This is a genomic window from Algoriphagus mannitolivorans DSM 15301, from assembly GCF_000429425.1.
In the GTDB taxonomy this organism is placed as follows: domain Bacteria; phylum Bacteroidota; class Bacteroidia; order Cytophagales; family Cyclobacteriaceae; genus Algoriphagus; species Algoriphagus mannitolivorans.
This window is the reverse complement of the sequence record NZ_KE386902.1, coordinates 166,824-282,166: the sequence shown is the minus strand read 5'-3', so window position 1 is coordinate 282,166 and position 115,343 is coordinate 166,824. Positions and strand designations below refer to the sequence as shown.

The 115,343-nt window shown below is 43.8% G+C and carries 109 protein-coding genes, 1 tRNA gene and 1 pseudogene (2 of these 111 cut by a window edge); 45 read left to right on the top strand and 66 right to left on the bottom strand.

Features of this window, described 5'->3' with window-relative positions; genetic code table 11:
- Positions 1-469, top strand: partial view of a hypothetical protein gene (locus tag G458_RS0118210; protein ID WP_026953174.1) — the 3' portion only. The gene continues 5 nt to the left of window position 1, outside the view; only the last 469 of its 474 coding nucleotides appear in the window; its start codon lies beyond the left edge, outside the window; it ends in the stop codon at positions 467-469.
- Positions 470-685: 216 nt separating this feature from the next.
- Here the strand turns inward: G458_RS0118210 and G458_RS0118205 are convergent, their stop codons facing one another.
- Positions 686-1,504: a purine-nucleoside phosphorylase gene (locus tag G458_RS0118205; RefSeq protein WP_026953173.1), complete on the bottom strand. Its 819-nt coding sequence runs from the start codon at positions 1,502-1,504 to the stop codon at positions 686-688.
- 94 nt (positions 1,505-1,598) lie between these two features.
- Between G458_RS0118205 and G458_RS0118200 the strand changes: the two genes are divergently transcribed.
- Entirely contained in the window at positions 1,599-2,123 is a 525-nt protein-coding gene (locus G458_RS0118200) for an NADPH-dependent FMN reductase (RefSeq protein WP_026953172.1), read from the top strand.
- 3 nt (positions 2,124-2,126) lie between these two features.
- On the opposite strand, the gene ftsZ is transcribed toward G458_RS0118200, so the two are convergent.
- The 15 genes from ftsZ to G458_RS0118115 form a co-directional block, all read right to left on the bottom strand.
- Positions 2,127-3,734: a cell division protein FtsZ gene (ftsZ, locus tag G458_RS0118195; RefSeq protein WP_026953171.1), complete on the bottom strand. Its 1,608-nt coding sequence runs from the start codon at positions 3,732-3,734 to the stop codon at positions 2,127-2,129.
- Between the two features lie 112 nt (positions 3,735-3,846).
- Positions 3,847-5,166, bottom strand: a complete 1,320-nt coding sequence (gene ftsA / locus G458_RS0118190; protein WP_026953170.1) for a cell division protein FtsA — start codon at positions 5,164-5,166, stop codon at positions 3,847-3,849.
- Positions 5,167-5,175: 9 nt separating this feature from the next.
- Positions 5,176-5,931 carry a cell division protein FtsQ/DivIB gene (locus G458_RS0118185; protein ID WP_026953169.1) on the bottom strand — a complete coding sequence of 252 codons (756 nt, stop codon included), beginning with the start codon at positions 5,929-5,931 and terminating at the stop codon, positions 5,176-5,178.
- Entirely contained in the window at positions 5,928-7,334 is a 1,407-nt protein-coding gene (murC, locus tag G458_RS21160) for a UDP-N-acetylmuramate--L-alanine ligase (RefSeq protein ID WP_035468462.1), read from the bottom strand. The genes G458_RS0118185 and murC overlap by 4 nt, the downstream gene beginning before the upstream one ends.
- The gene (gene murG / locus G458_RS0118175) at positions 7,331-8,440 is read right to left on the bottom strand and encodes an undecaprenyldiphospho-muramoylpentapeptide beta-N-acetylglucosaminyltransferase (protein WP_026953168.1); all 1,110 of its coding nucleotides are present in this window, start codon (positions 8,438-8,440) and stop codon (positions 7,331-7,333) included. The genes murC and murG overlap by 4 nt, the downstream gene beginning before the upstream one ends.
- Before the next feature lie 11 nt (positions 8,441-8,451).
- Entirely contained in the window at positions 8,452-9,633 is a 1,182-nt protein-coding gene (locus G458_RS0118170) for an FtsW/RodA/SpoVE family cell cycle protein (RefSeq protein ID WP_026953167.1), read from the bottom strand.
- On the bottom strand, positions 9,630-10,985 hold the full coding sequence (gene murD / locus G458_RS0118165; RefSeq protein WP_026953166.1) for a UDP-N-acetylmuramoyl-L-alanine--D-glutamate ligase: 1,356 nt from the start codon (positions 10,983-10,985) through the stop codon (positions 9,630-9,632). Before murD ends, G458_RS0118170 begins: the two co-directional genes overlap by 4 nt.
- A 4-nt stretch (positions 10,986-10,989) precedes the next feature.
- A complete protein-coding gene (mraY, locus tag G458_RS0118160; protein ID WP_026953165.1) occupies positions 10,990-12,201 on the bottom strand; it encodes a phospho-N-acetylmuramoyl-pentapeptide-transferase in 1,212 nt (403 codons plus the stop codon).
- Between the two features lies 1 nt (position 12,202).
- Positions 12,203-13,666 (bottom strand): UDP-N-acetylmuramoyl-L-alanyl-D-glutamate--2,6-diaminopimelate ligase, encoded by a 1,464-nt coding sequence (locus G458_RS0118155; protein ID WP_026953164.1) that lies wholly within the window; start codon positions 13,664-13,666, stop codon positions 12,203-12,205.
- Positions 13,666-15,774 (bottom strand): penicillin-binding protein, encoded by a 2,109-nt coding sequence (locus tag G458_RS0118150; RefSeq protein WP_026953163.1) that lies wholly within the window; start codon positions 15,772-15,774, stop codon positions 13,666-13,668. The genes G458_RS0118155 and G458_RS0118150 overlap by 1 nt, the downstream gene beginning before the upstream one ends.
- Positions 15,775-16,158 carry an FtsL-like putative cell division protein gene (locus G458_RS0118145; protein WP_026953162.1) on the bottom strand — a complete coding sequence of 128 codons (384 nt, stop codon included), beginning with the start codon at positions 16,156-16,158 and terminating at the stop codon, positions 15,775-15,777.
- A complete protein-coding gene (rsmH, locus tag G458_RS0118140; protein WP_026953161.1) occupies positions 16,155-17,066 on the bottom strand; it encodes a 16S rRNA (cytosine(1402)-N(4))-methyltransferase RsmH in 912 nt (303 codons plus the stop codon). Before rsmH ends, G458_RS0118145 begins: the two co-directional genes overlap by 4 nt.
- Positions 17,067-17,071: 5 nt before the next feature.
- Positions 17,072-17,506, bottom strand: a complete 435-nt coding sequence (mraZ, locus tag G458_RS0118135) for a division/cell wall cluster transcriptional repressor MraZ (protein WP_026953160.1) — start codon at positions 17,504-17,506, stop codon at positions 17,072-17,074.
- Positions 17,507-18,123: 617 nt separating this feature from the next.
- Positions 18,124-20,103: a M56 family metallopeptidase gene (locus G458_RS0118120; protein ID WP_026953158.1), complete on the bottom strand. Its 1,980-nt coding sequence runs from the start codon at positions 20,101-20,103 to the stop codon at positions 18,124-18,126.
- Between the two features lie 3 nt (positions 20,104-20,106).
- A complete protein-coding gene (locus G458_RS0118115) occupies positions 20,107-20,475 on the bottom strand; it encodes a BlaI/MecI/CopY family transcriptional regulator (RefSeq protein WP_026953157.1) in 369 nt (122 codons plus the stop codon).
- Between the two features lie 227 nt (positions 20,476-20,702).
- Here G458_RS0118115 and G458_RS0118110 point away from each other — a divergent pair, with 227 nt between their 5' ends.
- From G458_RS0118110 to G458_RS0118100, 3 genes are read left to right on the top strand one after another with little or no spacing between them, the layout of a single operon-like run.
- The gene (locus G458_RS0118110; RefSeq protein WP_026953156.1) at positions 20,703-21,812 is read left to right on the top strand and encodes an alkene reductase; all 1,110 of its coding nucleotides are present in this window, start codon (positions 20,703-20,705) and stop codon (positions 21,810-21,812) included.
- A gap of 51 nt (positions 21,813-21,863) precedes the next feature.
- Complete coding sequence (locus G458_RS0118105) at positions 21,864-22,619, top strand: NRDE family protein (RefSeq protein WP_026953155.1); 756 nt, start codon at positions 21,864-21,866, stop codon at positions 22,617-22,619.
- A 2-nt stretch (positions 22,620-22,621) separates the two neighbouring features.
- On the top strand, positions 22,622-23,602 hold the full coding sequence (locus G458_RS0118100; protein ID WP_026953154.1) for a YpdA family putative bacillithiol disulfide reductase: 981 nt from the start codon (positions 22,622-22,624) through the stop codon (positions 23,600-23,602).
- A 13-nt stretch (positions 23,603-23,615) separates the two neighbouring features.
- Here G458_RS0118100 and guaB read toward each other — a convergent pair whose 3' ends face one another.
- From guaB to G458_RS0118080, 3 genes are all read right to left on the bottom strand, one after another.
- On the bottom strand, positions 23,616-25,094 hold the full coding sequence (guaB, locus tag G458_RS0118095) for an IMP dehydrogenase (RefSeq protein WP_026953153.1): 1,479 nt from the start codon (positions 25,092-25,094) through the stop codon (positions 23,616-23,618).
- Between the two features lie 210 nt (positions 25,095-25,304).
- Positions 25,305-25,757 carry an ABA4-like family protein gene (locus G458_RS0118085; RefSeq protein WP_026953152.1) on the bottom strand — a complete coding sequence of 151 codons (453 nt, stop codon included), beginning with the start codon at positions 25,755-25,757 and terminating at the stop codon, positions 25,305-25,307.
- 61 nt (positions 25,758-25,818) lie between these two features.
- Entirely contained in the window at positions 25,819-27,006 is a 1,188-nt protein-coding gene (locus G458_RS0118080) for an RsmB/NOP family class I SAM-dependent RNA methyltransferase (protein ID WP_026953151.1), read from the bottom strand.
- Between the two features lie 95 nt (positions 27,007-27,101).
- Between G458_RS0118080 and prmC the strand changes: the two genes are divergently transcribed.
- Both prmC and G458_RS0118070 read left to right on the top strand, forming a co-directional pair.
- Positions 27,102-27,944: a peptide chain release factor N(5)-glutamine methyltransferase gene (gene prmC, locus G458_RS0118075; protein WP_035468461.1), complete on the top strand. Its 843-nt coding sequence runs from the start codon at positions 27,102-27,104 to the stop codon at positions 27,942-27,944.
- Between the two features lie 28 nt (positions 27,945-27,972).
- Positions 27,973-28,365, top strand: coding sequence for a DoxX family protein (locus G458_RS0118070; protein WP_026953149.1), 393 nt, complete (start codon positions 27,973-27,975; stop codon positions 28,363-28,365).
- Positions 28,366-28,802: 437 nt separating this feature from the next.
- On the opposite strand, the pseudogene G458_RS0118060 reads toward G458_RS0118070, so the two are convergent.
- Together G458_RS0118060 and G458_RS0118055 are read right to left on the bottom strand one after the other, a co-directional pair.
- Positions 28,803-29,384 (bottom strand): annotated as a pseudogene (locus G458_RS0118060) (class I SAM-dependent methyltransferase); the annotation flags it as partial.
- A gap of 142 nt (positions 29,385-29,526) precedes the next feature.
- A tRNA-Met gene (locus G458_RS0118055) sits at positions 29,527-29,599 on the bottom strand.
- A gap of 67 nt (positions 29,600-29,666) precedes the next feature.
- On the opposite strand from G458_RS0118055, the gene era reads away from it, so the two are divergent.
- From era to G458_RS0118035, 4 genes are all read left to right on the top strand, one after another.
- Positions 29,667-30,560, top strand: a complete 894-nt coding sequence (gene era, locus G458_RS0118050) for a GTPase Era (protein ID WP_026953146.1) — start codon at positions 29,667-29,669, stop codon at positions 30,558-30,560.
- Between the two features lie 2 nt (positions 30,561-30,562).
- Positions 30,563-31,876, top strand: a complete 1,314-nt coding sequence (gene der, locus G458_RS0118045; RefSeq protein ID WP_026953145.1) for a ribosome biogenesis GTPase Der — start codon at positions 30,563-30,565, stop codon at positions 31,874-31,876.
- Between the two features lie 77 nt (positions 31,877-31,953).
- Complete coding sequence (locus G458_RS0118040) at positions 31,954-32,139, top strand: hypothetical protein (protein WP_026953144.1); 186 nt, start codon at positions 31,954-31,956, stop codon at positions 32,137-32,139.
- 67 nt (positions 32,140-32,206) lie between these two features.
- A complete protein-coding gene (locus G458_RS0118035; RefSeq protein ID WP_035468460.1) occupies positions 32,207-32,827 on the top strand; it encodes a SprT-like domain-containing protein in 621 nt (206 codons plus the stop codon).
- A gap of 1 nt (position 32,828) precedes the next feature.
- Here G458_RS0118035 and scpB read toward each other — a convergent pair whose 3' ends face one another.
- From scpB to G458_RS0118015, 4 genes are all read right to left on the bottom strand, one after another.
- On the bottom strand, positions 32,829-33,389 hold the full coding sequence (gene scpB / locus G458_RS0118030; protein WP_026953142.1) for an SMC-Scp complex subunit ScpB: 561 nt from the start codon (positions 33,387-33,389) through the stop codon (positions 32,829-32,831).
- Positions 33,390-33,773, bottom strand: coding sequence for a TraR/DksA family transcriptional regulator (locus tag G458_RS0118025; RefSeq protein ID WP_026953141.1), 384 nt, complete (start codon positions 33,771-33,773; stop codon positions 33,390-33,392).
- 210 nt (positions 33,774-33,983) lie between these two features.
- Positions 33,984-34,154, bottom strand: coding sequence for a hypothetical protein (locus G458_RS21835; RefSeq protein ID WP_157359856.1), 171 nt, complete (start codon positions 34,152-34,154; stop codon positions 33,984-33,986).
- A 63-nt stretch (positions 34,155-34,217) separates the two neighbouring features.
- Positions 34,218-36,734, bottom strand: a complete 2,517-nt coding sequence (locus tag G458_RS0118015) for a lamin tail domain-containing protein (RefSeq protein ID WP_026953140.1) — start codon at positions 36,732-36,734, stop codon at positions 34,218-34,220.
- Between the two features lie 245 nt (positions 36,735-36,979).
- Here G458_RS0118015 and G458_RS0118010 point away from each other — a divergent pair, with 245 nt between their 5' ends.
- Both G458_RS0118010 and G458_RS0118005 read left to right on the top strand, forming a co-directional pair.
- Entirely contained in the window at positions 36,980-37,972 is a 993-nt protein-coding gene (locus G458_RS0118010) for an aspartate-semialdehyde dehydrogenase (RefSeq protein WP_026953139.1), read from the top strand.
- The gene (locus G458_RS0118005; protein WP_026953138.1) at positions 37,972-39,192 is read left to right on the top strand and encodes a class I SAM-dependent methyltransferase; all 1,221 of its coding nucleotides are present in this window, start codon (positions 37,972-37,974) and stop codon (positions 39,190-39,192) included. Before G458_RS0118010 ends, G458_RS0118005 begins: the two co-directional genes overlap by 1 nt.
- 181 nt (positions 39,193-39,373) lie before the next feature.
- Here G458_RS0118005 and G458_RS0118000 read toward each other — a convergent pair whose 3' ends face one another.
- From G458_RS0118000 to carB, 4 genes are all read right to left on the bottom strand, one after another.
- Positions 39,374-40,288 carry a DUF4249 domain-containing protein gene (locus G458_RS0118000; protein WP_035468457.1) on the bottom strand — a complete coding sequence of 305 codons (915 nt, stop codon included), beginning with the start codon at positions 40,286-40,288 and terminating at the stop codon, positions 39,374-39,376.
- A gap of 2 nt (positions 40,289-40,290) precedes the next feature.
- The gene (locus G458_RS0117995) at positions 40,291-42,654 is read right to left on the bottom strand and encodes a TonB-dependent receptor (RefSeq protein ID WP_026953136.1); all 2,364 of its coding nucleotides are present in this window, start codon (positions 42,652-42,654) and stop codon (positions 40,291-40,293) included.
- A gap of 126 nt (positions 42,655-42,780) precedes the next feature.
- A complete protein-coding gene (locus G458_RS0117990) occupies positions 42,781-43,035 on the bottom strand; it encodes a DUF4834 family protein (RefSeq protein WP_026953135.1) in 255 nt (84 codons plus the stop codon).
- A 121-nt stretch (positions 43,036-43,156) separates the two neighbouring features.
- A complete protein-coding gene (gene carB, locus G458_RS0117985; RefSeq protein ID WP_026953134.1) occupies positions 43,157-45,976 on the bottom strand; it encodes a carbamoyl-phosphate synthase large subunit in 2,820 nt (939 codons plus the stop codon).
- A gap of 285 nt (positions 45,977-46,261) precedes the next feature.
- Between carB and G458_RS0117980 the strand changes: the two genes are divergently transcribed.
- The 9 genes from G458_RS0117980 (at position 46,262) to G458_RS0117945 (ending at position 52,050) form a co-directional block, all read left to right on the top strand.
- Positions 46,262-46,465, top strand: coding sequence for a hypothetical protein (locus G458_RS0117980; RefSeq protein ID WP_026953133.1), 204 nt, complete (start codon positions 46,262-46,264; stop codon positions 46,463-46,465).
- 336 nt (positions 46,466-46,801) lie between these two features.
- On the top strand, positions 46,802-47,467 hold the full coding sequence (locus tag G458_RS0117975) for a peptidoglycan DD-metalloendopeptidase family protein (protein ID WP_026953132.1): 666 nt from the start codon (positions 46,802-46,804) through the stop codon (positions 47,465-47,467).
- Positions 47,468-47,530: 63 nt separating this feature from the next.
- The gene (locus G458_RS22015) at positions 47,531-47,695 is read left to right on the top strand and encodes a hypothetical protein (RefSeq protein ID WP_157359854.1); all 165 of its coding nucleotides are present in this window, start codon (positions 47,531-47,533) and stop codon (positions 47,693-47,695) included.
- A gap of 35 nt (positions 47,696-47,730) precedes the next feature.
- Positions 47,731-48,012: a phage integrase N-terminal SAM-like domain-containing protein gene (locus G458_RS22010; RefSeq protein ID WP_245579294.1), complete on the top strand. Its 282-nt coding sequence runs from the start codon at positions 47,731-47,733 to the stop codon at positions 48,010-48,012.
- Positions 48,013-48,125: 113 nt separating this feature from the next.
- On the top strand, positions 48,126-48,635 hold the full coding sequence (locus G458_RS22005) for a tyrosine-type recombinase/integrase (RefSeq protein ID WP_245579293.1): 510 nt from the start codon (positions 48,126-48,128) through the stop codon (positions 48,633-48,635).
- 111 nt (positions 48,636-48,746) lie between these two features.
- Complete coding sequence (locus tag G458_RS0117960) at positions 48,747-49,235, top strand: hypothetical protein (protein WP_026953130.1); 489 nt, start codon at positions 48,747-48,749, stop codon at positions 49,233-49,235.
- Between the two features lie 337 nt (positions 49,236-49,572).
- Positions 49,573-50,325, top strand: a complete 753-nt coding sequence (locus G458_RS0117955) for a cupin domain-containing protein (RefSeq protein WP_026953129.1) — start codon at positions 49,573-49,575, stop codon at positions 50,323-50,325.
- Between the two features lie 119 nt (positions 50,326-50,444).
- Positions 50,445-51,530: a class I SAM-dependent methyltransferase gene (locus G458_RS21570; protein WP_026953128.1), complete on the top strand. Its 1,086-nt coding sequence runs from the start codon at positions 50,445-50,447 to the stop codon at positions 51,528-51,530.
- A gap of 133 nt (positions 51,531-51,663) precedes the next feature.
- Positions 51,664-52,050: a VOC family protein gene (locus tag G458_RS0117945; RefSeq protein WP_026953127.1), complete on the top strand. Its 387-nt coding sequence runs from the start codon at positions 51,664-51,666 to the stop codon at positions 52,048-52,050.
- Positions 52,051-52,110: 60 nt separating this feature from the next.
- Here G458_RS0117945 and xerD read toward each other — a convergent pair whose 3' ends face one another.
- On the bottom strand, positions 52,111-53,010 hold the full coding sequence (gene xerD, locus G458_RS0117940) for a site-specific tyrosine recombinase XerD (RefSeq protein ID WP_026953126.1): 900 nt from the start codon (positions 53,008-53,010) through the stop codon (positions 52,111-52,113).
- A 90-nt stretch (positions 53,011-53,100) separates the two neighbouring features.
- Between xerD and G458_RS21145 the strand changes: the two genes are divergently transcribed.
- From G458_RS21145 to G458_RS0117925, 3 genes are all read left to right on the top strand, one after another.
- The gene (locus G458_RS21145; RefSeq protein WP_051287423.1) at positions 53,101-53,616 is read left to right on the top strand and encodes an RNA polymerase sigma factor; all 516 of its coding nucleotides are present in this window, start codon (positions 53,101-53,103) and stop codon (positions 53,614-53,616) included.
- 90 nt (positions 53,617-53,706) lie between these two features.
- A complete protein-coding gene (locus G458_RS0117930; protein ID WP_026953125.1) occupies positions 53,707-54,024 on the top strand; it encodes a hypothetical protein in 318 nt (105 codons plus the stop codon).
- 29 nt (positions 54,025-54,053) lie between these two features.
- On the top strand, positions 54,054-54,809 hold the full coding sequence (locus G458_RS0117925; protein ID WP_026953124.1) for a Spy/CpxP family protein refolding chaperone: 756 nt from the start codon (positions 54,054-54,056) through the stop codon (positions 54,807-54,809).
- 366 nt (positions 54,810-55,175) lie between these two features.
- On the opposite strand, the gene G458_RS0117915 is transcribed toward G458_RS0117925, so the two are convergent.
- The 3 genes from G458_RS0117915 to G458_RS21140 form a co-directional block, all read right to left on the bottom strand.
- Positions 55,176-55,391, bottom strand: coding sequence for a hypothetical protein (locus G458_RS0117915; RefSeq protein WP_026953123.1), 216 nt, complete (start codon positions 55,389-55,391; stop codon positions 55,176-55,178).
- Positions 55,392-55,576: 185 nt separating this feature from the next.
- A complete protein-coding gene (locus G458_RS0117910; RefSeq protein ID WP_026953122.1) occupies positions 55,577-57,259 on the bottom strand; it encodes a DUF885 family protein in 1,683 nt (560 codons plus the stop codon).
- Positions 57,260-57,593: 334 nt separating this feature from the next.
- Positions 57,594-58,859 carry a VOC family protein gene (locus G458_RS21140; protein ID WP_051287421.1) on the bottom strand — a complete coding sequence of 422 codons (1,266 nt, stop codon included), beginning with the start codon at positions 58,857-58,859 and terminating at the stop codon, positions 57,594-57,596.
- Between the two features lie 211 nt (positions 58,860-59,070).
- On the opposite strand from G458_RS21140, the gene G458_RS0117895 reads away from it, so the two are divergent.
- The 3 genes from G458_RS0117895 (at position 59,071) to G458_RS0117885 (ending at position 65,129) form a co-directional block, all read left to right on the top strand.
- The gene (locus G458_RS0117895) at positions 59,071-59,958 is read left to right on the top strand and encodes an ABC transporter ATP-binding protein (protein ID WP_026953120.1); all 888 of its coding nucleotides are present in this window, start codon (positions 59,071-59,073) and stop codon (positions 59,956-59,958) included.
- A 9-nt stretch (positions 59,959-59,967) separates the two neighbouring features.
- A complete protein-coding gene (locus G458_RS0117890; RefSeq protein ID WP_026953119.1) occupies positions 59,968-63,612 on the top strand; it encodes an ABC transporter permease/M1 family aminopeptidase in 3,645 nt (1,214 codons plus the stop codon).
- Between the two features lie 89 nt (positions 63,613-63,701).
- A complete protein-coding gene (locus G458_RS0117885; protein ID WP_026953118.1) occupies positions 63,702-65,129 on the top strand; it encodes a M20 family peptidase in 1,428 nt (475 codons plus the stop codon).
- A gap of 34 nt (positions 65,130-65,163) precedes the next feature.
- Here the strand turns inward: G458_RS0117885 and G458_RS0117880 are convergent, their stop codons facing one another.
- Both G458_RS0117880 and G458_RS0117875 read right to left on the bottom strand, forming a co-directional pair.
- Positions 65,164-65,445 carry a hypothetical protein gene (locus G458_RS0117880; protein WP_157359852.1) on the bottom strand — a complete coding sequence of 94 codons (282 nt, stop codon included), beginning with the start codon at positions 65,443-65,445 and terminating at the stop codon, positions 65,164-65,166.
- Between the two features lie 72 nt (positions 65,446-65,517).
- On the bottom strand, positions 65,518-67,452 hold the full coding sequence (locus G458_RS0117875) for a tetratricopeptide repeat-containing sensor histidine kinase (protein ID WP_026953116.1): 1,935 nt from the start codon (positions 67,450-67,452) through the stop codon (positions 65,518-65,520).
- 221 nt (positions 67,453-67,673) lie between these two features.
- Here G458_RS0117875 and G458_RS0117870 point away from each other — a divergent pair, with 221 nt between their 5' ends.
- Positions 67,674-68,813: an acyl-CoA dehydrogenase family protein gene (locus tag G458_RS0117870; protein WP_026953115.1), complete on the top strand. Its 1,140-nt coding sequence runs from the start codon at positions 67,674-67,676 to the stop codon at positions 68,811-68,813.
- Positions 68,814-68,864: 51 nt separating this feature from the next.
- Here G458_RS0117870 and G458_RS0117865 read toward each other — a convergent pair whose 3' ends face one another.
- The 8 genes from G458_RS0117865 to ubiE form a co-directional block, all read right to left on the bottom strand.
- Positions 68,865-69,656, bottom strand: coding sequence for a 5'-methylthioadenosine/adenosylhomocysteine nucleosidase (locus tag G458_RS0117865; protein WP_169719282.1), 792 nt, complete (start codon positions 69,654-69,656; stop codon positions 68,865-68,867).
- 11 nt (positions 69,657-69,667) lie between these two features.
- Entirely contained in the window at positions 69,668-70,963 is a 1,296-nt protein-coding gene (locus tag G458_RS0117860) for an NCS2 family permease (RefSeq protein ID WP_026953113.1), read from the bottom strand.
- A gap of 38 nt (positions 70,964-71,001) precedes the next feature.
- Entirely contained in the window at positions 71,002-71,772 is a 771-nt protein-coding gene (locus tag G458_RS0117855; RefSeq protein ID WP_026953112.1) for a 3-ketoacyl-ACP reductase, read from the bottom strand.
- Entirely contained in the window at positions 71,769-73,211 is a 1,443-nt protein-coding gene (locus G458_RS0117850) for an oxidoreductase (protein ID WP_026953111.1), read from the bottom strand. The genes G458_RS0117855 and G458_RS0117850 overlap by 4 nt, the downstream gene beginning before the upstream one ends.
- Positions 73,208-74,587 (bottom strand): glycoside hydrolase family 88 protein, encoded by a 1,380-nt coding sequence (locus tag G458_RS0117845; RefSeq protein ID WP_026953110.1) that lies wholly within the window; start codon positions 74,585-74,587, stop codon positions 73,208-73,210. Before G458_RS0117845 ends, G458_RS0117850 begins: the two co-directional genes overlap by 4 nt.
- Positions 74,577-75,989, bottom strand: a complete 1,413-nt coding sequence (locus tag G458_RS0117840; RefSeq protein ID WP_026953109.1) for a sodium:solute symporter family protein — start codon at positions 75,987-75,989, stop codon at positions 74,577-74,579. The genes G458_RS0117845 and G458_RS0117840 overlap by 11 nt, the downstream gene beginning before the upstream one ends.
- Before the next feature lie 345 nt (positions 75,990-76,334).
- Positions 76,335-77,144 (bottom strand): type IX secretion/gliding motility protein PorT/SprT, encoded by an 810-nt coding sequence (porT, locus tag G458_RS0117830; RefSeq protein ID WP_026953107.1) that lies wholly within the window; start codon positions 77,142-77,144, stop codon positions 76,335-76,337.
- On the bottom strand, positions 77,093-77,815 hold the full coding sequence (ubiE, locus tag G458_RS0117825; protein WP_026953106.1) for a bifunctional demethylmenaquinone methyltransferase/2-methoxy-6-polyprenyl-1,4-benzoquinol methylase UbiE: 723 nt from the start codon (positions 77,813-77,815) through the stop codon (positions 77,093-77,095). The genes porT and ubiE overlap by 52 nt, the downstream gene beginning before the upstream one ends.
- A 119-nt stretch (positions 77,816-77,934) precedes the next feature.
- Here ubiE and yihA point away from each other — a divergent pair, with 119 nt between their 5' ends.
- The 5 genes from yihA to G458_RS0117800 all read left to right on the top strand — a co-directional run bounded on the left by yihA (position 77,935) and on the right by G458_RS0117800 (position 81,920).
- The gene (gene yihA, locus G458_RS0117820) at positions 77,935-78,549 is read left to right on the top strand and encodes a ribosome biogenesis GTP-binding protein YihA/YsxC (protein ID WP_026953105.1); all 615 of its coding nucleotides are present in this window, start codon (positions 77,935-77,937) and stop codon (positions 78,547-78,549) included.
- Positions 78,550-78,581: 32 nt separating this feature from the next.
- Positions 78,582-79,001 carry a DUF5606 family protein gene (locus G458_RS0117815; protein WP_026953104.1) on the top strand — a complete coding sequence of 140 codons (420 nt, stop codon included), beginning with the start codon at positions 78,582-78,584 and terminating at the stop codon, positions 78,999-79,001.
- A gap of 33 nt (positions 79,002-79,034) precedes the next feature.
- Positions 79,035-79,340 carry a hypothetical protein gene (locus tag G458_RS0117810; protein WP_026953103.1) on the top strand — a complete coding sequence of 102 codons (306 nt, stop codon included), beginning with the start codon at positions 79,035-79,037 and terminating at the stop codon, positions 79,338-79,340.
- A gap of 82 nt (positions 79,341-79,422) precedes the next feature.
- Positions 79,423-80,547, top strand: a complete 1,125-nt coding sequence (locus G458_RS0117805; RefSeq protein WP_026953102.1) for a sugar phosphate isomerase/epimerase family protein — start codon at positions 79,423-79,425, stop codon at positions 80,545-80,547.
- Positions 80,548-80,696: 149 nt separating this feature from the next.
- On the top strand, positions 80,697-81,920 hold the full coding sequence (locus tag G458_RS0117800) for an ATP-binding protein (RefSeq protein ID WP_026953101.1): 1,224 nt from the start codon (positions 80,697-80,699) through the stop codon (positions 81,918-81,920).
- Positions 81,921-81,942: 22 nt separating this feature from the next.
- Here G458_RS0117800 and rnhA read toward each other — a convergent pair whose 3' ends face one another.
- From rnhA to ccsA (G458_RS0117770), 6 genes are read right to left on the bottom strand one after another with little or no spacing between them, the layout of a single operon-like run.
- The gene (gene rnhA, locus G458_RS0117795; protein WP_026953100.1) at positions 81,943-82,401 is read right to left on the bottom strand and encodes a ribonuclease HI; all 459 of its coding nucleotides are present in this window, start codon (positions 82,399-82,401) and stop codon (positions 81,943-81,945) included.
- A 49-nt stretch (positions 82,402-82,450) separates the two neighbouring features.
- Positions 82,451-83,026, bottom strand: coding sequence for a MarC family protein (locus tag G458_RS0117790; protein ID WP_026953099.1), 576 nt, complete (start codon positions 83,024-83,026; stop codon positions 82,451-82,453).
- A gap of 37 nt (positions 83,027-83,063) precedes the next feature.
- Positions 83,064-85,583, bottom strand: a complete 2,520-nt coding sequence (gene ccsA / locus G458_RS0117785; RefSeq protein ID WP_026953098.1) for a cytochrome c biogenesis protein CcsA — start codon at positions 85,581-85,583, stop codon at positions 83,064-83,066.
- 25 nt (positions 85,584-85,608) lie between these two features.
- A complete protein-coding gene (locus tag G458_RS0117780; protein ID WP_026953097.1) occupies positions 85,609-86,025 on the bottom strand; it encodes a cytochrome c maturation protein CcmE domain-containing protein in 417 nt (138 codons plus the stop codon).
- An 11-nt stretch (positions 86,026-86,036) separates the two neighbouring features.
- On the bottom strand, positions 86,037-86,279 hold the full coding sequence (locus G458_RS0117775) for a CcmD family protein (RefSeq protein ID WP_026953096.1): 243 nt from the start codon (positions 86,277-86,279) through the stop codon (positions 86,037-86,039).
- 37 nt (positions 86,280-86,316) lie between these two features.
- Positions 86,317-86,991 (bottom strand): cytochrome c biogenesis protein CcsA, encoded by a 675-nt coding sequence (gene ccsA / locus G458_RS0117770; RefSeq protein WP_026953095.1) that lies wholly within the window; start codon positions 86,989-86,991, stop codon positions 86,317-86,319.
- 193 nt (positions 86,992-87,184) lie between these two features.
- Between ccsA (G458_RS0117770) and rlmN the strand changes: the two genes are divergently transcribed.
- The 3 genes from rlmN (at position 87,185) to G458_RS0117755 (ending at position 91,515) form a co-directional block, all read left to right on the top strand.
- On the top strand, positions 87,185-88,249 hold the full coding sequence (gene rlmN / locus G458_RS0117765; protein ID WP_026953094.1) for a 23S rRNA (adenine(2503)-C(2))-methyltransferase RlmN: 1,065 nt from the start codon (positions 87,185-87,187) through the stop codon (positions 88,247-88,249).
- A gap of 71 nt (positions 88,250-88,320) precedes the next feature.
- On the top strand, positions 88,321-90,996 hold the full coding sequence (locus G458_RS0117760) for a TonB-dependent receptor plug domain-containing protein (RefSeq protein WP_026953093.1): 2,676 nt from the start codon (positions 88,321-88,323) through the stop codon (positions 90,994-90,996).
- 90 nt (positions 90,997-91,086) lie between these two features.
- Positions 91,087-91,515 (top strand): hypothetical protein, encoded by a 429-nt coding sequence (locus G458_RS0117755; RefSeq protein WP_245579292.1) that lies wholly within the window; start codon positions 91,087-91,089, stop codon positions 91,513-91,515.
- Here G458_RS0117755 and G458_RS0117750 read toward each other — a convergent pair.
- The 6 genes from G458_RS0117750 to G458_RS0117725 all read right to left on the bottom strand — a co-directional run bounded on the left by G458_RS0117750 (position 91,512) and on the right by G458_RS0117725 (position 97,306).
- Positions 91,512-92,246, bottom strand: coding sequence for an MIP/aquaporin family protein (locus tag G458_RS0117750; RefSeq protein WP_026953091.1), 735 nt, complete (start codon positions 92,244-92,246; stop codon positions 91,512-91,514). The two genes, G458_RS0117755 and G458_RS0117750, sit on opposite strands and share 4 nt — an antisense overlap.
- The gene (gene glpK, locus G458_RS0117745) at positions 92,243-93,745 is read right to left on the bottom strand and encodes a glycerol kinase GlpK (protein WP_026953090.1); all 1,503 of its coding nucleotides are present in this window, start codon (positions 93,743-93,745) and stop codon (positions 92,243-92,245) included. The genes G458_RS0117750 and glpK overlap by 4 nt, the downstream gene beginning before the upstream one ends.
- 5 nt (positions 93,746-93,750) lie before the next feature.
- On the bottom strand, positions 93,751-95,316 hold the full coding sequence (locus G458_RS0117740) for a glycerol-3-phosphate dehydrogenase/oxidase (protein ID WP_026953089.1): 1,566 nt from the start codon (positions 95,314-95,316) through the stop codon (positions 93,751-93,753).
- A 59-nt stretch (positions 95,317-95,375) separates the two neighbouring features.
- Positions 95,376-95,873, bottom strand: coding sequence for a SixA phosphatase family protein (locus G458_RS0117735; protein WP_026953088.1), 498 nt, complete (start codon positions 95,871-95,873; stop codon positions 95,376-95,378).
- A 133-nt stretch (positions 95,874-96,006) separates the two neighbouring features.
- Positions 96,007-96,741 (bottom strand): RluA family pseudouridine synthase, encoded by a 735-nt coding sequence (locus tag G458_RS0117730; protein ID WP_026953087.1) that lies wholly within the window; start codon positions 96,739-96,741, stop codon positions 96,007-96,009.
- Positions 96,742-96,826: 85 nt separating this feature from the next.
- Complete coding sequence (locus G458_RS0117725) at positions 96,827-97,306, bottom strand: GNAT family N-acetyltransferase (RefSeq protein ID WP_026953086.1); 480 nt, start codon at positions 97,304-97,306, stop codon at positions 96,827-96,829.
- 71 nt (positions 97,307-97,377) lie between these two features.
- Between G458_RS0117725 and G458_RS0117720 the strand changes: the two genes are divergently transcribed.
- The 4 genes from G458_RS0117720 to G458_RS0117705 all read left to right on the top strand — a co-directional run bounded on the left by G458_RS0117720 (position 97,378) and on the right by G458_RS0117705 (position 101,298).
- Positions 97,378-98,148, top strand: a complete 771-nt coding sequence (locus G458_RS0117720) for a type III pantothenate kinase (protein ID WP_026953085.1) — start codon at positions 97,378-97,380, stop codon at positions 98,146-98,148.
- A gap of 72 nt (positions 98,149-98,220) precedes the next feature.
- The gene (locus G458_RS0117715; protein ID WP_026953084.1) at positions 98,221-99,384 is read left to right on the top strand and encodes an AIR synthase related protein; all 1,164 of its coding nucleotides are present in this window, start codon (positions 98,221-98,223) and stop codon (positions 99,382-99,384) included.
- A 155-nt stretch (positions 99,385-99,539) separates the two neighbouring features.
- The gene (locus G458_RS0117710; RefSeq protein WP_026953083.1) at positions 99,540-100,892 is read left to right on the top strand and encodes a neutral/alkaline non-lysosomal ceramidase N-terminal domain-containing protein; all 1,353 of its coding nucleotides are present in this window, start codon (positions 99,540-99,542) and stop codon (positions 100,890-100,892) included.
- Positions 100,893-101,013: 121 nt separating this feature from the next.
- Positions 101,014-101,298, top strand: a complete 285-nt coding sequence (locus G458_RS0117705; RefSeq protein ID WP_169719281.1) for a DUF983 domain-containing protein — start codon at positions 101,014-101,016, stop codon at positions 101,296-101,298.
- Here G458_RS0117705 and G458_RS0117700 read toward each other — a convergent pair.
- On the bottom strand, positions 101,274-101,876 hold the full coding sequence (locus tag G458_RS0117700) for a methyltransferase (RefSeq protein WP_026953081.1): 603 nt from the start codon (positions 101,874-101,876) through the stop codon (positions 101,274-101,276). The two genes, G458_RS0117705 and G458_RS0117700, sit on opposite strands and share 25 nt — an antisense overlap.
- A 41-nt stretch (positions 101,877-101,917) precedes the next feature.
- Between G458_RS0117700 and G458_RS0117695 the strand changes: the two genes are divergently transcribed.
- Positions 101,918-103,276 (top strand): acyl-CoA dehydrogenase family protein, encoded by a 1,359-nt coding sequence (locus tag G458_RS0117695; protein WP_026953080.1) that lies wholly within the window; start codon positions 101,918-101,920, stop codon positions 103,274-103,276.
- On the opposite strand, the gene G458_RS0117690 is transcribed toward G458_RS0117695, so the two are convergent.
- Positions 103,273-104,109: a hypothetical protein gene (locus G458_RS0117690; protein WP_026953079.1), complete on the bottom strand. Its 837-nt coding sequence runs from the start codon at positions 104,107-104,109 to the stop codon at positions 103,273-103,275. The two genes, G458_RS0117695 and G458_RS0117690, sit on opposite strands and share 4 nt — an antisense overlap.
- Before the next feature lie 128 nt (positions 104,110-104,237).
- Here G458_RS0117690 and G458_RS0117685 point away from each other — a divergent pair, with 128 nt between their 5' ends.
- Positions 104,238-104,873: a GDSL-type esterase/lipase family protein gene (locus G458_RS0117685; RefSeq protein WP_026953078.1), complete on the top strand. Its 636-nt coding sequence runs from the start codon at positions 104,238-104,240 to the stop codon at positions 104,871-104,873.
- A gap of 55 nt (positions 104,874-104,928) precedes the next feature.
- On the opposite strand, the gene G458_RS0117680 is transcribed toward G458_RS0117685, so the two are convergent.
- The 9 genes from G458_RS0117680 to G458_RS0117640 all read right to left on the bottom strand — a co-directional run bounded on the left by G458_RS0117680 (position 104,929) and on the right by G458_RS0117640 (position 112,318).
- Positions 104,929-106,497 (bottom strand): sulfatase family protein, encoded by a 1,569-nt coding sequence (locus tag G458_RS0117680; RefSeq protein ID WP_026953077.1) that lies wholly within the window; start codon positions 106,495-106,497, stop codon positions 104,929-104,931.
- Positions 106,498-106,612: 115 nt separating this feature from the next.
- Complete coding sequence (gene atpG, locus G458_RS0117675) at positions 106,613-107,485, bottom strand: ATP synthase F1 subunit gamma (RefSeq protein ID WP_026953076.1); 873 nt, start codon at positions 107,483-107,485, stop codon at positions 106,613-106,615.
- 62 nt (positions 107,486-107,547) lie between these two features.
- A complete protein-coding gene (gene atpA, locus G458_RS0117670; RefSeq protein WP_026953075.1) occupies positions 107,548-109,125 on the bottom strand; it encodes a F0F1 ATP synthase subunit alpha in 1,578 nt (525 codons plus the stop codon).
- 25 nt (positions 109,126-109,150) lie between these two features.
- Positions 109,151-109,711: an ATP synthase F1 subunit delta gene (gene atpH, locus G458_RS0117665; protein WP_026953074.1), complete on the bottom strand. Its 561-nt coding sequence runs from the start codon at positions 109,709-109,711 to the stop codon at positions 109,151-109,153.
- A 9-nt stretch (positions 109,712-109,720) separates the two neighbouring features.
- Positions 109,721-110,215, bottom strand: a complete 495-nt coding sequence (locus G458_RS0117660) for a F0F1 ATP synthase subunit B (protein WP_026953073.1) — start codon at positions 110,213-110,215, stop codon at positions 109,721-109,723.
- Between the two features lie 72 nt (positions 110,216-110,287).
- Positions 110,288-110,548 carry an ATP synthase F0 subunit C gene (atpE, locus tag G458_RS0117655; RefSeq protein ID WP_026953072.1) on the bottom strand — a complete coding sequence of 87 codons (261 nt, stop codon included), beginning with the start codon at positions 110,546-110,548 and terminating at the stop codon, positions 110,288-110,290.
- A gap of 37 nt (positions 110,549-110,585) precedes the next feature.
- The gene (gene atpB, locus G458_RS0117650; RefSeq protein ID WP_026953071.1) at positions 110,586-111,629 is read right to left on the bottom strand and encodes a F0F1 ATP synthase subunit A; all 1,044 of its coding nucleotides are present in this window, start codon (positions 111,627-111,629) and stop codon (positions 110,586-110,588) included.
- A 19-nt stretch (positions 111,630-111,648) separates the two neighbouring features.
- Entirely contained in the window at positions 111,649-112,032 is a 384-nt protein-coding gene (locus G458_RS0117645; RefSeq protein WP_026953070.1) for a hypothetical protein, read from the bottom strand.
- Between the two features lie 49 nt (positions 112,033-112,081).
- On the bottom strand, positions 112,082-112,318 hold the full coding sequence (locus tag G458_RS0117640; protein WP_026953069.1) for an AtpZ/AtpI family protein: 237 nt from the start codon (positions 112,316-112,318) through the stop codon (positions 112,082-112,084).
- A 134-nt stretch (positions 112,319-112,452) separates the two neighbouring features.
- Here G458_RS0117640 and porW point away from each other — a divergent pair, with 134 nt between their 5' ends.
- Positions 112,453-115,074 (top strand): type IX secretion system periplasmic lipoprotein PorW/SprE, encoded by a 2,622-nt coding sequence (porW, locus tag G458_RS0117635; protein WP_026953068.1) that lies wholly within the window; start codon positions 112,453-112,455, stop codon positions 115,072-115,074.
- Between the two features lie 3 nt (positions 115,075-115,077).
- Positions 115,078-115,343, top strand: partial view of a penicillin-binding protein 1A gene (locus tag G458_RS0117630; protein ID WP_026953067.1) — the start only. It continues 2,041 nt past the right edge of the window; the window shows 266 of its 2,307 coding nt (coding positions 1-266); its start codon is at positions 115,078-115,080; its stop codon lies beyond the right edge, outside the window.

Genomic DNA, 115,343 nt, shown 5'->3' with positions numbered 1-115,343 from the left:
AAGAATTGCGCTCTTTTTCCTATTGATTCTACCTCTGGTCAGCTCTTGTTCCAAAGAAGATGAGGAGCCCGCAGTAGACGCATTTATTTTCGGCTCTTGGAACTTCTTCTGTGAAGGCAATTGCATCCAGATCTATAAATACAATCAAGGGAAACTCTTCATTGACAACATGAATTCCTTTCGGGAGGCTCCAGTGATCACTTACAAAACCACCCCGCTCAACGCCCAATTCAACGCCAAAGCAGAAGCGCTCCGGGAAGCTTTTCCAGAGTCCTACCTGAGACCTTTGGGAAATACCTTAGTCGCTTGCCCGAACTGCATTGAAGAAGGTGGATACTATATCGCCTTTGAAAACCAAACAGGTGTGCTTTGGTGGCAAGTAGGAAGAGAACCAGCACTTTGGCCGGCTGAAATCAAACCCTTTATGGAATTGCTGATCAAAACCATTGGTGAGCTACCGGCAGAATAAGAATTCTGAAAAAGAAGCTTAAACTTGGACTACAAGGAGTACTTGCCAAAATGCAACGAGTTCCAGTCAGACTGAGCGCCTGCCTGACGGCTAGGCAGGGAGTCGGAGTCTGAGCCATAATGCTCTATTAACCCAAGCACCAGCCTATCGGACAGGCAGGTGCTGGGACTAACAAGAGGCCATCAAAGTCTGAATCTCAAAAATTATTTTTTTTGCCTAAAGTGCCTGGACCAATTCCTTCATAACCAAACCCATGATCGGCTCAGCTTTTGCGGCTGCTGCCAAAACATCTTCAATAGAAATTTTGTGGATTTTCCCAGGCACACCCAAATCCGTGATGGCAGAAATCCCAAAGACTTCGATTCCCATATGTCGGGCGACAAGCACCTCAGGCACCGTACTCATTCCTACTGCATCAGCACCGATAGTCCTGATATAGACGTATTCCGCAGGTGTTTCCAAGTTTGGTCCTTCTACCCCAGCATATACGCCAGTATGAAGTTTAATCCCTTTAGCTGAGGCAATTTCCAAGGCCTTTTGAACCAATCTTGGAGAATAAGCATCACTCATATCCGGAAATCTCGGACCCCATTCCTCGTAGTTTTTTCCTCGGAGTGGATTCTCTGGAAAAAGGCTGATGTGATCCGAAATGATCATTACATCCCCCACCTCTTGAGCCGGGTTGAGGCCTCCGGAAGCATTGGATACCAATAAAGTTTTCACGCCAAGCATCTTCATCACCCGCACCGGAAAAGTAACCTCCTTCATGGAGTATCCCTCGTAATAGTGGAATCTTCCCTTCATAGCGAGTACCTTTTTCCCAGCAAGAGTGCCGAATATCAACTTCCCGGAATGGCTTTCAACCGTCGAAACCGGAAAATGTGGGATATCCTTATAATCCAGTTCTTTTTCAACTTGAATTTGATTTCCGAGGCTCCCAAGTCCTGTCCCTAAAATTATTCCGATGGGGATTTCCTGAGAAAAGTGCGTTTGAATGTAGGAAGTCGCTTCCTGAACTTGTTTGTAATAATCCATTTTCTTAATTCTATTGCTGTAAATATATGATTTTGCCTTTTGCTAAGAACTTTTACCCCCACTTGCTTGTATTCAGGACAGAAAATAATTCTTCATGATTAAGATCATCGTCGGAACCAACCGGAAAAACTCGGTTTCCAAAACCATAGCTACCCTCTATCAATCCATCCTACAAGAAAAGGGGATGGAATCAGAAATATTAGAGTTGGAAAATTTACCTGCAGATTTTGTGTCTTCAGCTTTGTATGAAAACAATGGGAAAAACCCAGGATACAATGAGTTTCATGATCGCGTTGAGGCTGGAAAAAAGTTTGTCTTCATCGTTCCGGAATACAACGGCTCCTTTCCGGGAGTTCTCAAAACCTTCATCGATGGAATGACTTATCCGAATACCTTCCGGAATAAAAAATGTGCATTGGTGGGAATTTCTTCTGGAATCGGCGGAGGTGGCATCGCTTTGAGCCACCTCACCGACATATTCCATTATTTGGGCATGCATGTTCTTGCTCTCAAGCCGAAGCTTGCCAAAATCGAGCAAAATATGTCAGATAACCTGCTCACCAACAGGCTGTATATAGAACTTCTGCATACCCAGGCAGACATGCTGCTTGAATTTTAGGACTTAGTCCACATTGTCATGCAGAAATCTGTTGTTTCCGAGGATTTCATTTTCCTCGTTTAGGTTGTACTTGCTGATCGCCGGCTCAGAACTGTGCTGCGGCTCATTCAAGACTACATTCTTACGCTGATAGGCAGGCACTTCCAGTTTTTCCTTGAAATCTTCAGGAGATGGATTGAAAGTTCTTTTGCCTTTCAGCTTTTCAAATCTTTCATGAGCTCTTTGAATAGCCTTCTGCTTCATTTGCTCATAATAATCATTGGCAAAGGCAGTAGGAACAGGCTCAGACTCCTTTGGCAATTCCTGATTTTTCTTTGGAGCTTCCTCATACAGGTCAATGACAATCTTTTCCGGAGCTTTCTCCTCTGGCTTATCTTCATGGAGAGGGTTAAGTTCAAAAACGAACTCCTCCTGGTCATCCTCCAAAGGCTTGATGGGCTGAGCCGCTACCGGAGCTTTGGGAAAATTAAAACTGTAGCTTCCAGACACTGGCTCCTCTTTGACCTGCTGGCTTTTGCCGGATTCCAAGTTGATCACCGTCTTCACTTCTGCTTCCTCTTCCACTACTGGCTTGGCTGGAACTGAAGAAAAAGCTGAAACTGGAGCGGAATATTCCTTTTTCGGAGTTTTATCAGAAAGCTTGTCCATTTCAAATCCGGTAGCAATGACCGTAACGCGGATAGCCTTACCCAATTCCTGATCGATACCCTGACCGAAGATCACCTCAGCGTTGTCGCCGGCTTTCTCCTGGATATACTCAGTGATTTCGGACAATTCATCCATGGATAGTTCTTCTTCCTCACCGGACATGATGGAAAGCAAGATTTTCTGAGCCCCTTTGATGTCTACATTGTTCAACAGCGGAGAAGAAATAGCTGCACCGGCTGCACGGATCGCACGGCCCTCGCCTTCTTCAGTGGCAGATCCCATGACAGCAGCTCCAGCGTCTTTCATGACGGTCTTCACGTCTTCAAAGTCCACGTTTACATCCTGATGAATCGTGATGATCTCTGCGATAGACTTCGCCGCAGTGGTCAAAATATCATCTGCCTTGCTGAAAGCAGTTCGGATGGCCAGATTGCCATAGATTTCTCTCAGCTTATCGTTCAAAATGACCAAAACCGTGTCGCAGCTCTCGCGAAGGGATTCAATCCCAGCTTGAGCAACTGCCATCTTCTTTTTCCCTTCAAACATAAAAGGAGCAGTGACAATACCCACGGTCAGGATATTCAGTTCTTTGGCAATTTTTGCCACCACCGGAGCAGCACCCGTTCCGGTACCACCGCCCATACCTGCGGTGATAAACACCATCTTGGTATTGTCGGAAAGCAATTCACGGATCTCATCCTGAGATTCGATTGCGGCATTTTTTCCTTGTTCAGGATTAGCTCCTGCACCTAGACCTTCGGTAAGGTTTGCACCTAGCTGAAGTCTCAAAGGTACCGGGGATGATTTCAAAGCCTGTGCATCGGTATTGACTACCACAAACTCCACATCCTTGATACCTTGGCTGTACATGTGATTTACGGCATTGCTACCGCCACCACCGACGCCAATTACCTTGATAATTGACTTTTGATTCTTTGGGAGATCAAATCTGTAATCTTTCATGTTATCTGACATATTTTAGGTTTGGTGAAAATTCTGTTTGTTTTTGTTTTTGGTGAAAAGGGAACAAAAGGGAAATAAACCGCAGAGCAGATTATCTCCCCAATCATAAGCCCTAGTTGTTATAGTTATCGTCATCTCCGATATCTGCGGAGATGATATTCTTTAATCGATCACTGATGCTTTTGAAGAAATTATTGGTAATCATCTCTCGCTTCTGCATGATTTTCGGTTTGTGGCCCGAGTTAGCTTTGCGTCGGTTGTACTCTTCCTCCCGGTTGTCCAGGGATTTGAAACCAGCCAAAACCAACCCAACGGAAGTGGCATACATGGGACTTTTGATTTCCTCGATGACCGACTTGCCCAGGTGCTCGTTTGGATATCCGATGCGGGTATCTAAGCCAGTTTGGTATTCAAAGAACTGAGCGATGTTTTGCAATTGAGAGCCACCGCCGGTAAGTACTATGCCTCCAGCCAGCTTTTTGTAGAAGCCGCTTTGCACAATTTCATTCTGCACGATTTCGATGATTTCTTCCATTCTGGCTTCGATGATGCAAGCCAGGTTATGAACTGAAATTTCCTTGGGAGGTCTCCCTCTCAAGCCTGGAATAGATACGATCTCGTTGATATTAGCCTCTTTGGCAATAGCTTTTCCGAATCGGGTTTTCAGCAATTCGGCCTGATTCTGCATCAGCATACACCCTTCTTTGATGTCCGAAGTGATGATATTTCCACCCAATGGGATCACCGCTGTATGACGGATGATGTTTTCATAGAAAATGGCAATATCCGTCGTCCCACCACCGATATCCACCAGACACACTCCGGCTTCTTTTTCTTCATCACTCAATACAGAAAGCGAACTTGCCAGGGGCTCTAGGATTAGCTGACTGGAAAAAAGGTTGGCTCGCTTCACGCATTTGTTGATGTTGTGAATAGCAGTAGTCTGGGCAGTGATGATATGGAAATCCGCCTCAAGCCGGGTACCTGCCATGCCCACTGGATCCTTGATTCCGCCTTCGTAATCGACGGTATAATCCTGAGGCATCACGTGAATAATGCTGTTGCCGGGAGGTACAACGATATTGTGCATGTCAGCAGAAAGTCGCTGCACATCTTCGATGGTAATCTCCTCCTCAGTGGGCTGGCGCATGATGCTACCATGCATGATTTTGCTTTGGATATGCTGTCCGGCAATGCCGACAATCACCTCGGCAATGTCCACGTCGGCCATATTGGAACAGTCCGTCACTGCCTTTTGAATGGCGTTGACAGTCTTTTCGATATTGGTCACAATACCTCTATCCACTCCATCGGAGACTGCCTTGCCCATTCCAAGGACTTCCAGTTTCCCGAATTCATTCTTTCGGCCGATGATGGCGCAGATCTTGGTCGTCCCAATGTCTAAGCCTACAATTAATTTGTCATTTTCCATATCCTAGCTTTATTCACAAACAATTTGATTCTTAAACTTCACGCTGATCCGATCGTAGGCATTCCAGCCTTTTCTCGGCATAATCTCCTTGTAAAGCACTTCGATTCGCTGAAACTTGCTCTCAAAGTCCAAGGCATCTCCAAACTCAATGACCTGCCTCCCTACCTGCTGATGCAGGCGGATGTCATCCCTTTTTCGGATTTCCAATTCGGTAATCTGGGCATTCCAGAATTCGTCCTTGGTGATAAACTGGATCAAAGGCATCAGCTCAGGCATTTGCTCGAGTGTACCTCTGTCCATTAATTTTTCCATAAACTCCCCTTCCAAAATCAGCACCCGGCTGGTATAAGTGGGAGAGGTGGGAATAATCAATCCTTCAGTAGTGATGTACCCATCAGCTGCTGTCGGGCGGGCAATTCTTGCAATTGGCTCATGCTGCTCCATGGTCAGACTCAGGATACCCTTTTGTCCAATAGAAGCGTCCACATGCTTGATGAAAGGATGAGCTTCCAGCCTTTTCTCCACGTCCCCTAATGGGATCTCTTTCATCGGAAGTCCCGGTTTCAATTCCGGGAAGGCACTGGAAACGATGGAGGCGATTTCCTTTTCCTCGACGAAATACAAGCCACTTACAGCTTTGAGGTGGATTTCCAATCCTTGATAGGTCTTCTCCTGGGTTCGCTTTTCCACGAATCCAATGAATCCAATCAGTATCAACCCGAGGGTTGCGTATCCTGCGATTTGCTTAACTTTTCTCCAGTTCATGCTCCCGTGGGTTTTGTCCTAGAATGAGTCCAATCCGCAATTCCCGGTACAAGCCGGTCGATATCTCCAGCACCCATGGTCACCAAGACCTCCGGACTGGATTCCTTCAGGTAGTCCATTACCTGATCTTTTGGTATCAAAATTTTCTTTTGAGCCTGAATTCCCTCCATCAACATCTCCGAGTTCACACCCGGAATCGGAAGTTCTCTGGCTGGATAGATATCCAATAGCACGACTTCATCTGCAAGGGAAAGGCTATCTGAAAACCCTTCTGCAAAATCCCGCGTGCGAGTAAACAGGTGAGGCTGGAAGACTACTGTCAATCGCTGAGTAGGATACATAGCCCGCACAGAACTCAGGCAAGCCTTGATTTCTTCAGGATGATGTGCATAGTCATCGATGTAAACAGCGCCTTGAGTATTTGAGTGAATTTCAAACCTTCTTTTTACCCCGCGGAAAGATTTGATTCCTTCCCGGATTTGAGCCTCGGTCACGCCATGATCTACCGCGATGGCAATGGCCGCCAGGGCATTTTCCACATTATGAAATCCCGGAATATGAAGCTCCAATCCTGTGATTTGGACCCTTGGTCCGACGTAGTCAAACTGGAACACGCCAGGCTTGGCAATCACATTTTCAGCATGAATGCCATTGGACCTTAAGCCGTATTCCCGAACGCCCACAGAAGTACCCAGATTTTCACCCAACCGATACCAAGCATGCGTCTGTAAATACAGCTTGCCCTTTTTGTCCACCAGCTGAATAAACTCCCGGAATCCCTCTAAAATGGTGGCCTCATCTCCATAGATATCTAAATGATCAGGATCTGCACTGGTCACCACTGCTTCATTCGGATGAAGTCTCAAGAATGAGCGGTCAAATTCGTCCGCTTCCACAACGACCAATTTGGCCTCTTTGGATTTACCAGGAAGAATCAGGTTACTGTTGTAATTCTGGGTGATTCCGCCCAAAAATGCCGCTACTGGCTTTCCTGCTGATTTCAGCAAATGAGCAATCAAGGAGGATGTACTGGTCTTCCCATGTGTCCCCGCCACTGCGATGGTATAGTAGTCCTTGGTGATCATGCCGAGGACTTCAGATCTTTTCTTTAGCTGAAAATGAGCCTGGAAGAAATTCAACAACACGCTATCCTTCGGGATAGCAGGTGTCCACACTACCAAAACCTCCTCCGGATTAGTGGTAAATTCAAAAGGAATCGCATCCACTCTATCGGTATAGGTGATTGTCATTCCCTCCTTTTCCAATTCCGCAGTCAAAGGAGATGGAGTCTTGTCGTATCCCGCGACAGGATATCCCTCATGCAGGAACCAGCGAGCGATGGCGCTCATTCCGATACCTCCTATGCCGAGGAAAAAGACCCTATTTATCCCTTTGAATGTCATTTGATCAGTTTCTCTATTTCTTCCACGATTGCCAAGGCTGCATTAGGCTTGGCTAGTTTTTTCATATTTTCTCCCAGTGCGCTCGCCAATGCAGCATCCTGCATGAGTTCGTCCACTTTACTTTTCAATTGTCCCACAGCTTCTGAATCCTTCAAAAGCATCGCTGCTTGGTGGTCCACATAAGCCATGGCATTTTTGGTTTGGTGATCCTCCGCCACATTGGGAGAAGGAATGAAAATCACCGGCTTTCCCACCAGACTCAATTCGGACACAGACAATGCTCCTGCGCGGGAAACAATGACATCAGCTGCAGCATAGGCCAAATCCATCTCCCGGATAAACTCTCTCAGATGAATATGCTTTAGTCCAGAAGCTTCCAGCTTTTCCAGCATCTCCTTGAAGTAGAATTTCCCGCATTGCCAAAGGACCTGATAGCCGGATTTCTCCAAGGCCTTTTTGTCTTTCAAAACTGCCTGATTGAGGGTTCTAGCGCCAAGGGAGCCACCTAAAACCAGAATGGTCTTTCTGTCCTCTACCAATCCAAAATGAGCCAAAGCCTTATCTTTTTTCCCGGACAAGTCCAGAATATCTTTGCGCACCGGGTTGCCGGTCACTTGGATCTTTTCAGCAGGGAAGAATTTCTCCATTCCAGGGTAGGCTACACAGATCGCTTTTGCTTTTTTGGCCAAAAGCTTATTGGTCAATCCCGCATAGGAATTTTGCTCCTGCAGAAGGGTTGGAATTCCTTTGTTTTGAGCAGCATACAATACCGGTCCGCTGGCATATCCTCCGACTCCTATCACTGCATCTGGCCGGAAATCTTTGACAATTTTCGAAGCTATTCTCAAGCTTTTGAGAAGCTTGAAAGGAAAGCTTAAATTCTCAAGAGATAGGCTTCTTTGAAGTCCTGCCACCGGCAATCCCTTGATCGGATAGCCTGCTTCAGGGACTTTCTGCATTTCCATTTTGCCCAAAGCACCTACAAAAAGAATCTCACTGGCAGGATGCTTTTCCTTCCAGGCATTGGCAATGGCAATCGCAGGATAGATATGGCCTCCGGTGCCTCCGCCGCTGATGAGAATTCGATATGTTGGCTGAGTTGTAATGGTATTTTGGGTTAAGCTGTTCTCAATTTGTTTCCTACTTTGACAGCCTCTGAAGCTGTCGATGCCTCATCCTGATGATCTCCACGACTGACGCTCAGGATGATTCCCAAGGCTGTCCCGGTGAAAACCAGGGAGGTCCCTCCCATACTCAGAAGGGGCAAGGGCAATCCGGTAATCGGACCCAGTCCTACGGCTACAGCCATATTGACCAAGGCTTGAATCACCAAGGCAAAACTCAATCCTGCGGAAAGCAAGCCTCCGAAGGCTTTGTTGGAATTGACCACAATCCGCATCCCGCGGTATAGCAAGGCCAGGTAAAGGAAAAGCACCGTAGCGCCTCCCACTAGGCCATATTCTTCAATGATGATCGAGTAGATGAAATCCGAATACGGGTGAGGTAGAGAGTTTCTTTGCTCGCTGTTTCCGGGACCTTTTCCGGTGATTCCTCCAGTCGCAATGGCGATATAGGACTGCTCGGCTTGAAAAGGAATTTTGGAATCATCGTCTTTGGATTCTACAAAAGCCTCAATTCTGGACCAGAACGTATCTCCCCGCTGTCCCACAAATACTGCCACAGTCAAACCCAGCAAACCAATCAGCACCACCAAGGCAAGATGCTTGACAGGAACTCTTCCGATAAACATGATCAGCAAGCAGGTCATCAACAAAAGGATGGCTGTGGACATATTGGCCATTCCGATCAAAGCACAGATCACTCCGATGGAAAGGATGATAGGCAGGAAGGTGCCCGTAAAGTCTTTGATGTTCTTTTGACGCTTGGCGAGCATAGCCGCCAAGGCTGCAATCAGAGACAGCTTTGCCAAATCGGATGGCTGAAATGCCTGATTGATAACCGGAATAGTCAACCAGCGATTGGCGTCGTTGATATTGGAGCCAAACATGTACGTGAAAACCAACAACGGAATGGACAGGTACATGAACAGTCGAGCATATAGCGCATATTTTCTGTATGGCATTTTATGCGCCAGCCACATGACAAAAAGAGATAGAAATACCAAAAAGGAATGTCTGAACAGGTAGAGTTCGGTATTCCCACCTGCCGTCTTGTAAGCCAACGTTCCGGTAGCAGAATATACCACCAGGATGCTGAACAAAGACAGCAAAATCACGATCGCCCAAATGATGGGATCGCCCTTAAAATGCTCGTCTATCCATTCCTTTAGGAAACTCATGCCTTTTGTGTTTCATTTAATTCCAAGACCGCAGCACGAAACTGCTCACCACGGTCCTCATAATTCTTGAATAAATCGAAGCTTGCGCAGGCAGGTGAAAGAAGTACCACTTCTCCCTTTTCTGCCATTTCCTGGCCCCACAGCACTGCTTCTCGGATATCCTGTGTCTCCCGGATTTCGGGAATTACTCCTTTGAAAGCCTCTTTCAGCTTCTCATTATCTTTTCCTAGACAGATCAATGCCTTGGCTTTTCCTTCTGCTACCAAAGGCTTCAGCACAGAATAGTCGTTGCCTTTGTCCACACCTCCAGCAATCCAGACCATGGGCCTTTCAAAACTGCCCAAAGCATAATAAGTGGACTCTACATTGGTGCCTTTGGAATCATTCACAAACTGAACCCCACCCAAAACCCGAATTACTTCCATCCGGTGAGGGGCGTTTTTGAAGGTCCTGAACCCAGCTTTCAGCTGCTCTTCAGTCAATCCCGCCATCATCCCAGCCAAACCCGCAAACAAGGCGTTGAGGATATTATGCTTGCCTTGGATGGATAGATCCTGAAGGGAGATTTTGGCCTTTTCGTCCTTATAAACCAGGTTGAGGTTTTGTCCGTCGAAGTACCCTCCATGCTCAAGTTCTTTTTCTAAAGAAATCCCAAAGGAAGATGCCTTGGTCGGTCTCATCTTTAGCCCTTTTTGGCTGTTTGCATCTTCTACGCTGAAAATCGCCTTATCCCGGACCGTCATCATTTTGAAGAGATTCATCTTGGAAAGGATGTAATTCTCCAGCTTGTACTCGTATCGATCCAAATGGTCCGGGGTGATATTGGTCAGCATTCCAATAGTCGGCCGGAAGCATTCCATTCCATCAATCTGGAAGCTGGAAACTTCGATCACCCACCAATCATGGTCCTTTTCAATGAGCTGCCCTGCCCAGCTTTTCCCCACATTACCTGCCAATCCCACATCCACTCCAGCCTCTTTCAGCAAATGATAAGTCAAAAGCGTGGTGGTCGTTTTGCCATTGGTACCGGTGATAGCGATCACCTTTCCAGCGCTGAATCGGCATGCAAATTCCAATTCGTCAATCACCGGAATGCCTTCTGCCAAGGCCTTTTGGATCAAAGGAGCCTTTGAAGGAATTCCCGGGCTTTTGATGATCAAATCGCAGGAAAGGATTTTCTCTTCATCGTGCTTGCCTTCTTCAAAACCCACCTCAGCCAATTGAAGCGCTTCTTTTCTCTCCGGAGCAATTTGACCCAGATCACTTACCCACACGCCAAAGCCTTCACGCTTGGCAAGCAATGCTGCTCCCAATCCGCTTTCTCCAGCTCCTAGTATGGCGATCTGTTTCATATAATTATCTCAGTTTCAATGTTGCCAAAGTGAGTACTGCCAATAAAATTCCCACGATCCAAAACCGGGTTACGATCTTGGCTTCATGGATTCCTTTTTTCTGGTAATGATGGTGTAATGGAGACATCAGGAAAATCCTTCTGCCTTCACCGTATTTTCTTCTGGTGTATTTGAAATAGCTCACTTGGAGCATGACACTGACGTTTTCGACCAGGAAAATCCCGCACATCACTGGGATCAACAGCTCTTTTCTTAGCGTCAAGGCCAAAACGGCTATCACTCCTCCAAGCATCAACGAACCCGTATCTCCCATAAATACTTGGGCCGGGTAGGCATTGTACCACAGGAATCCGATACAGGCGCCAATAAACGCGGAAGCGAAAATCACTAGCTCCCCTGAGTTGGGGATATACATAATGTTGAGGTATTGGGAAAAAATGGCATTTCCACTCAGATAAGCGAAAATCGCCACCGTGAGTCCAATGATGGCCGAAGTTCCGGCCGCCAACCCGTCAATCCCATCCGTAATATTGGCTCCGTTGGATACCGCGGTAATGATGAAAATCACCACCAGGATATACATCACCGGGGTCATAGAATCTCCCAGGAAACCCAAGAGATTTTCGTAATTCAGCTCATTGTTTTTGACAAAAGGGATAGTGGTCTTCAAGGCTTTGACATCCTGATAGGCAGGGGTCTCAACAATTCCTCCTTCTACTGATACTGGAGTAGAAAACTCACGGATAACCACATCATCATTATAATATAGTGTGGCTCCCACGATAATCCCGATCCCGATTTGACCTACAATTTTGAATCGGCCTTTAAGTCCTTCTTTGTTTTTGCGGAAAACCTTGATGTAATCATCCAAAAACCCTATCAGTCCCAACCATACGGTGGAGATGAGCAAGAGAATGATGTAGATATTGTTCAGGTTGGCGAAAAGAAGCGTAGGCACCAAAATCGCGGCGATCATCATCAAACCACCCATGGTCGGGGTGCCTTTCTTTTGAGCCTGACCTTCCAGTCCCAAATCACGAACTGTCTCACCGATTTGCTTTTTTCGGATCCAGTTGATGATGTGATGCCCAAATGTAATGGTGATGATCAGGGAAAAAACTGCCGCCATCCCCGCTCGGAACGAGATAAATCGGAACACCCCGGTCCCCGGAATGTCCAAAACTCGATCTAAATAGTCAAAAATGGGATAGAGCATATCAGTTTGTTGTCAATTGGGTTAATATCTCTGTGACCACCTCGGCATCGTCGAAATGGTGCTTTACTCCTTTGATTTCTTGGTAGTCCTCATGTCCTTTTCCTGCGATAAGGATGATGTCTCCTTTCTGGGAAAGCATCGCTGCCGTTCTGATGGCTTCCCGTCGGTCTTCGATGGTGAGGGTCTTCCTCATTTCGGTAGGACCGATACCCGCTTGCATATCTTTCAGGATATCCATTGGGTCTTCAAAACGAGGATTGTCAGAGGTGAAAATCGCTTTATCACTTTCGGTTACGGCAATTTTGGCCATGGTAGGACGTTTAGTTTTATCCCGATTTCCGCCGCAACCAACGACTGTGATCAGCTGCTCATTCCCGTTTCGCACTCCGTTGATAGTTTTGAGGACATTTTCCAAAGCGTCTGGAGTATGGGCATAATCCACTATCGCGGTAATTCCTCCGATGGAAATCCGATCGAATCTGCCTTTGGCACCCCGGATTCCTGAAAGCTCACGCAAAACCTCTTCCTCATCTTCCCCTAGCAATACAGCCGCTCCCAAGACTCCCAAAAGATTGTATGCATTAAAAGCTCCGATCAAGCGGAACCAGATCAGCTTACCATTGACATCCAGTTCCAGTCCTTCAAGGGTATTGGAAAGGATTTTGGCCTTGAACTCCGAGTCAGATTTCAGCGCAAAAGTGTGATGGCTTGCTTTGCAATTTTGAAGCATCACCATACCTCGCTTATCATCTGCGTTGACTAGTGCAAAAGCATCTTTTGGCAACTCGTCAAACATCTTCTTCTTGGCCTTGATGTATTCATCAAATGTCCCGTGATAATCCAGATGGTCATGGGTGATATTGGTGAAAACAGCCCCTGAAAGCTTCAGTCCTGCGATTCTTTCCTGCACAATGGCATGAGAACTTGCTTCCATAAAACAATGCGTGCAGCCTGAGTCCAGCATTTTGCGAAGCAAAGCCTGAACACTCACTGCATCTGGTGTGGTATGCGTGGCAGGTATGATTTCCTCGTTGATTTTATTCTCAACTGTCGAAAGTAGTCCAGTGCTATATCCCATGGCCACAAACAATTGGTGTAAGAGGGTTACCGTAGTGGTTTTGCCATTGGTACCTGTCACCGCCACAACTTTGATTTTCTCAGAAGGATTGCCATAAAAGTTGGAGGCCATGATTCCCAGCGCCTTGGCAGCATTCACTACCTGCACGTAGGTAACATTGTCCCGAATGTCTTCCGGCAATCGCTCACAAATGATATTGATCGCGCCTTTATCCAAAGCCGCGGTAATGAATTCATGTCCATCTACCTGAGTACCTGGAATGGCCACAAACGTATCCCCTGCTTCCACCTTTCTACTGTCAAAGACAATAGATTTCACTTCGCTCTCCATATCTCCAATGGTAGAGGTCAAGGACACTTTATATAATATGTCTTTCAGGATCTTCATTAGCCTAAGACCAGATTAATCGTTGTATTAGGAGTCAGCTGTGTGCCCGGAGTCAATGACTGCTCCAGCACGCGACCTCTTCCGTTGTAATTCACTTTAATGCCCTTGTTTTCTAGAATAAAAAGGGCGTCTCTCAGCGGCATGCCCGAGACATCAGGCACGACCGACCTTTCGGTATTGTTGATTTGGAAATTGACTTTTTCTTCAGCGATTGTTGGCCTTACCCAATCTTCCGCAGATGGCGTTTTTGCTTTGATTCCGAGGTGCTCAAAAATCTCCTGAAGCTCCTCGCCTTTTCCGGCCTTGATGTATGGAATCTTGGAATAGTCGTTTTCTGCGAAGAAAATTTTGGACTGATTCACAGGATTTAGCTCCAAGTCCAAGGAATAGATGCGGTCTGCGATCTCCTTGAATACAGGAGCAGACACATCCCCTCCATAGGCAGCGATACCTTTAGGACTGTCTATGACTACGATCATGCTGTATTTGGGGCGATCAGCCGGAAAATATCCTGCAAAGCTGGTGTAATAGGTCTCCACATAGCGACCATTTACAATTTTCTGAGCGGTTCCGGTCTTGCCAGCAATTTTATAATTCGGGTTGAGGATATTCTTAGCCGTTCCTCTCACAACGACGCCTTCCAAAAGCTCTTGCAGCTGTTTGATAGTTTTCTCGGAGGCAATGGATTTACGGATCACCTCAGGCTCATAGGTTTCCTTGAGTTGATTTCCCTGACCCACACCCCGAACAAACATCGGCTTCATCATCACCCCATTGTTGGCCACTGCATTGTAGAGTGCCAGCGTGTGGATAGGATTAAGCTTAGACTCATAGCCTATGGAAATCCAAGGAAGGGAGGTTCCGTACCAGGATTTAGAGCCAGGCTTTTTGAAAAATGGCTTTCCCTCTCCGGCCAACTGGAGTTTGAATGGCTCTGCCAATCCAACCTTGTCCAAATACGCCATAAACTTAGAAGGACTGCTTCCAAAGTGCATATCGACCAACTTGGAGATGGCTACATTGGAAGATTTTTCAAATGCCTCCCGGATAGTAATTGTCCCATATCCTCCATGCTTGGCATCGTACATGGTCTGATTGTAAAAGCGGTGTGCGCCATTACCTGTCTCGATTTTTTCCTCCAGACTTACTTTATTTTCTTCCAAAAGCGCCAACATGGAAAGCAATTTGAACGTCGATCCCGGCTCAGTGCTTCCGATATCACCAACTGCGTAATTATAGCTTTCTGAATAGCCCACTCCACTTTTGTTCTTTTGAAGATTGGACATTGCTTTGATGTGCCCAGTCTTAACTTCCATCACGATGACAGATCCAAAAGCCGCATCCCGGTCAGTCAATTGTCTTCTCAGCGCGGTCTCGGCTACATCCTGAATATTGACATCAAGGGTAGTGAATACGTCCAGACCATTCTCCGGCTTGATATCTTCCGCATCAAAAACCGGCTTCCATACTCCTCCCGCCAATCTTTGGAATAATGCCTTTCCGTCCTTTCCTCTCAGATGACCGTTAAAGCTGTATTCTAAACCTGCTCCGTATTCATCCTCATTCAAAAAGCCAACCGTACGGCTAGCCAAGGAATTGAAAGGACGATATCTCTTTTCAACTTTTTCAAAAATCACTCCTCCACCTAATCTGCCTTCACGGAAAATAGGCCACTGGGTCATCTTTTGCATATCCTGATAGCCGATTTGCTTTCGGTTGAGAATCAGGTAACGCTTTTTATCCAAGCGTGCATCGTTGATCATCCGCTTGTAGGCAGTGGCAGATTTGTCTTTGTAGAATGCTGAAAGATTTCTGGCCAAAGAGTCGATTCCAGCCTTGAACTTGGAATCTTTGGCAATGGTAGGATCGATGGCTACCCGATAAAACGGCAAGCTGGTCGCCAAAAGGCTACCGTCTGCCGCGTAGATATTTCCACGGGTAGCAGGCACTTGTCTGTACTGAAAATTGACCTGCTCTGCCTTTGCAATCCATTTTTCTCCTTCCTTAAACTGCACCACAGCGATCTTGTACGGAATCGCACAAGCAGCAAGAGCCACCAGGATGAAAACCACCCTTACACGGAGCACTATGGAGCGTTTGATATTCATTTATTTCTCTACCTCGATTTTGATCGGTGGTTGATTCAATTCATAGATTTCAAGCTTAGCCGCACGCTTTGCCACTTCTGACTGCATGCTGCTTTGCATGTATTCAGCCTCAAGGGTGGTGACATCTGCACGGAGATCTTCCACTTCCTGCTGGGCTTTCTCGATTTTCCGGACCATGCTTTCAGCCCGGTGATTACTATAGATGTAGATCAAAGCCAAAATCACCAGGAACCCAACCGGAGGGATAAACTGAACTGGTACTCCCTCGCCCAAGAATCCTTTCACATCGAGCTTTTCTTCAATCCAGGTAAAAACAGTCTTTCGGGGACCTCCTTTCGGACTGTTCCCTGCCTTTATCTTTTTCTTAAAGGTGTTCTGACTCATTTTCCTTTCTTTTCAGCTATTCTCAATTTTGCACTTCTGGCTCTTGGGTTGGCAACTACCTCAGCCTCATCAGCTACGATAGCCCCCCGACTCACCGGCTCCAAAGGACGAAGAAGGTTTCCATAGAAATCCTTTTCCACTTCCCCCTGAAACTTCCCTTTAGTGATCAGATTCTTCACCAGCCTGTCTTCCAAGCTGTGATAGCTCATCACTACCAGCCTTCCGCCTGGCTTCAGAACCTCTACAGCTCCCAGCAGCATTTCTTCCAGAGCGCCCATCTCGTCGTTTACTTCTATTCTCAAAGCCTGAAAGACCTGAGCGAAGTATTTGAACTCTTTCCCTCTTGGGGCAAACTTTTTCAGAAAACCAGTAAAGCCCTCTGTGGTATCAAATGGCCGAGCTGCCCGTTCGGCAACTATGGCCTGAGCCAAGGTTTTGGCGTTTTTCACCTCGCCGTAAATGCCAAAAATCTTATGAAGCTTTCCTTCCTCATAAGTATTGAGCACATCCTTGGCAGACATCTCACCAAATTGATTCATCCTCATGTCCAGACTTCCGCTGAATCGGGTGGAAAACCCTCTTCCCGGCTCGTCGATCTGGTGGGAAGAAATCCCCAAATCAGCCAAAACCCCATCCACTTGCTTGACTCCATAGAGTCGGAGATATCTTTTGATATCCCGGAAATTTGCCTGAACAAAGGTGAACCGATCATCCTGCGGGATATTTCTGGCTGCATCCTGATCCTGGTCAAATCCATACAAATGTCCCTGATCCAAATGCTTCAAGATTTCTTTCGAATGCCCACCTCCACCAAAGGTCACATCGACATAAATCCCGTTGGGATTAATAGCCAAGCCTTCAGTGCATTGGGCGAGCATCACTGGGATATGGTAAACAGACTCAGTCATAGCGCTTAGGAGAGATACTTTTCCATCAGGCTGGACAAGTCCGCCGGATCTACAATGATGTTCTTGAGATAATTGTCAGGATTCCAGAGTTCGATTCTTGCCCCCATACCGACTACTACCACATCCTTCTCCAGCCCGGCATAGGTTTGATAAAGCTTCGGAATCAGCAACCTCCCCGCAGTATCCAGTTCTACCTCGACGATAGAATTGAAAAAAGACCGCTGAAGCATCCTTTGCTCAGGGTTGTTGATGTTCAGGGATTTAATCTGATTCTCCAGCTTTTTGTACTCCACCATAGGATAGAGCGCCAGGCATTTGTCCTCAGCCATCCGAAGCATCAAAGAAGTCCCATTCGCCTCCGGAATTGCCCCCTTGATTTTGGAAGGCAACACCAGACGCCCTTTGGGATCTAGCTTCGCATCGTACTGACTGTTGAACATAACTTGGTCTCGATCTATTGGAGTTTACCGTAAAGACAAAAGTAAGAAAATGGTTTTCACTTTCTACCACTTTCCCCCACTTTTTCCCACTTTGTATTAAAAGTAGCCAAAAGATTATTCCAAGCCAATATTTTTCCGAAAAAATCCAATAAAATTTTCTTGATATTCAAGCGTTTAGATCCGGGCATTCGTCCCTTCAAAAAGTGCCAAAACTGGCTAATTTTGGGGTTTTTAAAAAATCATTTCAAGATTTTCCTCCTCCGGCGTAAATCAGTTTTTAAAAAGTGGGGGAAATTCCCGGAAATTCTACTCTCAAAATTTAGGTGTCACGATTCATCCAGGCACAGTTCGCAACTCTTTACATTCAAAGCGGATATAAAAAATATGATTATCCGCAAATGCACCACAATCCAAAATTCCTTTGATTTGGCGGTTGGAAGACCGAAGACCGAAGCTGACTAAAACTGAACTTCAAGCGGGATTTTATTCATAGTGTACGACCCACTGGTAAGAAAGCGGTCATACATATAAAAAATTATTCTTATTGTCCCTTTTTTAAGCTTCTAGCATAAAAAAACCTGCCCATCGGACAGGTCTTTTTTAGTATCAACACACAATTAATTTTTATCTTTTTTCAATTCCTCTTGAAGTAGCTTTTGGAACTCATCCATTTTGGCCTGATGCTCTTTTTGCCAGATTTCCATCTTTCTTTGGAATTCTTCCATTTTTGGTTTTTGGGCTGTCTCCCAATCCTTCATCTTGGCTTCCCATTCCTTCATTTTGGGCTCTTGGGCTTTTTGCCATTCTTTCATTTTAGCTTCAAATTCTTTCATTTTAGGCTCATTTTGAGCTTGCCATTCCTTCATTCGCGCTTCAAATTCTTTTAATCTTGGCTCAAATTCTTCCTTGAATTTAGCTTCCCATTGAGCCATTTTTTCCTTTCTCTCAGACTCATTTTCCTTCCACTTAGCCTCCCACTCTTTAGCTCTCAACTCCGCCTCTTTGGAGAATTCCCGGGCTCGATCCTGGATTTCCTTTTGCCATTTTGCCCTCTCCTCCTGCGTCATTTTGGTAGTATCCTTTCTGAAAAAAGAATCAGGAAAGGTGGATTTAAAATCAAAGTCTAAAGGCACATCCATTAATTCCGGAAAATCGAAATTTTCCATCGGCATGGGAGGCATCTCTGGCATATCAAACTGAAAGTCAAAGTCAGGCTCTGGCACCATGGCCAAAGCTTCAGGGAATTCCGGAGCTTCAGGCAAGACCAGTTCAGGCATATTCTGGGAATCAAATAGTCTCAATCTTTCCCATGCAGCTTTGGCTTTGGGAGAAAGAATTACGGTGTCGCCCTCAGAAATCAGCATATCTCCCTTGATTTGGTAAGTCTTGCCATCGGCCGTGGTCATGATCATGACATTTTTTCCATAGACATTTACCTGTTCTTTCGTCTTAGGGTCTCGGTAGGATTTCACGGTAGTATCCTGCGGCGCAGGGGACACAAAGGTCGGCTGAACATCCAAAACTCTTGTTTTGGGAGCTATAGGTTCATTGGGTTTTGGAGCATCTTGCTGGGCGCTCGCCATCAGCCCGATGCTCAGAAATAGAGTAAGTAACATGGGGATAGAAATAATAGGGGTTTGTGGATAATTTTGGGAAGGATAGCCAAGTATCCTTTTGATTCTCTGTAGGGTAGGATGGTGTTTTTTCCCTGCTGCCAAGGCCAGTTCAGGAGGGTTTTGTTTGGAAAAATTCAAAACCTCCGCCAGACCGGTGGCCAGATTTTTAGCTTCGACACCTGATTTTACGACCAAGTCATCAGCGGCATTTTCTCTCAATTCCTGAATGGCACTACTCATCCACCAATAGCAGGGATGAAAGAAGAAAATAACTTCCAAGCTGGATAAGAGTAAATTGATTAGGTAATCGTTCCTTTTGACATGAGCCAATTCGTGAGCAAGGATAGCCTCCAACTGAGCAGGAGACAATTGAAAAACCAATCCGGCAGGGAGGAGAATAATAGGTTTGAGAGTTCCAAAAGTCAGGGGAGATATTGCCCTTCGGCTTATTTTGAGTTTGACATCTCGGGTGATATTCAACTTTCCAACTAGGCGATACATAACCTTTTCCAACTCAAAATCTGACACCGGGGAAGATGTTTTTTTCAAAAGCCGGATTTCAGAAAGGCTATTGAGAAGCCTCACCAAGAATAACAATGCTCCCAAAAACCAAATATTGACCAAAATAGGCAAGCTGGTCTCGATCCAAGTTACTCCCAGAGTCATGAAAGTATCCACGGTAGATTCTGTGGAAATGGTGTTCCCTTGAAAAACAAAGGCTTCCAATCGAGCTCCATTGATTGGAGGGATTTTTTCATAAGTCGAAAACTCATAAATAAAAGTCCCCAAGGCCATAAAAAATGAGAAAACTAAGGCTCCTACACCCAAATTATACTTGAAGGAGGGACCCTGATTCTTGAAAATCCTCAGGGACAGCCAAAATAGAGCTGCAATGGCTATTAATTGCCAAAGCGAGTGAACCAGCGTCCAGCCCAGTGACTTCAACAATTCTTCAGGTAAAAGTTCATTCAAAAATTCCATGGTTTATTTATTTTCAAGCTGATCAAGAAAAGCGCGGATTTCATCAATTTCTTCTTTAGAGGGCTTTTCCTGGCCCAAAGCCTGCATTACCAGTGATTTTGCAGAGCCTCCGAAAGCGGTAGTCATCAGATTTTTCAAAAGAGATTTTTGAGTGTCTCCTTGCTTGGTGAGCGGACGGTAAATATGAGTTCTGCTTTGCTCGTCCCGAGCCACCATTCCTTTGGCGTGCATGATCTGCATGATTTTGAGGGTGGTGGTATATCCCGTCTCCTTGGATTGGGAAATCCGCTCATGGATTTGCCTGACGCTGGCTTCTTTCATTTCCCAAAGCAGAGATAATATCTCCAATTCGGCTTCTGTAGGTTTGTTCATGACAGCAATTACGATAAGCTTCGTACCAAAGTTATACGAAAGCCATCGTAATTTCAAAAAAGTACGACAAAAATCGTATTAAAAAGAGTTAAAATACTGTAATCAAGATCATTGAAGACATTTTCTCTCAAAAAATAATTTTGATGAGAAGAAATTTAAGCACGTCCGAACTCATTCGACTTCACATTAGTTGTCTATACATTGAATTTTAAACAACTATTACTACCATGAGTTTTTCACAAGCCCTTTTACAACCTATTCAGGTGGGAGATTTAAATTTGAAGAATCGAGTTTGGATGGCACCCATGACCCGGAGCCGGGCAAACAATCCCGAAAACAAGGTTTTTGATATCCACGCGACCTATTATCGCCAAAGAGCCTCTGCTGGATTGATCATTTCCGAGGGATCCCAAATCTCCTCCAAAGCAGTAGGCTACATCAATACGCCCGGGATTTACACCCAGGCCCAAACAGAAGCATGGAAACAAGTCACGCAAGCCGTACACGAGGAAGGCGGGCATATTTTCATTCAGCTTTGGCATGTGGGAAGAATGTCACATCCGGATTTTCATGGCGGAGAGTTGCCCCTTTCTGCCTCTGCAACCAATCCAAACTCCAAGTCTTACACCCCCCAAGGGTTCAAAGACACTGTAACTGCGAAAGCAATGACACTGGAAGAGATCCAAGAAACAATTCAGGACTTCAAAAACGGAGCAAAGAATGCCATGGAGGCAGGTTTTGATGGAGTTGAAATCCACTCTTCCAATGGCTACCTTTTTCACCAGTTCTTCAACGCAACCTCAAATTTCCGAACAGACGAATACGGGGGAAGTATAGAAAACCGGGCAAGGATTTTATTTGAGGTAATTGATGCCATTAAAGAAGTGATGCCTGAAAATCGGATCGGGGTGCGGCTCAACCCTTCCCTTCACGGGATATTTGGAACGACTCTGGATGAGAGCACCATCCCTACCTTCGATTACATCATCAATCGTCTGAATGATTACAACTTGGCTTATCTTCACCTATCCGAGCCCTTCACAGATGTCAGCGAGGTGCCTTTCGCAGAGCCAAATATTGCCAAGCGCTATAGACCTATCTACAAAGGCACCTTGGTAATCAACTCCAATTTTGACCAAGAAAAAGGTAATCAGATTATTGAAGAAGGCCTTGCTGATGCGGTAGCTTTTGGCAAACCGTTTATTTCCAACCCGGATTTGCCGGAAAGATTTGCACAGAATGCCCCATTGGCGGCCTGGGATCAGGATACCTTTTACACCCCTGGGGAAAAGGGCTTCACTGACTATCCAAGTTTGCAAGAAGCAAAAGTTGATTGATCATCGGAATGGAGGTTGCAGTAAAGCGACCTCTTTTTTTACCTTTAAGATATGTGTTTAGTAGCCATTGCCTGGAAAACCAATCCTCAATATCCACTCTTGATTTCAGCCAATCGGGATGAGTTTTTCCAGCGTCCCACCGCCCCATTACATCAATGGGATTCTGGAGTTTTTGCAGGAAAAGATCTTCAAAGTGGGGGTACCTGGATGGGTTTTCATCCGAATGGAAAATGGGCCCTAGTGACCAATTACCGCGATTTTACCCAAAACAGAAAGCCTGAAATCAGTAGGGGGAAGTTAGTTTCAGATTTTTTGGAGAAGGAAATTTCTCCTGAAGAATATCTGGTTCAAGTAGCACACTCCAAAGAAAAGTACGATGGCTTCAATCTGCTGGTGAGCGATGGTGACAGCTTACATTATTTTAGTAATTACGGACAGGAGCCTTCAGAAGTGAAACCGGGGATCCATGGCCTTTCCAACGGATTACTCAATTCCCCTTGGCCAAAGACTGAGCTGGCAAAAACCCAACTTGATCAAGTTAGCCTTCAAAATCCATCGGAAAACCAATTGCTGAAGATCCTGAAATCAACCGAAACCTATCCTTTGGAGAATCTACCCAAAACCGGCGCTCCACCTGATATGGAGATTCAGCTTTCTGCACAGTTGATCCGAATCACTCCCAATTATGGAACTGTTTCGGCCTCTGCAGTTTTAAGGGATAGGAAAGGCTTAACCCAGATCAAAGAAAGAAGCTTTGACTGGGACTTCAAGTCCTTTAGAGATTCATCTTTTAGCTTTCAACCTTGACCATGACAAAAGTTTACGACCTGATCATTATTGGTGGGGGGCCGATAGGCCTTGCCTGCGGAATTGAAGCTCAAAAAGCGGGTTTGGAATACCTGATTTTAGAAAAAGGTACTCTTTGCAATTCGATCTACAACTATCCTGTTAACATGACCTTTTTCTCCACTTCCGAACGCTTGGAAATGGCCGGAATACCTTTCATGTCAATAGGCGCGAAGCCGACCCGAACTGAAGCCTTAGAATATTACAGACGGATTTATCAGCATTTCCAGCTAAAAGTCAATTTGTATGAAGGCGTAAAAACCCTTGTGAAATCAGGAGACGAATTTGAGATCAAAACCTCCAAATCCACCTATCGTTCCCGAAAACTGGTCTTGGCCACAGGTTTTTATGATTTGCCCAATCTGATGGATGTACCCGGAGAAGAACTTCCAAAAGTGCTCCACTACTATAAAGAGCCTTGGCCTTTTATTGCACAGAAGGTATTAGTGGTTGGCGGTGCTAATTCTGCCGTCGATGCAGCATTGGAATGCTGGAGAAAAGGCGCTGAAGTGAGTATAGTTTTGCTGGGAGATGAGGTAGATGAAAATGTAAAATATTGGGTAAGACCAGACATAATGAACCGGATCAAAGAAGGATCTATCCGTGCTTTTCCCCGATCAAGCGTGAAATCCATCAGCGAAACCGAGGTGACTATCTCTACTCCCGACGGAGAAGTGACCATAGAAAATGATTGGGTATTAGCCATGACCGGATACAAACCCAATTTTGCTCTTTTGGATCAGCTTGGTGTTGAATTAAGCTTAGACGAAAAGCGTCAACCATGCTATGACCAGGCCAATCAAGAGTCCAATGTGCCGGGAGTTTATCTGGCAGGAGTCGTGTGTGGCGGACTGAATACCCGGGAATTTTTTATAGAAAACAGCATCGTACATGCAGAATCCATCGTCAAGGACATTCTGCTAAAAAGCAAAAAACCGGCCTAAGCCGGTTTTTTTGTTATCCTTTCAAGCTGTAGTTAGGAGCTTCCCGAGTCACACTCACATCGTGTGGATGGGATTCTTTAACCCCGGCAGTGGTGATTTTCACAAATTTTCCATTGTTCTGAAGATCTTCAATGGTTCTTGTTCCGCAATAGCCCATTCCGGCCTGAAGTCCACCCACCAATTGATATAATACTTCAGAAACTAGGCCTTTGTATGGCACCCGGCCGACAATACCTTCAGGAACCAGCTTCTTGATATTGTCTTCTGCGTCTTGGAAATAACGGTCTTTAGATCCTGACTCCATTGCCTCCAAAGAACCCATTCCTCGATAGCTCTTAAATTTTCTGCCTTCGAAAATGATCATTTCACCCGGAGCTTCCTCTGTTCCGGCCAGCAAAGATCCGATCATGATGGAGCTACCACCAGCCGCAATGGCTTTCACCAAATCTCCTGAGTAACGAATCCCTCCATCTGCGATTACTGGAACTCCACGTCCTTTCAGTGCTTCTGCACATTCAAAAACTGCAGAAAGCTGCGGAACTCCGACTCCTGCAATCACCCGAGTGGTGCAAATGGAACCTGGCCCCACTCCTACTTTTACCGCATCCGCGCCCGCATCCGCAAGGGCAGTCGCCGCCTCAGGTGTGGCAATATTTCCAACAATTACTTCAAGGTCTGGGAATGCTGCCTTGATTTTTTTACATGTGTCGATGACTCCTTTGGAGTGACCATGAGCTGTATCAATGGAAACTACGTCCACACCGGCATTTTTCAATGCCTCCACACGCTCGACAATATCAGCCGTCACTCCGACTGCAGCTCCTACTCTCAATCTTCCAAATTCATCCTTACAGGCGTTTGGCTTATCCTTTCTTTTCAGAATATCCTTATAAGTAATCAGCCCGGTAAGCTTATGGTCCTCATCAACGATCGGGAGTTTTTCGATTTTGTACTCTTGAAGAATCTCCTCTGCTTGCTCCAAAGAAACACCGGATTTGGCAGTGATCAGGTTGTCGATAGTCATAATATCCCTAACCAGCCTATTAGGATCCTTAATGAATCTCAAATCCCGGTTGGTAATAATTCCCTTTAGGATTTTGTTTTCATCCACCACAGGAATTCCACCGATATGAAACTCTCGCATGATTGCCTCAGCATCCCGAACTTTGGAGTTGATATCCAATGTGATAGGATCTAAAATCATTCCGGCTTGAGAACGCTTCACTTTACGTACCTGGGCGGCCTGCTTTTCGATGGACATGTTTTTATGGATAAAACCCAATCCACCTTCCAAAGCAATGGCAATTGCCAATTCAGCTTCAGTCACGGTATCCATAGCAGCGGATACCAATGGTATATTCAATCGGATTTTTTTGGTAAGCCAGGTGGAAGTATTTGTGTCTCTGGGAAGAACTTCAGAATAACCTGGTACAAGAAGCACGTCATCGTAGGTGAGTGCTTCGAAGAGAAACTTCGAGGAGTTTGGATTCATGGCAAATATTGGTTGTAGGTAACCCTATTTGCCCGTCAAAGTTACAAACAAAAACCAATGCCATGCCAGAGAAAAACAAAAATTTATGTGGCTACTCTTACTTTTTGATGGTGTATTTAAAATTTCTTTTGGAAAAGTGGGCTTCAAGGACGGGGATTTTAACATCCCATTCTGAAAGGAATTTTTTCATTCCTCGAGAGAAAAATAAAATCAGCTCACAGATTTTTCAAAAAACGGGTTTTGCGGATAGCTTTTCTCATACCCAATTCTGACTAGGAGGTACAATAAAAATCCTATTGGCCCCATAAGAAATGTCAACAAAAGACATGGGAGCAAAATCCAACGGTTGATATTTCGAAGCCCCGAATCGTGACAAATCCACATGCCTACAAACAAATCAAAGGCTAAGTAATGAATCCACCCAGCCAAGACAGCTTCATCTGAGGAAAACATGGTTTTCACATTTGCCAGAGAGTCAAAGCCTCCCTGGGATTCTGAACCGATCCCTTTTAGGATAAAAAACAAATAGGCCAAAGAAAGAATCCCAAAAACGAAGGAATACAAAAATTTGTAAACCCACTTCTTTTGGTACAAAACGAACAGCAAAATCCAGCAGAAAAAGGCGAGGGAATTTGCAATCGAAAAAACAGTTTCCAAGTCCATAACTTCAGTAATTTGAGAAAAAATGATAGCTCAAATTACTGATTAATAGAGAGGTATCAAGTTATTTCTTCAATAATCTTGCAATGTAAAAGCCATCAAATCCAGATTCTTGGGCCAATACTTTTTTATCTTCGATCAACTCAAAGCCCTTCCCAGCTTCACTTTCCAGAAATTTTTGTACTTGAATTTCATTTTCCGATGGAAGGATACTACAGGTAGCGTAAACCATTTGACCTCCTGATTTGAGCATGGAAGGATAGGTCTGCAGGATTTCTTGCTGGGTCTTTTGAACATTTTCGATCGACTCAGGGCTCAACTTCCACTTGGTGTCCGGATTGCGTCTCAGCACTCCCAAGCCTGAGCAAGGCACATCAAGCAAAAGACGATCTGCAGATTCTTTCAGCCGTTTGATGGTTTTTGTGCCTTCAATCAATCTAGGCTCAAAAATAGACACGCCATTTCTTCTCGCTCTCAATTTAGCCTGCTGCAGTTTCCACTCTTCCACATCCATGGAAAGCACTTTGCCCTTATTTTCCATCAAGGCGGCAAGGTGAAGGGACTTCCCTCCTGCTCCCGCACAAGCGTCGATTACCCGCATTCCAGGTTCTACTGCCAAAGAAGCTGCCACCAGTTGAGAGCTGGCATCCTGAACTTCAAAAAGTCCCTCTTTGAAAGCAGGATTTTTGAAGATATTCTGTCGCTCTTCCAAGATCAAAGCATCCGGATATCCCTTCACGATATAGGTATCAATTCCATCTGCAGCAAGACGGTTCTTAAGTCTTTCCCGGGTAGTTTTTAAGGTATTCACTCTCAAAACTACCTCTGCTTCCTCATTGAGGGCATGGATTTCCGAGCTCCATTTTTCTCCGAGTTCCTTTACTCCCAATTTTTCCAACCAATCCGGAATGGATTCCAAAATTGCAGGATCAGAGATACTCTCGTACTTGGATTTGATTTTTTCAGGATTCAGTCTGGAAAACTCCTCCCAACTAGGGAGCTCCTCCCCTTTCATGAGCCAGTAAGTTCCGAATAGATCCCAATAGTCTTTAGTGGGACTCAGGAAGTTGACCAATCTCCACCATCTCACCATTTCATAAGCAGTTTCTGCAATAAAGGAACGGTCCCGTGCTCCCCATTTGGGGTTGGACTTTAAAGTTCTCTCAATGACTTTGTCAGCATATTGTCCCTCTTCAAATATCGCTTCCAGTGCTTGATGTACTCCTCGAATGGTGTTATTGTGTAATTTCATTGGCTTTTAACTTCTCCACAAAGGTAATGACAATTTTGAGGATGCCTTTTTAATAATTTTTTATCAAAAAAAGTCAGGGCGCTTTACATTTGCTTATGGCTCTCACCTATCAGGAATTTTCTCAAAAACTCGCCTCTGAACTTCGTCCCTTATATTCTCCCGAAGAATCACAGGTCCTTATTGAATGGCTTTTGGAACATCATTTAGGTCTGAGGCGAGTGGATGTTTTTCATTTTATGGAGGAAAAAGACATTCCGGAGTCGATTTGGAAAGACTTTGAAAGGCTTAAAACGGGGGAACCTATTCAATATATTCTTGGCCATGGCCCTTTTTACGGCAGAGAGTTTCTAGTCAATCAACATACTTTAATCCCAAGAAATGAAACTGAGGAATTGGTGCATTTAATCCTAAAAGAAAATCCTCAACCTGGGCTTAGGGTCTTGGATATTGGAACTGGTACTGGATGCATTCCGATCACTCTGAAACTTGAACTCAAGTCCCCTGAAGTATTTGCTTTGGATGTCTCAAAGGAAGCCATTGAAGTCGCTAGGCAAAATGCCCAAAAACACCATGCGGATGTTGAATTTATTCTATTGGACATCCTTACTGACACACCAACTCTATTTGAACTGGACATTTTGGTTTCAAACCCGCCTTATGTCCCAGAAGAGGAAAAGGAGTCCATGCATCGGAACGTTTTGGACCATGAGCCTCATTTGGCCCTTTTTGTTCCAGACAGGGATCCTTTATTATTCTACAGGGTAATTGCTCAAAAGGGAAAAAGACTTTTGAAGACTTCCGGTAAAATCTATTTCGAAATTTTCGAACACAGGGGCTCTGAAGTGTGCGATTTGCTTAAGACAATGGGATACAGCCGAATAAAACTGCATCAGGACCTTAATGGAAAAGACCGGATGGTCTCCGCAATTAATGAATAAATTCGTCAGACAACAATAACTAGAATCTATGAGAAGAAATCCTGGAAGAGAAATAGGGCTTTTGATAGTCAGATTAATGGCAGGCGGCATGATGCTCACCCATGGCATTCCAAAGCTCCTTCGTTTTTTTGGTGATGAACCCATCAAATTCGCAGATCCTTTTGGGCTTGGGCCAGTGGTAAGTTTAGGCCTTGCAGTATTTGCTGAAGTGTTATGTTCCGTATTGATCATGATTGGGTTTAAAACCCGGCTTGCTACCATTCCATTGATGATCACTATGCTTACGGCAGCTTTCTATGCACATTGGAATGACCCCTTTGGGAAAAAGGAATTACCCTTACTCTTTTTCACTGTATTTCTGGCGATTATGATTTTTGGGGGCGGCAAATACGCTTTGGACAATTTGAAAAAAAGAAGATAATTCCAAGAAAAAGTACTCCAAAAACCGAAAAATACCCAGTACTGGGTATTTTTCGGACTATTTAAATGACTATCTTGGAGCAAAATTTTTGGCATGATTTTTCACATAATACATTCTCGACACTCAAAAGCTTTTGGGATATTTCTTCCAGGATTATTGAGAAGCATAAAAAATGGTATGAGCTCTGGAATTCAAATTTCCAAATTGAAGACTTCTCGTAAAGAATTACTTCGGAGAAAGCTCTTTTTCAATTCCTTGAAAAAGAGTTTGGTACTCCTAAGTCACAAAAACATTACCCTTGCCAAACGGCAAAGGGTATTGGAAGCACGTAAACAAAAGCTGGAAAACTTCCGGATCGACTACCTTCCCATGGGGTGGGAGAGTGATTTTGAGTAGGGAATGGCCGATTGTTTTTTAAAAAAAATCGTCATTCCTTTTTAATCTTTCCGAGCAAGGAAAATCAAGTTGTTGTATCCTTTCTTGGTGTTATAATACTTCCCTATACTCTTGTAATATTCCTCGAGGGATAAAACCTCCACGTGATTAAATCCCACAGACTTGATGTCGGCAATCAAAGTTGCTTTATCATAATAATATCCTGGGACTTTAAATCCGTTGAATCCAGTATTTCTATTCCCTACCTTTTCACCGAGGATAAAGGAGAACATTTTTCTCAATTTAAAATAATATGTCTTTGCAGGGCTACCAACCTGGTGGTGAACCGTACCTATTAATGTTCCTTTTGGTCTAAGAAGGTCAAATGAATTTTTGAAAATGGTAATCCTGTCTTTTTTGACCGGCACGTAGGTCATCATGCTATTCATGATAGTAACCAAGTCAAAAGAACCGACTCCCTCTCTGAAGTCTTTGGCGTCTCCAACATGGGTCTGAGTTATGGCTTCAATTCCCCAAGTTTTCAAATTGACCTGACACTTTGAAATCATGTTTTCAGAGATATCAGAAGCAACAATTTTCTCAGGCTGAAAAAATTCAGCAATTGCCTTTACTTCTCTTCCAGTCCCACAACCAAAAGGGTTGAAATCCCTAAAAAGAAGATACTTTCTACTTAAACTCTAAGGGAAACTGAGCGGATAAACTTTTCTGAAACTTAACTTGGAAGGGGAGAAACAAAAAAAGGGCACTGTTAAGTACCCTTCGTAGTAGCGGGAACAGGACTCGAACCTGTGACCTTCGGGTTATGAGCCCGACGAGCTACCAACTGCTCCATCCCGCGATATTGTGATGCAAAGGTAAGGACTATCTCTCAAAAATCAAGTACCTTTGCAAAAAAATCTTAGAAAATGACCGCTCACCCACACAAAGCAGGCTTTGTCAATATTATAGGGAAACCAAATGTCGGTAAGTCCACATTAATGAACATCCTTGTTGGTGAGCGACTTTCTATTATTTCCTCCAAAGCTCAGACCACTCGACACCGAATTGTCGGACTCATTAATACAGATGATTACCAAATAGTTTTTTCAGATACTCCTGGGATGCTGAAGCCAAAATATGAGCTTCATAAAAGCATGATGAGCTTTGTAAACCTGTCTCTTGAGGATGCGGACATCATTCTTTTTGTGACTGACCTCTACGAAACTGAAGAAGAAATAGAGGATGTCATCCAAAGAATCAATGAATCCGGAATCCCGGTTCTCCTAGTCATCAACAAAATTGACTTGGCCAAAGAAGGGCAGTTGGAGGAAGTAACCAACTATTGGACTTCCAGAATTAAAGCAGACACCGTCATCCCAATCTCCGCAAAGGAAAACTTCAATACCGAAAGAATTCTTCAAGAAATCCTTGATAAACTTCCAGAACACCCCGCTTTTTATGATAAAGAGGAACTAACTGACCGACCTGAGCGGTTCTTTGCCTCTGAGATCATCCGGGAAAAGATATTTACCAATTACAAAAAAGAAATTCCCTACAGCACCGAAGTAGGAATTGAAGACTTCTACGAGGAGGAAACCATCATCAAAATCCGGGCTACCATCTTTTGTGAGCGGAATAGCCAAAAAGGTATTCTAATCGGTGATAAAGGCAAAATGTTAAAAAAAGTAGGCATTGAAGCCCGGGAAGAACTGGAAAAGTTCTTCGGCAAAAAAGTCTTTCTCGAAACCTTTGTGAAGGTAGAGCAGGACTGGAGAAAAAATAAAGCAAAACTTAAAAAATTCGGGTACGACCCATCTTAATCATGGCAAATATTGTAGCAATTGTAGGCAGACCAAACGTTGGAAAATCCACTCTTTTTAACAGATTGGTTGAAGAAAGAAAAGCCATAGAGGACAACCTCAGCGGGGTGACCAGAGACAGACATTACGGTCATGCACAATGGGCTGGAAAATTTTTCTCAGTCATAGACACCGGAGGATATGTTACTGGGTCTGATGACGTGTTCGAAGCCGAAATCAGAAAGCAGGTGAAACTCGCCTTGGAAGAGGCTGATGTCATCCTATTCGTAGTGGACTGTCATGACGGACTTACGGATCTGGACACTGAGTTTGCCAATGAGCTTCGGGGATCTGCCAAACCACTCTATATCGTCGCCAACAAAGCAGATAATCAAGACAAGGCCTTCATGGCCAATGAATTTTATGCTTTAGGCCTATCTGATTTTGAAATTTTCCCGATTGCAGCAGTGTCTGGCTCAGGTACCGGAGACCTTTTGGATGAAGTAGTTACTCATTTCAAAGAAGATGGGGAAGAAGACCCGGATGCGGGAGTTCCCAAGATTTCCATTCTCGGAAGACCCAATGTGGGGAAATCCTCCTTCCTGAATGCTCTGTTGGGTCAGGAACGCTCCATTGTCACCGATGAGGCTGGAACTACCAGAGATGCAATTCACACGAGATACAAATTTTTCGGGCAGGACTTTATCATCACAGATACTGCAGGAATCCGAAAAAAGGGTAAAGTAAAGGAAGACATTGAATTTTATTCCGTCATGAGATCTCTTCGAACTCTGGAAGAGTCCGATGTAGTTATCGTCATGGTAGATGCTACCCGCGGCCTGGAAGCTCAGGACATCAACTTGATCGCACTTGCAATCAAGAATAACAAGGGAGTAATGATCATGGTCAATAAGTGGGATTTGATCGAAAAGGATCATAAAACCATGGATAAAATCAAAAGTCAAATGCTGGAAAGGTTGGGAGAGCACAAATGGATCCCAATTATTTTCACTTCCGTGACTGAAAAACAAAGAATTTTTCAGGCGATTGAACTTGCTGTCAAAGTTTTTGAGAACAAAACCCGAAGAATTCCAACCTCCAAACTGAACGACGTGATGCTGAAAGAGATTGAAAACTACCCCCCTCCTGCCTGGAAAGGGAAGTACATCAAGATCAAGTATGCGACTCAACTTCCTACCAAAAACCCTGTATTCGCGTTCTTTTGCAATCTTCCTCAGTACATCAAGGATCCTTATACCAGGTTCTTAGAAAACAGACTGAGAGAAAACTTTGATTTTGAAGGCGTTCCGGTAAAGATTGTTTATAAAAACAAATAAAAAAATATTTGAGCGGCACTTGCACAATTGAAAATAATACTAGTACCTTTGTGATGTAATTAAGAAAACCATAACAAATGAAAAAGGTATTTGCAATTTTCGCAATCGCTGGCTTGATCGCTACTGCATCTTGTGGCAACAAGACTACTGAAGAAACAGTTGAAGAAACTGTAGTAGTTGAAGAAACTGTTGTTGAAGAAGCTCCTGCAGTTGACACTGCAGCTGCTGCTGTTGACACTACAGTTGTAGCTCCAGCTCAGTAATTGATCCCGAAAACGGAACTTAAGAACCCCGAACTAGTTCGGGGTTCTTTTTTTTTATTTTTACCTGATGAATAACTCAGGAAAATTCAAGGAGATCCTAGCACTCCATCTTCCAAAAAGTGCGGTAAGCTATTGTTTATCTCTGTGGGAAGAAACTCCCTTTTCCTTTTCTGTGAAAAATCCCAGAGCAACCAAATTGGGAGATTTTCGCTACCGCAAAGACCAGAAAATACAGTCTATTACAATTAATTCTGATCTCAACCCCTACCAATTCTTATTGACCTTTATCCATGAAGTCGCTCACCTGAGGACTTTTGAAAAATACGGAATGGCTCATGCCCCGCACGGGAAAGAATGGAAAAGAACCTTCCAAAGTTTAATGCTTCCCTTACTTTCTGAGGAAATTTTCCCAAAAGACATTCTGATTCCTCTAAAATTACATATGAGTAATCCAGCGGCAAGTTTAGCAAGGGACTTGTTCTTGATGAAAGAAATGAGCAAATACGATCAAAGCAAGAGAAATACAGCTGCTTTCTTTCTTTCAGACCTTGCTCCTGGAAGTGTTTTTCAAGTCGCAGGCAGAAAATTCAAAAAAGGAGAAACCCGTAGAACGCGCGTTGTTTGTGAAGAAATTACTACCGGTAAAAAATACCTTATCTCCCGATTGGCCAAGGTCGATCCGGCTTAACTCATTCTCTTTCTTCTCCGATTTGATTGTCAGCTTGGGTGAAATCCTTAGGATGAGGCAAATCCTGAATTGAGTTGATGCCAAAATACTCCATAAACTTTTTGGAAGTCCCGTAAATCAAAGGCTTGCCTACTCCTTCTGACTTCCCTTGGATTTCTATTAGCTCCTTTTCCAATAATTTTTGTACCGAGTAATCACAATTGACTCCTCGAATCTGTTCCACTTCTCCTTTAGTAATGGGCTGCTTGTAGGCGATAATGGATAAAGTCTCCAGCTGGGCCGTGGAAAGTCGCTTTTGAGATTGCTGCTTCAACAGAATACTGATGCTTGTCTGATAGGCAGGCTTGGTCAAAAACTGATACCCTCCTGAAATCTGTTCTAAACTGAAGGCGAAATCATCTTGATTATATTTTTTCCTCAAATCATAAATGGCTGATTCCACGTGATCCAAAGGAACTTCTGCCTCAAACATTTCGCTAAGGCATTTAACCATTTCAGAAGAAGACAAAGGTTCAGGAGCACAGAAAATCAGTGCTTCAATATGTCTGTGAAGAAAGTCCACTTATTTCTTGGCGAGTTTTGCTTCGATAGAATGCATGGTATGAGGAACAGCCTTCAATCTTTCTTTGGAGATTAATTTTCCGGTATCCACGCAGATACCATAGGTTCCGTTTTTGATGCGGACCAAGGCATTCTCCAAGTTGATGACGAACTTTTGCTGTCTGGCCGCCAATTGGCTCATACTTTCTCTCTCAAGAGTATCTGCGCCGTCTTCTAGAAGCTTTGAAGTGGAAGCTGTATAATCTGTTCCGGAATCATTCTTCTTGCTCAATGTTTCTTTCAAAGAGTGCAATTCCTCTTTGGCTATCGCCAACTTCTGAAGAATGATTTCCTCAAATTCCTTCAATTCATCCTGAGAATATGCTGTTTTTTCTTCCTGACTCATAGCCTTCATTGGTTTGTTATAGTATACCTGAAAAATCTTTTAAGGGTTTGGTTCCCTAAAATACGGTGGACTTTGATAATTCCAAAAACTTTGGGTTGTCCAATTTATTACGAATCCCTACAAAACAGAATTCTGTTTTTTCTTTTGAGCTATAAACCAATTATTTACGAAGCAATACCCCATTACCCAAAATATCTCATAAAAAAACCGTCATGCGACGGCTTTTTCTTCTTCTAAAATCTTTTTTAATCTTTTCGAGAGAGCTATTGGATCTACTTTTATCCGATAGCGCATCATAAGATATTGTTGAACTTCATTGAGATCTTTGCCATTTTTCAAGGCGATCTCTTGGAGGGCTAAGGTGATCAGATCTCTTTCCATGGGGTTATCGTTTGCAACAATATACTAAATTTTCGTTTTTCAAATCCAAAAAAACGCTGAAAATCATAGCTTAACCGCAACGACAATGGTTTTTTTAATCACTTTCACTCTTCCTTCTAAGTCAAAAAGCTCAGCCAAAAGCACGTAGTACCCTGGCCTGACCCTAGCTCCTTTTTCATCCAATCCATTCCAGGTAAAAATCCCCCTAGTTCCCAGGACCTGGTTTTGACAAAGCGTATTCACCAAAAGCCCTGTGACGGAATAAATTCCCAAAGTCCCCACCCAACCCGCTTGGTCCAGTTCATAGGAAATAGTCGTAAAGGCTGGTCCCTGACTCCCCTCTGGATCAAATACCTTGGGTTCAATTTTGAAAATATCATTCAATGTCTCCTCATTCAAAAACTGAGAATTCCTCCTACCGGGAGTGGCAAAATCTTCATTTCCCGACGCGCTTTGCCAATTTGCGAGATCCGAAACCGGATTTCTGATGGAAATCCTCTCCAGAGAGACTCCTTTGGAATTTTGAATCAGAGGATGGTGATACTTTGAAGAATAAGTGAACTTCTCCACCAACTCTTTCTCATTGCGAAGCAATACTACCGAACCTCCAGAGATCGGATAGCTTGGCAAAGCCGAAACCTGTAAAAAATTTCCCTCCCTGGATTTGGGGTATCGGGCTTTCAACTTCTCCGAATCAGTACTGATCGCCAGAAACTCTCCGGGAGACAGAATTGTCCCTTCAGTTCCGAAAATCCGGATTTGCGACACTTGCCCTTGGTCATTTAGATTCCCCAAGGCCCAAGATTTGAGATTTAGATAATTCGAACTGGAATTGTGGATTTCCACAAACTTAGGATCACCGGAAACCGGATCAAACAGCACCTCTGTGAGGTGAATTTCTCCAGGTTTGGGCGGAGAGGCCAAAACAAGGCTGACTGGCCCAATTCTACCCAAATCTCTCCCATAACAGTCTTGCAGTCCAAGTAAAGAAATTTGAAAGACCTGATTGGGAAACGCAGGCTCTTTTAGCTGAACTCTCCATCCTTGAGCCAGCCTCTCTACTTTTTCTATGCCTAGATTAGGGCTTATATCGATCTGCTCGGCCTGAATTACACCGGATATTACCCCTTCCAAGTCCAAGATAAAATGAAGTGAGTCTAAAAAATAGGCTCGTTTCAGATTAGGCTTTGGTAATTCAAGGTTGAGGTTGAAAACAGAATTAATTCGACCCGGAGTTCCTCTAAGGGGATCCACAGATGTCCGGAGAAAACTGGAGTTGTCGCAAAGAAAAAATGGATTAGGAACCTCCAAACTATAAGCACCACCAGAAAACTCACTCCCACCCCAAGTATTGGTATTGAAGGTAATTTGATCCAAAACAAGCCCGGATTGGCTTTTTAGAGTTACCTGATCGCCGGAGTTCAATAGTACTGGCCAGTTCGAAACTCCCAACACTTTTCCATATCCTAAAAACCAATTCTCCAGCCCCTTGGGCACCAAAATCAAAAAATCACCAGAATTCATCCAGCCTTCCGGCAGAGAGGTTTCATTTCTGGAATTTGAAATCCTCAGTAAATCCAGCCTAAACTCCTTATCGGTAGGATTGAAAAGCTCAATATATTCCGCATTGGGAAGATCCTGATCTGCTCTCGGAGCAGGCATCAGCTCATTGATTACCAAAGACTTGTATTCATAGGCTGTGGGATCAAAAAATTTAAACACCAAGCTAGTGTCTTTGAGCAAGTTCCCTTCCAGGTCCGGAATCTTTCCCGTCTTAAGTGTATATTCTTTCCCTTCTACCAAGGAGCTTTCAAAAGACAAAATCATGGTAGAATCATTTTTCCTTGCGATCCTATCGGGCTGAATGCCTTCCAAAGAATACACAGGAGGCAAAAGGCTAAATACTGGATCCACCTTCTCATCAAACTGAACCCAGAGTTCATTTCTCGCAAATCCTTTGACATTAGCCACCTGAGGCGGTCGAAGGTCTATTTCCAATTCTCCGAAGAAAAAGTCATCCATTAGCCATCGGGCGGCACTACCCGTTCCAGGTCCATAATTTATCTCCAACTTTAAAAAAATCTCCTCTTCCCCGCCAAGTGATTCGGGTATAGCAAGGGTAAACTTTCGGAATTCCTGATTTTCATTCGCAAACTCTAAATCCTTTACCAAAGAATTCCTGAACGCATATTCTCCAGTCAGACTTTTACTCCAGGAAAAAAATACCAGTGCAGGCCGGTTTCCAGTGCCATTTTGTGCTGATTTCGCCCAAAAAACTACTTTTTTACGTGGATCTTGATTAACATTTAGTCTAATCCAAATCTGCCCATTAAAGGTACTGATCGGCTGAACGGCCAAGGCTCTTGAATTCCCCCTTCCCTGTCCATTGACCTGAAAAATCCTGGAGGAATTATCCCTTACCTCGTTTCCATACCATCCGGGCAAAAATTCAGACGGATAAGAAACGGGATTAATATTGTTTTCAAAATTTTGGGTCTGAGCCAAGGAGTCTTCAGCTCCCAAAAGCAGCTGAAGCCAAAGCATCATGAAGCCAATTCCATATTTAAAAAATGCTTCCAATGGTATAATTTCTAAAAAGTCTCACCTAACTATATAAAATTACGATATCAGGATAAATAGCAACAAAAATTTTCAGGGAATTTTTTAGGCATTATCCTGAAAATGAAGCGCTAGTGCTTACTTTTGCATCCCATTATCATTCAAAAACCTATTTAAGCATGAAATGCCTGAGAAAAAGTCCCACAGATTTGGGATCTCTTTTCAAAAGCATTCCATGTGGCCTTTAAAAAACAAATCATAATCACATGAAACTGGCTGTAGTCGGTGCTACCGGACTGGTAGGAACCGAAATCCTCGAGGTGCTCGATGAGCACAACTTCCCTTATGATGAACTCCTACTGGTAGCTTCCGAGCGCTCTGTAGGTAAACAGATCGAGTATAAGGGTAAAAAACATACCATTGTCGGCCTTGCTGATGCGGTAGCAGCCAAACCTGAAATCGCCATTTTCTCCGCAGGTGGAAGTACTTCCCTGGAATGGGCTCCAAAATTTGCAGAAGTCGGAACTGTAGTGGTAGACAACTCCTCTGCTTGGAGAATGGATCCTAGCAAAAAACTGGTCGTTCCGGAGATCAATGCTAAGGAGCTGACCAAAGAGGACAAGATCATCGCCAATCCCAATTGCTCCACCATTCAGATGGTCTTGGCATTGGAGCCTTTGAGAAACCGTTATGGGATCAAAAGAATTGTAGTATCGACTTACCAGTCTGTAACCGGGACAGGAAAAGCTGCAGTAGATCAAATGATGGCCGAGCGTGCTGGTGAAAGCAATCCTCCAATGGTCTATCCTCATAAGATTGACATGAATGTCCTTCCTCATATCGATGTATTCCAGCCCAATGGTTATACCAAAGAGGAAATGAAGATGATCAACGAGACCAAGAAAATCTTCAGTGATGACACCATTCAGGTGACTTCTACCACCGTCCGAATCCCAACCATGGGAGGTCACTCCGAAGCGGTCAATGTGGAATTCAAGCAAGACTTTGATCTAGCTGAGGTGCGTGCCCTGTTGGAAGCAACTCCCGGTGTAATCGTGCAGGATGATCCTACGAATTTTGTCTATCCTATGCCGATCAATGCACATAAAAAAGATGAGGTATTTGTGGGCCGTCTCAGAAGAGACGAATCCCAGCCTAATACTTTGAACATGTGGATTGTAGCAGATAACCTGAGAAAAGGTGCCGCGACCAATGCGGTTCAGATCGCAGAATACCTTTTGGAAAATAAATTAGTCTAATGGAGCTCAGCGAAATGAATAGCGCTGAATTCCGACAATTTGTGCAGGATCATCTTTCGGAAGATCCTGCACTTTTGCTTTTTAAATACCAGGGAAAAGTATCCTTTGACCTGAGAGCAGCCGTACAGCAAATTTCCGCCCGTCAAAAAGCCGCTAAAAAGCTTCCTTCCTGGGCCGCCAATCCAGGTCTAATTTTCCCGGCTTCCATCTCTTTGGAGCAAAGCTCCAGCGAAGAAACTGCCCTATTGAAAGCTAACGGCTCTTCGGGAAAATTAATGATCGACCTGACTGGGGGATTCGGAGTGGACTTTTATTTTTTGAGTCTAGGATTCGAAAAAGGGATTTATTGTGAAAGGCAGCCGGAACTATTTCAAATCTCAAAGTATAACCTCGGGCTATTGGAACCCTCCATGGGTTCAAATCCCTTGGAGGGTTTGAGTAAAAAATTTGAGTTTGTCGAAGGAGATGGATTGGAATTTTTAGCAAAAACAGATCTTCATTTTGACTTGATCTATGCCGATCCTGCAAGACGTGGAACCGGCAATCAAAAGCTGTATAAGCTCCAAGATTGCGAACCGGATGTGGTCAGCGCTTGGGAGTTGATGAAGTCCAAGTCAGAGAAAATTCTTTTGAAGGTCTCCCCCATGCTGGATATTACCCAAGCTTGGACTGAGCTTCCTGAGGTTCAAAAAATTACCATTGTCTCGGTCAAAAATGAAGTCAAAGAGCTCCTTCTGCATTGGGAAAAAGGTCATGATAGTCCCGAAAAGCAGATTGAGGTAATGGATTTAGGAAATGATCTCCCCAAATTTTCCTTTAATCCCAAGGAGGAAGTCTTTTCCAATTCTGAATTCGGAGAAGTTGAAAAATATTTATTCGAGCCCCTGAGCGGAATTTTAAAGGCCGGTGCATTTTCTCTTTTTGGGGCCCGTTTCGGGTTCAAAAAACTGGAGAAAAACAGCCATTTGTACACGGGGAATCAACTCCCAGGAGGGATTCCAGCTCGGATATTTGAGGTGATTCGGGAAATCTCGCCCAAAAAACAGGAAATCAAAGCTCTTTTTCCAACTGGAAAAGTCAATGTCATTTGCCGAAATTATAGCTCAGGAGCAGAGGATTTCAAAAAGAAATTTGGGCTAAAGGACGGTGGAGAAGACTACCTGATCGGTACAAAAACACCCGGTGGATTTAAAGTTTTTTGGTGCGAGAGGATCCAGTAGGCGGTAATTGTCTGCTGAGAGCAAAAATCAAAAGGATAAAGTCTTAAAGCTGAAAGCTGAAATTTGGGCAGTTTGATCAATTCTGAGCATATCATCCCTTATCTGCGACTTTTTCAGCAAGACTCAGCATAAGAAATCACGAAAGAAAAAAGGTCTATGCGGACATAGACCTTAGTTTCTTCTATTCTGATATCAATAGTTTGAGTTTCTTTACTTGCGAGTTTCTAGCCTGAATCACTCCCATTCCATTGTTGAGGTTGGAATAAACTAAAACAGGTTGAGAGAATACATCATCCCTCACTTTATTTTGAAGAGCTACAGACTCTCGGTAACGAAAATAAGATTCGGTCACATGGGAAAACCTAAGGGAAAATTCCAATTCTGCATTTCTGGGAACAGATACTCGAAATTTTACTTCAGCTTTACTCTCTTTAAAAAGAGCATCATCGAATAGCAAACCAGAATAAATGCCAAAATCTTTTTTATAACCTGGGTTTACAGGTTCAATGAGTGGACTACCAAAGTAGAAGTGGTTGTCCTTTTGAACACTTTTTCCAAAATAATCTGCGCTTACTTCAAAAAAATTTTTCCCTGGTAAATCTTCAAATGAAAGGGTAAATTCAAGAATTTCACTCTCTAGGTATTGGGCATCTGGACCAATAGTGGTATAGCTCAGTTCTTTTATTGGAACTTCCTTTGGATACTTGATGGCACCCTGTACCGGGTCAAGTCCGAGACTTTCCGCTCGGATTAAGTAGGAAGCATCAGACTCCAAGTTTTGGACAGGTAACCAATAAAAGGCATCTTCTCCAAATGGAGTGTCGTTTTTTTCAAAATGGAGGCTATTCACAGTACCATTAGGGATTGTAAGGGTAACTCTTGCCCCTTCCACAAGGTCAAAGGCTTCTTGCTCCCGACCTTCCAAGACACTTCGGCTTTTAGTCAAATATACCTTAACGGTATCCTTTTCCATCATTGCATTAAGCACTAACTGTGGTCCTTGATTGGGAAGTTCGACCTCCAAATACTGCTCACATCCCCAAGAAACAGACAATAGGAAAACAAACTTTAAAATTTTATTGAGTTGCTTTTGCATAATCAAAAAGTAAATCGATAAGAAACTGAAGGTACAATTGGGAAGAGACTAAATTGTCGAAGGCGATATTTATTGGCTTCATAATCATAGCCGATGTCCATATAAAAAGGGTTTTGTCTGCTGTACACATTATAAATAGAAACATTCCAGGTTCTTGTACCCCACTTCTTTTCTTTATGAAAATTGACCCCTAAGTCCATTCTATGGTAACTTTTCATTTGATAATTATTCCTAGAAGAAAAATGATCAACGTATAGTCCCCCATATCTCACATTTCCATCCTGAAAAACTGAATTGAAATGCTGATATCTCTGAGTGGGAATTGTGATAAAATTCCCCGTTCCAAATACCCAAGTACCTGAAACATCTATTTTATCCGATATTTTATGAACAGCTGCAATGCTGATGTCATGACGTCTATCATATCGGGAAGGAAACCACCTTCCAAAGTTTAAATTCTCAAACTGACGTTCTGTTTTTGACCAAGTGTAACCAATCCAGCCTGTAGTTTTTCCGACCCTTTTTTGTAGCAACAACTCCAATCCATAACTCCTCCCTTGTCCGGATGTCACTTTACTTTGCCAATCATCGGATGTATTCAGAAAGGAGGCCCCATCTTCATATTCAATGACACCTTGCATCCTTTTGAAATAGGCTTCGACGCTAAATTCAAGACTTCCTTTAAGTTTTTTGGAATATCCAAGTGCTGCCTGCCAGCTCTCTTGAGGACCAATTCGATCAGTAGCCGGCACCCAAAGATCCGTTGGCAAGCCCAATCCGGCATTGGAAAGTAAGTGAACAAATTGAGCCATCTGGACATAGGAGGCTTTCAAAGATGAAGTGGGTTCGATTAGATATCTGGCAGAAAATCTGGGTTGTAAAGAAGTGTAAGACTTCGTATTGGCAATAAATCCAGAAAAATGTAAGCCCATATTTACCTTTAGTCTTTTCCCCAAAGAAAAATCATCCTCTACATAACCTGAAAATTCCTGGCTTTTGGAAGGTGCCCCACCTTCCCGAGTCTCAGGACTTTCATTTTCTCTGGATACAAAAACCCCTGGAGTAAATAGGTGATTGATCCACATCCCTCCCCATCGAATGTAATGTTGAGGGTTTGGAATAAAGTCAAAATCAGCTTTCAGGGCAAAATCTCTAATTCCTGAGTGGTAATCCGAAGAATAAAATTCCTGTTGAGGAGTACCCCCAACAGGGGTGTAATATCTCTCATAATCAGAAAAAAACCGGAACTTATATTGCGTAAAAGTCCCTGTAAAATTAGCAAATAGCTTTTGGCTGATGAGATGATTCCATCTGATGGCAGCTATTTTATTCCCCCATCCCACTCCATTCTCTTCTTGATTATTTACATCGCTATTTCCCCAACCATATCCGCCTTTATATTTTGAATAACCAGTATCGTTACCTCCGTAATAGCTTAAATACAATCTGTTTCTGGAGTCTAGCGTATGATTCACTTTTGCATTCAAATCATAGAAAAAATATCCAACGTCATCCCTTCCTCCACTGGATTTTCGGATTAGTGGTCTTGCTAATAAATCAAGGTAGGTTCTCCGTCCAGAAATTAAAAATGAGGTTTTGTCTTTACGAATGGGACCTTCTAAAGTAAACTTCGAAGATATCAGTCCAAGGCTACCTTCACCTTTCATTTCTTTCACATTTCCTTCTTTCATAGAAATATTGAGAACTGAAGACAGCCTCCCCCCGTAGCGTGCAGGAAACCCACCTTTAATTAATTCCACATTGTTGATTGCCCCTTCATTGAAAACCGAAAAAAACCCAAACAAATGTGAGGCATTATAAACAGGAACACCATCGAGCAGAATTAGATTTTGGTCTGGACTTCCTCCTCTGATATATAATCCTGAGGATCCTTCTGACCCGGACTGTACCCCCGGAAGCAACTGGATTACCTTAAAGATATCCACCTCACCCATCAGCGCGGGCAGATTTTTTATATCTCTTATTGGCACGTTGATGGATCCCAATTGAGTTGTTTCCTGAATTGGATCATTTCGATCAGTCTCAACCGTAATTTCATCCAACAGTCCTGATGGAGTTAAGGAAACATGAATGAGTGAATCTTTGGCTAAAGACAATTCCAAGATTTTAGGTTCATACCCGACGTAGCTAAAAACTAATGAAATTCGGTGATCCGAAGTGGTATAGCTGAAAAACCCGTAATTATTGGTTACCGCACCCTTTTGGTTTGTAGGGTCAAAAATATTCACTCCTATTAGGGTCTCCCCACTAGAATTATCTTTGACAGTTCCGCTTACCGTTACCTTTTGTCCAAACAATTCAGAAAATAGAAAGATCACTAAAAAAGCGCTAAAAATTATCTTCATAGGTATTTAATTGAGATTTGGTAAAAATACCAAAAACTCAATACGAAGAACATAATCATACTTCTCTAAAAGATTAATAAATGTGAAAATTTATATCTCGTCACCTCATAAAAAAAAAGTGAAGGATTACTCCTTCACTTCTTCATAGTCGATATACTCACCGCCCTGGATATCCTTTCGCCTTTTCTCCTCCTGCTCACGTGGGATAAAATCCACATTCACGTCTTTTTTGGATTGGGCTCTTTGCTGAGCCCTCTGCTGCTCCATCGCAGCTTCATTGACCTGCTTGGCAAACTGGGCTAGCTTGGATCGGAGAAAATAGCGGATCAGCTGGCCCAAAAGCCAGCCGACTCCAAGAATTATGATAAGAAATTTTACCAAAACGTATTGATTCGTTTAATTTTTGACTCGATTTCCTGTTGACTCTTAACTTTTTAAACTCATTTGCAGACTTTCTAAATCTGCATGATTTCAGCCTTTTTTAATTAAGACTTCAGCTTTTTTATCTACTCAAATAGATGTTTCGCTCTGAGTAGATTTTCAGGAAGAAATCATCCATCAAGTCATCGATAAAGTAGATTGCCTCTCCGGTTGATTTCATTTCAGGCCCGAGTTCTTTGTTGACATTCGGGAATTTGTGGAAGGAAAACACCGGTTCCTTGATCGCATAACCCTTTTTCACGGGGTTGAATTTGAAATCGGTCACCTTGTTTTCGCCCAACATCACCTTTACGGCGTAGTTTACATAAGGTTCCTGATAAGCCTTACAGATAAATGGAACAGTTCGGGACGCTCTTGGGTTCGCCTCGATCACGTAAACCTTGTCATTTTTGATGGCAAACTGAATATTGATCAAGCCGACCGTCTTCAGAGCCAAGGCGATTTTCTGGGTATAGGTCTCGATTTGACGGATTACCAAGTCCCCCAAATTGTACGGAGGAAGTACTGCATACGAGTCTCCTGAGTGGATCCCGGCAGGCTCGATGTGCTGCATGATTCCGATGATATACACGTTTTCACCGTCACAGATCGCATCTGCTTCTGCTTCAATTGCTCCTTCCAAGAAATGATCCAACAAGATCTCGTTGTTTGGAATGTCACGGAGTACATTGACCACATGCTCTTCCAATTCCTTCTCGTTGATCACAATCTTCATCCCCTGTCCACCCAAGACGTAGCTAGGACGAACCAATAGTGGGAATCCGATGGTTTTGCAAAGCTCAAGCGCCTCGTCGGTATTGTGAATGGTGCCAAACTCAGGGTAAGGCACATTATTTTCTTTCAAAAGCGTGGAGAACAATCCTCTATCCTCTGCCAAATCCAGCGCTTCAAAGCTGGTTCCGATGATTTTGATGCCATACTTGGAAAGTTTTTCCGCCAATTTCAAGGCTGTCTGACCTCCCAGCTGCACGATTACGCCTACAGGATTTTCGTGAAGAATGATCTCATAGATATGCTCCCAGAACACCGGCTCAAAGTATAGCTTGTCGGCCACATCCGGATCCGTAGATACGGTCTCCGGGTTACAGTTGATCATGATGGTCTCATAGCCGCATTCCTTGGCTGCCAAGACACCGTGCACACAGGAGTAATCAAACTCGATCCCCTGTCCTACCCGGTTTGGTCCTGAACCCAAGACCACCACCTTTTTCTTATCCGTGCGGATGGATTCATTTTCCTCTCCAAAAGAGGAGTAATAGTAAGGCGTTTGGGCTTCAAATTCCGCGGCACAGGTATCTACCAATTTGTACACGCGCTTGATTCCCATTTCATCGTATCGCTTGGTAAAGACTTCACTTTCCAGGCAATCCAGCAAATGTGCAATCTGACGATCGGCATAGCCCATTTTCTTGGCCTTATCCATTACCTCGAAAGGAATGGTGTCGATCTTGTATTTTTCAATTTCGGCTTCGAAATGGATCAGCTCCTCAATTTGTCTGAGGAACCATTTGTCAATTTTGGTCAGATCATGAATGGTCCGGAAGGAAATTCCCAGCTTGAAGGCATCATAGACATGGAACAGTCTGTTCCAGCTAGGATTTGCCAAGGAATAAAGGATTTGAGCCTGGTCTTTCAGCTCTTTCCCATCTGCACCCAATCCGTTTCTCTTGATTTCCAGAGACTGACAGGCTTTTTGCAAAGCTTCCTGGAAGTTTCGGCCAATGCCCATTACTTCCCCTACCGCTTTCATGGAAAGTCCCAATCTTCGGTCAGAACCTTTGAACTTGTCAAAGTTCCAGCGTGGGATTTTTACGATCACGTAGTCAATAGAAGGCTCAAAATAAGCCGACGTGGTCCCGGTGATGGAATTGGACAATTCGTCCAAATTATATCCAATGGCCAGTTTGGCTGCCACCTTGGCAATTGGGTAACCCGTTGCTTTGGAAGCCAAGGCAGAGGATCTGGAAACTCGCGGGTTGATTTCGATCCCGATGATGGTCTGGTTGTCCGGACTAACGGCAAACTGCACGTTACAACCTCCGGCAAAGTTACCGATCGAGTTCATCATGGTGATCGCATAATTTCTCATGCGCTGATACACCGTATCCGGAAGGGTCATCGCAGGTGCAACCGTAATCGAATCTCCGGTATGAACCCCCATCGGGTCAAAGTTTTCGATGGAACAGATTACGATCATGTTCCCGATATTGTCCCGCATGACTTCCAGCTCGTATTCTTTCCAGCCCAAGATGCTTTGTTCGATCAGCACCTCGTGAACTGGCGAAGCCTGAAGGCCTGCGCTTAGGTATTTTTCAAAATCTTCGGCTTTTTCTACAAAAGCTCCTCCTGCACCACCGAGGGTGTAGGAAGCTCTGATGATTAAAGGAAATCCGATTTCCTGAGCGATTTCTTTCCCCTGGAGGAAGGATGTCGCGGTAGCTCCTTTACAGACATCTACCCCGATTTTTTCCATCAAGGCTTTGAATTTTTCACGGTTTTCGGCAGTATCGATGGCATCGATGTCCACACCGATCATTTTTACGCCGAAGTTTTTCCAGATTCCTGCTTTTTCGCAGTCAATGGCCAAATTCAGGGCCGTCTGTCCTCCCATCGTCGGGAGTACCGCATCGATGTCCGGATGCTCAGTCAGAATTTTCTTAATGGATTTCTTTTCCAGTGGAAGCAGGTACACGTTGTCGGCAGTCACTGGGTCAGTCATGATCGTGGCCGGATTGGAGTTGATCAAGGTGACTTTGATGCCTTCTTCCCGAAGTGATCGGGAGGCTTGAGAGCCTGAATAGTCAAATTCGCAAGCTTGACCGATGACGATGGGACCTGAACCAATGAGGAGAACGTGCTTGATGCTACTGTCTTTAGGCATTAGAGAGGAGGGTTGAAGAAGAATAGTTTACTTAAGTCCAAATTGGGGCAAAATTAGAAAAATTATCTGAAGGGGGAAGGGAAAAAGCGAGAAGATTGGATTTGGGAGGCAGGATGCCGGATGTCGGTTGTCCGTTGTCGGTTGTCTGTTGCCCGTTGTCAGGCTGAGCGCCTGCCTGTCCGGTAGGCAGGGAGTCGAAGCCCTTTGAGTTATTCTAGCGAGAAGACGGAAGACCGGAGACGGGAGACCGAAGAAGGGAATAGAAAGCCCGATGTCCGATGACAGGTGTCCGATGATGGAAGAAAAAATCTGTGGAAATCTGCGGATTTTTCTGTGCCAATCTGCGGGAAAAAATTTTTAGGCCAGTTGTTTGGAAGTGGGGAGACCGGAGACGGAAGATGGGAGACGGGAGACGGGAGATGGGAGACGGAAGTGAGAAGCCCGATGCCCGATGTCGGATGTCAGGCTGAGCGCCTGCCTGTCCGGTAGGCAGGGAGTCGAAGCCCTTAAAGTGATTAAAGTGGGCAGACGGAAGACCGAAGACGGAAGCGGGAAGCCCGATGTCCGATGACCGGTGCCCGATGCGGGAAGAAAAAATCTGTGGATATCTGCGGATTTTTCTGTGCCAATCTGCGGGAAAAAATTCACAGGACACTTGTTTGGAAGGGGGAAGTTGGAAGACCGAAGACGGAAGTGGGAAGCACGATGTCCGATGACCGGTGCCCGATGAAGGAAGAAAAAATCTGTGGAAATCTGCGGATTTTTCTGTGTAGATCTGCGGGAAAAAATTTCTGTTGCGGAAATCGAAACCCCTATTTTCACCCAATGAATTGGAAGAATTTAAACCCATCCCCTCTTTTTGGAGAACCGTTAAACTCCGAAAATACGCTTAGACTTGATTTTTCACCCCTAAATCCCGATCTGGATCAAATAGACTTAGGGAATACAGAAGTGTTTTCTTCTTATGTCTTTGGCCAACTGCAGGATGCAGGGAAAAAATACGGCATCGGAGGATATCTTGAAAAAAGAGCGATCTATCGCCGAAGTTCCAATTTCCTTACCGCGGCAGAAGACTACCGAAATATCCACTTGGGTGTAGATATCTGGACGGAAGCTGGGGCTCCGATTTTTGTTCCTTTTGCGGGGAAAGTCCATAGCTTTCAGGACAATGCGGGCTTTGGCAACTACGGCCCGACAATTATCCTGGAGCATGAAATCCAGGGAAAAATCCTCTACAGCTTGTATGGGCACTTAGCCTCCAAAGACCTCGAAGAATTGGAAGTGGGAAAGGAATATCAACCCGGAGACCTACTTTGCCATGTCGGTCCCTATCCCGAAAACGGAGACTGGCCTCCCCATCTGCACTTTCAGCTGATGTGGCATATGAGCGGAAACTGGGGAGACTATCCCGGAGTGGCTGCAGAAAAGGACTTGGAGTTTTATATGCAAAATTGCCCGGATCCGATGAGGATACTGGGATTTTCAAACTAAATTTTCCTGGAGCTATTTTTCTTCAACCGGTTTTTTTAGCTTAGTTCCACTTTTCGGGCTGGTATGAAAAAAATTTTTGTCAAGAGCGGCATTTGGAAAAAGCAGGGACTCGTCTTGCTGGAGTTTGACTTTGATCATCAACTGAAAGACCTGGTCAAAACGCTCCCAGGTGCGGCCTGGAATCGAGGAAGAAAAGCCTGGATTCTTCCCTATCAGGATCTTTACTGAGTCAGATCCAGCATCTATTTCAAGGCAAAGCAATTTTGGATTTATCCGAATTTCGAAAAATTCTACCCGAGGAGTTGCCTGCCCGATTCCCGGAATTGAATTCTGACCTAGAGCAGGAAATCCGAAAATTTGGTGAATGGATGGAAAACCGCCGTTATGCAGAGTCAACCGTAAAAACCTACCGCCAAAGCCTCAGTCTATTTTTTCGGTTTATGGGAAATAAAAACCCCGAAGAAATTACGATAGAAGATTTGGAAAAATTTATCAAAATTATATTCTTAAGAGAAAATACTCAGCTGCCTTTCAATCTCAGGTAATCAATGCGGTAAAGCTCTATTTTTCTAACCAACTAAAACGGAAGCTAGAACCTATAACCATCGAACGACCCAAGCAACCAAAAAAATTACCCCATGTACTTAGCAAGGAAGAGGTGAAAGCTATCCTTCAAGCCCATAAAAACATCAAGCACCGGACGATGCTTAGCCTGATCTATGCCTGTGGGCTCAGGCGAGGGGAATTGCTGAATCTAAAGATCAGAGACATTGACTCCAAGCGGGGAATGCTACGGATCAATCAAGGCAAAGGGGCCAAGGACCGGATAGTTCCAATCAGTCCTAAAGTGGTGGACATGCTGAGAGAATATTACAAAATGGAAAAACCTAAGGTATATTTATTTGAAGGGGACAAACCAAGTCAGCCCTATAGCGAAGGTAGTCTCCAAAAAGTATTGAAGTCAGCGATACAAAAATCAAGAATTAAAAAGCCTGTAACCTTACATTGGCTAAGGCATTCTTACGCGACCCATTTGTTGGAAAGCGGCACGGATTTAAGATATATTCAGGAGTTACTGGGACACAACTCAAGTAAAACTACTGAAATATACACCCATGTAAGTCAAAAAAGTCTTCAAAATGTACGGAGCCCATTTGAGGACCTTTAAAAAATAAACAGTACCAAAGGTGCACATACACGTCCAACAAAGGCAAATATGTATACCAAAGGTGCATAAATAAATAAGTTATGTGCAACCCCATTCGGAGAAAATAGATCAATGACCAAAAAGAGATTAATAATAATTGCAATAGTACTTATTGGACTATTTTTCTTTTATAAACTGGGTGACATGTTTGCACCTGGTAGTTACCCATACGCAGAACATTACGAGCTGAATTATCCAGAGGACAAAGTGATTGAAGCAATAAATAACCTAAAAGCTTCGGACAGCGGACTGCTTGTGCCTAAGGTGACAATTCAAGGTGCCGGACAATGGGACTTAAATGACGGGAAAGAAAACAAAAAAGATTTTTGGTATAAATTTTACTTTTATGACAAAAAGAAAAACGAAATAATGTTTACTTGGACCAGACCAGCAGGACAAAGCAAAACGACATTTGCATTTGTATCAATAAACAAGGGTTTGGACTTAGGCCACTGGGAAGTTATAAATGATGACTTTGGATTTTTTGAAAACAGAAAAATCAAAAAGGACTTTGAAGAAACAATTTTAAAAAAGATAAAAGAAAATTTAGACAACAACTAAAGCATGGAAAAAGGGGCAGCACATAACAGGCGTTTGGCAAAAAAGCGGGTTCAGTGCTTAAATAAAGCTTTGTGCTTCGCATCAAGTTCAGTGCTGGTAGAAAGTTTGGTGCTTCGAAATCCGCTTCTTCGCCAAGCGCCAAAACGTTAGCGGTCATGCTATGACGACAGTGCTAATGTAAGCTTCCCCAAAAACTGGACAGTTTAAAAGACGACAAAGTCACTAACTTTAAACTGTATGAAGAAGTCAAGATTTACTGAAAGCCGGATCATCAAGGCCTGCCAAGTGTCATGAAAGCATGCCGTATTAAAAATCAACGCCTTAAATAAATTTACCCATGAACAGAAGGGAGTTTACAAAAGAAGTCCTAGTCACCGTGACAAGCTTTGCTCTGATGGACTCTCTTTTTGCCTTTAATGCGTTTGACAAGAACATTAGACCGATTACGGATCACTGGGCAATTAGCCTGAATGAATACTGCTCAGATTTAAAATCTGATTCAATTACTGCGATTCAATGGCAACAGAAAATCAAAGAACTTTATGCCAAAATCGAGCTCGAAGAAATTTTGAGATTCATAGACTTTGATAATCTGATTAAAGGACTTGAGTATCCTGACTTAGGGGTCACGACTAAAACAGTTAAGTTTCCTAAACTAATTGGACTTCCTGAAAAGACAGTATTCGTAAAAAAAATATTCGGTATGAAAAAAGAAAGGGCCATTATTCCCCATGGACATAGCAATATGGCTTCTGCTCATATAATTCTAAGTGGTGAAATGCACCTAAGACATTATGAAAAAATCCAGCAAGAAGGACAGCATTTAATTATCAAACCGACCATTGACCGAATAGCTAAGCTTGGGGATAGCTCCTCTATTTCAGACGAGAAAGACAATGTTCATTGGTTTATTGCCAACACGGAAACAGCATTTACTTTTGATGTGATCATGCTGGACCTGAATGATAAAAATTACGACATCCACAACCTTGACCTATACGAATCAGTAGATTTGAAAAATGGTACACTTAAAGCACCCATTTTGGACGTAGAAACCGCCTTAACGAAATACGGGAAGCAACACCATTAATTAAAAAATGCAATCACACTTCTTAAAATAATGCTCGCTTTCGGTCGTAAACGGCCTATTACCCGAGCTTAATATTTTTAATAAAACACCAACCACAACTTCCAACCTTTCAAAAGACTATGACAAAAGAAGAAATTGAAAAAATAGCACCATGCTTGAAGAATGGTCCATTAAGTGAGCTAGGGATGAAACTTATTGAAGAAGTCAATCAAATCCCTAAATCTATTTCAGGGGACGTTCTTAAAACATGGCTAACCTACTACATTTTTAGAGCCAAGGAAGAGGCTTTCAAGAAACCAGGAGACCCGACTAATGAGATTTTAGAAAGTTTTCAAAAACAAACTGAGTTTATTAAATCCTTCAACCACCTTGATCTGGATCTATTTTTTACCACTTCCATCGAAGAAAAAAGCCGACAAAGCATCGAGGAAATAGAAAGTGAAACGGGCTCTCACTACGGCAATTTGTTCAAAAACTTTGATGCGGATAAATACTTCAATGAGGCCACAGAACTGTTGAAAATCAGACTAGAAAGAAATGGTATTTTTCCAGACGACATAAGTTCTAAAACCGTTTTAGATGCTGGTTGCGGCGGAGGTAGATACAGTGTGGCCTGGAAGCAACTGGGAGCTCAAAAAGTCACAGGAGTGGACTTTTCAAAGATTGGTATCGAAAGCGCCAAGGAGCGGCTGAAAACTGTGGATATTGATGTTCACTATCAGATTGAGGACGTCGTCAATCTTTCTTTTGAAAATGATTCTTTCGATATAGTTTATTCCAACGGGGTATTGCACCACACCAGAGATTGTCGAAAAGGTATTTTGGAAATCGTCAGAGTCCTCAAAGAAGGAGGAATGGGCTGGCTTTATTTGATAGAAAATCCGGGGGGCTATTTCTGGGATATTATTGAAATCCTCAGGATTGTCATGCAAGGCGTGGACAACCAAATCGCCAGAGAAGCACTGAAGTTGCTCAATGTTCCTACCAATAGAATATTTTATATTCTGGACCATATTATGGTTCCGATCAACCTAAGATGGACAGATGAAGAAATTCAAGATGCCCTCAAAGAAGGTGGGGCAAAAAATATCCAAAGACTTAAACGAGGCGTTGACTTTGACCGCGTGGAAAAAATATACCAGAAAGAGCCATTTGCGGAAATGAAATACGGTGTTGGAGAACATCGTTACGTTTTTACCAAATAACTCAACAGGAATAATACAGGTGTAAGCTCTATTCAAACGGGGCTTACACCATTTTCAAGAATTCGTTCACATAGATAAAGCCTCCACTTTTCCACTTCATTGACTAAACTTTTTCTATCCAAAAATCCTTTCCATGAAAATCGAACACCTCGCCATCTGGACCAGAGATCTGGAAAAAATGAAAGACTTTTATCTGGAGTTTTTTGACCTAAAGGCGAATGAAAAATACCATAATCCCCAAAAGAACTTCAGCTCCTATTTTCTCTTCTTTCCTTCTGGAGCCAGAATCGAGCTGATGCACCGGCCGGAATTTGCTGAGTTTCTCCAAAATCAAGAAAAAGGAATCGGGTTGGCTCATTTTGCCATTTCCGTGGGCAGTAAGGAAAAGGTGGATGAACTGACAGAGCTCCTTCGCAGCCGGAATTATACTATCTATGGGGAACCCCGAACCACCGGGGATGGCTATTACGAAAGTGTGATTCTAGACCCCGAAGGCAATCAGATTGAGATTACGGTTTAGACAACCTCCCATTCTTTCCTTTCGCCAGTTTCCGAAATCCCAAATCGGAAATCCGAAATCCTACCCCTTTCTTGGGTGAAACTCCGTGAGCACTTGCCGGAGGTAATCCCGATCCAAGTGGGTATAGATCTCTGTGGTGGTAATGCTTTCGTGTCCCAGCATTTCTTGTACGGCGCGAAGATCTGCTCCTCCTTCGATCAAATGGGTTGCAAAGGAATGCCGGAAGGTATGCGGACTGATATTCTTTTTAATCCCGGCCTGCTCAGCGGTCTTTTTGATGATCAGAAAAATCATGACCCGGGTGAGCTTCTGTCCCCGACGGTTGAGAAACACATATTCCTCATGACCTTTTGCAGAAGTCTGATGTACCCGGACTTCCTCCTGGTAGATTTTCAAATATTTCAAGGCGTCCTTTCCTATCGGAACCAGCCTTTCCTTGTTGCCTTTTCCTACCACCCGAAGAAATCCCACATCAGAAAAAACCTGGCTTTTCTTAAGCTCGACCAGCTCGCTCACCCGGAGACCTGAGCTGTAGAGCATTTCCAGCATAGCCCGATTGCGATGCCCTTCGGGTTCGCCCAAGGGAATAGCCTCCAGCAGCTGTTCTATTTCCATAAAGCTCAAGGTATCGGGCAATTTTCTGCCAATCTTAGGGGCTTCCAGTAGCTGGGCAGGATCTTCTTTAATTCTATCCTCATAAATCAAAAACCGATAAAAAGCCTTGATTCCAGAGATGATCCGGGCCTGAGTATAGGCCGAAATTTCCAACTGGGCCAAAGCATTGACAAAGCGGCGCAGGTGCTCCAACTCCAAGTCTAAGGGGTTTTTACCGGGAAACTCTTTTTCAGTAAACGCCGCCAACTTTTCCACATCCGCCGTATACGCTTCAATGGAGTTTTCACTCAAGGAGCGCTCCAGCTTGAGGTAATGACGGAATTGACGGATGAGTTGGGGCCACATGGGTAGAAATTTAGAGTTTAAAGTTAGGAGTTAAATTTTTTTTGAAAGCTTGTCATATAAATTCCTGCTTTAGCTGATAAACCAGTATAAATGAACCGAAGCCAACTAGAAACATTACTCCGACAGCACCACAGAGAAGCCTATTTATGGGCACGCCAATGCTGTGGGTTTGATGGGGAGTTGGCTAAGGATGTAATTCAGCAAGTTTATTTGAAAATTCTGGAGGGAAAAGCCAAGCTAAAAACCGAAGCCCATCCCAAAACCTGGCTCTTTTCGGTCATTCGCTTTACTTCCTTGGACGAGCTCCGAAAAAAGGGGAAATGGATGGAAGTGGAAATTGAAGAAAATATGGTCTGGGAAGTGGAAATCGAAGAATCCGAAAGCCACGAGGACCTCATCAAGCGCTTACCCAAGATGCAGCAGGAGGTTTTGTTGATGGTCTTTTACCATGACATGACCCTGGAAGAGACTGCGAAAGTTCTTCAGCTTCACATTGGCACGGTCAGGACGCATTATGACCGGGGAAAGAAGAAACTGAAAGAATGGATTGAAGCAAAAAATCGAAAATGCGGCAGTGAGGACCCTGCCTTGGGCAGGAGAAACTGAAAGGTGGATTGGAAGCCTTACTTATCGAAAATGAAATCTGCGTAGATCTGCGGATTTTTCTGTGAAAATCTGCGGAAAAAAAATAGAAAAATGAATATCGACCAAGAACCTGAATTGAATACCTTTTTCCAAGAGCTAAGAAAGCAGGACGAGCAGTTGCTTATTCCTCCTTTTCCGAAGCTGGAGAAAAAAAGCCGCTTCCTTTGGTGGATTCCAGCAGGGATTGCGGCCACAATTCTCCTTGGGGCATTTTTCCTTCCGCGGGAAAAAGAAGTTGAGCCGGCCCCAGAGGTGTTGATCATCACCCTGGTAGAAGGCCCTGACCAGGAGCTTCAATTCCATATCCAGGAAACTACCGAAATGGACATCTGGGAGTCTCCAACGGCTTCCTTATTGACAGATTATTAACTAAACCAACTATTTTAAAACCTACTCTCATGAAAAAAATAACCTTACTTTTAAGCTTCTTCTTTGTAGCAGGACTGGCACAGGCTCAAAAGGCCTACACCTATGTGCAATCCCCAATGAGCGCTGCTTCACAGGATATTTTCAAAAGTAAACTCTACACCACGACCAACCTGATGGAGGTGAGGGAAGAAATCGGCCTGACAGAAGTTCAAGTTGCCAAAATCAAAAAGCTCCATGCGGAGAATTCCGGGCAGTTTTCTACCCTCAAATGGGACCTCGATGATGCCACTTCCAAAATGAGAAAGATGCTGGATCAGCCCAAAATCAATGCTGCAGAGGTTTCCCGGCAATTGGATGAAGTCCTGAGGCTGGAAAATCAAATGAAACGGATTCAAATGAATACGATGGTTGCGATCAAAAATGAACTGACCCCTGAGCAGATTTCTAAATTGGAACAACCGAAAATGTTTTATTTCAATAGAGGAAATGTAGTAACCGAAGACAAATTGGCGAAGATTAATGGAAAATCTTCCAGAATTATTGTAGATGGAGCTGCAATTTCTACTTCCCCCAAGGTTGAAGTTACTGTTATAGGAAATGGAGAGCAACCGCTTTACTTTTTGGAAACCAAGAGTGGAATGAAGAAGGTGATTTCCTTTGAGCAGATTGACCCGAAAGACATCGAAAGTGTCTCTGTACTGAAGGGGGAACAAGCCTTAGAAAAGTATGGCGCTGATGGAAAAAATGGAGTAGTCGTCATCAAGCTGAAAAACATGCCAGAATAACTCAAACCTATTCACATGAAAAAAAGGAAGGCGATTTGGCCTTCCTTTTTTAATTGGATTTGATTTTCGAGGAATTCATTCGGGTTGGGAAAAAATCAGTAATGAGAACCAACTTATTATCCTCCACTATGTGGTATAAAACCTTGATCTCAAAATATCTAGTCGCTTGATATAGTACAAATCTGAGGTTATTATTTTTGATTGCTAGAGACTTTTCAATTGCTCCCCTTTGAGGATTGAAGGAAAGTGATTTTACAAAATTAAGAATCTCTGCCTCAACTTCCTCTGCTCTATTCTAACTGAAATTCCTTTCTATATATTCCAGAATTTCATCTTGGAACCGGAATTTGGCAGGATTGGTTACGATCACTTTATATTCCTTTGTTTCAGCCATTCTTGATTTGACTTAGCAAATTCCTCTAGACTAAACACTTCTCCTTTTTCAATAGCTGCGATGGATTCATCTGCCCTTCTTTGCATTTCCTCCCGGATCAATAGCTCCTCAATCCGCTCCAAAGAAGATTTGCTATCGATTTTCATGACCCTTTGGATGATGGTCAGCTTAAGTTTTTCAGCGTTCATGGCAGATGAATTAAAATTGGAAATTAACCCAACTTACGTTTTTCCCCGGATTTGGGATTTGATAAATAATAGATCAAATAGCAAAAGTTCATGCTAGGAAACACAAAAAGGAAGGCCGAATTGCCTTCCTTCTTTTAGATCTGCGAATATCTGTGTCTTTTTCTGTGAAAATCAGCGGGAATTCTTCAATCCAAAAACTTCCAGCTGGCTTTGTGATTTTTATCCAATGGTTTCCCAGTCACTTTTGCTCTCAGGATTTCGATCGGCATGGCATTTTGGGTCATGATCAAGTCATGGAATTCTTTCTCAGGCATTTTCCCAGATTCCACCATTTCTTTTCTCAAGGAATAGATTTCCAAAGCTCCGATCATGTAGGCAATCTGATACAAGGGACCATAGTTTCCTTCAAAGGATCTTCTCACTTCTGCTTCCGCATTGGCTCGCTCGTGACCTACTTTGTCCACCAAAAGATCGATGCATTGCTGAGGAGTCATTTTACCAAGGTGGTAATTCAAAGAGAAAATAATTCGGGCACAGCGGTGCATTCTCCAGAAGAGCATGCCGACTTTATCCTTGGCATCTCTTGGAAAATTTCTATCCCAAAGGACAAACTCCCAGTAAAGCGCCCAACCTTCTGTCCAAAACGGAGTGCCAAACATCCTGCGATGAGTCATATGGCGCTGATTCATAAACTGCTGCAGGTGGTGTCCAGGGATCAATTCATGCTGGACAGTCGCTCTGGAAAAGTGGGGATTATTCCCTCGCATGGACATCATTTTGTCATCATGGCTCATTTCGGAAGTGGGATAAGCAATCTGAATTACCTCGCCACCCAAAAAGAAAGGACTCATCCGCTGCCTTTCCGCAGAGATCATGGTCGTTCTCCAGGTCTCTTTCGCCATGGGTGGGACAGTCAACCAGTCATTCTTCTCCATCAAATCAATCGCCTCTTCCCCTAATCTTACTACTTCAGCAGGCCATGCTCCTGCTGGAAAATAGGTTTCCTTAACCATCTCCAAGGCCGCTTTCCAATCGTTACCAAAACCTAATTCATTCGATGCCTTGAGCATCTCTTTTTCGCACCAGGCAAATTGCCTTTCCGCTTCCGCAATCAATTCCTCCGGAGAATACGCGATCATCTCAAATCCCAATTGCTTCTCCAAAGCTTCCCTGCCAATAGGCTTACCTATGATGCCACTTCCGTCATCTTTGACTGAATTCGTGTAATGCTCCCGCAATGCTTTCGCATAAGCCTTCATGCTGGCATCCAGTTTCTTCCAAGGCTCAGGCATCCACCAAGTGAATTCTGGGTCAAAATCAAAATAGAAGTCATAGCCTTCTTTGACCACACGATTCAAGCTTTCCACAGCCTGTGCAGCCAGATCTGCCTTTTGCCAAGAATCATATTTGGCACTTGAAGGCAAAGCTTTCAACTGGGCATCCACGGCTTTGGCAACCCGATTCCAGCTAGCCGCTAATTCCTGTGAGCTTGGCTGCTTTGCTCTTCTTCTGGCGACCACAAATTCTTCCAGTGGCTTGCCAAAAGCAACTACAGATTTGACTTCAGAAAATGCTCTCTGATCCAAATCCAATACAGCCAATTCCTCCTCCAGGTAATTCCTGAAAAGAACATAATCGATCTTTCCATCTTCGGATAAGGCTGCATAATTCTGGGCTTGAAGTGTTTTCAGGTAATCCTGATTGAAACTGGTCATCCGGGAAAAATACTCATCCGAAAGCCTGTTGGTGTACAATCTTGATAGGGCTCCCCTATCCGCTTGGTAGGTAGTAATCAGATTAACCAGCTCAGTGGCATTTACCCAGAGGGAGGACAAAACGAGGAAAAAGAGTAGGGCTGTTTTTTTCATAAGAAGATTTTTCTTGGACGGCATTCTATCTCTCTAACATAGAATATTCTGGCTTTTGAAAAAACCACATTATTCTCAATGGCAGAAAGGGTTTTCAAAAAGTCAACTATTACTACATGGGTATTAATCCTTTCTTGAAATGCTTGACTCTTCATTATCATCTCATCGGGTAAAAATGAGATGATTCCTTTTCCATTGCGCTGGCATGGAGTTTTGATTTCCAAATCGGAGTGGTAGGGCCAGCGCTTGAAATTTTTTATTCGTTTCCTACCCCGGGTTGCACCCGGGGTTATTTAAAGTTTAACCCCTTAGGGGTTAGGACACCACCAATAAATCAAAATCTAAAAATATATCCTCCAGCATCCCTGAAAGTTCTTGACAGACGCAATGAATCGGTTGAATTGACTTTGAGGTAATTTTCCCATGGACCGGGATTTTCTAAATCCAAACCAATCTTCACCAGCTTCTCGGGAGAAAAGGTATTCATTCCTCTCAACCCATCCACCAATCCGATGTAGCCATTTTCCGAAGCTTTATAAATTTTGGCCCAGCCCTGGTCAGCGCTTTTGGTGAGTCCCATGCTTTCCTGAATAAAGTTTTCTGCAGGAAGCATATCCTGATAGTACAGCCAGACCACAGAAGCTTTGAAGTAAAATTCCTTTCCAAGAGAAGTTGGGTAAAGACTCATCTTCTTCAATTCCGGAATGAGAATTTCATTTTCAGGATGTTGATAAAAAGCCTCAAACTCCAACAAATACCCCTCTGGATCTACCGCCACAAAACCATCATGAGGGCCTCCCGGTTTGACTTTTAAGGGATACTTGATCGTCACATTATGCTCCAACAAGTGCTGATACCATCCCTCCAACTGATCCGTGAGTAAGGCAAGGGCTACAGATTTGGGTTCTGAGCCTGAAAAACCAGAACCCGCCAGTGTATGAAGAACCAAATAGGAATCCCCAGCCAGCTGAAAAGTCGCAGAAGTGTCCGTCTCGGAACTAAGGATTAATCCCAGCTTTTCCCTATAAAAACTCTTGGCTTTTGAAAAATCGCGGTAATACCAATGCACCGAAATTCCCTGAACTCCAAAGTCCTCCACATCCCGAAAAGCTGAATTTTCTGCGAGTAGTTTATTGGTTTGATCAGTAGGATAGCCCAGCAATCTTCCCAGTCTTCTGCTCAGCGATCTTCGAGTATCATTGGTATAAGCTTGGGATGAAATCAATCCTTTCACTTCATCCTTCCAACTCTGATATGCTAATAGTGAATTAGAATTACCCAAAATATAGAATTGCTTTCCTTGGGTAGCATTAAGTGGGAAAAGATCAGTTTCGGGAAAATCGGTTTCTAACCAAATTTCCAATCCATACTTCCCGGCAATTCTCTCTGCTTCTGCTTTAAAAAGTGAAGCTTCAGCTTCAGTCATTGGTGGGCCAAATGCGATGGGTTTTACACCAGCCTGAACCATTTCTGCAAAAGATTCGAGTTGGCCGGATTCTTTGAGGAACTCCTTTTTCTGACATGAAAAGACCAGGAAACTGCCCAAAATTAACAGGAAAGAAACAGTTCTAGATAAGGAAACTAAGAATAAGGCTCGCATGGGGGGGACTTTTGGTTTTCGATTTCTAGTTAAAAAAAATATCGCTGCCCGGGATCACCGGTCACAGAAAATCTTCATCTAATGTTTAAGAAAGTTCAATTATCCCAGAATCATGCAAATCCTTTCAAACCAAATACTTAACTTAAAAAAATCAAGCTGACCAAAGTCGTTTTTTTGGAGATCTCAATTTCAAATCACTATCCCAGTTTCTATGGAATTAATTATTTCAAACTTAACGAAGACTTACCCAAATGGGGTAAGAGCTTTAAATAACATTTCCCTCACGATCCCTCAGGGGATGTTTGGTCTTTTAGGACCCAATGGTGCAGGAAAATCTACCTTGATGAGGACTATTGCCACCCTTCAGGATGCTGACCTCGGAACTATCACTTTGGACGGGATCGATGTCTTAAAGGATAAACAATCCATTAGAGAACGACTTGGCTATCTGCCTCAGGATTTTGGATTGTATCCAAGGATCAATGCGGAAACCATGCTGGATCACATTGCCCAGATGAAAGGAATCGGGAATAAGTCCGAAAGGAAAAGTCTGGTAGAAGCCCTGCTCCATAGAGTCAATCTTTATAAGGATAGAAAAAAAGCTTTGGGCACTTTTTCAGGAGGGATGAGGCAACGTTTTGGTATCGCCCAAGCCTTGGTCGGAAATCCCTCTCTGATCATAGTAGATGAACCTACTGCTGGACTGGATCCTTCGGAAAGAAACCGTTTTTACAATCTTCTCTCTGAAATAGGAGAAAACACCATTGTGATTTTGTCCACCCATATTGTGGAGGATGTGAATACCCTTTGCTCACAAATGGCAATCATTTGTATGGGGGAGGTTTTGATGCAGGGAAAACCCAAGGACGGGCTGGCTATGGTCCAGGGGAAAATCTACCAAAAAACCATAAACAAAACGGAATTGAATCAATATCGCCAAGAATATCATGTGATTTCGACCAAACTGATCGCTGGCAAACTGAGCCTGAGAGTGGAATCCGAAGAGCATCCCGGAAATGGGTTTGAACCGGCTCTTGCAGATTTAGAAGATGTTTACTTCAGCTTCATTTCTCAAAAAGTCGATCCAATCACCATTTAAGGCCACACTATGTTTAAGGATATCTTTGTATTCGAGCTCAAATATAGGTTTCGGCGGCCTGCTACTTGGATTTACTTCTTCCTGTTGCTGGTAACCGCCCTCCTATTGATAGGATTTGGAAGCACCCCTGCTTCCGAAAAAGTCTTCCACAATGCCCCCATTATCATTGCGAATTTACTGCTTCTGATTTCCATTTTCGGAATATTGATAGCTTCTGCGGTGATGGGAGTCCCACTTTATCGGGATCTCGAACATAAGACAGGCACTTTTCTTTTCAGTTATCCCATCACCAAGTTTGGCTATTTCATGGGAAGATTTTGGGGCTCATTCCTGACCCTTTTGTTTATTTCCTTAGGTGCACTTGCGGGAATCTATTTGGGAAGTTTGCTAGGCCCCCTATTTGGCACGGAGGCAGAACGCTATGGGCCTAATTTGATGGTCAATTATTTTCAGCCTTGGTTTACCCTTTTGCTCCCCAATCTTTGGCTGGCGGGCACGCTGTTTTTTTCGCTGATAGTTTTCACCCGGAATATCCGGTCAATTTACACTGGTGGGATTGTGGTTTTCATCCTCTATCTCCTGGCCAACTTTTTGGCACAGGATATTGAAAACAAGGATTTGGTTCAACTTTTGGACCCTTTCGGACTGAACTCCTTCAGTCTACAAACCCGATATTTAACCCCTTATGAGCAAAACAGCTTTTTCCTTCCCCTCGAGGGAAATTTATTGTTGAATCGTTTGCTTTGGTCAGGCCTAGGGTTGATTTTTTTTATTGGGGCCTATTTCCGCTTCGGCTTCACTTATTTTTTCCAAGCTCCACAGAAGAAAACCAAGATTAAGGACGAATCCCAAGGGCCATTATCGACTCAAGATCTTAATCCAGTCGTGGATTTTTCCAAAAAATACCAATGGAAGAGCCTCTGGACTCTGTCCCGAATAGAAATTCAAAACATTTACAAGGACGTCTATTTCCGTTCCATCCTATTGGGTGGGTTGATTTTTCTGATTCTGGATTTCTGGATCGGAAATACGCTGTACAGCGTTCCCAACTTCCCCTCAACTTCCTTTTTGATGGAGTACAAAACCTACGATTACAATCTTTTTGTTTTCATCATTTTGGTCTTTTTTACGGGTGAAAGTCTCCATCGGGACAAGGTCACCGGATATTCAGTCATCACCGACACCTTTCCGGTCAAGGACAGTGTCGTTATTGGTTCCAAATTTCTGGGACTTGCTTTTATTTGCCTGATTTTAACCACCATACCCATTCTGGTGGGTTTGATCATCCAGACCCTTAAGGGATATTTTGACTATGATCTGAAAGTCTACCTGATTGATTCTTACCTCATTGGACTTCCAGATTATTTGCAGATGGTCATGCTGGTATTTGCTGTCCACATGCTGGTGAACAACAAGTTTGCCGGCCATGCTGCCGCAATTGGAATATGGCTGGTGATGATTATCCTTCGGGATCTTGCCAATTATGATTTCAATTTGTTTTTCTTCAGTTATAAACCTGGCTATACCTGGAGTGACATGAATGGCTTGGGGCATTTTGCCGAACCCCTGTTTTGGTTTAACCTGTATTGGTCGGCCTGGGGCCTTTTCCTGATCCTATTTTTCAGCATTTTCTTTAGCAGGGGGACGGAAAATTCTTGGAAAAGCCGTTGGCAAGCCGCCAAATCCAGGCTCTCGAACCCCGGCACGAGACTTTCCTTTTTGTTTCTGATAATTGCCTGCGCCTCTGGAGCCTATATCTATCATTCGGTAGTGTATGAGAATGATTACCTCACAGAAAAAGAAACGAAAAAACTCCAGGTAGCCTATGAAAACCAGCTGAAGCACTATGAAGGAATCCCACAGCCCAAGTATACCCGAGTTTCTATTCAAGCCGATTTATTCCCCAAAGAAAGAAGTGCCTTCTTCAAGTCTGAGGTAGAGTTGGTGAACAAAACCGGCTCTCCTATTGATTCGATTCATTTCAACTCAACCGCATTGGATGATTTCAAAGTAGTCTTGAATGGAGATACTTTATCCTATCGATTCCCCTTGAAATTGGAGGCCGGAATCTTCCAGATTTTTGGTAAAAAACCTATTCAGGAATGGTATAAAATCACGGCCTTACCCCAAACCATGATGCCGGGTGACACGCTGCACTTGACCTTAATCAGTCAATCTACCCGGAAAGGATTCCCCAATTCAGGATATGGAAGAGAGCTGGTTTATAATGGAACCTTCTTCAGTGGAGGAATACCAGAAATCGGCTATGATGCGAGTGGAGAAATATCCTCTGACGAAGACCGCAGAAAATATGGACTTCCGGAGAAGCCAGAGGATTTACCACCACACCATGATCCAATGGGTGAACGCACGCTGCTTTTTGCAGATGATGCCGATTTCATCCAGTTTGAAGCAGTGGTGAGTACCATTCCCTCCCAAATCGCCGTAGCTCCGGGATACCTGCAAAGAGAATGGGAAGAAAACGGCAGACGTTATTTCCACTATATTCAAGACACTCCTATTCAGGCTTTTTTCACATTCGTCTCTGCAGAATATGAGGTACTTCGGGACGAAGCTTTTCTTCCTGACGGACAAAAAATTGCCATAGAAATCTATCACGACCCCAAGCACAAGTATAATTTGGATAGGTTTCTAGAATCCTATAAAGACGGACTGACTTACTTCTCCTCCACCTATGGCAATTTTCAATTTCGTCAAATGCGGATTTTGGAATTTCCGAGGTATGCGGGATTTGCACAATCTTTTCCCAATACCGTCCCTTTCTCAGAAAGTTTCGGTTGGGTGGCTGACTTCTCTGACCCCAATGATTTTGATTATGTGTATTACGTCACTGCACATGAGCTTGCTCATCAATGGTGGGGCCACCAGATCACTCCCAACTATACCAGAGGATCAAACTTGATATCAGAAGCTTTAGCGGAGTATTCAGCTCTGATTCTTTCGGAAAGAAAATACGGCAAGGACAATATGAAAAGATTCTTGAAAGATGAACTGGACGATTATCTCAGGGGTCGCTCCAATGAAAGCAAAAAGGAAAATGTATTCATCAACTGCAACAGGCCCTATCAATGGTACAACAAGGGTAGCTTGATCCTCTATGGGCTCAGAGATCTGATCGGAGAGGCTGCCATGGATTCTGCCTTATTTGCATTCAACCAAGAATTTGGTCTCAAGCAATCCCCACCATTTCCGGGAAGCTACGATTTGTACCGACATTTGGAACAGGTAACTCCTGACAGCATCAAGTATTACTTGGATGATACCTGGAATAAAATCACGCTATATGACAACCGGGCTGAATCTGTAACAGCAAAAAAACTACCCGGGGATGAATATGAAATCACCCTAAGCATTCGCTCCCAAAAGCTTTATGCAGATCAAACTGGGAGAGAAGAAAATGCGAATTATGAGGGTGACTACATAGATATTGGTGTTTTCGCAGCTGAGGACAAAGATGAAAACGGTAAAACACGAACCAATCCTCTCTATGTCCAGAAATATAAAATCAAACCCGGGCAATCCACAATTACAGTCAAAGTGAAAGGTACTCCAGTAAAAGCTGGGATCGACCCTTATCATAAATTGATCGACCGGATACCGGATGATAACACCAAAGATGTAAGTCTTGACTAAACACAAAGGTCCAAGCCCAAAAGTTTGGACCTTTTGCTTAACTTCCACTATCAACAAAGGGATTCCCTCTTCCAACAAAATCATCACCCATGAAAAAATTCTTCCTCGGTCTATTTCTGCTAGTGATTCTACTTGTGGCAATTTTATTAATCAACACCCTCCGAATGAGCTCCAAACAAGTGGATGGTGAGCCTGTGGAAAAAGTCGCCATTTCAGATCAGGTTTTTGAAAACCTATCCAAGGCCATCCAATTCAAAACCATTTCATTCAATGAGGATACCCCACCCGATTCTGCCGAGTTCTTTGGATTTCATAGTTTTTTGGAAGAAACCTTCCCTCTGATCCACTCCAAACTCAAGCTGGAAAAAATCAACACCTACAGTCTGCTCTATACCTGGGAGGGTTCTGATCCATCTATGAAACCCATAATTCTCATGTCCCATCAGGATGTGGTACCGGTGGACGAGCCGACCATTAATCAATGGGAAGCCCCACCTTTTGAAGGTCGAATCACGGACACACACATCATCGGTAGAGGGACCATGGATGACAAAGGAACGCTGATGGGCTTATTGGAATCGGTCGAAAAGCTGCTATCTGAGGGATTTCAGCCTACCCGAACCATCTACATTGCTTCGGGACATGACGAGGAAGTTGGTGGTCCAAGAGGAGCTGGAAAAATTGCTGAACTTTTGAAGGAAAGAGGGATCAAGGCTGCTATGACTATGGATGAAGGTGGATTTATTGCTGAAGGACTTGTGCCCGGAGTCAAATCCCCAGTAGCCATGATCAATCTGGGTGAAAAAGGTTTTGCTTCCTTTCGTCTGATTGTCAAAACCAATGGAGGTCACAGCTCTGCTCCGCCGAAGGAAAACACCATTGGGATTTTGGCTAAGGCAATCGTAGATCTGGAAAACAACCAGCTTCCATACAAGATGATCGACCCGATTCCCCAACAATTAGAATACCTTGGACCTGAGATGCCATTTTTCATACGGATGGTTTTTGCCAATCCTTGGCTTTTCAAAAAGCAGATTTTGGAAGGATTAAATATTCATACAACCACTGCCCCCACGATCATCGATGGAGGGGTAAAGAACAATGTGATTCCTACCGTGGCGGAGGCTACAATCAATTTCAGAATCCTCCCTGGAGAAACCATTGAATCTACTCAGGCCCATATCAAAAGCATCGTATCTGATAAGGTCCAAGTAGAACCCGTTGGCTTCCTGACCAATCCTCCGCCTGTATCCAGCGCAGATGCGGAGCCTTACAAAATTCTGGAAAAAACTATGCGAAGCCTTCATCCTGAGACTGTGGTGGTACCTGGTCTAGTGGGAGGGGCTACAGATTCTCGGTATTTTTATCCGGTATCCGAGCAGGTTTATCGCTTCCATCCCATGCGATTAGACTCGACTTCCATGCAGCGCTTTCATGGGATTGATGAGAAACTCGGAAAAGAAAACTACAAGGAGATCATCCAGTTTTGCTATCAGTTGATTAAGAATTTTAATTAAGCTGAACCAATCCAAAACGAAAGGGACCCTAGAATCAGGATCCCTTTTTTTCGTCCTTCCTCATCAGCTCCAAAAGGATTTTAATCAAGCCTAATTTTTCATCGGTTTCAGCTTTTATCCTATGGATTTGCTTTTCTGCTGAAAATTGGGCTTTGGATCGATCAAGTTCTTGCTGGATCAAATTTTCCAATTGGGTAATCTTTTGAAAATGAATCCGCTTGGTTTTTAAATACTCCTTAAAAAGTAAAAAATGAAAAAACAGGAACAGCCCAAGCGCCAGGGTCGCCAATACCAAAAGCCCAACTGATTCTGTCAAAAAACCCAGCATTTTCTCAAAATTCTTCGAAAGCTAAGTTTTGACCTCTCCAATTGCTATACGTCAAAAGTCCTATTCTCCATCCCAAATAAGGAGAATCACGGTACCATTTCCGGGATTGGAGGATATTTCCAATACTCCCCCCAACTCCTCTGCTCGCTTGCGCATGTTGTAAAGTCCATTTCCTGGGGTAATTTCAGATTCTTCGAATCCTTTTCCATTATCCTGAATAGAAACTTGGTACTCTCCATTTTCCTGATTGACCTCCACTTTTATAGAACTTGCTTCAGCATATTTGACGGCATTTTGAACCGCCTCTTGGATAATTCTCAGCACCTGAATACTTTCTGCGGAACCAAGAGTAGAGTCTTTCTGGATCGAATCGGCTATGGAAAACTCGAATTGAATTCCTGGCGAAGACTGTCTAGCTTTTTGTAAATAATCCTGAACTCTTCCTGCCAAGGATTCCCAAGTCACCTGCCCGCTGTTCATGGCCCAGATGGTATCCCGTAGTTCGGTGATGGTTTGCTTGGTAAAGCTGGCAATGGAATCGTAGCGCTGGTTCAGCTGCTCCTTGACTGGCTCAAAAAACTTCAGGTTTTCGATCGCAGAAATTATAAAAGTCAACTGGGCTCCGATATTGTCATGAAGGTCTCTGGAGATGAGCAGTCGCTGCTCCTGGAGTTTGTTTTGAGTTTCCAATTGGGCCAAAACAGCCTTCAATTCTGCCTCCTGTTTGAGCTGCTGATTTTTCAGTTTTTGCTGACGGTAAAGTAAATAGCCCAAAATCCCGAGCGCTAAAGCTAAAATCAAACTCCCATAAAGCTGGAGGTTTTTATTCCGGATGGCTAATTGCTGCTCGGCAATTTCCCGATCTTTTTTCTCGGTTTCGTACTTGGTTTGAAGTTCAGTTACCAGTTCTTTGGACTCTTTTTCCAATTTAGACCTTAGGCTTTGCTGGTAAAGGTTGCCGTAGTGACGTGAGCTATCAGGCATCCCAATGGCTGCATAAACCGAAATCAATTCAAAATAGGGAAACATGGCATCCTCATCAGAACCTTGGGCCTGGAAGCTAGATGCAGCAGAAAGTAAATATCCTTTGGCATCCATGAATTTGCCTTGAGCATTCAGAGCCACACCTAAAGCATGCTCAAGGGCTGCCACATCATACTGAGAATTCACCTCTTTGGCGACCTGAAGTCCTTTTCTCGCTATTTCCTCCAAGTCATCCAGATCTCCTTTTTCCATTAAAAATGCACCATAAATCCGATAGGAAACAGCTTGATTCATCAGGTCTCCCAACTCCACTGCTTTAGCTATGGCCTTTTGGAAAAATGACTCTGCTTTTTCAAAATCACCTAAATATTTATAGACCGTACCCAGGTTATTGTACGAGGCAATTGCGCCTCGAAAATCTCCCAATTCCTCTCGAATGGCAGTCGATTCCTCATAGGCTTCCTTTGCCTTTTCATAATTTGATAAATTCTGGTAGATCACCCCTAAATTGTTCAAAACAGTGGCAGCACTTAACTGGGCATCGGATTTTTGAAAAATAGGCAATGCTAATAGGAAGTACTTTATCGCAGAATCCGATTCATATTTCCTTTGATGAATGAATCCAAGCGCATTGTAGGATTTGGCCATACCCAAAGAATCTTGAATTTCCTCTCGTAGTCTAAGGGACTTTAGGTAGAGAATTTTAGATTCATCCAAATCTCCTTTTTGCAAAATCCCACTACCCAAATCTGAAAAAGCCTGAGCCAAAATTTTCGGATCACCTGCTAATTCAGCCTTTTCCACTGCCAATTTTCCAAAATAAATCGCTGAATCTAGATTGATACTAGCATACTGCCAGCCCAGCTCACCATACATATTGGCCAGTTGATCTGGGGAAAGTGGTTCCTGAACCCGTATAAGTAAACTATCGATAATTTGTCTTGGGCTTTGGCCAAAAGAGAAAATCGTGATCAATACGACAAACAAAAACGTAAATCCTGCTGCTCTCATTTAGTATGCTGATTAAAATCAAAACCTTCCTAAAATAAGGAATAATGGGTCTTTACCCGTTTTTAAAATAAAAAAAGAATTTTCTGTTGGATTCGTAGAATCAAAAACTTGAGTTCTTAGAAATTTTCAAAATTTTCATCGGATTTAGCCTATTTGGTACTGCCAAACCTAATTCTCATCTTAAGGTTTATAATCTAAAATAAACCCAAATATTACTCATGATGGATTTTTCATCGAATGAAAACCAGCGAATGATCGCTCAAATGATCCGGGATTTCGGAGCAAAAGAAATCACCCCATTTCGCAAAGAATGGGACGATCAAAATCATTTCCCCCTACCTGTTTTCAAAAAACTTGGAGAGCTTGGCTTGATGGGGGTTTTAGTCCCAACCGAATATGGGGGTTCAGGATTCGGATATTTCGAATATGTAACTGCCATCGTCGAATTGGCAAAACTCGATCCCTCCGTTGGGCTTTCGATGGCGGCACACAATTCCCTTTGCACCGGTCACATCATGATGTTTGGCAATGAGGAGCAGAAGAAAAAATACCTACCCAAACTAGCCACCTGTGAGTGGCTTGGAGCCTGGGGCTTGACTGAGCCGAATACGGGTTCGGATGCCGGAAACATGCGTACTGTTGCCAAGAAAGAAGGTGAATATTTCATCCTCAACGGTGCCAAAAACTTCATCACGCATGGGTATTCAGGCGATGTGGCAGTGGTGATTGCCCGCACCGGGGAAGTTGGTGACAGCCATGGAATGACTGCTTTTATCATTGAAAAAGGAACTCCTGGATTCAAAGGAGGAAGGAAAGAAGACAAACTGGGCATGCGGGCTTCCGAGACTGCCGAAATCATTTTCGAGGATTGCAAAGTCCATGAAAGCCAGGTTTTGGGAAAAGTGGGGGATGGATTTATCCAATCCATGAAGATTTTGGATGGTGGAAGAATTTCCATCGCAGCCCTTTCTCTGGGCATTGCAGAAGGTGCTTTGGAAGCCTCCATTCAGTATTCCAAGGAGAGACATCAGTTTAATAAACCCATTTCAAGCTTTCAGGGAATATCCTTCAAATTAGCAGAGATGTCCACCCAGGTAGAAGCTGCCAAGCTACTTACTTTTAAAGCGGCGGACTTGAAGAATCGTGGAGAGAAAGTCACCTTGGAAGGTGCGCAAGCCAAATTGTACGCCTCAGAAGTGGCCGTGTCTGTATCCAACGAGGCGGTTCAGATTTTTGGAGGTTATGGGTTTACAAAAGACTACCCTGTGGAAAAATACTACCGGGATTCCAAGCTTTGCACCATTGGTGAAGGAACTTCCGAGATCCAGAAGCTGGTGATTTCGAGGGAAGTGTTGAAATAAACAGTGGGCAGTATGCAGTTGGCAATAAGCAGACTGCATACTGAATACTGTTTACTGCATAATTTCTAATATCCCCAAAACAATCCTTGATGAATTGACCGAAGCTGGTCCCACGAATGCATTGAAATTTACCCTTGCATGATTGTTGGCATTGTCGCTGCAGGAACGGATAATGACAAAAGGAATTTCCAAAGTCCGGCAAAGATGAGCGATGGCAGCCCCTTCCATTTCGGTAGCCAAAGCTCCAAATTCTTCATACAGCCACCTTGCTTTATCATCGCTGCTGATAAAAACATCCCCAGTCGCAATCACCCCCTGATACACTTTTGGCTTCCTCCCGGAAATAGGCTCCAAGTCCACTGATGCCGCTACTAGTATGGCCTTTTGGACCAAGGCGGCATCTGCATAAATGAAAAGATCTTCATGATTTCCGCCTCTCAGTTTCCTGAAAGGCGCTACCTGAAACCCCGTGGAGTCAATTTGCCCAAAATCATATTGAACCAATTTATCTCCGACCACAATATCTCCCGGCAAGGCTTCAGGATCCAAGCCTCCAGCCACCCCGGTAAATATCAGGGCCTTGGGATTATAATTTTCCACCAAAACTGCTGTGGAATAAGATGCATTGACTTTTCCAACTCCGGCTTTTAAAACAACCACTTTTTTGCCCTTCAGCTTTCCCTTGTAAAAGTCAATTCCACCATGGGTTTCTGTTTTCACCTTTCCCATTTCCTCCAACAAAATGGAAATCTCTGCATCTAAGGCTCCCATAATGGCTATTCTTTGGGCAAAGCCCAGATTAACCAATCCTAAGAAGCAAATCAGGAAGAATAACTTTTTCAACTGGCTCGGTATCATATCCACAAAAAGAAAAGCGAAAGTACACTGATCACTGCTAAAATCGGGTTGATTTGAGAAGTTTTACCTGTCAGAAGTAGTAGTACCGTCCATGAGATAAAGCCAAACGAAATTCCCACTGAAAGACTGTAGGTGAATGGAATTAAGACAATGGTCAAGAAGGAAGGAAATGCCTCCTGAGGGTTATGCCAATTGATTTTCGTCAGAGGAATCACCATAAAAGAGCCAACCAGCACCAAAGCAATCGAGCTGGCAATCGAGGGAATGATGGACAAAAGCGGGGAGAAAAACATGAATGGAAGAAACAGCAAACCGGCCGTGATGGCAGTAAGTCCGGTCCTCCCTCCTTCCTCTATACCTACGGCAGATTCGATATAGGCCGTTCCAGAGCTACTGCCCACCAATCCCGCAAAGAGAGTTGCAAAAGAATCCGTCATCAGGGATTTGCGCATATTTCTGGGCGTACCGTCCGGGTCCTTTAAACCGGAAGCTTCAGAAAGCCCCACGAAAGTGGAAATCCCATCAAACAAAATGGTAAAGGTGAATACAAAAATAATCGGGACATAGGCGACCCTCAGAGAACCTAAAATATCCGCCTTTCCTACCAAACTAAAATCCGGCATGGCAAAAAAGCCTGTAAAATTTACCAGAGTAGATATTCCAAAATTTACCTCTGAAGCATCCCCCCACCATCTTCCGATTGGCCAGGCAAGCAAGGTGGTAAAGAGAATTCCGAAAATGATGGCTCCGGAGACTTTACGGATCAAAAGGGCCCCGGTAACCAACAAGCCCGCCAGAAAAGTCAGGGAAATAGGATCTTTAAACTGAGCCATCCCCACCAATGTCGCTGAATTATCCACTATGAAATGGGCGTTTTGAAAACCGATAAAACAGATAAACAAGCCGATCCCGGCTGAAACAGCATGCCGAATGGCCACGGGAATAGCCTGAATAATTTTTTCACGGGCTTGAAAAGCCGACAAAACCAAAAAAATCACGCCGGACCAAAATACAGCTCCCAATGCTTCCTCAAAACTCAGCCCGAAACCCTTGACTGCGGTATAGGTAAAAAAGGCATTGATCCCCATTCCCGGAGCGACTACGATGGGATTTTTGGCATACAGCCCCATCATCAAACTTCCGAATGCCGATACCAATACCGTCGCGGTAAGGACTGCCGAAAAGGGCATTCCTGCTTCAGCAAGAATGGCAGGATTGACAATGATGATGTAAAAACAGGCCAGAAAGGTTGAAATTCCGGCTAGGACTTCGGTTTTAAGTTGGGGCTTCATCCAGCCAAATTAGGCAATTGAAGGGCATTTTTAAAAGTCTACAATCGCCCCACCGTCAATCCTCCGTCAACTACAATAATTTGCCCGGTAGCATAGGGGAAATCTCCCCGAACCAAGGCTGCCACAATTTTCCCAACATCTTCCGGAGTCCCCATTCTGGGGTCCAGAGTCAATCCATTGGCAATCTTCTCCTCATAAATCTCTTTCACTTTCTCTGTCATGTCTGTAGCAATGACTCCTGGCTGGATTTCAAAAACCGGAATTTGCTGACTCGCTAAGCGGACAGCAAATACCTGAGACATCATGGAAAGGCCTGATTTCGCCATGCAATAGGTGACTCGATTGGTTGAGGCAAGTTGTGCAGATACTGAAGTAATGGTCACCAAAGCAAAGTCAGAGGAAGGTGAATTGGCTTTTTGCTCAAGCATCCAACGCACCACTGCCTGCGATAGAAAAAATGTCCCGCGCAAATTGATCCCCATCAAATGATCAAAATCTTCCTCCTGAACTTCCAATACATCCGCTCTCACTCTCGGTGCAACTCCGGCATTGTTGACCAGAAAATTCAAAGCCCCAAACTCTTTTCTCACCCCCTCAAGAATGGAATCCCTGTCTTTTTTCTCAGCAATATTTCCTTGGAAATACGCTACCCGGACTCCTTCATTTCTGAGGGATGAAATCACTTCCTCTACCTCAGATGCTGGTCTTACCCCATTCAAAGCCAAATCAATTCCTTCTTGGGCGAGTTTTTGGGCAATACCCAATCCGATCCCTCGGGTACCTCCGGTGATTAATGCTACTTTTCTCATTCTCCTTTCAGGATTTTAAGTTGATCGTATTCCGGCATGTTTTTGTATAGAGGATCCAATGGAAAACATCCCGAAATCATCCCGTTTCTCGGCGCGGTTGTACAGTCCGAAAAGGTCCTACAGATTTTGGCCCGTTTCAAGCCCTCCCCTTTCAGGATATCCGCCGGCATATCCGGATAGCTCAGCACCATCCTGCCAAATCCTATGGAATCTGCTTTCCCTGATCTTAGGACATGATGGCCAACATTGGGAAGCCATTCCTGCAGATAGGAATAGGCAGAGCCGATCACATAGAACTCCGGATAGGCCTGCTTGATTTCTGCAGTTGCCTGGATTTGTCTGGCCACCCCATGCAAAGGATCCTCCGGTGGCAAATATCCATCCGATGGAGGGAAAAGCGCCGGTCTCTGAATGTGCGGATTGTAGTAAGGACTACCGGCAGTGGTACAGAAAAGCTCAATCCCGAGTTCTTTGAGCACTTCCAAAAACTGAAAAGACTCGCTCATTTTGGCTTGAATTCCGCTCTCTTCTCCGCCAAAAGCATAGAGATAAGGAGCCTTTGCGGCTGGAATCCCAGTCTCTTCAGGCCCTTTTTGAAATGGCGCCCAATCGAAAATACTCATCCGAACGCCAATCTCCAGTCCAGGGGCTTCCCGCTGAATACCCCGAACAATTTCTCGGAGAAAACGAGTTCGGTTTTCAAAACTACCCCCATACTTTCCTTCCCGGTCATACGCACTCAGAAATTCATGCCCAAGGTATCCATGGCAATGTTTGATGTCCACGAAATGAAACCCTGCCTGCTGAGCCAGGACAGCGGCCTTGATATAATCCGCGATGATGGAGTCAATTTCTTCATCGCTCATTACAGGATAGTCATCTGAAAGGCCAAACTTTTGATTCAATACCGGATGAGGATAAAGAATTCTCGGTTCCATTTTCTTTTTGTCAAAAGGCTTGCAAAACCGCCCCGAATGAGTGAGTTGCAATCCGATCAAAAGATCCGAAGTATCCCCAAAATATTCTAAATGAGTTTCCTGAAGCATCTGGAACAGGTCCACAAATTCAGAAAATGTGTCTGGATTCAGCATCAACTGATTGGGATTTGCTCTCCCCTCGGGTCTAACCGCTACGGCCTCACAGCCCCATAACAATTTAGCCCCACTCAGAGCGAAGTTTTTCCATCGCCTTCTGGTCAATTCAGAAGGCCGTCCATCTTCCGTTCCGTCCCAACCTTCCATCGGAAGGATACATAAGGCATTCCCGATTTTTCTTCCAGACCTGAGGATATGCGGCTTGGCAAAAGGTGATTTTTCACCTGACTCCAAAATCTCATCAAACTCCATCCCGATACCTTCCTGATCCAAATGTTGCCGAAAAATCTCCGCTGTTTTGAGCTGGGCCACTCGGGGATATTGTGGTTTGTATTTGCCGCTCATTTTCCGATACAGTTTAGGTAAGTGTAATAAGGTTCTTGATTTCCCATCTTTTGAATCAGCAAAGCGAGTTCTCTGGCATGGTAATCTCCCCACATGCTGGATTCCCCATGGGCAACTTTCCCCTTTTCCGGTACATAATCCCAACCGTTAGGTTGATGATAGATAGAGTGCAAAATCAATCCCTGATGCTCTTTTTGGACAGAAAGGTAGGGTTCAGCAAAAAGAACTCCGGCCACTTGAATTCCAGCCTGAAAGTATTTTTTGGACCTTTCTGGATCTGAATCCTTAAGATAATTCCCAATTCGGATCAAGCCTTGGGCGGCGATGCAGGCAGCAGAGCTGTCCACTGGTTCATGGAGGTTAAAAGGATCCGCAGGTCTTTGAAGGTAATCTCCCAGGAGGTGGAGATTTGGGGCTCCGGTGTCCCAATAGGGAATTCCATCCACAGGGGTATTGGCAAGGTAAAATTCGCAAGTGGCAATGGCCGCTTGAGTCAATTCTTGGATTAACCCATCTTTGGAAATCACGGCTGCATAGTCATCCTCCTGGATTTGATCCAGAATTTCCAAGGTCTCTCCGATCCCACAAATCGCCCAGGCCAGTCCACGGGTCCATGTACTGAAGCCGGTATATCCCTGCTGGGAATTGGGGCAGCGGTAATTGCCATCGTTGGTATTAAAGATTATTTCATGGGCAGTTCTGCCCGGCACATCGTAACTATCCCTTCCTTTTCCATAAAAAACAGAATAACGAACCGTACTCAACAGATGCTGAACAGCTCTTTGAATCAGGGAAATTTTGACATCATTTTCCCCTTGAAGCACATGTCCCAATTGGTGGGAGACCACCAAGGCCCGGCAACTTCGGATCGTGTCCACAAACAAAGAGTGAGGCCCATTGAAGGAATAAATAAAACCTCCGCTTGGGATTTTTGTCCAACGGGTGGCTTGAACGGCTCCCGTCACTTTGAGGGCAAGTTGGTAAAACTCTTTCTCCCAGCTTGTACCCTCTATTTTTCCTTCAAGGATCAGTCTAAGGAGATTTCCATAGGTACTTACATTGTTAAACCCATGGTCATGAACCCCAATATGCGTGAGATGGGGAGCCATTTTTTGAACGGTATTCCTTCGGCCGATTTCCAGAAAATCCTTTTCTCCCGTAGCATCAAACTGCAAAATGGAAGACCCAAACTGAAAGCCCTGAGTCCATTCCGTCCAGCCACGAGTCACGTAAATTCCATTTTCCGTAAAAACTGGTGCTCCCTTGGAGGTGTCAAAACTCTCCTCGATAGAGCGGATTTTTTGGGCTGAAAGCTCCCAAAATCTGGGGAGGAGTTTTTGTACTTCTTTTATGCTAAAGTCAAAATTAAGCTGCATAAGTTTTCTTGTTATTGTAATGGTGAACCAGCATCAAAATAGCTGTCGCTGGAATTAAGATCAGGTACATGGCTGCATCGGTGGGCAATCCAACAAATCCTGCCGGAACCCATCCCAGTAAGCTGAGCACGAAATACCCTAAAGCAATGGCAGATAAAATCAAGATGGATTTGGGAGGCTTTTGGAAAATCACAGCACTCAAAACAACGGGAGCAATCATCGAAGTGCCTGCAAAACTTACTCTTGCCAATAGCACCAGTTCATCACTGATCAAGGTAGAAAAAACCAACACGATCAGCGAAAATACCAAAATCGCCAATTGTGTAATTCTCATTTTTTTCTTGTCCTCTCCCTTCAGCAAGGACCTCAGTTCAGTACCCAAAGCGAAAATTTGGGCATTGGTTGTAGAAAGACAAGCCGCAAAAAGACCTACCACCGCCAAGGCTGCAACGGGATTTGCCTGATCAAAGAGTAAGGCTGAAGAAAGAAATTCAGCGGTGCTGCTGTCAGCATAGCTTACCGCCCCATACAATCCGATAAAAGCGGTAGGAAGTATCACCAGAATAGCAAAGATACCAACCGCATAGGCCATTTTATGGACGGATTTGAGGTTTTTCATGACTACCAATCGGGTGGTGAATTGAGGCTGAGAAACCGGAATCATGACAATGGCAATGGTCGAAGCAATCAAAAAGGCGGAACTGAACAATCCCTTGGGCCCAGGAAGAGACAATAAAGCCTCATTGCTCTCCATGACTGCGCGGGTACCGGCTTCTACACCACCCGCCATGGACAGGCAGGTGACCCCAATGATCCAAATCACTACCAACAAGATTACCCCCTGAATGGCATCGCTATACATGATGGCTTTGAGCCCTCCTATTTCTGAATAAACCAGCATGATCATGACCAACAAGGCCGACCAACCCCAAAAGGGCATTAAATCCGGGAATGCAGCATTAAGGAAAATGGATATTCCCCGGATTTGGATCGCTACATAAGGGATCAAAAACAAAAAGGAACTCACGAATACCAGATATCCTGCCCATTTGTTTTGGAAGCAACTTTGCACAAAACCAGCAACCCCCTGATATCCCACCTCTGCTGCTCTTTTGCGCAGCGCATAGCCAAACCAGAGGATAAAGAACACCATCAAAGCATCTGAGAAGCCCAAAAATATCCAGGCTCCTACCCCATGAACCCGGAAGAAATCAGGCATTCCCATGAAGGTAAAAGCACTGAAAAGTGCCGCAGAAAAAGTCAAGAAACCAAGGATAGTCCCAATATTGGATCCAGCCAGCATAAACTCATCTGAACTCCTGTTTTTCCGATAAGACTTGTAAGAGGCGTAGGCCAAAGAGGCCAAAAACAGCAGGAAAAAGAAAATCAGCCAGCCTGTCATTTCTTATTGGAATCTAGATGAGGAAAAATTCTAGAGCCGACAAAAGTCAAGACTACGACTATGCAGGTCACCAGAAAACTAACCCAAAACACATAAGGCACCGGGCCCAACATTGGGTTTGATTTTCCTTGGGAAAACAAAAAAAGGAAGGATACAAGAGTCAATAAGACTACTGTGGATACGAGCAGTATCCATTTTTGGGAATTCATAGGCACTTCAGGTTATTTTGGGAACTGCCTCCTTGAATGAGGCATGCTTAAAGTAGCGAATTCCGCTTAATTCCTGTTTTGAATGAAAAAGTAAATACCTAAGAATCTACGGAAACAATTCCGTTACAAAGAAGGATTATTGGAAATTAAGGTAAATCGTAATAGACTTTCTGCGAAGGGATTCAATGGCAGAGGCGAAAGCCGGATCAGTCTTCTCTGGCAAATAGAGATTGTTTAAGCCATGGGAAAAGCGGATTTCAGGGGCAAACTTGAAAAAGCGAAAATAGATCTCAAATCCCATCCCTGCTTCTATGGTGAAGTCCTTTCCTGAGGTAACGATGGGGTCCACATTGGCTTCATCCTGAGATTTAGTTCTGAATTGGTAGCTTCCGCCCCCGATGAAGTACATCCGGGTATTGTTAAATCGCTGAGAGCGGTATTTGAAAAGCAATGGAAGTTCTACCACGGTTTCTTCATTCACCAGTTCTTCGGTTCGGATACCAAATGCATTGGGTTCGCTTGGACTTGGATTGCCAGTTCCGGGCAAATTATTGATAGGAGAGGCAAAGTAATTTACCTCTGTGTGGTATTCATAAAATCCGATTTTGGGAGTAAAAAGGAGGTTAACTTGATCGTGAAACCTCAAAATCCCGATAAAACCCAAGGAGAATCCCGGTGTCAATTTGGGATAGATAGAATGTACACCTCCTGTCACTGGGTCACTTGCCTTGACAAACGCTTCGGAATACCTAAGTTGATAGCCAGAGGTATGTCCGGAAAGAAAGAATCCGTAAGAAATGGGTTTATCATCCGAACCCGAAGTACTAGTCAGACCAAAGAGTCCTTGCGCAAATCCATCAGACAACCCAAAGACCAGCAGTAGAACTGAGAAGATTACTTTTGCCCTACATAGATGGAGCTGATACCAAAAGTGAGTGGTTTGCATACTGTGCTGTGAAATCCGACTTTTTTCAAGACTTTCAGAAAATCCTCCCCATCTGGGAAGGCCTGAACTGATTCCGGAAGATAAGTATAAGCAGAATTGTCCTTGGATACAATTTTACCCACTTGAGGAAGAATGGTATTGGAATAAAAGGAATAAGCCTGCTTCATCGGAAATGACCTAGGCTTGCTGAATTCCAAAATGACTGTTTTCCCTCCCGGCTTGAGTACCCGATACATGTCTGCCAGACCTTTTTCCAGATTTTCAAAGTTTCTGACTCCAAAAGAAACGATCACAGCATCAAACTTATTATCCTCAAAGAGCAATCCTTCTGAATCTCCGAGTTGCATCTCGATTTTGTCCTGAAGGCCTTTTTTGATCATTTTCTTCCGACCTTCGGAGAGCATCCCTTCTGAGATATCCACGCCGATGATCTTGTCTGGATTTAAGGCCAAAGCCTCGATAGCGAAATCACCCGTACCAGTTGCAATGTCCAAAATGAGTTTAGGCTGGTCTTTTTTGAGCATTTTGACGGCCTTTTTTCTCCAAATGATATCTATCCCCAAGCTCAACACATGGTTCAAAAGATCATATTTGGGGCTGATGTTATTGAACATCTCAGCTACTTGTGCCTTCTTAGGGTCTTGTTTGTCTTTGTAGGGTACTACAGCCATCACGAATCTTCTTTGGTGCGCAATATTACTACAGAAACATGAGGAATCGAAAATTGTTGGGTTTTCAAGTGAGAAGGCCTTCTCAAATAAAACCCTAATTTTGCAGGCAAATAAGAGTCATGATCAAGAAAGCTGAATTTGTCATAAGTAATACCAACCCGGAGAAATGTCCCAAGCCGGACCGCGCCGAGATTGCCTTTATCGGAAGATCTAATGTTGGAAAAAGCTCCCTGATCAATATGCTGACAGGAGTAAAAGAACTGGCAAAAACCTCCCAAAAGCCGGGAAAAACCCAATTGATCAATCATTTTATGATCGACAACCGCTGGTATATGGTGGATTTACCGGGATATGGCTTTGCCAAAGTGAGCAAGGATACGCGGGAAAAGTGGGAATCTATGATCAGCACCTACCTCACCAAAAGAAGTAATCTGTGCGGAGTATTTATCCTGATTGACAGTAGGCTGGAGCCTCAGAAAATAGATTTGGAATTTTTGACCTGGTGTGGGGTCGAAGGAGTGCCGGCAGCCTTGATTTTCACCAAAGCAGATAAGCAATCCAAAACACAGACGGATAAAAACGTAAAGGCATTTCTGAGCAAAACCGAAGAGATTTTCGAAGAAGCTCCGGATTATTTTGTGACATCGGCCGAAAAAGGAGCCGGAAAAGATGAAGTAATTTCCTTCATTGATGAGTTGGTTCAGGAATATGAAGCAGAGCATTTAAACGGATAACCTTATATTTGCAGCCTTATCAAATACTACCCATGAATTTTAAAGACATCGCCACAGTAGCCGGAAAGCCGGGTTTATATAGAGTATTAAAACCAACCCGTACAGGAGTGATTTTGGAATCTCTGGATGAGAAAAAAGCCAAATTAGTCGCCGGAATGTCCATGAGAGTGTCCATTTTGAGTGATATCTCCATCTATACCATGACTGAAGAAGGTGCTGAACCACTGGAGTCTGTCATGAAAAAAATCGAAGCAGAATTTCAGGGAGACACGGGAGTGGATTCTACTTCTTCAGACGCTGAATTGCGGGCATTTTTGAAGTCCGTCCTTCCGGATTTTGACGAAGCAAGAGTTTACACCTCTGACATCAAAAAACTCAACTCCTGGTACCAGTTGATCAGGATTTATGCTCCTGAAGTGCTTCAGGACAACACAGAAGAAAAAGAAGCTTAATTCTCAGCCCCGAAATCGGGGCTTTTTTATGCCATGGATCAATCACTGCTAGTCCAAACCTATCACCTGGTCTCTAAGGACTTTGAGCTCCCAGAGAATTCTGAAGATTTTTCTGAAGAGAAAGCTATTGGAATTTTGGCCAAAGCCATCAGCCAACTCATGGACAGAAATCTGGAGCGACTTCTCCAAATCTGCTACCGGATTGATCTTCCTGAACACAGACTTAAGCAAATCCTTCATGAATCCGAACCTGATCGGGTGGCTTTGGATTTGGCTCAAGCCCTTTGGGATAGACAAAAACAAAAGGTCGAAATCCGAAGAAGGTACTCAGGGATTTGAATTTCAGCTTGACCTTGCCTAATTTTTACAGCTCATTTCCCGGTTAACCACCGAGTCTTTCAACCTAACCCCCCCTTTCCCTATGGCAAATCCCATCTGGATCATGACCTCCGCTTTCGACCAGTTGAATCTGGATCAGACTATTGAAAAAGCAATTGAAATAGGAGTCCAGGGATTGGACCTGTGTGTCTTTCGAAAAGACGGCACCCGGGATGATTTTGTGGCCACCCATTTGGATTACGAAAACTTTGGCCCGGATCAGGCAAAAGCACTGATAGAAAAATTCAACGGGGCCCAGCTACGCCTTTCTCTTGGAGCCTTTGAAAATCTCATCGGCGGAGATCCTATTCATCGAGTCAAAAATCAAAACCACCTGCTAAAGCTAATCCGCATGGCTTATCTCCTTGGAGGTGATGAGAACGACGTGAAAGTCGGAACCTTTGTAGGCTACAACCATGAACTGGGAAATGAGGATGGAGGGTTTGAAAAAAACCTGCTGGAATACCAAAAGATTTTTGGACCTATAATTAAATATGCAGCAGATTTGGGCGTCACCGTGCTTTATGAAAATTGCCCCATGGAGGGCTGGAGAGGCTCGGGATTTACAGGCACCTACAATAATCTGACAGGGGTACTGGCTGCTCGTAAGCTGATGTACGAACTGGTTCCTTTGAAAAATCATGGGGAGATCTATGACCCTTCCCACGATGTATGGCAGCATACAGATCCGGTGGAAGTTATGAAACACACGGATATGGATCGCTTGAAGAGAATTCATGTCAAATCCACCAGAAACAATCCGGATCCTTTTTGGGGAAATATGTATCCCTTGCAACAAATCCGCCCAGAGTGGGCACAAAAGCTCGGCATTCCTTTCAGCACCAATCCTTGGGACCGGCACCATTACGAAGCCACTTTGCCGGGATTTGGATTAGGGGATTCCATGGACTGGAGAGCTTTCATCAATACCCTTAAGCAACAAGGCTTTTCAGGGCCTTTTGAAATCGAAAATGAGGCAGTCCTTTCCAAGCAAACCGGGAAAATGGGAGCCATCGTTCAAGGCTGCAAAGCGGCGGTTCAAAATCTAGCTCCCCTATTGTGGAACCTCACAGATGAAGGCTGGACCTATCCGGCCTCAGAATTTCATCCCCTGCAGGATTTGAATCATAAAGACGTACCTGTAGTCACGATGGAAGAGATTCGGTAGGCAGACCTTAGACAGGTGACAATAGGCGATTTAGTAGGAAAATCATTTAATGATTTACTTTTACAGAATAAACCTTTTTACTTTTTGAATGTAAATTTTTGTATTTTTATAAAGTGCACCGAGATTTTACTAGCTAAATTTTTGATCTGATGATACTTAAAGAGGATCTGCAAGCAGCTGTCGAAGGGCAAAGAAAAAGCCTTTCCAAAATAAAAGGATTGACTCAGCGGGAGGCCTTAGCAAAGTTCAGCCCCGCCAGTACTCATATCGAGGTGATAGCAGGTGTCAGGCGAAGCGGAAAAAGTACGCTTATGCGCCAACTCATTGAAGAAACAACCACTGATTTTGCCTATTTAAATTTTGAAGACCCAAGGATATTTGATTTTGAAATCGGAGATTTCGCAAAATTGGACGAGCTTTTTGGGGAAGAAGTTTCGACTTATTTCTTTGATGAAATCCAAAATGTGAAAGGATGGGAAGTGTTTGTAAGGCAACTTCATGATCGGGGCAGGAAGGTTTTCATTACCGGATCCAATGCTTCTCTTCTAAGTAGCGAATTAGGCACAAAGCTGACAGGACGACACCTTTCGCATGAAATTCTTCCATTCTCCTATTCAGAGTTTTTAGCCTATTGTAACCTTGAAAACTCAAATGAAAATTTCCTCGATTATTTGATCTCTGGAGGCTTTCCCGAGTATCTAAGAGACAGAAATCCTGAAGTCCTTCAGAATTTACTCAAAGACATCGTTTTTCGGGACATAGCTATTCGGCATGGAATCAAAAACACCCAAACACTGATGGAGATCACCTTATTTTTAATTGCCAACGTAGGAAAAACAACAAGTTTTAATAGCCTGCGAAAAACCTTCAACGTAGGCTCTCCGAGTACAGTCTCTGATTACTTGGCATGGCTGCAGGATTCTTACTTATTGTTTTTTCTGCCAAAATTCAGTTGGTCACAAAAAAGTATCTCCAAAAACGCCAAAAAGGTCTATTGTGTGGACACGGGGTTTGCTAAGGCAAACTCACTGAGCTTTTCCAAAGACAGCGGTCGACTTTTAGAAAACCTGGTCTATATCATTTTGAGAAAAAAGAGGATGGACTTATTCTATTTCAAAGAAAAAGGAGAGTGTGATTTTGTGGCTTTTGAAAACAAGCAGTGCAAATGGCTCATCCAAGTGACAGAACGAGTCCATGCTGACAACAAAAAGAGGGAATTAGATGGCTTAACGGAAGCTATGTCCTTTTTTGAAAAAGAAGAAGGCTTTATCCTAACCTTAGACCAAGAGGATAAATTAATCATTGAGGGAAAAACCATCCATTTGGTTTCGGTGAGAGGGTTTATTGAAAACTTCCTTACCGGAGACAGTTAAGAAAGATCACTTTCGAATTACTTCAATTACCCAAGCCTTGCTCATATCCTGTATCAGCTGGAAGGTTACTCCCCATGGCCGCGGCCACCGCCAATTGATCGCATCGTTCGTTTTCCGGATGTCCGGCATGTCCTTTGACCCAAAAGAACTTGGGCTTATACTTGAGGTGAAGAGGAATATATCTCAACCACAGATCAGGGTTCTTTTTGTCTTTGAAGCCTTTTTTCTGCCAAGCCCACAGCCATCCCTTTTCAATCGCATCGACGACGTACTTGCTGTCTGAAAAAATCTGGACTGGATACTCTGTAGTATTTAAGGCTTGCAAACCCCGGATCACCGCCAATAGCTCCATCCGGTTATTGGTCGTAAGCCGAAAACCTTCTGAAAGTTCTTTTTCATGCTTTCCAAACTTCAACACCACTCCATATCCTCCCGGACCGGGGTTTCCTTTAGCAGCCCCGTCTGTAAAAATTCGTACCATGCCACAAAGAAATAAAAAAAGCCGGGGACTCCGGCTTTCTAAAGATAGATCAGGTAAGGGGAAGTGCGTTAGTTTTGAAAATTTTTACCGCAATGGATAACAGAATGATCCCGAAAATCCTTCGGAGAACGTCCAATCCTGTTTTACCAAGTTTGCGCTCCAGCCAAGTCGTGCTTTTCAACACAGCATACACAAAGACTAGGTTGATAATAATACCTATTCCAATGTTGATTTGCTCAAATTCTGCTTTCAGGGTCAGGATAGTCGTCAATGTCCCTGCTCCCGCAATCAGCGGAAAAGCGATGGGCACAATGGATGCACTCGAAGATGCTTCGGGGTCAGGCTTAAATAGCTCAATGCCCAAAATCATCTCTGCACCCACGGCGAAAATGATCAAAGCCCCTGCGATAGCAAAATCCTCCACTCCGATTCCGAATAGATTCAAAATGGATTTACCTGCCAGAAGGAAGGCAATCATCAACAAACCTGCAGCAAGGGTGGCCTTCTCGGATTGAATATGGCCTACCTTTTTCCGAAGGTTAATGATGATGGGAATGGAACCCAAAATATCAATCACTGAAAACAGGATCAGGGAGACTGAGAAGATTTCTTTGACATTAAACATGCCGCAAAATTATGAATTCGTAATTCTGAATTAGAAATTATTCCAAGCCTTTATCCCGCATTTTGGCAAATTCATCAAACCTTCTAAAAATCGCCACCGTGAATCCGATCAGCATGATGATGGTTCCGATCCAGAGGACATTGATATACGGCTTGACGATAGCTTTCATGACCACGTAGTCCTTTTGGTATTGATTGACTTTAAAGACAAACTGGTTTTTCTCAGGTATGATATTCTCCAAGGAAATCCTAAGACCCAATTCAGTATCGATTACTGGAAGTTTCCCGATTTGATTGTTTCGGATGATAAAGGTCGGTTCCAGCAGCTTTTCCACATCATAATCCAGGACTCTGACCTTGGCCTTGACGGCTACATCGCCTTCTTGCAAAGTATAGCCCTCAATTTCCTTCATCACTTCTACTCCATCAAAATAGGTCACGAAGTCGGCAATATGAAACTGCTGCCCAGGAGATACTTCGTAGATTTCATCTTCCTTCCAATCCGGATCAGCATAATCATTCATCGCTGCCACATAGGTATATAAGTCGCGATTGAGATAGATTTTGGAATCCGGGGATGAAATCAAGCCTCCCATGCTTTCATTAAACTGGGACATCGGTGCGAGGGAAAACTTCAATGCTTCATTTTGATAATAGTCGATTTTGAAATAGTCATTTTCTTCCAAAACCAGATTGACCTTATCGCCTTTTTTGAAGTAATCTTTGAAATCCGCCACCGCAATGGCCTCATTGACATTGCCTGTGGATTCCAAAAATTTTGCAGGCACATACTCAGGTACCCCAACCACTTTCTTTTGCCTTCCCCGATAGATCACAGTGTAATCTTTCATTTGAGTCGGCTTATTGATCCAGAGTAGCACGTGCTCCTTATTCATTTCATCTTCCCAGCTGTTGCTATATGTGAGTCCAGACATGTTGATGGAAATCACGTCGGAATAGCCGGAGCTAAACATAATTCCAATCAGAATCATCCCAAGCCCGATATGTGCCAAGGAACCACCTGCCAGTTTGAAAGTGGACTTTTTGAGAATTCTGAACAAAATCACAGAATTGGCCACAATGGTAAACATCCCCGCCAAAACAATAATCATGTATTTCCAATCATAAACTTTGGCTAGGACAATAACTGCCGCAGAAAAAAGGACTGAAATCACATAAGGTGTCACCAGCGCTTCCTTGAGGGCTTTTTTGTCCATCTTTTGCCACCAGAAAAACTGGCCTACTGCCGTCAAAAGTGCGATGGTCACCGCAAACCATAGCTGGAATTTGGTATAAAACTCAATCTGGTCTGCAGGGGGAGCCATGTTGGAGATCCCTCCAAAGCTTTCCACCAATGCATTCCAAGCCGGAATGGATGTCGGCAAAATCACCTGAAAAGACATCAATCCTAATGTCACTGCACCCAAGAAAATCCAAAACTCACGAGAATAAACGGATGCTTCCTTCTCAGAAGTAGGGATGTGCTTCCAAGCCCGAACAGCCAAGAAAATGGCAATCCCCAAGAAAAAGAGCATGTAAATCAACAATTGGCCAGAAAGACCCAAATCTGTAAATGAGTGAACAGAAGCATCACCCAATACCCCGGATCTTACCAAGAAGGTCGCATACAAGACCAGAATAAAGCTCAGGATCACCAAGACAATGGATGTCTTAAGTGCAGTATTACTCTTCTTGAACGTGATCATCGTATGGATCGAAGCCACAAGAATCAGCCAAGGAACATAGACCGCATTTTCTACAGGATCCCAATTCCAATACCCTCCAAAATTCAGGGTAACATACGCCCAATAGGCGCCCATGATGATTCCCATACCCAGGATCATCGCAGAGAAAATCGCCCAAGGCAATGCAGGACGGATCCATTCCGAATACCTTTTCATGACCAAGCCTCCCATCAGAAAAGCGAATGGAACCAAAGTCGAGGCATAGCCCAAAAACAATGTCGGCGGATGGATAACCATCCAGATATTTTGCAATAGCGGGTTAAGGCCAGTACCGTCTTCCGGGACAAAATTCGGATTCAACTCAAAAATCGGAGCCTGAGTCGCATCTCTTAACAGAATAAATGGAGAGCTGCCAATTTTCAAATCTCCTATCACTACACCTAGGATCATGGAAACCAAAAAGGCCTGAACCAAGGCAAAAACAATCATTACAGGACCTTCCCAAAACTTATTGGTATTGATCAATACAACTCCCAAAACGACATTCCAAAAAGCCCACAGGATAAATGCCCCTTCCTGACCTTCCCAGAAACTGGATATCATGTAATGTACTGGCAGCGCTTTGGAACTGTGTGAATAGGCGTAAAAATACTCGTATCGATGGTTGTAGATGATTTCAAAAAGAGAGGCTGCAATCATGACAGTTGAAACTGCATGCACATAAAATGAAATTCGGCTAAACCGTCTCCAGCTAGCCTTTTCGATTTCATTTGCCCGGAAATATTGGAAATAGGCATATGCTGTCACCAGCGCACTGACAAATGCCAAGATGGTCATAAAATGACCTAGATTACCCACGAAGGTATTGATCATGATTAATTAGGGTGTTATTTCAGCCTCACATTCCTGCCGCCTGCACGTCGGTCTCCTGATATTTGGAAGGACATTTCATCAGGATTTTATCTGCCACAAAGATTTCTTTCTCTCGGTAAGAGCCAATGACAACTACCTGCTCGGATCTTTGGAAATCTGCGGGTACGGGCTCATTGTAATATACTTTTTGCTCAGTGCCTTCATTGTCCACCAACATAAAGGTAAACGAGGTCTTGTCCTCACCGATCTCCAGTCCTGTGACTTGGCCTGAGCCATCTTTTTTCAATTGACCAACCACATGAATGGCTTTATCGTCTCCGTCCTGTTTCATTTCCCAAGCAGTGCTGAAGCTCTCATACGAACTTGCATCTCCTATCGAGGTCATGATGATCACAATGGCAATTGCAATAATTCCTAAGCCGATGATATGTCCTTTTTTCATGGTATTAGTGATTAGGAAGGTAGATTTTTTTCAATGTTGGTGATCTTCCGGTCAGTGTTTATCACATAAACCACAATTCCTCCAAAAATGATCACAATAATCCCTACCAAAACGTAGATTTTTCCCTCAGCCCTAAACTGATCCGCCATTTCCACTCGGTCATTGGCGTAGTCGGCTTCAGTAACTTCAATTTTCTCCTGTGCCAAAGCATTCAGAGAAAATAAAAGAAGTGCAAGTACAAGTAATTTTTTCATTTGCTAGTTGTTGGTTTCGATGGCCAAATGGAATCCGTTAGGAATTAAGAAATCGATCCTCCAAAACCCGTTCTACCCTACGGATTCTTACTCGGACGGTTGCAATCCAAGTACCTAAAAGAGTCCAGCCGATGATCGCAGGATAAAAGACCATACGCAGCTTGGAGTCCAAATCATAAGCATTGAATCCGGGATTTCCTCCATTGCCCGGGTGAAGGCTGTCGGTAAGTCTAGGCAGCACGAAAATCAGTGGAATAAAAGCGGCAAAGGCAAAGATGTTGTAAACAGCACCGATTCTGCCTCGCTGCTGAGGGTCTGTAATACTTCCCCGAAGGATCAGGTAGGCGAAGTACATCAACAGTCCTATAGCCGCCGCATTTTGCTTGGGATCTCCGCTCCAATAATCTCCCCAGGTGAATTTCGCCCAAAGCATACCGGTCAAAATCCCTAAAACCCCAAACAAGATTGCGGCATTGGTAAATTCTAAGGCCAGATCGTCACACATAGGATCATTGCTTCGCAAGTACTTAATACTATAGAATACCGCAACCACCAGCATCAGAATCATTCCAAACCACATGGTCACATGAAAATGCAAAGCACGAATGGTCTCATTCAAAATAGGAAGGCGAGGGACATCCATCATCAGGCCGGCAATCAGCGTGTACAGCAATAAGGCAACAGCCAGAAATTTCCACCAGGATTGGCGCATAGATTTGTATTGAATTGCTGCCGCAAAAATAAGGCATAAGTTCTTGAATCCGCTGCTTTTTCTGATAAAAGGACGGACAAACCCAAATCATTTCCTCCATTCAACATTGATAGTTTCTATCAATTGTGGAAGCCAAATCAGGCAATTTTTCAAATTTCAAATATTTCAATCTTTCAATGGTTAACTTTGCCCTGTGGAAAATCAAAAGAAAGACGTCAGAAAACTCAGCCTTCAAGAATTGGAGGAATTTTTCCTTTCCCATGGAGAAAAAAAATTCCGGGCCAAGCAGGTCTATGAATGGCTTTGGCACAAATCCCTCAAAAACTTTGACGACATGAGCAATATCTCCCTATCCACCCGGGAGCTGCTCAAAAACCATTTTACGATCAATCACATTCAGGTGGACCTGATGCAGCATAGCAATGACGGCACCATCAAGAATGCCGTTAAGCTATTCGATGACAAAATCGTCGAGTCAGTACTTATCCCTACTTCCAAAAGAATCACCGCCTGTGTTTCTTCTCAAGTAGGCTGTAGTCTCGATTGTAATTTTTGTGCTACTGCACGTCTCAAGCGGATGAGAAATCTAAATCCGGATGAAATCTACGATCAGGTAGTGGCTATCAAAGAAGAGGCAGAAACCTATTTCCAGCGTCCTCTGACCAATATCGTCTTCATGGGAATGGGAGAGCCTTTGCTCAATTATGCCAATGTAATCGAAGCAATAGACAAGATCACCTCACCGGATGGCTTGGGTATGGCCGCCAGAAGAATCACTCTCTCCACCGTAGGAATTCCAAAAATGATTCGAAAAATGGCCGATGATGAGGTAAAGTTTAATCTGGCTATTTCCCTCCACTCTGCCATCAATGAGACCCGCTCCCGGCTCATGCCCATCAATGATTCCAATCCACTGGAAGATCTGGCTGATGCCTTGAAATATTGGTACCAAAAGACCAAACGCAAAGTCACTTATGAATACGTGATTTGGGATGGGATCAATGACGATGAAAAACATGCTAGGGCCTTGGCCAAATTCTGCAAGCATATCCCTTCAAAAGTTAACATCATCCAATACAATCCGATCGACGAAGGTGAATTCAGACAAGCTAAACAGTCTGCTGTGGATATGTATGTCAGGATTTTGGAGGAAAACGGAATTATTGCCAAAGTCCGGAAGTCACGCGGACAGGACATTGATGCGGCTTGTGGACAGCTCGCCAACAAAAATGAGGTAGCGCAATTAGCGGGTTCTTAAAATTTTTCTTGCAAATTTTTTAACCCTTAGTTTACTTACGCCCGTATTACACTTTAGCCAACTATTTCATTATGTCCAAAACTACCTTGAAGACCTTTTTAGGGTTGCTATTATGTGTCTCATTTTCTGCTAATGCCCAGGAAAACCTTCCTGAAAAGATCCAAAACTATTTTTCCAATTACCAAGAGGAGTTCCCTGTCGAAAAAGCTTACCTGCATTTGGATAAGCACACCTTTACCTTGGGGGAGGATCTTTGGTTTAGCGCCTATCTGGTAGCCGGTGGAGAACAGATCCCTTCCCCCTTAAGCAAAACGCTTTACGTGGACTTTTTTGACGGTGACGGTCTTTTGCTTTCTCAAAGAGTGGTAAAAATCGAAAACGGACGAGGTGCAGGTGATTTCCAGGTTCCTCAATTTGGAAAACCAGGGGAATATCAGATCCGTGCTTACACCAGCTGGATGAGAAATTTCGGGGAAGAATATTTCTTTTCTCAAACCGTTCGGGTGGTAGATGGAGCAGGAGGTTCCTTTCTTCCTCAGGTAAAATTCAGTTCCATTCAAAGTGACAATGGCAAAACAAGGTACCAGGTAGAATTGGTAGCCATCAATTCTGCTGGTCAGGCACTTTCCAACCAAAGTGTCAAGGTGGCCGCCATTGCAGGAAAGGAGGAATTATACCAGCAAGATCTTCGGCTCAATGCCCAAGGCGAAGCTTCTTTTAGCTTTTCTATCTTAGAGAAGGCCTATCCTGAGCAGCACCTCGAATTAACATTTCTGGAAAATCCGGATTACGCAGTCACACAAAAAATTGCTCTTCCTTATTCTCTAAAACTTGCCGATATCCAATTCCTTCCGGAAGGAGGAAATCTGGTACAGGGGAAAAAATCGGTGGTTGCCATCCGTGCGATTTTCCCTGACGGATCTCCTGCAGCCATCCAAGGCAATATAGCCAATCTCGAAAATTCAAGCTTTGAAACCAATGAACGCGGCTTGGGAAGACTGGAATTTCAGCCTGAAAAAGCAACTTATCAAGCGCAGATCTCCTTGAAATCTACCGGGGAGAAAATCCAAGTAAACTTCCCCGAGGCTTATCCCAAAGGTCTTGTCATCCAAGTTCAAAATAATCCTGAGGCCACCTATCTTTCTGCCTTGATCCAAGGTGTGGGTGTAGAGGAGAATCTCTACCTAGTCTCTCATACCAGAGGTTTGGTCAATTTCCTGATGCAAGGCAAATTGTCCAATGGAGTTTGGGGTGCCCGGATTCCCAAGCAAACCTTACCCTCAGGAATCAACACCATCACCGTGTTGACAGAAGATGGAAAACCATTGGTAGAACGATTGGTATTAGTACAAAACGAGGATCGTCTCGAACTGGGGGTGGAAAAAAACGGAAGCTTGAACCCACGAGGCAAAATCAAATTAACGCTTAGTAACTCCTTTCAAAACCAATCGGCTGCGGGTTCCTTCTCTGTAGCCGTTGCGGACGCAGATCAGGTAACCGAAGAGAGTATGGAGAAGGGAAGTATTTTCTCCCATTTGCTGCTCAGTTCGGATTTGGTAGGCAAAATCTCTCAACCTGGGTATTATTTTCAAAACCAAAATCCGGAAACCTTTCAGGAATTGGATCTGCTGATGCTAACCCATGGCTGGAGAAGATTTTCCTGGGAAGATGTCCTAGCTGAAAAATACCCTGAAAATGGATTTTACATTGAGCAGGGCATCACCATAGAAGGACAAATCACCGAGCAGACCAAATCCAAAAAAGGACTTGCCGGAGGAAAAATCAGCGCCTTAGTCGGAGATGGAATTGAGTTGATCGGATCTGAGTATGGACCAGACGGTCGATTTATTTTACCTGGGTTGGACTATTCGGATTCCCTTACCGTGACCATTACGGCAGAAGATTCCCGATTGAAAAACTTCATTGATTTGGAAGTTTTCCAAAGGACTCCTCCTTTTCAATTTCTGCCAGGAATCTATGCCCAAGAGATCAAATGGCCTAAAGAACTGGCGGCAAGTTACCAAGCTAGAAACCTGATGCGACAGCTGAATTCTGATGACAAGATTACCGATCTGGAAGGAATTACCGTTGAGGCCAAGACTCTTCAGGACGAGCAAAACAACTCCCGAAAACTGTACGGGGAAGGGGATGCCAGCATCAATCCAGACGCTATTCCCGGCAGTGTGGGATTCAGCAATATTTTCCAGATGATCCAAGGCCGTGTCGCAGGGGTACGAGTAAGCCTCAATGGCTTTAGTGTCTCCGTCCAAATCCGGGGTGCGGGATCCATACAGGCCGGAACGGAGCCTCTCTACCTTTTGGATAATGTTCCAGTAGATGCCTCCTTGTTATTTCAGGTAAATCCAAGAGACGTCCAAAGCATCGAGGTATTCAAAGACCCTGCCCGAACAGCCATTTTTGGCTCACAAGGCGCAAACGGAGTCATTGCAGTGTACACCAAAACAGGGGCAGGAATTTCCTATCAAAGTGTCGGAGGAAATCTGGTCTTGTCCTATGGAGGCTACGATAGTCCACGGGAATTTTACTCTCCGAAATATGATGTACCAGCACCTAGCGTGAGCGACCAGCGCGCCACCTTATTCTGGAAACCTCTTTTGGAAATCGGAACTGAGGGCAAAGGAACCTTGGAGTTTTTCAACTCCGACTCTGCAAAACGACTTTTAATTGTCGTAGAAGGAATGGATGCTAAGGGAAGACTTGGACGATTAGTCAAAATACTGGACTAGAGATTGGAATTTACAGGCAGGGAGATTACCTTTTTTAAAAAATTAATGATGAAAAAGTCAATCTTCCTGCTCGCTTTTATAATTCTCGCAATGAGCATTTCATTTGCTCAAACCCAAGGGGATGCCAGAATTCACGGAAATGGATATTATGGATTCCGGTTAAAATCTTGGGGTGTAGGCGGCGGTTTGGAATATTTTTTCGCAGACAACTTTGCCTTGATGCCTAGCTACACCGTTTTAAATCCCGATGTAGGCAATGCCAGTAATTTCAGCTTTGATTTGAGGTATTACCTTACCCAAGGAGCCTCTCAAGTCTATGTGATGGCAGGGTATAGTCAGACTTTTCAAAATACCCAACCAGGAGTACCTGGCACCAAGCAAAACTACGTGGGCGGAAATATGGGAGTAGGAGCATTTATCCCATTCACTGACTGGGTAGGTCTCAACACGGAATTTAAGTTTCAAAGCCAGTTCACTCAAGAACTGGGATTTAAAGTGGGACTCGCATTCCCACTTTAAATCCCAATCAGGAGGTACAAACCTGCCGCCAAGACTGCTCCCAATATCGGACCCACCACAGGCACCCAAGAATATCCCCAATCCGAATCGCCTTTCCCTTTGATGGGCAAGAGTTGATGCATTATCCTAGGCCCCAAGTCTCTGGCTGGGTTAATCGCATATCCAGTTGTACCTCCCAGCCCCAAACCGATTACCCAAACCAAAAGGGCAACTGGCAAGGCTCCTACAGAACCAAGGCCAATTGGTGTTTTGGCAGAATCCTCCAGATTTGCTCCGGTGATGTAGAGGATCACAAAGATCAGTACAAACGTCCCCAGCAATTCCGACAAAACACTGGTTGGAAAATTCCGAACGGCTGGATCGGTACAAAAAGGTGCTCTTTTCAACCCGGGATCATCGGTCAAATCGAAATGATGCCGATACATCAGCCAAGCCAAGCCCGATCCGATCATCGCTCCAGCCACTTGCGCCAAAATATATCCCGGAGCCATAGCCCAGTCAAATTTTCCCACTACCGCCAATCCAATGGTTACTGCAGGATTGATATGGGCTCCACTAGATGGTCCCGCTACCACTACTCCACAAAAAACGGCCAAAGCCCACGCTGTGGTGATCGCCATTACCCCTCCACCATTTCCTTTGGTTCCCGGTAAAATTACATTGGCCACTACTCCTGAACCCAGGAGCAGCAAGATGCCTGTTCCGATAAATTCTGCGATATAAGGATTCATGATTCAACCCAGTTTTTAGATCTTTCTACTGCTTTTTGCCAAAAATGAAGAAGGGCTTCGCGTTTTGGTTGGTCCATTTCCGGAGAAAAACTCTTATCAGCCTTCCAAAGGGATTGTATTTCATCCTGATTTTTCCAGAAACCAATCGCCAATCCTGCCAAAAATGCTGCTCCTGCGGCTGTCGTCTCGATGATCTCTGGCCGCTTGATTTCACAGTTCAGTATATCCGACTGAAACTGCATCAGGAAATTGTTTGCCGTAGCTCCACCATCAACGCGTAATTCTTGAGTTGGCTTCCCGCTATCCTTTTCCATGGCCTTGATGACATCATGGACTTGATAGGCAATCGCCTCCAAAGCTGCCCGCGCCATATGAGCAATCGTGGTACCTCGGGTAATCCCGAAAAAAGCTCCTCGGGCATCCTGGTCCCAATGCGGAGCACCAAGCCCTGATAGTGCAGGAACAAAATAAACGCCGTCATTTCCTTCCAGACTAGTGGCTAGCTTTTCTGTTTCCTTGGCATTTTTGAATAACTCCAACCCGTCTCGAAGCCATTGTACTGCCGCACCTCCGATAAACACAGAACCTTCTAAAGCATAATTGATTTCCCCTCCTATCTTCCAGGCCACGGTGGTCAAAAGTTGGTTTTGAGACTTGACTGCTTTTTTCCCGGTATTCATGACCAAAAAGCAGCCCGTTCCATAGGTGGTTTTCGCCATTCCTGGCTCTGTGCAAAGCTGCCCGAATAGCGCCGCTTGCTGATCTCCTGCTACTCCCGCTATCGGAATCTTGATGCTTAGCACGTCTCCTGCTGTCTCGCAAAATACCTCGGAACAGGATTTTACCTCCGGAAGCATGGACTTGGGGATTCCAAAAATATCCAAAAGCTCCTCATCCCATTCTTGGGTATGGATGTTGAAAAGCATGGTCCGGCTTGCATTGGTAATGTCTGTCAGATGTTCTTTTCCGGAGGTCAATTTCCACATCAACCACGAGTCCACCGTTCCAAAGGCCAGTTCTCCAGCTTCCGCCTTTTCTCTTGCCCCCTTCACTTTCTCGAGGATCCAGCGGATTTTGGTCGCTGAGAAATAAGCATCGATGATCAGCCCTGTTTTGTCCGCGATCCGCTCTGCGAGGCCTTTTTCTTTCAGTTCATTGCAAAATGCAGCAGTCCTTCTATCCTGCCATACGATGGCTTTATGGATGGGCTGGCCTGTTTTCCGATCCCATACAATGGTTGTTTCCCGCTGATTCGTAATGCCGATGGCCGCGATTTGATCCGCCCGGATATCCTTGTTCACCAAAGCCTCTATCATGACAGAAGACTGGCTGGTCCAGATTTCATTGGCATCGTGCTCCACCCAGCCTTGTTGGGGAAAATACTGCTTGAATTCTTTTTGGGCCACCGAAACAATCTGGCCCTTTTTGTCAAAAACAATCGCTCTGGAACTGGTCGTCCCCTGATCCAGGGCGAGGATGTAGGGTTTATTTTGGGTCATTCGTTTTAGTTATTTATCAAATATTTATGTGCTGTCTTACTAAAATCCTCCAGCTCCGCGGCAATCCATTCTGCGTCTTTTCCCATCTCTGCTGCCATTATCTGGACTACCAGCTCTGCACTATCCAAAGCGGCCTGAGCATCCAAAATCAACAATCTGACTCTTCTGGATAATACATCCTCTAGCTTCATGGCCATTTCATTACGCACTGCCCACACCACCTCGGCCATAATATTGGGAAAATTCACGTGGATCTTTTCTGCATAAAGGGGCTTCTCAAGGGCGATTTCCTGAATCTTGGATGCATTGGATCCATACACGGCCCAGTGCCCTTCAGGAATATCCTTGGTATAGCCATGAAGCAGGATCTCCTTGGAGTGAGACTCCGGAAGTATTTCCCCTGTCACCTTAGAAAAATATTCCACGGTTTCTTCTCCCATTTTTCGAAAGGTGGTCCACTTGCCTCCGGTGATGGATACTAAGCCGCTCTCAGAAAGGATCACTTTATGGGATCGGGAAATTTCTTTGGTTTTGGTGCTGCCTTCCTTGGGTCTTGCCAAGGGTCTAAGTCCTGCAAAAACTGCCTTCACGTCCTCTCTGCTCGGTTTTCTGGTCAAATATCCCGCCGCTGTTTCCAAGACAAAATCAATCTCTCTTTTCAAGGCTTCGGGCTCCAATTTGGGTTTCTGGCGGAGTGTATCGGTAGTTCCTACGACAAGTTTTCCGTGCCATGGAACTGCAAAAAGCACTCTCCCATCCCTTGTTTTGGGAATCATGAGGGCGTCTTTGCCACCCAAAAAATCCAAATCTAAAACCAAGTGAATTCCTTGGCTCGGCTGGATCGTTTTAGGGGCTCCGGGCTTGTCCATTTCCAAGATCTTGTCCGCAAAGACTCCCGTGGCATTGACCACCATCTTGGCATTGATAGCATAGGTTTTACCGGCGATTGCATCCCGAACTTTAACCCCCTGGATTTTTCCATTCTCACCCTTCTCTAAGGAGGTGACTTTGGTATAATTTAAAATACAAGCTCCCGCATGATCGGCAGTTTGGGCAATCGCCAGCGCCAGCCTTGCATCGTCAAATTGTCCGTCGTAATATACAATTCCACCAAAAAGTTTCTTGGGGTCTAAGCCAGGCATCCGGCGAATTGTCTCTTCCTTGGAAATATAGCGGGATGGCCCAAGGCTGAGATTGGCAGCCATGTAATCATATAATTTGAGCCCAGTACTGTATTTGATTCTTTCGAGTTGGGAAAAGACAGGGATAATGAAAGGTTGGCTTTGGGTGAGATGGGGAGCATTATTGATCAGTCTTCCCCGCTCGCGCAAAGCTTCCAAAACCAAAAAAACGTCACCTTGAGCAAGATATCTTACTCCTCCATGCAGGAGCTTGGTGCTTCTACTGGAAGTACCTTTGGCAAAATCTGCTCTTTCAAAAAGTGCTACAGAAAGTCCTCTGGACACTGCATCCAAGGCAACCCCCAGACCGGAGGAGCCTCCACCGATGACGACAATGTCCCAAACTTTATCTTTATCCTGAAGCTGACTGAGGTTCTCTTCCCGATTCATCTATTCCTTGACTTAAGTCTTCAAGATAAAGGAAATGAACCTCCAAAGGAACAGATGGCTTAAAAATCCTTGTATAGTTTTCGTTCTACTTTCTCACCATTCGCATCTAAAGTCACCACAAAAATATAATCGTATTCAATATCAGTCAGATCAGGATACTCTTCACCCTGGCCCACAAAATAATTTGCCAGCTTATTTACGGTATTGCTATGGCCCACGACGAGGGCATTTCCTTCCAAGGTCCGGAGCTTTTGTACTAATGAATCATGATTTCGGGGATCATAAAGCTCAATCTCCAATCCAGCTGCCTCGGCTGTGGGCAATGCCGTGTTTTTGGTTCGGAGGTAATCTGTAGAATAAATATGCTTGATCTCCTCTCCTTCCAAAATCTGGGCAAGCTTCTTCGCCCGGATTTTCCCTACCTGCAAAAGATCCGGATCCGAACCTTCCAATTGCTTCTCCGCATGCCGGACGATGTATATGGTTTTGGATTGATTTTTCTTTCCGCAGGAAAATAAAACCAGAGAGGCGAAAATTAAGATCAGAAGGTTTCTCATACGAACTTGAAATATGCTTTGTGAAATTCAATTGAAATATGTCCCGATTTCATACGTGACGAAATATAAGGCCAAAGTTTATCAAGCCTCAGACCATTACTTTTAAAGCAACTGGATTTCAACTGGATTTCTTTTACCCAGAAAACGTATTATCCAAGTGCTGATCTTTGGCTTTGATTTCCTCAAATTCCAAAAACTGCTCCCAGAATTCATTTTCCGGCAAAGCTGCACGCATGAATAATTTTTCTTTCTTGATCGGGTGGACAAAAACTAAATGGAAGGCATGCAGATTGATGCTGGCATCAGGATTTGCTTTGGGAAAGCCATACTTCACATCCCCTCGGATCGGACAACCCATCGAAGCCAATTGGACTCGAATTTGGTGAGGCCTGCCGGAAATAGGTCTTACCTCCAAAAGCCAGTGGTCATTCAGCGTTCCTAAAACCTTATAGTTTAACTCAGCCTTTTGAGAGCCTGGGACTTCTCTTTCATGGGCAGTGACAACGTTCTTGGCTTCGTCTTTAGTCAACCAATGCGTCAATTTTCCCATTTCCTCTTTGGGACGTCTTTTGACAATAGCCCAATAAACTTTGTGAATATCCCTTTTTCGAAAAAGCTCCATCATTCGCTCCAAACCTTTTGAGGTCCGTGCAAAGGCTACCAGCCCACTTACCGGACGGTCTAAACGATGAACTGGATGAAGAAATACGGCTCCTGGCTTTTCGTATTTCTCGGCAATATATTTTTTGCAATAGTCAATAAGGGTCTTGTCTCCGGTTTTGTCACCTTGGACTAATACCCCTGAAGCTTTATTGACAATGAGCAGGTGGTTGTCTTCATAGACAACTGAAAATGGTTTTGTTCTCATAATGAATGGCAAAGGTACAGGAATATGTTGGATGTCAGATGTCGGATGTCGGATGTCAGATGCGCAGGACATCGGTCATCCGACTTCAAGCATCTAACATTTTTTTTATTTCATAATCCTGCAAATGCGCATTCAGCCAGCCCTCCTCCAGATCTGCACCATATTTTTTGTAAAAATTGATGGCAGGCTCATTCCAATCTAAGACTTGCCACATCATTCCCGTACAGCCCTCCTCAAGGGTCTTGGCTAAAATTCTGTCGAAAAGGAGTTTTCCGGCTCCATTTCCCCGCTCAGCTTCCGTCACTACCAGATCTTCGAGATACATCCTTTTCCCCTTCCAGGTAGAGTATCGATAGTAATAGATAGCTATACCGATGATCTCCCCCGTTTTTTCTTTTTCACATACAAAAAGTCCATACACAGGATTCGGCCCAAAACCGTCCGCCTTCATCATCTCTAGGGTATTGGTGACTTGCTCGGGAGCTTTTTCATACAATGCCAACTCCTTGATCAGTTCAAGGACTCGGGGAAGATCTTCGATTTTTCCTTCTCGGAGGGTATACATATGCCTTTCTTAAACTTTGATTTGGTTATTTCTTTTCGAACGGCCTAAATTAGTCAAAACCTGAGAAACGAATGTTTTTAGCCATAGATGCCGGCAACTCCAATGTAGTATTCGCACTTTTTGATGAAGAAAGCGGATCCTGGACCAATCAATTCAGATTGGAAACCAAAACCCCAAAGTTGATTTCCCAACTCAGCAAAAAAGCTCCTCTATACTTCCTGGAACATGGAATTCAGCCCTCTCAAATCCAGAGAATAGGATTTAGCTCGGTAGTTCCTGAGATCAACCCGATCATCGATCAGTTTTGTGAAAACTACTTCGGCGTCAAACCCTACCTCATCATTCCCAAAAGTTACTCGAAACTTTCAGTTAAACCTGTTCGGCCAAACGAAATAGGCACCGACCTGATGTGCAATGTGGTGGCTGCATACTCCAGATTCCAAAAACCGGTGATTGTCGTTGATTTTGGAACAGCCTTGACTTTTACTGCGGTAGATGAAAATGGAAACATTCTGGGAGTAAATATTGTCCCAGGACTTCAGACAGCAATTCGTTCCCTCTTCACCAATACTTCCAAACTTCCTGAAGTAGAACTCAAACTACCTGAATCTGCCTTGGGCAAAAATACCATTCATGCCATCCAAGCCGGAGTATTGTATGGCTACACCGGATTGGTCAAAGGGATGATCGAAAGCATTCGGCAAGAGACCAAAAAAGAGTTCACCATCGTTGCCACGGGAGGGCTTTCCTCGATTTTGACAAATCTCAAGGATATTTTTGACGAGGTGGACAAAAACCTAACTTTAGAAGGCTTGCGAATCATCACAGAAGCAAACGTCTAAAATTGAGTCAATTTTTCAATCTTTCAATTTTTAAATGGTTTACCTTTGTCCTAACCAAATTTCTCCTTCGCTATGAACGAGCGCTATATGCAGCGCGGTGTTTCCGCCTCCAAAGAAGATGTACATAAGGCCATTTCTAAATTGGACAAGGGGCTTTTCCCACAGGCTTTTTGCAAAATCGTAGAAGACACCCTTGGCAATGACCCTGATTTCTGCAACATCATGCATGCCGATGGAGCTGGAACAAAGTCGTCTCTAGCCTACCTTTATTGGAAAGAAACCGGTGATTTAAGTGTGTGGAAAGGAATTGCACAAGACGCAATCATCATGAATACCGATGACTTGCTTTGCGTAGGGGCAATCAATAACATCTTGGTATCCTCCACGATTGGACGAAACAAAAATCTGGTCCCGGGAGAAGTGATTTCTGCCATTATCGAAGGCACTGAAGAGGTCCTTCAAATGCTTCGTGACAACGGAGTGAACGCCGTTCTTACAGGAGGTGAAACTGCCGATGTTGGAGATCTGGTGCGAACTATCATTGTGGACAGTACCGTGACCTGCCGAATGAGGAGAGATGAGGTCATCAGCAATGACAAAATTCAGGCAGGAGATGTGATCGTAGGTTTGGCATCTTTTGGCCAGGCCAAATATGAGAAAGAATACAACGGTGGAATGGGAAGCAATGGATTGACTTCCGCCCGCCATGATGTCTTCAATAAAGTTTTAAAAACCAAATACCCGGAAAGCTTCGATCCCTCCGTACCAGAGGAATTAGTGTATGCGGGGAAATATAACCTGACTGACCCAGCTCCCGGAGCGCCTGTCAATATCGGCAAGTTGGTACTTTCTCCTACGAGAACCTATGCGCCGATTATGGTGGATGTCTTGAACTACATGCGTCCCAAAATCCATGGATTGGTGCATTGCAGCGGAGGCGCCCAGACCAAGGTTCTTCACTTCGTGGATAAAGTGCATGTCATTAAAGACAACCTTTTTGAAACTCCTCCTTTGTTCAAAATCATTCAGGAGGAAAGCGGAACAGATTGGAAGGAAATGTACAAGGTATTCAATATGGGGCACCGCATGGAAGTCTATTTGGACGAACGCTATGCTGAGGAAATCATCGACATTGCAGAATCCTACGGAGTGGAGGCTCAGATCATCGGAAGAGTAGAACCGCATGAAAGCAAGAAAGTAACCATCCACAGCCCTTACGGAACCTTTGAATATTAAGAATTCGATATTCGATATTCGATATTCGGTATTCGATATTCGATATTCTTACATAGAAAATAAATTATTGGTTATTGGTTATTGGTTATTGGTTATTGGTTATTGGTTATTGGTTATTGAAATTTCCAGCACTCATTTTTCAAAGAATTTAATTCATGAAAAATTCTTCAGAAGTACTTAAAAAGGCCCTAAAGATCGTTCTTTGGGCTTTTATTTTTTTGCTAGTAATCGGCCTCCTTACCATTACCAGGGTAGATCGAACCCCGATTCAAGCTCAGGATTTCTACCGAGAAACACTCGACAGGCTAGACAAAACTCCATGGACAGGATCTCAGGGGGAAGCTTGGCTGGCAGGCTGGGCAAAGAGAAATACCACTCCCAACCGGCCGGTTGATCTGGTTGGATATGCGCCTCGTGGCCCCTATGAATTTGTGCAGGATAGCAGTTTTGTTAAAGCACTTACACTTTCCAATGGAAAAAGCCAGTTGGCTTGGCTGAACTTTGAACTCCTGATCGTCCATCCTGAACTGGCAAAAGCCGTGGAAGAAGGAGTGAAGAAAGCAGATTTGCCCTTAGACCAATTGATTTTCACTGCCACGCATACCCATTCCGGAATGGGAGGCTACATGCCTGGACCCTTAGGCGAAATGGCCTTTGGAGGGTATGACGAAGCAATTGTAAAGCTCTTGGTTGATAAAAGCGTGGAAGCTTTGAAAGATGCACTTTCCTCTCAGGATACGGTATCCATCAGCTACCGAAAGACCAGTGCTGAAAACCATGTAGCCAATCGGTTTATTCAGGACGGTCCTTTTGATCCCTTTGTCCGGCAAGTTATTTTTTCCAAAAGAGATCAGACCAAGGCAGTCTTCTTCACCTATTCTGCGCATGCCACTTGCTTGGATCCAAAATTCATGGGGCTATCTGGAGATTACCCTAAATATCTCACCCGGAAAATGGAGGAAAGGGATTATGATTTCGCACTTTATGCTGCAGGTACTGTAGGCAGTCACCGGCCCTTGGTCAAGGGAAAATCTTTGGAACAGCTACAGGAATATGTAGCCAGTCTGGATTCGGTGATTTGGCTTAGGATGACCGCTTTTGCTTCCAATAACAACCCAAGAATCGAATATTCGAGGCTGAACATTTCCCTTCGGGAGCCTCATTTGAGAATTTCAGAAGACTTGAGAATAAGACCTTGGCTGTTTCGCTATTTGGTGGGAGACACCAATGCCCATCTGGACATTTCCTTGGTTGGAAACATTTTATTTGTCGCTTCTTCGGGTGAGCTTTCCGGGGTTTTCTATGAGGAATGGGAAAAACTGGCCCAAAGCCGGAGATTGAAATTGATCGTGACAACTTTCAATGGAGGTTATATCGGATATATCACTCCGGATGAATTGTATGACGAGCGCTTTCATGAAGTAAGAGAGATGAATTGGTATGGTCCTGGGAATGGAACATACTTTGATCAAATGATCCAGAAAATAATCCAACGAGCAGGAAAATAACTCTACCATGACCGATGCCCCTTCCCTAATTCAAAGCATAATTTCTTGCAAATGCCCGAAATGCCGAAAAGGCGATCTCTTTGTTGGAAATAACCCAAGCAATCCCAAGCAACTTTTTGAAATGAATAAAAGCTGTCCGACGTGTAGTCAGACTTTTGAGCCAGAGCCGGGGTTTTATTTTGGAGCAATGTTCATCAGCTATGCCTTCAATACCACTCTTTTTATAGCCGTCTGGGTACTTTATTCCAATCTTACTGAGGATTTCTCCATCCTCACTCTCTTGGCAATTATGGGGATTTCGGCTGTAGTTTTCCTACCTCTGTTTTTCAGATGGAGCAGAGCTATTTGGATTTCCATCTTTGTTCCTTTTGAGAAAAAAAGTCAGTCCTCAGGCTCCAAAACATAAACCTGAGCTCTGATCCAACCCTTATGCCATACCTTTTCTTCCAAAAGCCTATACCCTGTCTTTTGGAATAATCTTGAGTAATCCGGAAGGTCTTTTCTAGGATGATTGGTGAAAATTCGAAAAAACAGCAACATCACTTGTAGGAGTAGGTTTTGTCGAAATGTTTGGGGCGAAAAAAAATCACTGACCACCACTTTTCCAGATTCAGAAATTGAGCTTTTGATTTTTTCCAGTAATTGCTCAATCTCCTCATCCTGGAGAGAATCCAAGAGGAAAGGAAGAAAAAAACAGTCTCCTTTATTATGCCCGGTATATTCCCCGTGGACAAAGTGTAAATGCGAATGATGCAGATTTTTACGGGCTAGCTGAAGCATCTTGGCAGATTTTTCAAAGTAAAATCCTTTCAGTTGATTTCCATATTCCTGGTAGGCTGTCCCGTCTCCACCACCTATAAAAATCAATTCTTGATCGAGAATGTCATCCAAAAATGCTTGGTTGGCCTCTAGGATCTTTTTGCCAAAAACTGCCTGAGACAGCATTTGATAAAAAGGGGCCAAGAAACCATAGTTGTCGGACATAAGTTTATATTGCTTATAACTCTAACCCAAAACAACTTTTTATGAAAAATCTCCTGAATAAGATCAGCGGAATTCGCCAATTGCTTTCCTCCATTGATTTGGACCAGATCGCAAAGCTATCCCAAAAAGTAGATTTGCCGAAAATGGTAGGATTAGTCTCTCAAATGAGTGAGTCCGACTTGAGTAGAATGATGGGAATGCTCAAGGGCGGAGGGAAGCCCAAAGAAATTCCTCCGATCAATGGGGACTTTTACGAGTTGGGCAAAAGCCTTCCCAAACATGAAAGAGAGATTCAGCTCCGGGTGAGGGAGTTTATGGAGCGGGAAATCAAACCGATTGCCAATGACTATTGGAACCGGGCCGAGTTCCCCATGCATATTATCCCGAAAATGGCGGAGTTGGACATTGCAGGCCTAACGTACCAGGGCTATGGATGCCCGGGGCATTCTGCCCTTTTGGAAGGGTTTATCGCCATGGAAATGGCGAGAGTGGACACGTCAATCTCCACTTTTTTTGGGGTACAGAGTGGACTTGCCATGGGTTCGATTTACCTCTGCGGCTCCGAAGAGCAAAAACAAGAATGGCTTCCAGCGATGCAGAAGCTTGAAAAAATCGGGGCTTTTGGGCTGACTGAACCGGAAGTGGGCTCAGGAGCAGCAGGAGGTCTTACAACCACATGCAAAAAAGAGGGGGACTCCTGGATTTTAAATGGACAAAAAAAATGGATTGGGAATGCGACTTTCTCTGACATGACCGTCATCTGGGCCAGAGATTTGGATGACAATCAGGTAAAAGGATTTATTGTTCGAAAAGATAATCCGGGATTTAAAGCGGAAAAACTCGAGGATAAAATGGCCCTAAGAACTGTCCAGAATGCCCTGATCACCATGACCAACTGTGAAGTCCCCGAAAGTGACCGACTTCAAAATGCCAACTCATTCCGTGACACGGCTAAAGTTTTGCGCATGACTCGAGCAGGTGTAGCCTGGCAAGCCGTGGGATGTGCGCGGGGAGCCTATGAATTAGCTCTAGCTTATACCAACGAGCGGGAACAATTTGGACGCCCGATTGCTTCTTTTCAGCTGGTCCAAGACCTTTTGGTGACCATGTTGGGGGATTTGACTGCCATGCAGACCATGGTCTTCCGACTATCTCAGATGCAGGATGAGGGCGATTTGCTTGATGAGCATGCTTCCTTGGCGAAGGTTTTTTGTACGCTGAGAATGCGTTCCATTGTAGATCAGGCCCGCGAGCTTTTTGGAGGAAATGGCATTCTGCTCCAGCATGACATCGCGAGATTCGTTGCGGATGCCGAAGCAGTCTATTCTTATGAAGGCACCAAGGAAATCAATTCCCTGATCGTAGGTAGGGCCATTACTGGTCACAGCGCTTTTGTCTAAAGAACCAAAAGAAGCCAGGGCAACAAAAAACTGGCTTCCATTCTTTTCCTTTTGGCTTCAGCACTCAGGTTTGTCCTGAAAAAGCTCAAGAAATGAATCAGCGCAATCAGCATCAACACACAGGTAAATGGCCGGTAAAACGAATTGAGCAAAATAAATCCCGCCAGACCTAGAAATATCAAAAGGAAATTCAATCTCCGGATTCCTAGAATCAATTTACCCGGATCCATCATTGCTGCCACGGAAGCAAATCCTTGTGCCCGATCATCTTTCCTGTCTAATTCCGCAAGCATCAGGAGATTTAAAAAAGCCAATGCAATAAAAAAAAGGAAGAATAAAAGAGGCTTCAGAATAAGGTCTTCCGGATTTGCTCGAAGCATGGGTATCCAGGCAATGCCCAAGACATAAAAAACTGAGGTGCTAAATTCCTTAAGGTATCCAGAAGCTCTCCCTGCTTTTCTCAAAAGGATCATAGTCAAGAGAATCACACCTCCCAAAATCACACTCAGGTAGAACTCTTTCCCCAAGCCAAGGATCCTAAAGGCCAAAGTCATTCCCAGCAGCACCACCAGCAAAAGGATTCCGCTTAGTGTTTTTTTATTTTTTGCATGAAAGCTATGCCGATGGGAAACTAAGACCTTAGCTTGATTGGCATCCCACAAATGATCTCCTGTATAGATGCTCCATACAGCCAACCCCAAAAGGAGAAATATCTGCCAGCCAATATCAACCCTCAAGAGTTGGGAGAAAAACAGAAGGCCTGCCATCGCCCCCAAAGCCACATCTAGGGATAGCAGGGAAACATAGTGCCAAAGTTTTTCAGCCAATTTCATGAGTTAAAAATAAAGGGCTAATGCCAGTGATCACTAAACCAAGTTGATTTATTCCAAATATTTCTATTTTCAGAAAATTATCGTGGATTGAAAAAAACAAATCATTGCACCAACCCAAAACCTAACCTATGAAAAAATTAACACTACTGGTTGCAGCAGCTTTGATAAGCTGTCTCACATTTGCACAGGCTCCCATCAAAGTCGCCTTTGTGGGAAACAGCATCACCCAAGGCCCCGGAAGGGAAAATCCGGATAGCTACCCGCTCCAAGTCGGGTCTTTACTTGGGGATTCTTACGAGGTGAAAAATTTTGGAGTCAGTGGAAGGACTATGCTCCGCAAAGGAGATTACCCTTATTGGAATGAGCCTCAGTTTCAGGAGGCGAAAAATTTTCACCCTGACGTGCTTTTGATAAAACTCGGAACCAATGACTCTAAGCCTCAAAACTGGGCTCATAAGGAGGATTTTGTCAAAGACTATTTGGACATGATCGCCGAATTCCGCGAAAATATGCCCAAAGATGGGAAGATCTACATCATCATTCCGGTACCGGTCACTAAGGTAAACTTTGGTATCAACCCTGAGATCATGCACAATGAGCAGCGTTTGATGCTATTCGATATTATCCAAAAGTCAGGTGCCGAGGTGATTGATTTATACACTCCTTTGATGGATAAACCCGAACTGCTCCCTGACGGAGTTCATCCTAACAAGGAAGGATTGACCATTATGGCTCAGGTGATTGCCAGAAGAATCATGATGTAAACAGAAATCCGGATTAGGTTTGGAAGTAATTTTTATAGCCTAATCCGGAAATCTATTAATTCTCATTCATAAACCAAACTTGCTTCCATACTCCTTCAAAAGGATCATTGGACTGGGGAATTCCGGGAGTACTCCTTCCCTCTTGGATATACCGGATTAAAGTTTGTTTTAATTCAAGAACTTTATCCTTTTCTTCTGCTTCTAGATTCTTGGACTCTCCAGGATCTGTGGCCAAATTATAAAGTTGTACTTCAGGGAGATTAGCTTCTGCAGGATCTCCAGGCCTAGGAAAACTCCAGCCCCCAGAGCCTTTAGCAAGAATCAGTTTCCAATCTCCTTTTCGGATGGCAAAACTTCCATCCACAGAGTGAAACACAGTGGCCTCACGAAACCCTTTCGGTTGATTTTCTGAATTAAAAAGAGGAAACAAAGAGTAGCTATCCTCCCCTTCATGGTCAGGAATTGAATAGTTGGCGATCTCCGCTGCCGTGGCAAAAAAATCAATCAAAGAGATGGTCTCATCACGAGAAGAACCAGCCATAATTTTGGAAGGCCATTTGGCTATAAAAGGAACCCGATGTCCTCCTTCATAGATGTCGGCTTTATGCCCTCTAAAATGAGCACTGGGAAAATGCCCCATTTCAACCAATTTAGTAAAGCCTGCCGCAGGAGCACATCCATTGTCACTGGAAAAAATAAGCAAGGTATTTTCTTCTATTCCTGCAGCCTTCAACGCTTGATTGACTTGACCGATATAATCATCGATCATCATGACAAAATCAGCATAGGGGAGCAATCCGCTTTTCCCTTGCCAGGCTTCAGCTGGAAGAATTGGTGTGTGAGGGGAAGGCAAGGCTAGGTAAAGGAAAAATGGCTTTTCCTCATTGGATTGATTTTCTATGTATTGAATTGCTCGGGTAAAAAAGTTTGGGGTAACCTCTTCATGGATAAAATCTGGGGAAGTCGGTCCTTTTCTCCACCAGGAATATTCTCCTTCATCAATTGTAACTCTATCAGGTTCTTGGGTTACTTTTCCATTTTCTACATAGACATAAGGTGCCATGTCCAAAGAAGCAGGAAGCGCATAGCTGTACTCAAAACCCAAGGTATTGGGGCCATTCTGGATAGGTTTGGAGAAATCAACCAACTCATAATTGACAGATTCCCCAGATCCAATTTGACTTATGGAATCCACCTTCAAAGCCCAATCCCATCCTAAATGCCATTTTCCAATAAAAGCAGTTTGGTATCCTCTAGACTTTAATAGTGAGGCAACTATTGTTCTTTCTTTGGGAATCAAGGCTTTGGATTCCCCAGTCAAAACACCCTTTTTCAAGCTAGTCCTCCAATTGTATCGGCCTGTGAGCAGAGCATACCGGGAAGGAGTACAAACTGCAGAAGTGGTGTGGGCATCGGTAAAAATCATCCCTTCCATTGCCAATTGGTCTAGATGGGGTGTTTGGATTTTACTGTCCGAATAAAATGCTTTCAGGTCTCCATACCCCATATCATCGGCTAGGATAAAAATGATATTGGGTGGTTTTTCGTCATTGGACTTTTTGGAACAAGAGGAAAAAAGCAATCCTATTCCTAAGAGGGGAATAATAAAGGAAAAATTCTTCATGGCCGGAGTAGTTTATTGAATTAAACTAGCCATTTAAATGGAATTAGTAAACCTAGAAAAAATAAAAAACCACAGCCCTTGGAGCTGTGGTTCTGAGTTTGGATCTATTGTGATGTTATTTTCCTCCCAATGCGTTGGCACCAGCTACGATCTCAAGGATCTCGTTGGTAATCGCCGCCTGACGGGTTCTGTTATACATCAGTTTCAATTCTTTTAGCAAGTCCCCTGCATTTTCTGTAGCCTTATCCATAGCCGTCATTCGGGCGCCGTGTTCAGAAGCATTACTTTCCAATACTGCTTTGTAGAACTGTATTTTCAAGGAAGTAGGTACTAGCTCTTCAATGATGTAAGCTCTAGATGGCTCTAGGATATAGTCAGTTTCTGATGTTTTTACTTCAGTGGTCTCTTGTGGAGCCATTGGAAGGAATTGCTCAGTACGCACAACTTGGGTGGCTACGTTTTTGAATTCATTGTACACCAAGTACACCTGATCAAAATCACCGGCGACAAAACTATTCATGGCAAATTCAGCTGCCTGTCTTACCGTATCGAAAGACAAATTTCCGAACACGCCATAGAACTCACCGATAAAAGAATGAGAGGATTTTTTGAAATATTCAAAAGACTTCTTTCCAATTGGAAGAATGGTGATCTCAGCTCCTGCAAACTGGTTGGCGATCGCTGAATTAGTAGCCTTGATGATATTGGTATTGAAAGCACCGCAAAGACCTTTGTCAGAGGTGACAGGAATAAGAAGTACTTTCTTTGCTTCTCGCTTTTGAGCGTAAGCGATATCAGCAGCTCCTTCAGCAGAAGCAGAGACATTATTCAGGATGTTGGTCAACTTCTGGGAATAAGGACGCATCTGGACGATTTTGTCCTGCGCTCTTCTCAATTTTGCCGCAGAAACCATTTTCATGGCCTTGGTGATCTGTTGCGTAGAGATTACCGAGTTGATCCTTTGCTTTACTTCCTTAAGGTTAGCCATCAGAGATTGCTTTGTACTTTATAAAGTTCCGGCTGGGACTCCCCAGCCGGGAATAAAATCAATTATTTAGCGTATTTAGGAGACAATTCAGCCGCTGCAGTAGCAAGGATTTTTCCTGCTCCGTCGATATCCCCTTTAAGGATAAGCTGAAGTGCTTCTGGATAAGATGCATCCAACAAAGTATAGAACTCTTTCTCGAATGCTCTTGCCTTTTCTACAGGAACGCTGTCCATCAAACCTCTTGTAGAAGCGTAGATGATAGCTACCTGATGCGCCACAGATACCGGGGAGTATTGAGGCTGCTTCAAGATCTCCTGGTTACGACGACCTCTTTCGATGGTACGTTTGGTAGAAGCATCCAAATCAGAACCGAACTTGGCAAAAGCTTCCAATTCACGGAACTGTGCCTGGTCAAGCTTCAAAGTACCCGCAACTTTCTTCATGGACTTGATCTGCGCGTTACCACCTACTCGGGATACGGAGATACCTACGTTGATCGCAGGACGGATACCGGAGTTGAACAAGTTTGTTTCCAAGAAAATCTGCCCGTCAGTAATGGAGATTACGTTGGTTGGGATGTAGGCAGATACGTCACCGGCTTGAGTTTCGATAATTGGAAGAGCGGTCAAAGAACCTCCACCTTTTACCAAAGGCTTGATAGATTCAGGAAGATCATTCATCTGCTGAGCGATTGCATCAGACTTGTTGATCTTAGCTGCTCTTTCTAGCAATCTTGAGTGAAGGTAGAATACGTCACCTGGATAAGCTTCACGTCCCGGAGGTCTTCTCAACAAAAGAGAAACTTCACGATAAGCCACTGCTTGCTTGGAAAGGTCATCATAAACCACCAAAGCAGGACGTCCGGTATCACGGAAGAATTCCCCGATAGCTGCACCGGTAAATGGAGCAAAGAACTGCATCGGAGCAGGATCTGCCGCAGATGCTGATACGATTACTGTATAGGGAAGAGCTCCACCTTTTTCCAAAGCGGAAACAACACCCGCTACGGTAGATGCTTTCTGTCCTACGGCTACGTAAATACAGAATACTGGCTCACCCTTGTCGTAAAATTCCTTTTGGTTCAAGATCGTATCGATTACCACGGCAGTCTTTCCAGTCTGACGGTCACCGATTACCAATTCTCTTTGTCCCCTACCGATTGGAATCATGGCATCGATAGATTTGATACCAGTTTGAAGAGGTTCAGTTACTGGCTGACGGTAGATTACACCAGGGGCTTTACGCTCCAAAGGCATTTCATACAAATCGCCTGCAATAGGGCCTTTACCGTCGATAGGGTTACCCAAAGTATCCACTACACGGCCAAGCATGCCTTCACCTGCTTGAATGGAAGCAATCTTTTTGGTACGCTTTACGGTATCTCCTTCTTTGATTTCTTTAGAGTCACCAAAAAGTACAGCACCTACATTGTCTTCTTCCAAGTTGAGGACCATGGCCTTAAGACCATTGTCAAACTCCAGCAATTCACCAGCCTGAGCCTTGGAAAGTCCATAGATACGGGCTACACCATCCCCCACTTGGAGGACTGTACCCACTTCTTCTAGTTCGGCTTCGGTTCTGGCACCGGAGAGTTGTTCTCTCAAGATGGCCGAAACTTCATCAGGTCTTACTTCTGCCATGATATGATACGATTAGATATATTCGTTAAAACTGTTTTTCGTAATGATTTTGAGAAAACTGAACGCGCAAAGCCTTCAATTTGCTGCTTAGGGATTCATCCAACTGACGGTCATTGACTCTCAACACAAATCCACCAATCAAATCAGGATTGATTTTCTCCACCAATTGCACGGTGTTCAAACCACTGATTTGCTTTACTAGACTTACTAGCTGAGTTTTTTGGGATTCTGTCAAAGCCGTAGTTACAGTAACTTCAGCAACCTGTATGGATTTGTGAAGATTATACTGAGCAACAAATTCTTTGGCAATATCCAAAAGGATGTCTTCTCTGTTTTTTCTTGATACAATCTCAAAAAACGGAATAGTGATCGGACTGGACTTTTTGGCAAAAAGTGCTTTTAACACCTTTAATTTTTTATCAGAGCTCAAAACAGGATTACTCAGCGCAAGGCCCAGTTCTCTGTTTGCTTTTGCCATTGCCGCCAAAGCCTTAAAATCCTCAAATACCTCTTCCAAAAGACCTTTCTCTACGGAAAGATCCAAAATGGACTTGGCATATCGGGAAGCTACTCTATGGTTTGACATGGAACGAGATTAGTTAAGCTTAAGGTCTTTGATAAATTCGTCCACAAGCTCTTTCTGAGCTTTGTCCTCGGACAAATTCTTTCTGAGCAATTTCTCTGTTACCTCCAAAGTCAACAACGCAACTTGGTTTTTCACCTCGGTCAAGGCTGCTTTCTTTTCAGTTTCAATTACAGCTTTGGCATTTTCGATCATTAGAGCACCCTGCTTTCCTGCTTCGGATTTTGCTTCCTCAATCATTTTTGCAGAAGCCTCCTGAGCCTTTCTCAAGATAGTATCTCTTTCCAATCGAGCATCCTGAAGCAACTTTTCGTTTTCAGCCTTCAGGCTAGCCATTTCATTTCTGGCTTGCTCAGCAGCTTTCAATGCATTGTCGATGCTGGTTTCTCGCTCTTCTAGCGCAGCCAACATTGGCTTCCAGGCAAACTTGATCAAAATAAACAAAAGTGCCAGGAAGGCGATCAATTGCCAGAATATCAGTCCAGAACTAGGTAAAATCAGATCCATGTTGTATAGGTATAATTTCGTGTTTGTTCAATAAGAAGGGATTGGCCTAGCGCCAATCCCCGCTCTTTTTTCTTAGAAAGCGATACCGCCTGCATTCAATGCAATAAGTAGACAAACTACTACTGCAAACAGGGAAACCACCTCGATCAAAGCTGCGATGATCAACATAGCAGTCTGAACCTTACCAGCAGCCTCAGGCTGACGGGCGATAGATTCCATTGCCTGGCCACCGATTCGACCGATACCAAGTCCTGCGCCAATCGCAACAATACCTGCACCGATACCAGCACCCATAAGAGCCAATCCAGCAGACAATAAGATAGAAGTTAACATAACGTTAGATTTATAAATTGAACAAAGAAATTTCTAATTAATGGTGATCGTCATGTGCGTGTTCAGCCACAGCGCCACCGATGTACATTGCTGTAAACAGGGTGAAGACATATGCCTGAATAGTTGCCACCAACAATTCGATCATATTGATAAAGGTTACCATCAGCGTACTTACTACACCGATCGCATAAGATTCAAAGATAAATACCAAGGCAATGAAGGCCAGGATTACAATGTGACCTGCAGTGATAGCCACAAACAATCGGACCATCAAGGCGAATGGCTTAGTGAAAAGTCCGATGAATTCTACTACCACGATAATGGGCAATAGTGGCAAAGGAACTCCTGGTGTAGCGAATACGTGCTTCCAATAATCCTTATTACCGTTGATATTGACCAAAATAAAGGTCAAAGTCGCCAGAGTAAAGGTCACCGCAATGTTACCGGTCAAGTTTGCCGCACCCGGAAGAAGGCCAAGCAAGTTACCAATCCAGATAAAGAAGAAAAGTGTCAGCAGATAAGGAACAAATTTCTTGTATCTAGGGCCAATTGATTTTTCTGCGATTTCGTCTCTCACAAAGATTACAATAGGCTCTACCAAGGAAGCTACTCCTTTAGGGGCTACAGCACCGTTTCTCTTGTAATGACCCGCTGCAGAAAGCGCCATGTACAGCACCAATGCAATCACGATAAACATCATCGCGACGTTTTTGGTAATGGAGAAATCGAGGATCGCTCCTCCATCAACTCTACCTAAATGCTCGTGTGAATCGATGAAAATACCATTGTGTGCATTTTCCTCTCCAAATTGATGGGTCTCATGATTTTGGAAATCCGAAGACATGTAAAATTCCAACCCTCTATCAGAAGCATAGGTAATTACAGGAAGCGGAAGGGTGACATGAGTATGTCCAATATTGAAAAAATGCCATTCATGTGAATCCTTCACGTGGTGCATGATGAATCCAGTTGGATCTTCACCACCTTCTTCTGACTGAGAACCTGCCGCAAAACCGGCAGAAGAGAAACTCAGCAAAAGAGCTGAAAGTAAAAGACTTAGGAACAGAAATTTGCGCGTCATCAACTCTTATTTTTGAGGGCTACTTCGAAATCGGGCGCAAGTTAGTTATAAAGGTGTAGATATCAAAAATGAGGTAGAACAAAAAAAGAATAAAGAAATTGGAGATAAACAGAATAATATTCTTCTCTCCGGCCAGTACTACCCATGCGATATACCCTAAGGATGCCAAAATCCTAATTACCATGCCCAAAAGCTTGATTTGCAGGAAATTTTCTGGAGATTGACCATATAACCAATTTGAACCTGCACTGACTATATAAGAGAGGATCACCATAAAAAGAAAAATTGACCAGACTGATTCTGACACCGCATTTGGGAGCAATTGTTGTAAAATCCAGATCAATCCAGCCAACAAAAACGTGACAACCCAAAATCTAGCATGGAAATTTTTCAGCAGTTTCATCATTTCTCTTTTTCAAGAGTGCAAAACTACCCCAAAAAGCCAAACTCTCCTATTTATCCTGCTGCATGGATTTGACGAGCTGATAAAAAGCCAAAGCAATCGAAGCAAAACATCCTACCAATATCCAGACTGGGAACTTCATTTCACTTTTTTGCTGAATCCACCAACCCAGCCAAGTTCCCCCTCCAATAATGGCGAATAGCTGAAAGGAAAGCCCAATATATTTGACGTAAACAGGGGTTTCCCGATTAGGCTTGGAAGACTTGGGTAGGTTTTGATTTTGCATATCGCCAAGTTAAATATTTCTAAAGATCACTCAATTCAGTTAACTATTTGAGGTCATTCCAATTTTACGGCACGGGATTCGTTCCAAACTAAGCAAAAAGGCTATTTTGGTATTCGAATTGGGTAAATTTTGAAATGAGAAAAATCCATCTCCTCCTGGGAGGCCTCTTTATTTTTGTTTTGGCGTGCTCTTCCGAGCGCAACACCTTTACCAACAGGGCATTTCACAACCTGACCTCACATTTTAATGCCTATTATTTGGCAGATCAGAAAATCAAGGATGTCGAAAACCAAGTTTCTAAAAATTACAAGGAAGATTTCACCCAAGTATTGCCCGTTTTTATCCCCATAGATTCCGCAACTATCCAGAAAAACAAAGAAAAACTGGACTCTGCTAGAGAATTGTCCTCCAAAGCAATTGAATGGCACCGAATTTCAAAATGGGTGGATGACAGCTATTTCCTTTTAGGGAAAATAGACTACCTGCAAGCTCAACAGGATGATGCCCAAAATGCATTCAAGTATGTCAATAGTACCAGCAAAGACAAAGACCTCCGGCACAAAACTCTGATCAGTCTTTTAAGACTTTACATCGACAGAAAGGAAATTGAGAATGCCAATTTCACCATCGATTATCTTTCCAAGGAGTCCGGGATCAATGATGAAAACCGCTATGAACTTTACCGGACTCTCGCCTACTATTATGAGTCGCGTCAAGATCCCAATGGAGTAATTGGAGCTTTAGACCGGGCCTTGGAGTATGTAGATAACGCCAAAGAAAAATCCAGAATCAATTTCATCTTAGCCCAACGCTACCAGCGGGAGGGATTGGATGCCTTGGCGTATGACTATTACAACAAATCCAAAGATGGGAATCCCCCCTATGAGCGGAGTTTTTATGCCACCCTGTATGCCCAGCAAGTCGCTGAGCTCAACGCTTCCAAAGATTTGAGAAGGGTGCGAAACTACTATGATGATCTTTACAGAGACTCCAAAAATAAAGACCTCAAAGATGTTGTGATCTATGAAAAGGCGCTATTTGAGGAAAAACAAGGGGATATTTCATTGACTGTCAACCTTCTCCATCAAGCCGCAAAAGAGCCTGGAAGCAACCCGAGAATCAAGGGTTACATTTACCAAAAGCTAGCTCAAATCAACTTGGAGGAATTCAAGGATTACCGGGCTACCAAATATTACCTGGATAGTGCTCTCACATTCATCAAAGCAGAGGATCCTGTCGCACTGGATATTCAAAATAAAAAAATTGTACTCGACCAATATGTTTTTCATACGGAGAGAATTCTCCTCAATGACAGCTTGATTTATTTGGCAAGTAAAACTCCGGAAGAGCAGGAATCTTGGGCCTTGGCCTTCATTCAATCTGAGGAAGATCGATTGATCCGTGAAGCTGCAGCCAAACAACAGCCCAAAAACAACAATATTTTCAACAACCTATTGGCATTCAGCGGAAGAGAAACCGGGTCCAGTTTTTATTTTGACAACGGAGTGGCTATGCAGCAAGGAGCCCTAGAATTCAACAGAAACTGGGGAAATCGACCACTTCAGGATAACTGGAGAAGAAGGTCGGCTATTTTCCAGACTTCTGGACAATCCGGTCCTGCTGTCGCAAGTCCAGATTCGGCTAACTCCTCTCAAAATTCCATTTTGGCCTCTTTACCGACCAAAGAAAGCCTACTCTCCCAAATCCCGAATTCTCCCCAAGAGAATATTAAAATCAATGCAGAATTGGAGGAATCATTTTTCGAATTAGGAAAACTTCTGTATTTCGAATTGAATGAGCCTTTGTTGAGTATCGATAACCTCGAGACTCTCATCAGGAACTATCCGAGCTCTTCCCGAAAACCTGAAGCCTATTACCTTTTATACCTTGCTCAAAAAGATACCGGAGGAAACTTCCAACAGTATGTAGGAAGACTCAATCGGGAATATCCGGATTCACAATACACCTACTCTGTCAACAATCCAGAGGCTGCTTCCGGAAATCTGGCCTACGTGGAGTCCTCCAAAGGATATGAATCCGCTTACAATGATTACTATGCGGGAAATTATCCTTCTGCAGCACAGACGATTCGCTCGACTCTCCAGCAATACCCGCTAACGCGAAACACGGAGAAACTTCTCCTTTTGGATGTAATGGTCGTAGGAAAACTTGAGTCGAGGGAAAAATTCAAGTCCCGATTAGAGGCTTTCATCGAAAACTCGAAAGATGAAGGTTTAACGAAATTGGCAAGAAATATGCTCAGACCTTTGCTCTCGGAGGAAGAGCTTGCAAAACTTGAAACCGAAAAATCAAGCGAAGAAGATTCTACTGCTCTGTTGGCGGAAAAATCAAGTTTGACCACCGGAAGAAAAATCCCTGAAAACACTCCGTATAAGGTTAACGAAGCGCAGACTCATATCTTTGTAATCGGGATGACTCCTCAGGAACTGGAAAAAGCTAAAAACTTGTTAGGGGATTTAGAAAACTTCCATGCTACCCAATTCAAAAATTCAAGATTAAGAACCGGAAATATGAATATGGGGCCTCAACAGGCGATCTATATCATCAGCCCATTTAGCAATTCAGAAACTGCTTTGGGATACTATCAGAAATTCAAAGAAGAATTCAAATCAGACGGAATGTCAGATCAGGTGAAAGCCAATTCTTTCTTTATTTCCATCGAAAATTTTCAGATTCTGAATAAAACCAAAAACGTGGAAGAATATTTGAACTTCTTCCGAAGTATGTATCAGTAAACTATGTCTAGAACTGTCAAACCAACCCTCCCCGAATGGGCCGGTAAAACCATAAAATATCTCTGGATTGCTTTCCTGGGAGGAGTTGTACTTTTCATCCTTTTTGTATGGATGGTCAGCGTGAATTTCTTAGGGCTTTTTGGAAATCTCCCGGATTTCAAGGCTCTCGAAAACCCTGAAAGTGAACTCGCTTCAGAATTGTATTCTGCTGATGGAATTCTTTTGGGAACCTATGCCAGAGAAAACCGAAGTCCTGTAAAGTACGAAGA

Excerpts from the sequence above, each read along its gene's own strand:
- G458_RS0118205 (WP_026953173.1), bottom strand. The coding sequence starts at position 1,504 with ATGGATTATTACAAACAAGTTCAGGAAGCGACTTCCTACATTCAAACG.
- G458_RS0118200 (WP_026953172.1), top strand. The coding sequence starts at position 1,599 with ATGATTAAGATCATCGTCGGAACCAACCGGAAAAACTCGGTTTCCAAA.
- ftsZ (WP_026953171.1), bottom strand. The coding sequence starts at position 3,734 with ATGAAAGATTACAGATTTGATCTCCCAAAGAATCAAAAGTCAATTATC.
- ftsA (WP_026953170.1), bottom strand. The coding sequence starts at position 5,166 with ATGGAAAATGACAAATTAATTGTAGGCTTAGACATTGGGACGACCAAG.
- G458_RS0118185 (WP_026953169.1), bottom strand. The coding sequence starts at position 5,931 with ATGAACTGGAGAAAAGTTAAGCAAATCGCAGGATACGCAACCCTCGGG.
- murC (WP_035468462.1), bottom strand. The coding sequence starts at position 7,334 with ATGACATTCAAAGGGATAAATAGGGTCTTTTTCCTCGGCATAGGAGGT.
- G458_RS0118170 (WP_026953167.1), bottom strand. The coding sequence starts at position 9,633 with ATGAGTTTCCTAAAGGAATGGATAGACGAGCATTTTAAGGGCGATCCC.
- murD (WP_026953166.1), bottom strand. The coding sequence starts at position 10,985 with ATGAAACAGATCGCCATACTAGGAGCTGGAGAAAGCGGATTGGGAGCA.
- mraY (WP_026953165.1), bottom strand. The coding sequence starts at position 12,201 with ATGCTCTATCCCATTTTTGACTATTTAGATCGAGTTTTGGACATTCCG.
- G458_RS0118155 (WP_026953164.1), bottom strand. The coding sequence starts at position 13,666 with ATGAAGATCCTGAAAGACATATTATATAAAGTGTCCTTGACCTCTACC.
- G458_RS0118150 (WP_026953163.1), bottom strand. The coding sequence starts at position 15,774 with ATGAATATCAAACGCTCCATAGTGCTCCGTGTAAGGGTGGTTTTCATC.
- G458_RS0118145 (WP_026953162.1), bottom strand. The coding sequence starts at position 16,158 with ATGAGTCAGAACACCTTTAAGAAAAAGATAAAGGCAGGGAACAGTCCG.
- rsmH (WP_026953161.1), bottom strand. The coding sequence starts at position 17,066 with ATGACTGAGTCTGTTTACCATATCCCAGTGATGCTCGCCCAATGCACT.
- mraZ (WP_026953160.1), bottom strand. The coding sequence starts at position 17,506 with ATGTTCAACAGTCAGTACGATGCGAAGCTAGATCCCAAAGGGCGTCTG.
- G458_RS0118120 (WP_026953158.1), bottom strand. The coding sequence starts at position 20,103 with ATGGAATTTTTGAATGAACTTTTACCTGAAGAATTGTTGAAGTCACTG.
- G458_RS0118115 (WP_026953157.1), bottom strand. The coding sequence starts at position 20,475 with ATGAACAAACCTACAGAAGCCGAATTGGAGATATTATCTCTGCTTTGG.
- G458_RS0118110 (WP_026953156.1), top strand. The coding sequence starts at position 20,703 with ATGAGTTTTTCACAAGCCCTTTTACAACCTATTCAGGTGGGAGATTTA.
- G458_RS0118105 (WP_026953155.1), top strand. The coding sequence starts at position 21,864 with ATGTGTTTAGTAGCCATTGCCTGGAAAACCAATCCTCAATATCCACTC.
- G458_RS0118100 (WP_026953154.1), top strand. The coding sequence starts at position 22,622 with ATGACAAAAGTTTACGACCTGATCATTATTGGTGGGGGGCCGATAGGC.
- guaB (WP_026953153.1), bottom strand. The coding sequence starts at position 25,094 with ATGAATCCAAACTCCTCGAAGTTTCTCTTCGAAGCACTCACCTACGAT.
- G458_RS0118085 (WP_026953152.1), bottom strand. The coding sequence starts at position 25,757 with ATGGACTTGGAAACTGTTTTTTCGATTGCAAATTCCCTCGCCTTTTTC.
- G458_RS0118080 (WP_026953151.1), bottom strand. The coding sequence starts at position 27,006 with ATGAAATTACACAATAACACCATTCGAGGAGTACATCAAGCACTGGAA.
- prmC (WP_035468461.1), top strand. The coding sequence starts at position 27,102 with ATGGCTCTCACCTATCAGGAATTTTCTCAAAAACTCGCCTCTGAACTT.
- G458_RS0118070 (WP_026953149.1), top strand. The coding sequence starts at position 27,973 with ATGAGAAGAAATCCTGGAAGAGAAATAGGGCTTTTGATAGTCAGATTA.
- era (WP_026953146.1), top strand. The coding sequence starts at position 29,667 with ATGACCGCTCACCCACACAAAGCAGGCTTTGTCAATATTATAGGGAAA.
- der (WP_026953145.1), top strand. The coding sequence starts at position 30,563 with ATGGCAAATATTGTAGCAATTGTAGGCAGACCAAACGTTGGAAAATCC.
- G458_RS0118040 (WP_026953144.1), top strand. The coding sequence starts at position 31,954 with ATGAAAAAGGTATTTGCAATTTTCGCAATCGCTGGCTTGATCGCTACT.
- G458_RS0118035 (WP_035468460.1), top strand. The coding sequence starts at position 32,207 with ATGAATAACTCAGGAAAATTCAAGGAGATCCTAGCACTCCATCTTCCA.
- G458_RS0118025 (WP_026953141.1), bottom strand. The coding sequence starts at position 33,773 with ATGAGTCAGGAAGAAAAAACAGCATATTCTCAGGATGAATTGAAGGAA.
- G458_RS21835 (WP_157359856.1), bottom strand. The coding sequence starts at position 34,154 with ATGGAAAGAGATCTGATCACCTTAGCCCTCCAAGAGATCGCCTTGAAA.
- G458_RS0118010 (WP_026953139.1), top strand. The coding sequence starts at position 36,980 with ATGAAACTGGCTGTAGTCGGTGCTACCGGACTGGTAGGAACCGAAATC.
- G458_RS0118005 (WP_026953138.1), top strand. The coding sequence starts at position 37,972 with ATGGAGCTCAGCGAAATGAATAGCGCTGAATTCCGACAATTTGTGCAG.
- G458_RS0118000 (WP_035468457.1), bottom strand. The coding sequence starts at position 40,288 with ATGCAAAAGCAACTCAATAAAATTTTAAAGTTTGTTTTCCTATTGTCT.
- G458_RS0117995 (WP_026953136.1), bottom strand. The coding sequence starts at position 42,654 with ATGAAGATAATTTTTAGCGCTTTTTTAGTGATCTTTCTATTTTCTGAA.
- carB (WP_026953134.1), bottom strand. The coding sequence starts at position 45,976 with ATGCCTAAAGACAGTAGCATCAAGCACGTTCTCCTCATTGGTTCAGGT.
- G458_RS0117975 (WP_026953132.1), top strand. The coding sequence starts at position 46,802 with ATGAATTGGAAGAATTTAAACCCATCCCCTCTTTTTGGAGAACCGTTA.
- G458_RS22015 (WP_157359854.1), top strand. The coding sequence starts at position 47,531 with ATGAAAAAAATTTTTGTCAAGAGCGGCATTTGGAAAAAGCAGGGACTC.
- G458_RS0117960 (WP_026953130.1), top strand. The coding sequence starts at position 48,747 with ATGACCAAAAAGAGATTAATAATAATTGCAATAGTACTTATTGGACTA.
- G458_RS0117955 (WP_026953129.1), top strand. The coding sequence starts at position 49,573 with ATGAACAGAAGGGAGTTTACAAAAGAAGTCCTAGTCACCGTGACAAGC.
- G458_RS21570 (WP_026953128.1), top strand. The coding sequence starts at position 50,445 with ATGACAAAAGAAGAAATTGAAAAAATAGCACCATGCTTGAAGAATGGT.
- G458_RS0117945 (WP_026953127.1), top strand. The coding sequence starts at position 51,664 with ATGAAAATCGAACACCTCGCCATCTGGACCAGAGATCTGGAAAAAATG.
- xerD (WP_026953126.1), bottom strand. The coding sequence starts at position 53,010 with ATGTGGCCCCAACTCATCCGTCAATTCCGTCATTACCTCAAGCTGGAG.
- G458_RS21145 (WP_051287423.1), top strand. The coding sequence starts at position 53,101 with ATGAACCGAAGCCAACTAGAAACATTACTCCGACAGCACCACAGAGAA.
- G458_RS0117930 (WP_026953125.1), top strand. The coding sequence starts at position 53,707 with ATGAATATCGACCAAGAACCTGAATTGAATACCTTTTTCCAAGAGCTA.
- G458_RS0117925 (WP_026953124.1), top strand. The coding sequence starts at position 54,054 with ATGAAAAAAATAACCTTACTTTTAAGCTTCTTCTTTGTAGCAGGACTG.
- G458_RS0117915 (WP_026953123.1), bottom strand. The coding sequence starts at position 55,391 with ATGAACGCTGAAAAACTTAAGCTGACCATCATCCAAAGGGTCATGAAA.
- G458_RS0117910 (WP_026953122.1), bottom strand. The coding sequence starts at position 57,259 with ATGAAAAAAACAGCCCTACTCTTTTTCCTCGTTTTGTCCTCCCTCTGG.
- G458_RS21140 (WP_051287421.1), bottom strand. The coding sequence starts at position 58,859 with ATGCGAGCCTTATTCTTAGTTTCCTTATCTAGAACTGTTTCTTTCCTG.
- G458_RS0117895 (WP_026953120.1), top strand. The coding sequence starts at position 59,071 with ATGGAATTAATTATTTCAAACTTAACGAAGACTTACCCAAATGGGGTA.
- G458_RS0117890 (WP_026953119.1), top strand. The coding sequence starts at position 59,968 with ATGTTTAAGGATATCTTTGTATTCGAGCTCAAATATAGGTTTCGGCGG.
- G458_RS0117885 (WP_026953118.1), top strand. The coding sequence starts at position 63,702 with ATGAAAAAATTCTTCCTCGGTCTATTTCTGCTAGTGATTCTACTTGTG.
- G458_RS0117875 (WP_026953116.1), bottom strand. The coding sequence starts at position 67,452 with ATGAGAGCAGCAGGATTTACGTTTTTGTTTGTCGTATTGATCACGATT.
- G458_RS0117870 (WP_026953115.1), top strand. The coding sequence starts at position 67,674 with ATGGATTTTTCATCGAATGAAAACCAGCGAATGATCGCTCAAATGATC.
- G458_RS0117860 (WP_026953113.1), bottom strand. The coding sequence starts at position 70,963 with ATGAAGCCCCAACTTAAAACCGAAGTCCTAGCCGGAATTTCAACCTTT.
- G458_RS0117855 (WP_026953112.1), bottom strand. The coding sequence starts at position 71,772 with ATGAGAAAAGTAGCATTAATCACCGGAGGTACCCGAGGGATCGGATTG.
- G458_RS0117850 (WP_026953111.1), bottom strand. The coding sequence starts at position 73,211 with ATGAGCGGCAAATACAAACCACAATATCCCCGAGTGGCCCAGCTCAAA.
- G458_RS0117845 (WP_026953110.1), bottom strand. The coding sequence starts at position 74,587 with ATGCAGCTTAATTTTGACTTTAGCATAAAAGAAGTACAAAAACTCCTC.
- G458_RS0117840 (WP_026953109.1), bottom strand. The coding sequence starts at position 75,989 with ATGACAGGCTGGCTGATTTTCTTTTTCCTGCTGTTTTTGGCCTCTTTG.
- porT (WP_026953107.1), bottom strand. The coding sequence starts at position 77,144 with ATGCAAACCACTCACTTTTGGTATCAGCTCCATCTATGTAGGGCAAAA.
- ubiE (WP_026953106.1), bottom strand. The coding sequence starts at position 77,815 with ATGGCTGTAGTACCCTACAAAGACAAACAAGACCCTAAGAAGGCACAA.
- yihA (WP_026953105.1), top strand. The coding sequence starts at position 77,935 with ATGATCAAGAAAGCTGAATTTGTCATAAGTAATACCAACCCGGAGAAA.
- G458_RS0117815 (WP_026953104.1), top strand. The coding sequence starts at position 78,582 with ATGAATTTTAAAGACATCGCCACAGTAGCCGGAAAGCCGGGTTTATAT.
- G458_RS0117810 (WP_026953103.1), top strand. The coding sequence starts at position 79,035 with ATGGATCAATCACTGCTAGTCCAAACCTATCACCTGGTCTCTAAGGAC.
- G458_RS0117805 (WP_026953102.1), top strand. The coding sequence starts at position 79,423 with ATGGCAAATCCCATCTGGATCATGACCTCCGCTTTCGACCAGTTGAAT.
- G458_RS0117800 (WP_026953101.1), top strand. The coding sequence starts at position 80,697 with ATGATACTTAAAGAGGATCTGCAAGCAGCTGTCGAAGGGCAAAGAAAA.
- rnhA (WP_026953100.1), bottom strand. The coding sequence starts at position 82,401 with ATGGTACGAATTTTTACAGACGGGGCTGCTAAAGGAAACCCCGGTCCG.
- G458_RS0117790 (WP_026953099.1), bottom strand. The coding sequence starts at position 83,026 with ATGTTTAATGTCAAAGAAATCTTCTCAGTCTCCCTGATCCTGTTTTCA.
- ccsA (WP_026953098.1), bottom strand. The coding sequence starts at position 85,583 with ATGATCAATACCTTCGTGGGTAATCTAGGTCATTTTATGACCATCTTG.
- G458_RS0117780 (WP_026953097.1), bottom strand. The coding sequence starts at position 86,025 with ATGAAAAAAGGACATATCATCGGCTTAGGAATTATTGCAATTGCCATT.
- G458_RS0117775 (WP_026953096.1), bottom strand. The coding sequence starts at position 86,279 with ATGAAAAAATTACTTGTACTTGCACTTCTTTTATTTTCTCTGAATGCT.
- ccsA (WP_026953095.1), bottom strand. The coding sequence starts at position 86,991 with ATGCGCCAATCCTGGTGGAAATTTCTGGCTGTTGCCTTATTGCTGTAC.
- G458_RS0117760 (WP_026953093.1), top strand. The coding sequence starts at position 88,321 with ATGTCCAAAACTACCTTGAAGACCTTTTTAGGGTTGCTATTATGTGTC.
- G458_RS0117755 (WP_245579292.1), top strand. The coding sequence starts at position 91,087 with ATGAGCATTTCATTTGCTCAAACCCAAGGGGATGCCAGAATTCACGGA.
- G458_RS0117750 (WP_026953091.1), bottom strand. The coding sequence starts at position 92,246 with ATGAATCCTTATATCGCAGAATTTATCGGAACAGGCATCTTGCTGCTC.
- glpK (WP_026953090.1), bottom strand. The coding sequence starts at position 93,745 with ATGACCCAAAATAAACCCTACATCCTCGCCCTGGATCAGGGGACGACC.
- G458_RS0117740 (WP_026953089.1), bottom strand. The coding sequence starts at position 95,316 with ATGAATCGGGAAGAGAACCTCAGTCAGCTTCAGGATAAAGATAAAGTT.
- G458_RS0117735 (WP_026953088.1), bottom strand. The coding sequence starts at position 95,873 with ATGAGAAACCTTCTGATCTTAATTTTCGCCTCTCTGGTTTTATTTTCC.
- G458_RS0117730 (WP_026953087.1), bottom strand. The coding sequence starts at position 96,741 with ATGAGAACAAAACCATTTTCAGTTGTCTATGAAGACAACCACCTGCTC.
- G458_RS0117725 (WP_026953086.1), bottom strand. The coding sequence starts at position 97,306 with ATGTATACCCTCCGAGAAGGAAAAATCGAAGATCTTCCCCGAGTCCTT.
- G458_RS0117720 (WP_026953085.1), top strand. The coding sequence starts at position 97,378 with ATGTTTTTAGCCATAGATGCCGGCAACTCCAATGTAGTATTCGCACTT.
- G458_RS0117715 (WP_026953084.1), top strand. The coding sequence starts at position 98,221 with ATGAACGAGCGCTATATGCAGCGCGGTGTTTCCGCCTCCAAAGAAGAT.
- G458_RS0117710 (WP_026953083.1), top strand. The coding sequence starts at position 99,540 with ATGAAAAATTCTTCAGAAGTACTTAAAAAGGCCCTAAAGATCGTTCTT.
- G458_RS0117705 (WP_169719281.1), top strand. The coding sequence starts at position 101,014 with ATGAATAAAAGCTGTCCGACGTGTAGTCAGACTTTTGAGCCAGAGCCG.
- G458_RS0117700 (WP_026953081.1), bottom strand. The coding sequence starts at position 101,876 with ATGTCCGACAACTATGGTTTCTTGGCCCCTTTTTATCAAATGCTGTCT.
- G458_RS0117695 (WP_026953080.1), top strand. The coding sequence starts at position 101,918 with ATGAAAAATCTCCTGAATAAGATCAGCGGAATTCGCCAATTGCTTTCC.
- G458_RS0117690 (WP_026953079.1), bottom strand. The coding sequence starts at position 104,109 with ATGAAATTGGCTGAAAAACTTTGGCACTATGTTTCCCTGCTATCCCTA.
- G458_RS0117685 (WP_026953078.1), top strand. The coding sequence starts at position 104,238 with ATGAAAAAATTAACACTACTGGTTGCAGCAGCTTTGATAAGCTGTCTC.
- G458_RS0117680 (WP_026953077.1), bottom strand. The coding sequence starts at position 106,497 with ATGAAGAATTTTTCCTTTATTATTCCCCTCTTAGGAATAGGATTGCTT.
- atpG (WP_026953076.1), bottom strand. The coding sequence starts at position 107,485 with ATGGCTAACCTTAAGGAAGTAAAGCAAAGGATCAACTCGGTAATCTCT.
- atpA (WP_026953075.1), bottom strand. The coding sequence starts at position 109,125 with ATGGCAGAAGTAAGACCTGATGAAGTTTCGGCCATCTTGAGAGAACAA.
- atpH (WP_026953074.1), bottom strand. The coding sequence starts at position 109,711 with ATGTCAAACCATAGAGTAGCTTCCCGATATGCCAAGTCCATTTTGGAT.
- G458_RS0117660 (WP_026953073.1), bottom strand. The coding sequence starts at position 110,215 with ATGGATCTGATTTTACCTAGTTCTGGACTGATATTCTGGCAATTGATC.
- atpE (WP_026953072.1), bottom strand. The coding sequence starts at position 110,548 with ATGTTAACTTCTATCTTATTGTCTGCTGGATTGGCTCTTATGGGTGCT.
- atpB (WP_026953071.1), bottom strand. The coding sequence starts at position 111,629 with ATGACGCGCAAATTTCTGTTCCTAAGTCTTTTACTTTCAGCTCTTTTG.
- G458_RS0117645 (WP_026953070.1), bottom strand. The coding sequence starts at position 112,032 with ATGAAACTGCTGAAAAATTTCCATGCTAGATTTTGGGTTGTCACGTTT.
- G458_RS0117640 (WP_026953069.1), bottom strand. The coding sequence starts at position 112,318 with ATGCAAAATCAAAACCTACCCAAGTCTTCCAAGCCTAATCGGGAAACC.
- porW (WP_026953068.1), top strand. The coding sequence starts at position 112,453 with ATGAGAAAAATCCATCTCCTCCTGGGAGGCCTCTTTATTTTTGTTTTG.